The sequence below is a fragment of the Bacillus sp. BPN334 genome (assembly GCF_008368885.1).
GTDB lineage: Bacteria > Bacillota > Bacilli > Bacillales > Bacillaceae_G > Bacillus_A > Bacillus_A wiedmannii.
In genome coordinates this window covers 230,687-346,029 of sequence record NZ_QOZW01000006.1, presented here as the reverse complement: position 1 = coordinate 346,029, position 115,343 = coordinate 230,687, and the positions used below count along the sequence as shown (strand labels likewise).

The 115,343-nt window shown below is 36.0% G+C and carries 131 protein-coding genes, 3 pseudogenes, 1 riboswitch and 1 other annotated feature (2 of these 136 running past the window's edge); of the genes and pseudogenes, 38 read left to right on the top strand and 96 right to left on the bottom strand.

The annotated features are described in order from the left end of the window. Positions 1-704, top strand: partial view of an NCS2 family permease gene (locus DN393_RS08830; RefSeq protein WP_064474888.1) — the 3' portion only. It extends 586 nt beyond the left edge of the window; 704 of the gene's 1,290 nt are visible here — the last part of the coding sequence; its start codon lies off the left edge, out of view; the stop codon is at positions 702-704. Between the two features lie 34 nt (positions 705-738). On the opposite strand, the gene corA is transcribed toward DN393_RS08830, so the two are convergent. The 9 genes from corA to spoIIM form a co-directional block, all read right to left on the bottom strand. Next, positions 739-1,701 (bottom strand): magnesium/cobalt transporter CorA, encoded by a 963-nt coding sequence (corA, locus tag DN393_RS08825; RefSeq protein ID WP_064475085.1) that lies wholly within the window; start codon positions 1,699-1,701, stop codon positions 739-741. Positions 1,702-1,762: 61 nt separating this feature from the next. Further along, entirely contained in the window at positions 1,763-3,067 is a 1,305-nt protein-coding gene (locus tag DN393_RS08820; protein WP_064474887.1) for a pyrimidine-nucleoside phosphorylase, read from the bottom strand. Positions 3,068-3,074: 7 nt separating this feature from the next. Further along, entirely contained in the window at positions 3,075-3,896 is an 822-nt protein-coding gene (locus DN393_RS08815; protein WP_001078443.1) for a purine-nucleoside phosphorylase, read from the bottom strand. A 12-nt stretch (positions 3,897-3,908) separates the two neighbouring features. Next, positions 3,909-5,093 (bottom strand): phosphopentomutase, encoded by a 1,185-nt coding sequence (gene deoB, locus DN393_RS08810; RefSeq protein WP_001046086.1) that lies wholly within the window; start codon positions 5,091-5,093, stop codon positions 3,909-3,911. A 400-nt stretch (positions 5,094-5,493) separates the two neighbouring features. Next, complete coding sequence (locus DN393_RS08805; protein WP_081257191.1) at positions 5,494-6,234, bottom strand: FixH family protein; 741 nt, start codon at positions 6,232-6,234, stop codon at positions 5,494-5,496. 147 nt (positions 6,235-6,381) lie between these two features. Continuing rightward, positions 6,382-7,272 carry a site-specific tyrosine recombinase XerD gene (xerD, locus tag DN393_RS08800; protein WP_000390083.1) on the bottom strand — a complete coding sequence of 297 codons (891 nt, stop codon included), beginning with the start codon at positions 7,270-7,272 and terminating at the stop codon, positions 6,382-6,384. 6 nt (positions 7,273-7,278) lie between these two features. Further along, the gene (locus DN393_RS08795; protein WP_149173456.1) at positions 7,279-7,509 is read right to left on the bottom strand and encodes a YqzK family protein; all 231 of its coding nucleotides are present in this window, start codon (positions 7,507-7,509) and stop codon (positions 7,279-7,281) included. A gap of 103 nt (positions 7,510-7,612) precedes the next feature. Beyond that, a complete protein-coding gene (gene fur / locus DN393_RS08790) occupies positions 7,613-8,068 on the bottom strand; it encodes a ferric iron uptake transcriptional regulator (RefSeq protein ID WP_000392657.1) in 456 nt (151 codons plus the stop codon). A 106-nt stretch (positions 8,069-8,174) separates the two neighbouring features. Continuing rightward, complete coding sequence (gene spoIIM, locus DN393_RS08785; protein WP_229135799.1) at positions 8,175-8,792, bottom strand: stage II sporulation protein M; 618 nt, start codon at positions 8,790-8,792, stop codon at positions 8,175-8,177. A gap of 155 nt (positions 8,793-8,947) precedes the next feature. On the opposite strand from spoIIM, the gene DN393_RS08780 reads away from it, so the two are divergent. Further along, the gene (locus DN393_RS08780) at positions 8,948-9,499 is read left to right on the top strand and encodes a GNAT family N-acetyltransferase (RefSeq protein WP_000803489.1); all 552 of its coding nucleotides are present in this window, start codon (positions 8,948-8,950) and stop codon (positions 9,497-9,499) included. 24 nt (positions 9,500-9,523) lie between these two features. On the opposite strand, the gene DN393_RS08775 is transcribed toward DN393_RS08780, so the two are convergent. Continuing rightward, complete coding sequence (locus DN393_RS08775) at positions 9,524-10,063, bottom strand: NUDIX domain-containing protein (protein ID WP_000067040.1); 540 nt, start codon at positions 10,061-10,063, stop codon at positions 9,524-9,526. 74 nt (positions 10,064-10,137) lie between these two features. Between DN393_RS08775 and mciZ the strand changes: the two genes are divergently transcribed. Next, complete coding sequence (gene mciZ, locus DN393_RS08770) at positions 10,138-10,266, top strand: Z-ring formation inhibitor MciZ (RefSeq protein WP_000870295.1); 129 nt, start codon at positions 10,138-10,140, stop codon at positions 10,264-10,266. Between the two features lie 53 nt (positions 10,267-10,319). Next, the gene (gene lolS, locus DN393_RS08765) at positions 10,320-11,234 is read left to right on the top strand and encodes an aldo/keto reductase (RefSeq protein ID WP_149173455.1); all 915 of its coding nucleotides are present in this window, start codon (positions 10,320-10,322) and stop codon (positions 11,232-11,234) included. Positions 11,235-11,263: 29 nt separating this feature from the next. Here lolS and DN393_RS08760 read toward each other — a convergent pair whose 3' ends face one another. The 3 genes from DN393_RS08760 to DN393_RS08750 form a co-directional block, all read right to left on the bottom strand. Next, positions 11,264-12,091, bottom strand: a complete 828-nt coding sequence (locus DN393_RS08760; protein ID WP_048546278.1) for an aldo/keto reductase — start codon at positions 12,089-12,091, stop codon at positions 11,264-11,266. Positions 12,092-12,212: 121 nt separating this feature from the next. After that, positions 12,213-12,737: a GrpB family protein gene (locus tag DN393_RS08755; protein ID WP_088047213.1), complete on the bottom strand. Its 525-nt coding sequence runs from the start codon at positions 12,735-12,737 to the stop codon at positions 12,213-12,215. 70 nt (positions 12,738-12,807) lie between these two features. After that, positions 12,808-13,071 carry a YqkE family protein gene (locus tag DN393_RS08750; RefSeq protein ID WP_142289345.1) on the bottom strand — a complete coding sequence of 88 codons (264 nt, stop codon included), beginning with the start codon at positions 13,069-13,071 and terminating at the stop codon, positions 12,808-12,810. Positions 13,072-13,273: 202 nt separating this feature from the next. Between DN393_RS08750 and DN393_RS08745 the strand changes: the two genes are divergently transcribed. Continuing rightward, a complete protein-coding gene (locus DN393_RS08745; protein ID WP_149173454.1) occupies positions 13,274-14,863 on the top strand; it encodes a bifunctional metallophosphatase/5'-nucleotidase in 1,590 nt (529 codons plus the stop codon). A 126-nt stretch (positions 14,864-14,989) separates the two neighbouring features. Here DN393_RS08745 and DN393_RS08740 read toward each other — a convergent pair whose 3' ends face one another. Next, positions 14,990-15,466: a ribbon-helix-helix domain-containing protein gene (locus DN393_RS08740; protein ID WP_149173453.1), complete on the bottom strand. Its 477-nt coding sequence runs from the start codon at positions 15,464-15,466 to the stop codon at positions 14,990-14,992. A gap of 121 nt (positions 15,467-15,587) precedes the next feature. Here DN393_RS08740 and DN393_RS08735 point away from each other — a divergent pair, with 121 nt between their 5' ends. Together DN393_RS08735 and DN393_RS08730 are read left to right on the top strand one after the other, a co-directional pair. Beyond that, complete coding sequence (locus DN393_RS08735; RefSeq protein ID WP_149173452.1) at positions 15,588-16,586, top strand: alpha/beta fold hydrolase; 999 nt, start codon at positions 15,588-15,590, stop codon at positions 16,584-16,586. Between the two features lie 131 nt (positions 16,587-16,717). Then, a complete protein-coding gene (locus DN393_RS08730; RefSeq protein ID WP_149173451.1) occupies positions 16,718-18,037 on the top strand; it encodes a Na+/H+ antiporter family protein in 1,320 nt (439 codons plus the stop codon). 23 nt (positions 18,038-18,060) lie between these two features. Here the strand turns inward: DN393_RS08730 and DN393_RS08725 are convergent, their stop codons facing one another. Both DN393_RS08725 and DN393_RS08720 read right to left on the bottom strand, forming a co-directional pair. Next, positions 18,061-18,924, bottom strand: coding sequence for a LacI family DNA-binding transcriptional regulator (locus DN393_RS08725; RefSeq protein ID WP_064474877.1), 864 nt, complete (start codon positions 18,922-18,924; stop codon positions 18,061-18,063). Positions 18,925-19,023: 99 nt separating this feature from the next. Next, on the bottom strand, positions 19,024-19,512 hold the full coding sequence (locus DN393_RS08720) for a GNAT family N-acetyltransferase (protein WP_149173450.1): 489 nt from the start codon (positions 19,510-19,512) through the stop codon (positions 19,024-19,026). An 81-nt stretch (positions 19,513-19,593) separates the two neighbouring features. Here DN393_RS08720 and DN393_RS08715 point away from each other — a divergent pair, with 81 nt between their 5' ends. Next, a complete protein-coding gene (locus DN393_RS08715; protein WP_048546291.1) occupies positions 19,594-20,517 on the top strand; it encodes an alpha/beta hydrolase in 924 nt (307 codons plus the stop codon). A gap of 9 nt (positions 20,518-20,526) precedes the next feature. Here the strand turns inward: DN393_RS08715 and DN393_RS08710 are convergent, their stop codons facing one another. Beyond that, a complete protein-coding gene (locus DN393_RS08710; protein WP_000360793.1) occupies positions 20,527-20,772 on the bottom strand; it encodes a DUF2552 family protein in 246 nt (81 codons plus the stop codon). 287 nt (positions 20,773-21,059) lie between these two features. Here DN393_RS08710 and DN393_RS08700 point away from each other — a divergent pair, with 287 nt between their 5' ends. The 5 genes from DN393_RS08700 to ribH all read left to right on the top strand — a co-directional run bounded on the left by DN393_RS08700 (position 21,060) and on the right by ribH (position 25,333). Next, complete coding sequence (locus DN393_RS08700) at positions 21,060-21,266, top strand: CDGSH iron-sulfur domain-containing protein (RefSeq protein ID WP_001151582.1); 207 nt, start codon at positions 21,060-21,062, stop codon at positions 21,264-21,266. A gap of 189 nt (positions 21,267-21,455) precedes the next feature. Beyond that, positions 21,456-21,599: riboswitch (FMN riboswitch) on the top strand. A gap of 309 nt (positions 21,600-21,908) precedes the next feature. Beyond that, a complete protein-coding gene (ribD, locus tag DN393_RS08695) occupies positions 21,909-23,021 on the top strand; it encodes a bifunctional diaminohydroxyphosphoribosylaminopyrimidine deaminase/5-amino-6-(5-phosphoribosylamino)uracil reductase RibD (protein ID WP_064474875.1) in 1,113 nt (370 codons plus the stop codon). Then, on the top strand, positions 23,003-23,647 hold the full coding sequence (ribE, locus tag DN393_RS08690; protein WP_064474874.1) for a riboflavin synthase subunit alpha: 645 nt from the start codon (positions 23,003-23,005) through the stop codon (positions 23,645-23,647). Before ribD ends, ribE begins: the two co-directional genes overlap by 19 nt. Before the next feature lie 12 nt (positions 23,648-23,659). Further along, positions 23,660-24,853 carry a bifunctional 3,4-dihydroxy-2-butanone 4-phosphate synthase/GTP cyclohydrolase II gene (ribBA, locus tag DN393_RS08685; RefSeq protein WP_064474873.1) on the top strand — a complete coding sequence of 398 codons (1,194 nt, stop codon included), beginning with the start codon at positions 23,660-23,662 and terminating at the stop codon, positions 24,851-24,853. Between the two features lie 18 nt (positions 24,854-24,871). Further along, positions 24,872-25,333 carry a 6,7-dimethyl-8-ribityllumazine synthase gene (gene ribH, locus DN393_RS08680; protein ID WP_000230900.1) on the top strand — a complete coding sequence of 154 codons (462 nt, stop codon included), beginning with the start codon at positions 24,872-24,874 and terminating at the stop codon, positions 25,331-25,333. Positions 25,334-25,362: 29 nt separating this feature from the next. Here the strand turns inward: ribH and DN393_RS08675 are convergent, their stop codons facing one another. The 8 genes from DN393_RS08675 to DN393_RS08640 all read right to left on the bottom strand — a co-directional run bounded on the left by DN393_RS08675 (position 25,363) and on the right by DN393_RS08640 (position 32,124). Continuing rightward, positions 25,363-25,683, bottom strand: a complete 321-nt coding sequence (locus DN393_RS08675; protein WP_064474872.1) for a hypothetical protein — start codon at positions 25,681-25,683, stop codon at positions 25,363-25,365. Positions 25,684-25,863: 180 nt separating this feature from the next. After that, a complete protein-coding gene (gene bioB, locus DN393_RS08670) occupies positions 25,864-26,862 on the bottom strand; it encodes a biotin synthase (protein WP_098102730.1) in 999 nt (332 codons plus the stop codon). A 1-nt stretch (position 26,863) separates the two neighbouring features. Then, positions 26,864-27,673 (bottom strand): malonyl-ACP O-methyltransferase BioC, encoded by an 810-nt coding sequence (gene bioC, locus DN393_RS08665; RefSeq protein ID WP_149173449.1) that lies wholly within the window; start codon positions 27,671-27,673, stop codon positions 26,864-26,866. Next, the gene (locus DN393_RS08660; RefSeq protein ID WP_088047209.1) at positions 27,639-28,379 is read right to left on the bottom strand and encodes an alpha/beta fold hydrolase; all 741 of its coding nucleotides are present in this window, start codon (positions 28,377-28,379) and stop codon (positions 27,639-27,641) included. Before DN393_RS08660 ends, bioC begins: the two co-directional genes overlap by 35 nt. Further along, a complete protein-coding gene (gene bioF / locus DN393_RS08655; RefSeq protein ID WP_088047208.1) occupies positions 28,376-29,563 on the bottom strand; it encodes an 8-amino-7-oxononanoate synthase in 1,188 nt (395 codons plus the stop codon). The genes DN393_RS08660 and bioF overlap by 4 nt, the downstream gene beginning before the upstream one ends. Then, on the bottom strand, positions 29,529-30,257 hold the full coding sequence (gene bioD, locus DN393_RS08650) for a dethiobiotin synthase (protein ID WP_088047207.1): 729 nt from the start codon (positions 30,255-30,257) through the stop codon (positions 29,529-29,531). Before bioD ends, bioF begins: the two co-directional genes overlap by 35 nt. Then, entirely contained in the window at positions 30,257-31,645 is a 1,389-nt protein-coding gene (bioA, locus tag DN393_RS08645; protein ID WP_088047206.1) for an adenosylmethionine--8-amino-7-oxononanoate transaminase, read from the bottom strand. The genes bioD and bioA overlap by 1 nt, the downstream gene beginning before the upstream one ends. A 122-nt stretch (positions 31,646-31,767) precedes the next feature. Then, on the bottom strand, positions 31,768-32,124 hold the full coding sequence (locus DN393_RS08640; protein WP_064474865.1) for a hypothetical protein: 357 nt from the start codon (positions 32,122-32,124) through the stop codon (positions 31,768-31,770). Between the two features lie 142 nt (positions 32,125-32,266). After that, positions 32,267-32,487, top strand: a binding site (T-box leader). A gap of 277 nt (positions 32,488-32,764) precedes the next feature. On the opposite strand from DN393_RS08640, the gene nhaC reads away from it, so the two are divergent. Further along, positions 32,765-34,138: a Na+/H+ antiporter NhaC gene (nhaC, locus tag DN393_RS08635; RefSeq protein ID WP_088047205.1), complete on the top strand. Its 1,374-nt coding sequence runs from the start codon at positions 32,765-32,767 to the stop codon at positions 34,136-34,138. Between the two features lie 50 nt (positions 34,139-34,188). Here nhaC and cpdB read toward each other — a convergent pair whose 3' ends face one another. Next, complete coding sequence (gene cpdB, locus DN393_RS08630; RefSeq protein ID WP_149173448.1) at positions 34,189-36,540, bottom strand: bifunctional 2',3'-cyclic-nucleotide 2'-phosphodiesterase/3'-nucleotidase; 2,352 nt, start codon at positions 36,538-36,540, stop codon at positions 34,189-34,191. Positions 36,541-36,902: 362 nt separating this feature from the next. On the opposite strand from cpdB, the gene DN393_RS08625 reads away from it, so the two are divergent. Together DN393_RS08625 and DN393_RS08620 are read left to right on the top strand one after the other, a co-directional pair. After that, positions 36,903-37,682 carry a GDSL-type esterase/lipase family protein gene (locus DN393_RS08625; protein WP_064474862.1) on the top strand — a complete coding sequence of 260 codons (780 nt, stop codon included), beginning with the start codon at positions 36,903-36,905 and terminating at the stop codon, positions 37,680-37,682. A gap of 72 nt (positions 37,683-37,754) precedes the next feature. Then, positions 37,755-38,201 carry a MarR family winged helix-turn-helix transcriptional regulator gene (locus DN393_RS08620; RefSeq protein WP_000445817.1) on the top strand — a complete coding sequence of 149 codons (447 nt, stop codon included), beginning with the start codon at positions 37,755-37,757 and terminating at the stop codon, positions 38,199-38,201. 24 nt (positions 38,202-38,225) lie between these two features. On the opposite strand, the gene DN393_RS08615 is transcribed toward DN393_RS08620, so the two are convergent. The 7 genes from DN393_RS08615 to argC form a co-directional block, all read right to left on the bottom strand. Further along, a complete protein-coding gene (locus DN393_RS08615; protein WP_060632192.1) occupies positions 38,226-38,432 on the bottom strand; it encodes a hypothetical protein in 207 nt (68 codons plus the stop codon). A gap of 58 nt (positions 38,433-38,490) precedes the next feature. Then, positions 38,491-39,051: a DUF2062 domain-containing protein gene (locus tag DN393_RS08610; protein ID WP_064475084.1), complete on the bottom strand. Its 561-nt coding sequence runs from the start codon at positions 39,049-39,051 to the stop codon at positions 38,491-38,493. Between the two features lie 178 nt (positions 39,052-39,229). Beyond that, positions 39,230-40,180, bottom strand: a complete 951-nt coding sequence (argF, locus tag DN393_RS08605) for an ornithine carbamoyltransferase (protein WP_064474861.1) — start codon at positions 40,178-40,180, stop codon at positions 39,230-39,232. A gap of 12 nt (positions 40,181-40,192) precedes the next feature. After that, entirely contained in the window at positions 40,193-41,353 is a 1,161-nt protein-coding gene (locus DN393_RS08600; RefSeq protein WP_149173447.1) for an acetylornithine transaminase, read from the bottom strand. Beyond that, on the bottom strand, positions 41,350-42,117 hold the full coding sequence (gene argB / locus DN393_RS08595; RefSeq protein WP_088047202.1) for an acetylglutamate kinase: 768 nt from the start codon (positions 42,115-42,117) through the stop codon (positions 41,350-41,352). Before argB ends, DN393_RS08600 begins: the two co-directional genes overlap by 4 nt. An 11-nt stretch (positions 42,118-42,128) precedes the next feature. Next, a complete protein-coding gene (argJ, locus tag DN393_RS08590) occupies positions 42,129-43,352 on the bottom strand; it encodes a bifunctional glutamate N-acetyltransferase/amino-acid acetyltransferase ArgJ (protein ID WP_098102729.1) in 1,224 nt (407 codons plus the stop codon). A 10-nt stretch (positions 43,353-43,362) separates the two neighbouring features. Then, a complete protein-coding gene (gene argC / locus DN393_RS08585) occupies positions 43,363-44,400 on the bottom strand; it encodes an N-acetyl-gamma-glutamyl-phosphate reductase (protein ID WP_149173446.1) in 1,038 nt (345 codons plus the stop codon). Between the two features lie 376 nt (positions 44,401-44,776). Here argC and DN393_RS08580 point away from each other — a divergent pair, with 376 nt between their 5' ends. After that, the gene (locus DN393_RS08580; protein ID WP_064474856.1) at positions 44,777-44,962 is read left to right on the top strand and encodes a YqzH family protein; all 186 of its coding nucleotides are present in this window, start codon (positions 44,777-44,779) and stop codon (positions 44,960-44,962) included. Positions 44,963-44,992: 30 nt separating this feature from the next. Here the strand turns inward: DN393_RS08580 and DN393_RS08575 are convergent, their stop codons facing one another. Together DN393_RS08575 and DN393_RS08570 are read right to left on the bottom strand one after the other, a co-directional pair. Beyond that, positions 44,993-45,787: an SDR family oxidoreductase gene (locus DN393_RS08575; protein WP_098102727.1), complete on the bottom strand. Its 795-nt coding sequence runs from the start codon at positions 45,785-45,787 to the stop codon at positions 44,993-44,995. A 9-nt stretch (positions 45,788-45,796) separates the two neighbouring features. Further along, entirely contained in the window at positions 45,797-46,750 is a 954-nt protein-coding gene (locus DN393_RS08570) for an MBL fold metallo-hydrolase (protein WP_064474854.1), read from the bottom strand. A 165-nt stretch (positions 46,751-46,915) separates the two neighbouring features. Between DN393_RS08570 and proI the strand changes: the two genes are divergently transcribed. Next, the gene (gene proI / locus DN393_RS08565; protein ID WP_000027261.1) at positions 46,916-47,755 is read left to right on the top strand and encodes a pyrroline-5-carboxylate reductase ProI; all 840 of its coding nucleotides are present in this window, start codon (positions 46,916-46,918) and stop codon (positions 47,753-47,755) included. Positions 47,756-47,807: 52 nt separating this feature from the next. Here proI and sdaAA read toward each other — a convergent pair whose 3' ends face one another. From sdaAA to rnz, 4 genes are all read right to left on the bottom strand, one after another. Beyond that, positions 47,808-48,686 (bottom strand): L-serine ammonia-lyase, iron-sulfur-dependent, subunit alpha, encoded by an 879-nt coding sequence (sdaAA, locus tag DN393_RS08560; protein WP_064474853.1) that lies wholly within the window; start codon positions 48,684-48,686, stop codon positions 47,808-47,810. An 18-nt stretch (positions 48,687-48,704) separates the two neighbouring features. Beyond that, positions 48,705-49,364 (bottom strand): L-serine ammonia-lyase, iron-sulfur-dependent subunit beta, encoded by a 660-nt coding sequence (sdaAB, locus tag DN393_RS08555; protein WP_000877441.1) that lies wholly within the window; start codon positions 49,362-49,364, stop codon positions 48,705-48,707. A gap of 45 nt (positions 49,365-49,409) precedes the next feature. Continuing rightward, on the bottom strand, positions 49,410-49,556 hold the full coding sequence (locus DN393_RS31495) for a hypothetical protein (RefSeq protein ID WP_179194447.1): 147 nt from the start codon (positions 49,554-49,556) through the stop codon (positions 49,410-49,412). Between the two features lie 550 nt (positions 49,557-50,106). Beyond that, on the bottom strand, positions 50,107-51,030 hold the full coding sequence (gene rnz / locus DN393_RS08545) for a ribonuclease Z (protein WP_098102725.1): 924 nt from the start codon (positions 51,028-51,030) through the stop codon (positions 50,107-50,109). 189 nt (positions 51,031-51,219) lie between these two features. On the opposite strand from rnz, the gene DN393_RS08540 reads away from it, so the two are divergent. Beyond that, positions 51,220-51,471, top strand: coding sequence for a DUF3932 family protein (locus tag DN393_RS08540; RefSeq protein WP_000656495.1), 252 nt, complete (start codon positions 51,220-51,222; stop codon positions 51,469-51,471). Positions 51,472-51,506: 35 nt separating this feature from the next. Here the strand turns inward: DN393_RS08540 and DN393_RS32380 are convergent. Further along, positions 51,507-51,641 (bottom strand): annotated as a pseudogene (locus DN393_RS32380) (DNA polymerase IV); the annotation flags it as partial. A 401-nt stretch (positions 51,642-52,042) separates the two neighbouring features. Here DN393_RS32380 and DN393_RS31910 point away from each other — a divergent pair. From DN393_RS31910 to DN393_RS08505, 5 genes are all read left to right on the top strand, one after another. Next, positions 52,043-52,279 (top strand): hypothetical protein, encoded by a 237-nt coding sequence (locus tag DN393_RS31910; protein ID WP_240368243.1) that lies wholly within the window; start codon positions 52,043-52,045, stop codon positions 52,277-52,279. A gap of 103 nt (positions 52,280-52,382) precedes the next feature. Beyond that, complete coding sequence (locus DN393_RS08525; protein WP_064474850.1) at positions 52,383-53,174, top strand: hypothetical protein; 792 nt, start codon at positions 52,383-52,385, stop codon at positions 53,172-53,174. A gap of 732 nt (positions 53,175-53,906) precedes the next feature. After that, entirely contained in the window at positions 53,907-54,767 is an 861-nt protein-coding gene (locus tag DN393_RS08515; protein WP_064474848.1) for a hypothetical protein, read from the top strand. Continuing rightward, a complete protein-coding gene (locus DN393_RS08510; RefSeq protein ID WP_149173445.1) occupies positions 54,754-55,398 on the top strand; it encodes an ATP-binding cassette domain-containing protein in 645 nt (214 codons plus the stop codon). The genes DN393_RS08515 and DN393_RS08510 overlap by 14 nt, the downstream gene beginning before the upstream one ends. A 12-nt stretch (positions 55,399-55,410) precedes the next feature. Then, positions 55,411-55,920: a hypothetical protein gene (locus tag DN393_RS08505; RefSeq protein ID WP_064474846.1), complete on the top strand. Its 510-nt coding sequence runs from the start codon at positions 55,411-55,413 to the stop codon at positions 55,918-55,920. A 284-nt stretch (positions 55,921-56,204) separates the two neighbouring features. Here the strand turns inward: DN393_RS08505 and DN393_RS08500 are convergent, their stop codons facing one another. Beyond that, positions 56,205-57,443 (bottom strand): DNA polymerase IV, encoded by a 1,239-nt coding sequence (locus DN393_RS08500; protein ID WP_064474845.1) that lies wholly within the window; start codon positions 57,441-57,443, stop codon positions 56,205-56,207. Between the two features lie 142 nt (positions 57,444-57,585). Here DN393_RS08500 and DN393_RS08495 point away from each other — a divergent pair, with 142 nt between their 5' ends. Beyond that, complete coding sequence (locus tag DN393_RS08495; RefSeq protein WP_046957503.1) at positions 57,586-57,786, top strand: hypothetical protein; 201 nt, start codon at positions 57,586-57,588, stop codon at positions 57,784-57,786. 44 nt (positions 57,787-57,830) lie between these two features. On the opposite strand, the gene DN393_RS08490 is transcribed toward DN393_RS08495, so the two are convergent. Both DN393_RS08490 and DN393_RS08485 read right to left on the bottom strand, forming a co-directional pair. After that, positions 57,831-58,949: a tripeptidase T gene (locus tag DN393_RS08490; RefSeq protein ID WP_064474844.1), complete on the bottom strand. Its 1,119-nt coding sequence runs from the start codon at positions 58,947-58,949 to the stop codon at positions 57,831-57,833. Positions 58,950-59,076: 127 nt separating this feature from the next. After that, positions 59,077-59,622 (bottom strand): GNAT family N-acetyltransferase, encoded by a 546-nt coding sequence (locus DN393_RS08485; protein WP_033657628.1) that lies wholly within the window; start codon positions 59,620-59,622, stop codon positions 59,077-59,079. Between the two features lie 189 nt (positions 59,623-59,811). Between DN393_RS08485 and prli42 the strand changes: the two genes are divergently transcribed. Next, positions 59,812-59,904 carry a stressosome-associated protein Prli42 gene (gene prli42, locus DN393_RS08480; RefSeq protein ID WP_149173444.1) on the top strand — a complete coding sequence of 31 codons (93 nt, stop codon included), beginning with the start codon at positions 59,812-59,814 and terminating at the stop codon, positions 59,902-59,904. Positions 59,905-59,981: 77 nt separating this feature from the next. On the opposite strand, the gene DN393_RS08475 is transcribed toward prli42, so the two are convergent. The 19 genes from DN393_RS08475 to DN393_RS08375 all read right to left on the bottom strand — a co-directional run bounded on the left by DN393_RS08475 (position 59,982) and on the right by DN393_RS08375 (position 78,671). Next, positions 59,982-60,221 (bottom strand): DUF3894 domain-containing protein, encoded by a 240-nt coding sequence (locus tag DN393_RS08475; RefSeq protein ID WP_000281162.1) that lies wholly within the window; start codon positions 60,219-60,221, stop codon positions 59,982-59,984. A gap of 133 nt (positions 60,222-60,354) precedes the next feature. Beyond that, positions 60,355-60,915 (bottom strand): L,D-transpeptidase, encoded by a 561-nt coding sequence (locus DN393_RS08470; protein ID WP_064474843.1) that lies wholly within the window; start codon positions 60,913-60,915, stop codon positions 60,355-60,357. A 15-nt stretch (positions 60,916-60,930) separates the two neighbouring features. Next, positions 60,931-61,899: an aromatic acid exporter family protein gene (locus tag DN393_RS08465; RefSeq protein WP_000472675.1), complete on the bottom strand. Its 969-nt coding sequence runs from the start codon at positions 61,897-61,899 to the stop codon at positions 60,931-60,933. Positions 61,900-61,999: 100 nt separating this feature from the next. After that, positions 62,000-62,722 (bottom strand): amino acid ABC transporter ATP-binding protein, encoded by a 723-nt coding sequence (locus tag DN393_RS08460; RefSeq protein WP_088048135.1) that lies wholly within the window; start codon positions 62,720-62,722, stop codon positions 62,000-62,002. Beyond that, the gene (locus tag DN393_RS08455; protein ID WP_001046922.1) at positions 62,715-63,374 is read right to left on the bottom strand and encodes an amino acid ABC transporter permease; all 660 of its coding nucleotides are present in this window, start codon (positions 63,372-63,374) and stop codon (positions 62,715-62,717) included. The genes DN393_RS08460 and DN393_RS08455 overlap by 8 nt, the downstream gene beginning before the upstream one ends. Positions 63,375-63,410: 36 nt before the next feature. Next, positions 63,411-64,190: a transporter substrate-binding domain-containing protein gene (locus tag DN393_RS08450; protein ID WP_000735475.1), complete on the bottom strand. Its 780-nt coding sequence runs from the start codon at positions 64,188-64,190 to the stop codon at positions 63,411-63,413. Between the two features lie 251 nt (positions 64,191-64,441). Then, on the bottom strand, positions 64,442-64,855 hold the full coding sequence (locus DN393_RS08445) for a BrxA/BrxB family bacilliredoxin (RefSeq protein ID WP_001979317.1): 414 nt from the start codon (positions 64,853-64,855) through the stop codon (positions 64,442-64,444). A 143-nt stretch (positions 64,856-64,998) separates the two neighbouring features. Further along, a complete protein-coding gene (locus tag DN393_RS08440; protein ID WP_088048134.1) occupies positions 64,999-65,406 on the bottom strand; it encodes a YjdF family protein in 408 nt (135 codons plus the stop codon). A 122-nt stretch (positions 65,407-65,528) separates the two neighbouring features. Beyond that, positions 65,529-65,993 (bottom strand): NUDIX hydrolase, encoded by a 465-nt coding sequence (locus tag DN393_RS08435; protein ID WP_064474839.1) that lies wholly within the window; start codon positions 65,991-65,993, stop codon positions 65,529-65,531. A gap of 70 nt (positions 65,994-66,063) precedes the next feature. Beyond that, positions 66,064-66,768 (bottom strand): DUF421 domain-containing protein, encoded by a 705-nt coding sequence (locus tag DN393_RS08430; RefSeq protein ID WP_064474838.1) that lies wholly within the window; start codon positions 66,766-66,768, stop codon positions 66,064-66,066. 106 nt (positions 66,769-66,874) lie between these two features. Next, positions 66,875-68,053, bottom strand: coding sequence for an FtsW/RodA/SpoVE family cell cycle protein (locus DN393_RS08425; RefSeq protein WP_000831201.1), 1,179 nt, complete (start codon positions 68,051-68,053; stop codon positions 66,875-66,877). 340 nt (positions 68,054-68,393) lie between these two features. Continuing rightward, the gene (locus DN393_RS08415; RefSeq protein ID WP_149173443.1) at positions 68,394-69,710 is read right to left on the bottom strand and encodes a dihydrolipoamide acetyltransferase family protein; all 1,317 of its coding nucleotides are present in this window, start codon (positions 69,708-69,710) and stop codon (positions 68,394-68,396) included. Between the two features lie 15 nt (positions 69,711-69,725). Continuing rightward, positions 69,726-70,709 carry a 3-methyl-2-oxobutanoate dehydrogenase subunit beta gene (bfmBAB, locus tag DN393_RS08410; RefSeq protein WP_000290073.1) on the bottom strand — a complete coding sequence of 328 codons (984 nt, stop codon included), beginning with the start codon at positions 70,707-70,709 and terminating at the stop codon, positions 69,726-69,728. A 13-nt stretch (positions 70,710-70,722) separates the two neighbouring features. Further along, complete coding sequence (gene bfmBAA, locus DN393_RS08405) at positions 70,723-71,724, bottom strand: 3-methyl-2-oxobutanoate dehydrogenase subunit alpha (RefSeq protein WP_000852549.1); 1,002 nt, start codon at positions 71,722-71,724, stop codon at positions 70,723-70,725. 27 nt (positions 71,725-71,751) lie between these two features. Then, a complete protein-coding gene (gene lpdA / locus DN393_RS08400) occupies positions 71,752-73,173 on the bottom strand; it encodes a dihydrolipoyl dehydrogenase (protein WP_088048132.1) in 1,422 nt (473 codons plus the stop codon). A 4-nt stretch (positions 73,174-73,177) separates the two neighbouring features. Then, positions 73,178-74,281, bottom strand: coding sequence for a butyrate kinase (buk, locus tag DN393_RS08395; protein ID WP_000056195.1), 1,104 nt, complete (start codon positions 74,279-74,281; stop codon positions 73,178-73,180). An 87-nt stretch (positions 74,282-74,368) separates the two neighbouring features. Then, on the bottom strand, positions 74,369-75,469 hold the full coding sequence (locus DN393_RS08390; protein ID WP_000171359.1) for a leucine dehydrogenase: 1,101 nt from the start codon (positions 75,467-75,469) through the stop codon (positions 74,369-74,371). A 34-nt stretch (positions 75,470-75,503) separates the two neighbouring features. Next, positions 75,504-76,403: a phosphate butyryltransferase gene (gene yqiS / locus DN393_RS08385; protein WP_149173442.1), complete on the bottom strand. Its 900-nt coding sequence runs from the start codon at positions 76,401-76,403 to the stop codon at positions 75,504-75,506. A 195-nt stretch (positions 76,404-76,598) separates the two neighbouring features. Then, positions 76,599-78,671 (bottom strand): sigma-54 interaction domain-containing protein, encoded by a 2,073-nt coding sequence (locus DN393_RS08375; protein ID WP_064474834.1) that lies wholly within the window; start codon positions 78,669-78,671, stop codon positions 76,599-76,601. Positions 78,672-78,807: 136 nt separating this feature from the next. On the opposite strand from DN393_RS08375, the gene DN393_RS08370 reads away from it, so the two are divergent. Next, positions 78,808-79,041: a DUF2627 domain-containing protein gene (locus DN393_RS08370; RefSeq protein WP_064474833.1), complete on the top strand. Its 234-nt coding sequence runs from the start codon at positions 78,808-78,810 to the stop codon at positions 79,039-79,041. 48 nt (positions 79,042-79,089) lie between these two features. On the opposite strand, the gene DN393_RS08365 is transcribed toward DN393_RS08370, so the two are convergent. Next, complete coding sequence (locus tag DN393_RS08365) at positions 79,090-79,818, bottom strand: glycerophosphodiester phosphodiesterase (RefSeq protein ID WP_088048130.1); 729 nt, start codon at positions 79,816-79,818, stop codon at positions 79,090-79,092. Between the two features lie 50 nt (positions 79,819-79,868). On the opposite strand from DN393_RS08365, the gene DN393_RS08360 reads away from it, so the two are divergent. After that, the gene (locus DN393_RS08360; RefSeq protein ID WP_001247671.1) at positions 79,869-80,015 is read left to right on the top strand and encodes a YycC family protein; all 147 of its coding nucleotides are present in this window, start codon (positions 79,869-79,871) and stop codon (positions 80,013-80,015) included. Between the two features lie 189 nt (positions 80,016-80,204). Here the strand turns inward: DN393_RS08360 and DN393_RS08355 are convergent, their stop codons facing one another. The 15 genes from DN393_RS08355 to accB all read right to left on the bottom strand — a co-directional run bounded on the left by DN393_RS08355 (position 80,205) and on the right by accB (position 96,540). Continuing rightward, on the bottom strand, positions 80,205-81,728 hold the full coding sequence (locus tag DN393_RS08355; protein ID WP_149173441.1) for a glycosyltransferase family protein: 1,524 nt from the start codon (positions 81,726-81,728) through the stop codon (positions 80,205-80,207). Between the two features lie 285 nt (positions 81,729-82,013). Continuing rightward, positions 82,014-82,808, bottom strand: coding sequence for a sporulation transcription factor Spo0A (gene spo0A / locus DN393_RS08350; RefSeq protein ID WP_033656399.1), 795 nt, complete (start codon positions 82,806-82,808; stop codon positions 82,014-82,016). A 287-nt stretch (positions 82,809-83,095) separates the two neighbouring features. Beyond that, complete coding sequence (gene spoIVB, locus DN393_RS08340; protein ID WP_002096319.1) at positions 83,096-84,394, bottom strand: SpoIVB peptidase; 1,299 nt, start codon at positions 84,392-84,394, stop codon at positions 83,096-83,098. 118 nt (positions 84,395-84,512) lie between these two features. Beyond that, a complete protein-coding gene (gene recN, locus DN393_RS08335) occupies positions 84,513-86,252 on the bottom strand; it encodes a DNA repair protein RecN (RefSeq protein ID WP_064474830.1) in 1,740 nt (579 codons plus the stop codon). 267 nt (positions 86,253-86,519) lie between these two features. After that, positions 86,520-86,969 (bottom strand): arginine repressor ArgR, encoded by a 450-nt coding sequence (gene argR, locus DN393_RS08330; protein WP_001032581.1) that lies wholly within the window; start codon positions 86,967-86,969, stop codon positions 86,520-86,522. A 142-nt stretch (positions 86,970-87,111) separates the two neighbouring features. Continuing rightward, the gene (locus DN393_RS08325; RefSeq protein WP_001274751.1) at positions 87,112-87,951 is read right to left on the bottom strand and encodes a TlyA family RNA methyltransferase; all 840 of its coding nucleotides are present in this window, start codon (positions 87,949-87,951) and stop codon (positions 87,112-87,114) included. A gap of 3 nt (positions 87,952-87,954) precedes the next feature. Then, positions 87,955-89,847, bottom strand: a complete 1,893-nt coding sequence (gene dxs, locus DN393_RS08320; RefSeq protein WP_064474829.1) for a 1-deoxy-D-xylulose-5-phosphate synthase — start codon at positions 89,845-89,847, stop codon at positions 87,955-87,957. A 302-nt stretch (positions 89,848-90,149) separates the two neighbouring features. Then, a complete protein-coding gene (ispA, locus tag DN393_RS08315) occupies positions 90,150-91,040 on the bottom strand; it encodes a (2E,6E)-farnesyl diphosphate synthase (RefSeq protein WP_064474828.1) in 891 nt (296 codons plus the stop codon). Next, positions 91,040-91,270 (bottom strand): exodeoxyribonuclease VII small subunit, encoded by a 231-nt coding sequence (xseB, locus tag DN393_RS08310; protein ID WP_000428423.1) that lies wholly within the window; start codon positions 91,268-91,270, stop codon positions 91,040-91,042. Before xseB ends, ispA begins: the two co-directional genes overlap by 1 nt. Beyond that, entirely contained in the window at positions 91,260-92,618 is a 1,359-nt protein-coding gene (gene xseA / locus DN393_RS08305; RefSeq protein ID WP_000415269.1) for an exodeoxyribonuclease VII large subunit, read from the bottom strand. Before xseA ends, xseB begins: the two co-directional genes overlap by 11 nt. Before the next feature lie 26 nt (positions 92,619-92,644). Further along, positions 92,645-93,505 carry a bifunctional methylenetetrahydrofolate dehydrogenase/methenyltetrahydrofolate cyclohydrolase FolD gene (folD, locus tag DN393_RS08300; protein WP_064474827.1) on the bottom strand — a complete coding sequence of 287 codons (861 nt, stop codon included), beginning with the start codon at positions 93,503-93,505 and terminating at the stop codon, positions 92,645-92,647. A gap of 23 nt (positions 93,506-93,528) precedes the next feature. After that, positions 93,529-93,921, bottom strand: a complete 393-nt coding sequence (nusB, locus tag DN393_RS08295) for a N utilization substance protein NusB (protein ID WP_000830249.1) — start codon at positions 93,919-93,921, stop codon at positions 93,529-93,531. A gap of 346 nt (positions 93,922-94,267) precedes the next feature. After that, the gene (locus DN393_RS08290; protein ID WP_000807630.1) at positions 94,268-94,660 is read right to left on the bottom strand and encodes an Asp23/Gls24 family envelope stress response protein; all 393 of its coding nucleotides are present in this window, start codon (positions 94,658-94,660) and stop codon (positions 94,268-94,270) included. A 22-nt stretch (positions 94,661-94,682) separates the two neighbouring features. Beyond that, positions 94,683-96,035: an acetyl-CoA carboxylase biotin carboxylase subunit gene (gene accC, locus DN393_RS08285; protein WP_000592872.1), complete on the bottom strand. Its 1,353-nt coding sequence runs from the start codon at positions 96,033-96,035 to the stop codon at positions 94,683-94,685. Between the two features lie 16 nt (positions 96,036-96,051). Next, entirely contained in the window at positions 96,052-96,540 is a 489-nt protein-coding gene (gene accB / locus DN393_RS08280) for an acetyl-CoA carboxylase biotin carboxyl carrier protein (RefSeq protein WP_000472874.1), read from the bottom strand. A gap of 469 nt (positions 96,541-97,009) precedes the next feature. Here accB and DN393_RS08275 point away from each other — a divergent pair, with 469 nt between their 5' ends. Then, complete coding sequence (locus DN393_RS08275; RefSeq protein ID WP_046957516.1) at positions 97,010-97,204, top strand: hypothetical protein; 195 nt, start codon at positions 97,010-97,012, stop codon at positions 97,202-97,204. Positions 97,205-97,289: 85 nt separating this feature from the next. Here DN393_RS08275 and DN393_RS08270 read toward each other — a convergent pair whose 3' ends face one another. Genes DN393_RS08270 through DN393_RS08230 form a run of 9 tightly spaced genes read right to left on the bottom strand, consistent with a single transcriptional unit; the run spans position 97,290 to position 102,799 of the window. Next, positions 97,290-97,934, bottom strand: a complete 645-nt coding sequence (locus tag DN393_RS08270; RefSeq protein ID WP_000914706.1) for a SpoIIIAH-like family protein — start codon at positions 97,932-97,934, stop codon at positions 97,290-97,292. A 15-nt stretch (positions 97,935-97,949) separates the two neighbouring features. Beyond that, the gene (gene spoIIIAG / locus DN393_RS08265) at positions 97,950-98,612 is read right to left on the bottom strand and encodes a stage III sporulation protein AG (RefSeq protein WP_000368870.1); all 663 of its coding nucleotides are present in this window, start codon (positions 98,610-98,612) and stop codon (positions 97,950-97,952) included. Next, positions 98,602-99,234, bottom strand: a complete 633-nt coding sequence (gene spoIIIAF / locus DN393_RS08260) for a stage III sporulation protein AF (RefSeq protein ID WP_001161039.1) — start codon at positions 99,232-99,234, stop codon at positions 98,602-98,604. The genes spoIIIAG and spoIIIAF overlap by 11 nt, the downstream gene beginning before the upstream one ends. 12 nt (positions 99,235-99,246) lie before the next feature. Beyond that, positions 99,247-100,419, bottom strand: coding sequence for a stage III sporulation protein AE (gene spoIIIAE, locus DN393_RS08255; protein ID WP_000943696.1), 1,173 nt, complete (start codon positions 100,417-100,419; stop codon positions 99,247-99,249). Between the two features lie 10 nt (positions 100,420-100,429). Further along, positions 100,430-100,813, bottom strand: a complete 384-nt coding sequence (gene spoIIIAD, locus DN393_RS08250) for a stage III sporulation protein AD (RefSeq protein ID WP_077393170.1) — start codon at positions 100,811-100,813, stop codon at positions 100,430-100,432. A 23-nt stretch (positions 100,814-100,836) separates the two neighbouring features. Further along, on the bottom strand, positions 100,837-101,040 hold the full coding sequence (gene spoIIIAC / locus DN393_RS08245) for a stage III sporulation protein AC (RefSeq protein WP_000020914.1): 204 nt from the start codon (positions 101,038-101,040) through the stop codon (positions 100,837-100,839). A gap of 14 nt (positions 101,041-101,054) precedes the next feature. Beyond that, positions 101,055-101,570: a stage III sporulation protein SpoIIIAB gene (gene spoIIIAB, locus DN393_RS08240; RefSeq protein WP_000238694.1), complete on the bottom strand. Its 516-nt coding sequence runs from the start codon at positions 101,568-101,570 to the stop codon at positions 101,055-101,057. Then, positions 101,564-102,490, bottom strand: a complete 927-nt coding sequence (gene spoIIIAA / locus DN393_RS08235) for a stage III sporulation protein AA (protein ID WP_064474826.1) — start codon at positions 102,488-102,490, stop codon at positions 101,564-101,566. Before spoIIIAA ends, spoIIIAB begins: the two co-directional genes overlap by 7 nt. Before the next feature lie 27 nt (positions 102,491-102,517). Then, the gene (locus tag DN393_RS08230) at positions 102,518-102,799 is read right to left on the bottom strand and encodes a YqhV family protein (protein ID WP_000816054.1); all 282 of its coding nucleotides are present in this window, start codon (positions 102,797-102,799) and stop codon (positions 102,518-102,520) included. A 177-nt stretch (positions 102,800-102,976) separates the two neighbouring features. Here DN393_RS08230 and DN393_RS08225 point away from each other — a divergent pair, with 177 nt between their 5' ends. After that, positions 102,977-103,555 (top strand): GNAT family N-acetyltransferase, encoded by a 579-nt coding sequence (locus DN393_RS08225; RefSeq protein ID WP_088048127.1) that lies wholly within the window; start codon positions 102,977-102,979, stop codon positions 103,553-103,555. Beyond that, entirely contained in the window at positions 103,536-103,856 is a 321-nt protein-coding gene (locus DN393_RS08220; protein WP_064474824.1) for a hypothetical protein, read from the top strand. Before DN393_RS08225 ends, DN393_RS08220 begins: the two co-directional genes overlap by 20 nt. Before the next feature lie 35 nt (positions 103,857-103,891). Here the strand turns inward: DN393_RS08220 and efp are convergent, their stop codons facing one another. The 4 genes from efp to DN393_RS08200 are packed head-to-tail and all read right to left on the bottom strand — an operon-like array spanning position 103,892 to position 106,518. Then, positions 103,892-104,449 (bottom strand): elongation factor P, encoded by a 558-nt coding sequence (gene efp / locus DN393_RS08215; protein ID WP_000626521.1) that lies wholly within the window; start codon positions 104,447-104,449, stop codon positions 103,892-103,894. A 21-nt stretch (positions 104,450-104,470) separates the two neighbouring features. Beyond that, positions 104,471-105,532 (bottom strand): Xaa-Pro dipeptidase, encoded by a 1,062-nt coding sequence (gene pepQ, locus DN393_RS08210; protein WP_064474823.1) that lies wholly within the window; start codon positions 105,530-105,532, stop codon positions 104,471-104,473. 4 nt (positions 105,533-105,536) lie between these two features. Next, positions 105,537-105,977, bottom strand: a complete 441-nt coding sequence (gene aroQ, locus DN393_RS08205; protein ID WP_000757087.1) for a type II 3-dehydroquinate dehydratase — start codon at positions 105,975-105,977, stop codon at positions 105,537-105,539. Between the two features lie 52 nt (positions 105,978-106,029). Beyond that, the gene (locus DN393_RS08200; protein WP_142289410.1) at positions 106,030-106,518 is read right to left on the bottom strand and encodes a YqhR family membrane protein; all 489 of its coding nucleotides are present in this window, start codon (positions 106,516-106,518) and stop codon (positions 106,030-106,032) included. A gap of 244 nt (positions 106,519-106,762) precedes the next feature. Between DN393_RS08200 and DN393_RS08195 the strand changes: the two genes are divergently transcribed. Together DN393_RS08195 and DN393_RS08190 are read left to right on the top strand one after the other, a co-directional pair. Next, positions 106,763-107,683, top strand: a complete 921-nt coding sequence (locus tag DN393_RS08195; protein WP_000807116.1) for a DUF1385 domain-containing protein — start codon at positions 106,763-106,765, stop codon at positions 107,681-107,683. A gap of 79 nt (positions 107,684-107,762) precedes the next feature. Next, positions 107,763-108,164 (top strand): SA1362 family protein, encoded by a 402-nt coding sequence (locus DN393_RS08190; RefSeq protein WP_001014467.1) that lies wholly within the window; start codon positions 107,763-107,765, stop codon positions 108,162-108,164. On the opposite strand, the gene DN393_RS08185 is transcribed toward DN393_RS08190, so the two are convergent. The 3 genes and pseudogenes from DN393_RS08185 to splB form a co-directional block, all read right to left on the bottom strand. Further along, a complete protein-coding gene (locus tag DN393_RS08185) occupies positions 108,161-108,823 on the bottom strand; it encodes an HAD family hydrolase (RefSeq protein ID WP_149173440.1) in 663 nt (220 codons plus the stop codon). The two genes, DN393_RS08190 and DN393_RS08185, sit on opposite strands and share 4 nt — an antisense overlap. Positions 108,824-108,877: 54 nt before the next feature. Continuing rightward, a complete protein-coding gene (gene mntR / locus DN393_RS08180; protein ID WP_001143071.1) occupies positions 108,878-109,306 on the bottom strand; it encodes a transcriptional regulator MntR in 429 nt (142 codons plus the stop codon). Positions 109,307-109,450: 144 nt separating this feature from the next. Beyond that, positions 109,451-110,477: pseudogene (splB, locus tag DN393_RS08175) on the bottom strand (spore photoproduct lyase). A gap of 156 nt (positions 110,478-110,633) precedes the next feature. On the opposite strand from splB, the gene DN393_RS08170 reads away from it, so the two are divergent. From DN393_RS08170 to DN393_RS08160, 3 genes and pseudogenes are all read left to right on the top strand, one after another. Further along, complete coding sequence (locus DN393_RS08170; RefSeq protein WP_149173439.1) at positions 110,634-110,951, top strand: PadR family transcriptional regulator; 318 nt, start codon at positions 110,634-110,636, stop codon at positions 110,949-110,951. Positions 110,952-110,956: 5 nt separating this feature from the next. Then, positions 110,957-111,628: pseudogene (locus DN393_RS08165) on the top strand (DUF1129 domain-containing protein). Between the two features lie 200 nt (positions 111,629-111,828). Then, complete coding sequence (locus tag DN393_RS08160; RefSeq protein ID WP_088048125.1) at positions 111,829-112,668, top strand: hypothetical protein; 840 nt, start codon at positions 111,829-111,831, stop codon at positions 112,666-112,668. 27 nt (positions 112,669-112,695) lie between these two features. Here DN393_RS08160 and DN393_RS08155 read toward each other — a convergent pair whose 3' ends face one another. After that, positions 112,696-113,532, bottom strand: coding sequence for a lipoate--protein ligase family protein (locus DN393_RS08155; RefSeq protein ID WP_000514071.1), 837 nt, complete (start codon positions 113,530-113,532; stop codon positions 112,696-112,698). 170 nt (positions 113,533-113,702) lie between these two features. On the opposite strand from DN393_RS08155, the gene DN393_RS08150 reads away from it, so the two are divergent. Next, positions 113,703-114,086: a rhodanese-like domain-containing protein gene (locus tag DN393_RS08150; RefSeq protein WP_000108656.1), complete on the top strand. Its 384-nt coding sequence runs from the start codon at positions 113,703-113,705 to the stop codon at positions 114,084-114,086. Between the two features lie 39 nt (positions 114,087-114,125). Here DN393_RS08150 and DN393_RS08145 read toward each other — a convergent pair whose 3' ends face one another. Further along, entirely contained in the window at positions 114,126-114,662 is a 537-nt protein-coding gene (locus tag DN393_RS08145; RefSeq protein WP_142289412.1) for a DNA polymerase III subunit delta, read from the bottom strand. A gap of 318 nt (positions 114,663-114,980) precedes the next feature. Between DN393_RS08145 and DN393_RS08140 the strand changes: the two genes are divergently transcribed. Next, positions 114,981-115,343 carry the 5' portion of a LacI family DNA-binding transcriptional regulator gene (locus DN393_RS08140; protein WP_064474818.1) on the top strand. 615 nt of this gene lie beyond the right edge of the window, so 363 of the gene's 978 nt are visible here — the first part of the coding sequence; the start codon lies at positions 114,981-114,983; the stop codon falls past the right edge of the window.

Below are 115,343 nucleotides of genomic sequence, written 5' to 3'. Positions count from 1 at the left end.
GCTTTTTATGGACGATTGCAATAGGAACTGGTATTGCATGGCTATTTGGTCTTGTTGATACAAGTCAAATCGGAAATAGTTCATTCTCATTCGCTAATTACGGTGATGTGTTTGGAGCTATGTCATTTGGCAAACTTTCTTCCTTACCGTTTTGGATTGCAACATTCTCCTTAAGCATGGTGCTTATTTTTGAGAACATGGGACTACTGCACGGTTTATTAGAAGATGACCGTAAATTCCCACGTGCTTACCAAGCCAATGCAATTTCAGCAATGACATGTGGTCTATTTGGCACAAGCCCTACCGTATCAACAGTAGAGAGTGCCGCAGGTATTACTGCAGGCGGAAAGACAGGTCTGACGTCTATCGTTACAGGGTTGTTATTCTTTGCATCACTGTTTGCACTTCCGTTTGTGAAACTAATTCCTGATAGTGCCATTGCACCAATCTTAATTATTATTGGCGGCCTGATGATTACAAGCATTCAGCAAATTCCTCTGAACGATTTTTCAGAAGGATTTCCAGCGTTCTTAATTATCGTCATGATCCCGCTCACATATAGTATCGCTGATGGCATTGCGTTCGGATTTATTGCTTATCCTATCTTAAAAGTTGCTCTTGGAAAGCGTAAAGAAGTCGCACCGTCTATGTATATCGTTACATGCTTATTCTTAGCCATGTTTGTATTACATGCTATTGGTTAAGTAAAAACACCGAGGAAAATTCCTCGGTGTTTTTTTACTTAAACCATCCTTTTTTATAAAACCAAGCCATCATGCCACCGCCAATTAGCGCCATTAGAAGTAGACAAACAAAATAACTATATTGTCCACCAAGCTCCGGCATATGCGTAAAGTTCATTCCGTATACTCCCGCAATAAATGTTAATGGCATGAAAATAGTCGAGAATACAGTTAATGTTTTCATAATGTTATTCATATGATGTGAGTTTAATGAAAAATAGCTATCTCGAATATCTGCCGTTAACTCCCGGCTTGCCTCAATCATTTCTGTTAGTTTAAGCAAATGGTCATGTATATCTTTAAAGTAAATCTCATGATCACTTATACCGTAAAAACGAGTCGAATTTAAAATACGATACAATAAATCACGCATCGGAATGATTGTGCGCCTTAGCTTCGATAAATCTGCACGTATATCAAATACTTCTTCTAATACACTTCCCGCTGTCTCACCCGTTAAATTATCATCAATTGCATTTAAATGATCCTCAATGTAATATACAGGCGCAAAATAGTCATCTACAATTTGGTCGATAATTGTATGAGCTACGTGTAAAGGACTATTTTTAATACGCTTCTTTTCTCCAAGTGTTTTCCATACTCTTTCGATTGCATTGTTATGAGAAAAGTGGAAAGAAACAATAAAACGATCACTAATAAATAAATCGATTTCGTGCGGTTCTAATCCATCCTCACCAAATGCATGAAGAACTAAAAAGTTATATCCATCATAAAAATCAACTTTTGGCCTCTGTACATATTCTATACAGTCTTCAATTGCAAGGGGATGGAACTTAAAATGATCTTGCAAAATGTATGTATACTCTTCTTTCGTTGGCTTATATAAATCTAGCCAATACCATACAATATGGTCTTTCGTTGTTTCTTCTAGCGAAACATCATATAATACTTCATCTGTTTTTGTTATTGCACAAATTCTAATCATAATTTCACCCATTATTATTATAAACAAAAAATAGCAAAAAAAGCCAAGGAGAAATACTCCTGGCCCTTTTTTATTATTCAGTAACGATGCCGTGCACTAATGTTGGTGCATCTACATGTTCGTTAGCGATCTTCATGTTCTCATAAATTTTTGCTTTTACATCTTCCACATTTTCACGGTTTGCGTAAATTGTAACAAGGGATTCACCTTTTTTCACGCTGTCCCCTACTTTTTTGCGAAGCATTAAGCCAACTGCTAAATCAATTTCAGATTCCTTCGTCGCACGTCCTGCTCCTAAAAGCATTGCTGCTGTTCCAATTTCATCTGCAACGATTTCTGATACATAACCGTCTTCCTTCGCTTCTACTTCAATTTTAAACTGTGCTTGTGGTAATTTAGTAGGATCATCAACAACAGAAGCATCGCCGCCTTGCGCTGATAAGAACGTTTTAAATGATTCTAGCGCTTTACCGTTGTTCATTACTTCAATTAATTTCTCACGTGCATCTTCTAAAGATGAAGCTTGTCCAGCAAGGTATACCATTTGACTTCCAAGCGTTAAACATAACTCTTCTAAATCTTTCGGTCCTTTACCTTGTAATGTATCAATTGCTTCTTGTACTTCAAGTGCGTTACCAATCGCCTCACCAAGTGGTTGACTCATATCAGAAATAACAGCCATCGTATTACGACCAACGTTATTACCAATGCGCACCATTGCTTCTGCTAAACGTTTTGCATCTTCATCTGTTTTCATAAATGCACCTGCTCCAGTTTTTACATCAAGAACAATTGCATCTGCACCAGCAGCAATTTTTTTACTCATAATCGAGCTTGCAATAAGCGGAATAGAGTTTACTGTTGCCGTTACATCACGAAGTGCGTATAACTTTTTATCGGCAGGTGTTAAGTTTCCACTTTGACCAATAACAGCGATTTTGTTTTCATTTACAAGACGCATGAATTCATCATTTTCGATTTCAACATGGAATCCTGGAACTGCTTCTAATTTATCAATTGTACCACCAGTATGTCCTAAACCACGTCCAGACATTTTTGCAACCGGTACACCTAAAGCGGCTACTAATGGACCTAACACAAGTGTTGTTGTATCACCAACACCACCTGTTGAGTGCTTATCTACTTTTACCCCTTCAATAGCTGATAAGTCGATTGTATCACCGCTATTTACCATTGCCATCGTTAAATCAGCACGTTCTTGATCGTTCATATCTTGGAAGAAAATTGCCATTGCAAGTGAACTTACTTGATAATCAGGAATATCACCATTCGTATATCCTTCAACAATAAAGTTAATTTCTTCTGTCGTTAATGCATGTCCGTCACGTTTTTTTGCAATTAGGTCCACCATTCTCATTGTGAGGTCACCCCTTCATTTGTTTTACGATTGCTTTTACTAATGCTAAGAAGTTAGCTTTAACACGTTCTGTCGTTTCAATTACTTCATCGTGGTGAAGTGGCTGATCTAAAATACCAGCTGCCATATTTGAAATACAAGAAATACCAAGTACTTTCATACCAGCATGACGCGCTACAATTACTTCTGGTACTGTTGACATACCAACTGCATCTCCGCCTAGTGTACGAAGCATACGAATTTCAGCAGGTGTTTCATATACAGGACCTGTCATTCCAACGTATACACCTTCTTGTACTTTAATATTTAAGTCCGCTGCAACTTGTTTCGCCATTTCACGAAGTTCTGGTGTATATGATGTAGACATATCAGGGAAACGTACCCCCATTTCAGAATCATTCGGTCCGATTAATGGATTTGTACCCATGAAGTTAATGTGGTCTGAAATTAACATAAGATCGCCTGGCTCAAATGATGTATTTACACCACCAGCTGCATTTGTTACAACAACTGTTTCTACACCTAGTTCTTTCATAACACGAACTGGGAATGTTACTTTTTGCATGTCGTATCCTTCATAGAAGTGGAAACGTCCTTGCATTGCCACTACTGTTACACCTTGAAGTGTACCGAATACTAGTTGACCTGCATGACCTTCTACAGTTGATACTGGGAATTCAGGGATTTCACTGTAAGGTACTGTTACTGCGTTCTCGATTTCATCTGCTAATACACCTAGTCCAGATCCAAGGATTAGTCCTACTTGTGGCGTTTCTTGAAATTTCTCTTTTAAGTATGAAGCTGATTTTGTAATAAGTTCACGATTCATTTGTTTATCCCCCTATTTCTTTAGCTCGTTTAAGAAGCTTGTTCCGTGTTCTGGCATTTTCACGCCGAAGTTTTCTGCTACCGTTGCACCAATATCAGCAAATGTTTGACGAAGTGCTAATTCTTGTCCGCCTTCTTTCATGCTTGGGCTATATGCTAATAACGGTACATATTCACGTGTATGATCAGTACCAGGATGTACTGGATCATTACCATGGTCTGCTGTAATTAATAATAAATCATCTTCTTTTAGTTTTTCGAATACTTCTGGAAGACGTGCATCATAGTCTTGCAGTGCTTCTCCATATCCTTGTGGATCACGGCGGTGACCGAATAATGCATCAAAGTCAACTAAGTTTAAGAAGCTAAGACCTGTAAAGTCCATGTTTAATGTATCTACAAGCTTATCCATTCCATCCATGTTAGACTTCGTACGAAGTGATTCAGTTACCCCTTCACCATCATATATGTCAGAGATTTTACCGATAGCAATCACATCGTAGTCACTATCTTTTAATTCATTCATTACCGTGCGGCCAAATGGTTTTAACGCATAATCATGACGGTTTGGTGTACGTGTGAATTTCCCTGGTTCTCCAACGAATGGACGAGCGATAACACGACCTACCATGTACTTTTCATCTAACGTTAATTCACGTGCAATTTTACAAATTTTATATAACTCTTCAAGTGGCACTACTTCTTCGTGTGCTGCGATTTGTAATACGCTATCAGCAGAAGTGTAAACGATTAAAGAACCTGTTTCCATTTGTTCTTGACCAAGCTCATCAAGAATCTCAGTTCCAGAAGCTGGTTTATTACCGATAATTTTACGACCTGTTTTTTCTTCTAATTCATCAAGTAATTCTTTTGGGAATCCTTCAGGGAACACTTGGAATGGTGTATCAATGTAAAGACCCATAATTTCCCAGTGCCCTGTCATTGTATCTTTACCAGTAGATTTCTCTTGCATTTTTGTATAATATCCAAGCGGTTTTTCTACTTTAGAGATACCTTTCATTTCACGAATGTTACCAAGACCTAACTTCACCATATTTGGCATTTGTAATCCATTCATATGTTCAGCAATGTGACCAATTGTGTCAGAACCTAAATCACCAAATTGCTCAGCATCCGGTGCTTCGCCGATTCCTACAGAGTCCATTACGACTAGGAATATACGTTTATATTTATTCATAACTGCGACCTCCTATAAGTTCAGTTCTACTTCTTGTAGTATGTTCAAAACGCTATAAAGTGAAACTGTTATTCATAAGAATTATCTTTCGTTCTCACTGGCAAACAGTACTTCTTTAAATCAATTTCTAACCTATTTTGTTTTACTGGAAACGACTCAAAAACATTTCTAGTTTTTTCTAAGTCAGATGTCAGACATCTGATATTGATATCATAACATGTTTACGCTTTCTTTTTAATACATTTTCGTAGAATTTCTTATTTTATTCACACTTCTATTGTAATCCATTATGCGAAGAAGTGCTAATTATTTTATGATTTATTTCTTCATATAAAGCGAAACTTTAATCTGCCCGCAAATAACGTGATAAAAATAAAAAGCAGCTCTAAAGAGCTGCTTTTTATTTTACTTCTACTGTTTCTTCTTTATGTTCATGTAGTTCGCCTTTTTTAACATGAACTTTCACTTTGTAAGCACCGTTTTCTTTAAAAGTATGTTTCGTTTCATACTCTCCTTTATTTCCTTCTTTTGCTGGAATAAATTCATGTTTTTCAACACCATCTTTCCAAATCTCAAGTTGTACTTCAGCACCAGTTAACGCTTCTTCTTTTTGTTTTAAATGAACTTTCATAGTTGATTCTGCATTTGCTTTTATATCACCAGCCATAAGGTGGATCATCGTATCGCTTTTATGATCGCCATGCCCTGCACCGTGATTACTATTTTCTTTTTTCGCATCTTCTACTTTCGCATTTCCTACAGCCACTTTTACTTCTGGCATAACATGCATTTCACGTGCATTTGTGTGAGCGATAATATGGTATACTCCATCCGTCTCGAACGTTTTCTCTACTGCATAAACACCTTTTCCTTTATGCTTCCCATCTAACATCTCGTGCTTTTCGTCGCCATCTTTCCAAATTTCAAACTTTACATCATCAGCATCTGTTACTTTTTCTTTTCCTTGTGTAACAAGTGCTTGTACTTCTGTTTTTTCACCAGGTTTAATTTCTTTCGGATTTGTTTGAACTGCTACTTTTACAGCTTCTAGTTTCTGTTCTTTTTTTGGTTCTTCTTTGTTTGTATTACAGCCAGCCAATGCTAGCATCGCGATAAATAAAGTCATAATAAGTTTTTTCATCATCATTTCCTCCTTCATACCTTATTTAGTATAGAGGAAATACATTGTAATATTCTAGTCTTCTGCTGAAAACAATGTACGAAATGTTTGTGAAGTTTTTGTGAAGTACTATAGCCTTTTGAATCTATGAAAAAAAGAGCATAGTAACTATGCTCTCGGATGAAACTGTTTATATACATCTTTTAATCTAGCTTTTGAAACATGCGTATAAATTTGCGTCGTTGAAATATCTGCATGTCCTAGCATTTCTTGCACAGCACGCAAGTCTGCTCCATTTTCTAATAAATGCGTAGCAAAAGAATGGCGCAACGTATGTGGTGTAAGCTCTTTTTCGATATTTGCTTCTTTCGCCAATCGTTTTAAAATTTTCCAAAATCCTTGTCTTGATAATCGATTCCCATGATGGTTTAAAAAGAGTGCATCTACTACTTTTTTACCCATCAATTCTCTTCTTCCCTTTTCAATATACTTTTGAATCGCTTCCGTCGCTAAACTTCCTAGTGGAATAATTCTTTCTTTATTCCCTTTCCCTATGCAACGAACAAATCCCATCGTTAAATGTACATCTTCTAAATTTAAGGCAATTAATTCCGAAACACGAAGTCCTGTTGCATAAAGTAACTCTAGCATCGCTTTGTCACGAACCCCAAAAGCACTCGTCATTTTTGGCGTCTGAAGTAACGCCTCTACTTCATCGATTGATAGTACTTTCGGTAATTTCCGTTCTCCTTGCGGCGTTTCAATATGTACGGATGGGTCGTGCTCTACCGCTCGTTCACGAAGTAAGAATTGGTGAAACGAACGAATCGATGCAATATGACGTGCTAATGTTTTCGAAGATTTTCCGTTTTCTTTTAAGTGCTGCAGAAAATTAACAATGTGCAAGCGTGTCACTTCATGAAAGCTTTTCGCCTGTTCTACATTTTGCAAATACTTTACATAACTTTTTAAATCACGTTCATAAGATACTACTGTATTTTTCGCTAGCCCTTTTTCGACAACCATATAATGAATAAAATCTTTTAATTGATCTTCCAATCTACACTACTCCCCATTTTCATAGAAAAACATCATTCTATTTACGAAAGCATCCCTTGCCGGCTCTTCATTCCCTGATACTTTTTCTACAGTCTCTTCTTTTGGTTTTTCATAACGATGATAGCTTTCATATTCTTCATTTATCCATAGTATAGCGAAATAAAACAAAATCGTACAACTTGTAAATAATAAAAATACTTTTATCCCATCAAAAGTTAATTTTAAAGCTCGGCGCATTGTAAATTCCTCCAAAATATAAGTTATTACAACATATGCCAAGCTTTCACCAATTTATACCTTATTCAAATAAAAAACCTCTTCCTAGATAAATAGGAAAAGGTTATTTTTCATCCGTTTCATTTTCTTGACAATTTTTACAAATCCCATGGAATGTTAAACGATGATCTTTCACCTTAAAGCTCCAGTCACGTTCTACTTTCCTTTCCACTTCACCAAGTAAATCTTCTTGTATTTCTTGTACAGCACCACATTGTGTACAAATCAAATGATGGTGAAAACGCTGCGCACCTTCTTGGCGTAAGTCATAGCGTGAAACACCGTCTCCGAAGTTAATCTTATCGACAACTTTTAACTCAGATAATAGTTCTAAAGTTCGATAGACGGTTGCTAATCCGATCTCTGGCGACTTTTCTTTTACAAGGAGGTAAACATCTTCTGCGCTTAAATGATCTTCTTCATTTTCTAGCAGCACACGAACTGTTGCTTCACGTTGCGGTGTTAATTTGTAGCTCGCTGCATGTAATTGCTTCTTAATTCGTTCAATTCTCTCTTCCATTCGGTACTACTCCCTCCTCGCCACTCTTACACCATTATATCAGAAGAAGGGCTTCTGTCAAAAGAAAAACAATAAAAACAAATTGATAATTATTCTCAAAAAGTATTTATTGTTTATTAATAGCCTCAACGACTTCTTTCATTAAAACTGGTGATGCATAAGCTTCTACACTAGAAGCAAGAGCTAACACCGCTCCAATTACAAGAAAGAAGCATGTATAACGAATTAATAATGGTAATAATGGCTCGGTTATTTTCCTGATAAATTGATGCCTAATCATGCGTAAGGAAAAGCTTGCGGCAATTGTTGTCATAACGAGAAATACTGGGATAATAATGAGGTTTTGTGGCAATACAGAAACGAATGCTAATAATAATCCATTCCATCCATGCTGACTGACTAAAAAACCTACTGTAAATCCGACAACTACTCCTTTTACAAATAATAAAATAAAAATAAGTGGCACTCCAATAATTGAAATCCCCAAAATCCAAATAAATCCAATGTATTTTAATTGCGAAAAGTAACTTTCTCGAAACATTTCGCTCGCAATAGCAAATTCTCCTTTAGAAACTTGTCCAAAAAAACGTTGTAAGTAAAATGATAAATCTTGTTTTTGATTTAATTGTAAACTATTCACAAGAATGGCCCCAAATATTACTCCCATCAATAATAAAACAGCGTTAAATATATATAATGAAGAGTTTTCCTGTATGTGAGACATTACACGGTCTTGCCAAGTTTTTCTCCACATTTTTCTTCCCTCCGTTCACACTCTTACTAAAAATGTATGAAAGAAAGAAAAAAGTATGACGAATTAACATTGAAATTCCGCTCTACTTTGCTAAACTAAAAAGTAGAGAATAGGAGGGATTTCTCTTGAAACCATTATTATTAGATTTTCCAACATTATTTCAAACTGAACGCTTACAAGTTCGTAAGCCATTTCCAGGTGATGGTGCAGAAGTGTATGAAGCAATCCAAGCTTCTCTAGAAGACTTAGTACCGTGGATGCCAATTAACGCTGAAACAGAAGAAAGTGCTGAAGAAATCGTTCGTAACGCTCACGGGCAGTTTTTACTTCGTGAAACACTTGATTTTCACTTATACGATAAAGTATCTGGTACATTCATCGGAGCTATAACGCTCAAGCCTGAAAACTGGGATATTCCAAAGTTTTCACTTCACTTCTGGCTGCATAGCGCTTATACAAAACAAGGCTATATGACTGAAGCCATTAAAGGTGCCATTCAATTTGCCTTTGATAAGCTAAGTGCTAGAAGAATTGAAATTCGTACTGATGCAACAAATGCAAATGCATGTAACCTAGCAGAACGTTTAGAATTTATTCTAGAAGGTACAATGGAAAATGATTTCATAGCACCAGATGGTAGCTTACGTGATGCACGCGTATACGCAAAAATCAATTAAAAAACACTCGCCTTTGGCGAGTGTTTATTTTTGTAGTTGTAAATATTGTACTGCAAACATCGTCTTCGCATCATGAATACGAAGATCTTTCATAAGAATAATCGCTTCTTCTAACGATACTTCCATCAATTCCACAAATTCATCTTCATCTAACTCGGCTTTATTTTCTTTTTTCGTCAAACCTGTCGCTTTATATACATATAAAATTTCATCTGCAAATCCTGGAGATGTATAGAAAGAAGTAATAAGCTCCATATTTTCACATACATATCCTGTTTCCTCTTCTAATTCACGAACTGCTGTCACCTCAGGTTTTTCACCAGGTTCTAACTTGCCGGCCGGAATTTCTATAATCGCCTTTTCAAGCGCTTTACGATACTGCTCAACAAGCACGATTTTCCCCTCATCAGTAATAGCAATAATAGCAACTGCACCAGGGTGATTTACAATTTCACGTTTACTCATTGCTCCATTTGGTAATACTACATCATCAACACGAACTTTTATAACTCTACCATCAAAAATCGGCTCAGTTTTTACTGTTCTCTCTGCAAGATTACTCATACTACTTCATCTCCCTGTTCTATTTCCTATTCTTTCCTCATACATTTTACCACATTGAAAGGAGCGTGATAGAAATGAAAGTTTATATTTTACCAAATCGCGTCACTTTAGTCGGAAAAGCATGGCAAATTCGCCATAAGCTAAAACAATATGGCAAAGAGTATACAACTGTACAAGAGTGGATTACAGCAAATAAAAAGTAAACGTTTGTCAACCTCTTTTTCCTTTCGTACAATAAAGGTAAGGAGGTTGACCTATGAAAAAACGTCAATTAGGAAACTCAGATTTGTTTGTTACACAAATGGGCCTTGGCTGCATGTCTCTCGGTACATCTGAAACAGAAGCTATGCGTATTATCGATGAAGCAATCGATTTAGGAATCAATTTTTTTGATACAGCGGATTTATATGATTATGGATTAAACGAAGAATTTGTTGGAAAAGCCTTAAAAGGGAAACGAGACCAAATTGTTCTTACAACAAAAGTTGGAAATCGTTGGACAGAAGAAAAAAACGGGTGGTCTTGGGATCCTTCTAAAAATTACATAAAGGCTGAAGTGAAAGAAAGTTTACGTAGACTTCAAACTGATTATATTGACCTTTATCAACTTCACGGCGGGACGATTGAAGATCCAATAGATGAAACAATTGAAGCCTTTGAAGAATTAAAAAAAGAAGGTATTATTCGCCATTACGGTATTTCTTCTATACGTCCAAATGTTATCCGTGAATATGCTAAACGTTCAAATATCGTTAGTGTGCTAATGGAATATAGCCTTTTAAATCGTCGCCCTGAAGAATGGTTCCCACTTCTAAGTGAACATCAAATTAGCATTATTGCTCGTGGGCCACTTGCAAAAGGAATTTTAACTGACAATAATGCAAGAAAGATAGAAAGAGTAAAACAAAAAAATTACCTTTCTTATTCTTACGATGAATTATATGCGACACTCGCGAATGTAAAAGAAATAATCGGAGAAAGCTCTTTAACAGGAACAGCTATTCAATATTGCTTACATAACGAAACTGTTGCAGCTGTTATACCTGGTGCAAGCTCTATTCAACAATTGCAAGAAAATGTACAGGCTAGTAAACAAAAAAAGTTAACAACAGCAGAATATATACAACTTCAGCAAATTGCTAAATGTGATACTTACGCTTTACATCGTTAAAAAGACGCTACCATACCGGTAGCGTCTTTTTATAGCGTATCATATTTATCAGGATTCGTTCCTACATGTAAATTACGATTTAACGTATTAATTTGAGTCATCTCTTCTTCTGTTAGTGAAAAATCAAAGATAGAAAAATTCTCTTTAATACGTGATGGTGTAACAGATTTAGGAATCGTCACTACCCCGCTTTGAATATCCCATCTTAATATAACTTGCGCAGGTGTTTTTTCATATTTCGTAGCAATGGCCTGAATAATCGGGTTCTCGAATACTTCCCCGCCTCTCATTAATGGGCTCCATGCTTCCATTTGAATTTGCTCACCTTGACAGAAATTACGCAATTCAAATTGCGCTAACATCGGATGAAGTTCCACTTGGTTGACCATCGGCTTCACTTTACAATTTGGTAATAACAGTTCTAAATGATGTTTATGAAAATTTGAAACACCAATCGCGCGCACTTTACCTTCTTCATACAGTTTCTCTAACGCTCGGTAAGTATCGACATACTTTCCTCTTATTGGCCAATGTATTAAATATAAATCTACATAGTCCATTTGTAATTTCTTTAAGCTTTTTTCAAACGCCTCAAGTGTTTCCTCGTATCCTTGATCGTCGTTCCAAACTTTTGTTGTAATAAATATGTCTTCTCTCGGAATCCCTGATTCACGAACCGCTTCTCCGACACCGCTTTCATTTTCATATACAGTTGCTGTATCAATCGAACGGTATCCAACTTCTAACGCTGTTTTTACTGCTTGTTTTACTTCGTCGCCTTCTTTCGCTTTATAAACGCCTAGACCAATCATCGGCATTTTTACGCCATTATGAAGTGTAGTTGTTGGAATGTGCACAGTCGTCTCCCTTTCATTCTTACATTTTTTATAAGCCGCCACTTTATTTCAACAAGATTCAACCAAAAAGTCAAAACATATGTACAGTTTACATAATAATTTTATACATTAAAACGCGAAATCAATTATTCATATTTCCTTCTCTCCATTCTTTCGCTTTTTCATCAACACTACGTACAAACTCATTTTTTCCTTCCGTATATAACGTGCCATCATATGTATATTTTTCGGCTAATTCTTTCTTTAAGGTTGCATATGCCTCTGCTTCTTCACAATGAGCCATCATATAATCACGAAACGCTAAATGCCTTACTATTTCAGGATTTCCTTTTTCAAAAACATGTAAGTGATACGAGCGTTTTTCCTCCGTTCCATGAATAAAATAACGACGTCTTGAAATACCATTTTCCCCTTTTACGATGTAACCAAGCTCGTCAAAACGTTCATTCCAATCATCTACTCTGTCGATACTCTCTACTTCCATAATCATATCTATAATTGGTTTAGCTGCCAGTCCTGGCACTGATGTACTTCCAATATGATGGACTTTCACCATTTCTGGCATCGCCGATTTTAATCGTTCGGCCTCTATTTGAAATTTTTCGTTCCAATGATTTTCATGCGGAACGACTACAATTTTTCTCATTTTACACTCCCCTTTTCTTACAAGCTCGTCAAAAAAATGATCAGCGGTATGCACTGATCATTTTTTTATATTATTTAAAGTCTTTCCAAGTAAGGCTACTTTCACTTAACAGTTCTTCAAATGATTTATTCTTTTCTCGTTCTTTTTGTTCTCGGCGCTTTCTTTCCAGTTCAGCTGCCTCTTTTTTCTCTTCTCTCACTTGCAATTCTTTCTTCTTATTCTTTAATTGCTGCATGAGTGAATCATTTAATTGATCGCCTAATGTAAGCGACTCTTTCTCTGGTTTATTAACTTGCGATTGTCTTTGCATTTGTCTTTGTTTCTTTTTCTTCATGCTACTCACCTTTTACTTTTTTCTCCATTATAGTAGATACACAATGATCTCGACAATAAAAAAGGTTCTTTACTCTATTATTCACCTTTTGTAAATATGTTAATTTTTCGAAAAAACTAAATTTTTATATAGATATAATCCTATGAATCTATTAAAATTATGTCGTATGATGTCAGATTATAAAAAAAAGGAGAAATGAATTATGTGGAAAAAAATCATTCCTGCTGTTGCCGTTTTAAGCACCATAACTTTTTCAAGCGTATTTGCCGCTCCCCCATCCCAGATTCCAGCTAAACAAAACCGCTACGTAGACGTACAAATGCTTGGTATTAATGATTTCCATGGACAACTAGATACTGTTAAAAAAATTAATAACAAAGAAGCTGGTGGCGCTGATTACTTAGCTACTTATTTAAAAGAACGTAAAAAGCAAAACCCTAATACACTTCTCGTACATGCTGGCGATATTGTCGGAGCTAGTCCACCAGTTTCAGCGTTGTTACAAGATGAACCAACGATTGAATTTTTAAATGACTTAAAATTCGACGTTGGTACAATCGGAAACCATGAATTTGATGAAGGTATCGATGAAATGAAACGCCTCATTTACGGTGGATATCACGAGAAAACAGGGAATTTCAAAGGTGCTAACTTCCCTTATGTCGCTGCTAACTTCTATAACAAATCAACTGGTCGCTTATTTTTACCACCATTTACTGTAAAAATGGTAGATGATGTTCCTGTAGGATTCATTGGCGTTGTTACAACTGATACGCCAAATGTCGTGATGCCTACTATGCTTAAAAATGTACAGATCACTGACGAAGTAGAAGCAATTAATAAATCAGCGCAACAATTAAAGCGTCTCGGTGTTAAATCCATCGTCGTCCTTGCCCATGTCGGCGGAACAACTGATGAGTCTGGCGTGACAAATGGAGACCTTACTCGAATTGCAAATGAAACAGACTCGGAAGTTGATGTTATTTTCGGTGGACATAGTCACACGTATGTAAATGGTACTGTAAATAATAAACTAATCGTCCAAGCGAACTCTTATGGAACAGCTTTCTCAGACGTAGATGTAACAATTGATCGTAAGACAAAAGATATTGTAAAGAAAAAAGCTGAAGTGATTACAACATATCATGAAGGTGTCGAACCTGATAAACAAGTAAAACAAAAAATAGATCAATATAAAGAAAAAATCGCACCACTTGTAAATGAAGTTGTAGGAAAATCTACAGCACCTATCGACCGTAAACAAAATGATGCTGGTGAATCTACTCTTGGGAATGTAATTGCCGACGCACAGCGTCAAACGATGCAAGCTCAAATCGCACTTATGAATCCTGGTGGCATTCGTAATGACTTAGATGCTGGCGATATTACTTGGGGCGAATTATATGGCGTTCAGCCTTTTGGAAACCAATTGATTAAAGTAGATTTAACAGGTCAAGATATTCGCGACATTTTAAATCAACAATGGCAAAAAGGAACAACAAGAATGCTTCAAATTTCAGGTATTCAATATACGTGGGATGCAAATAAACCAAGCGGTGAAAAGGTTACGAATATACGCTTAACAAATGGCGAAGAGTTATCTCCATCTAAAACGTATAGCGTAGTTGCGAATGCTTTCTTAGCTTCTGGCGGTGACGGATTCGTATCATTTAAAAATGGAAAGAATTCAGAAACTGGTCCAAACGACTTTGAAGCGCTAGTCGATTATGTAAAACAATTAAAAGAACCAATTCAGCCAGTTATTGATGGAAGAATTCAAAAGGTAAATTAAGTATTTCCCTAATATGCGATCCAGATTTTTATTGTAAAGGATACGCACTTATACTTACTTAATCCACAATATTAGTAAAACCTAAAAAGGATACTCGTTCTTACAATGAACATAGTATCCTTTTCTTTAGTTATCAAAATGTGATGTTTTGTTAAAATCATATTGTTGTAAAAATTGTTGTAACGCCTCTTCTACAAGTTTAGATTTTTGAATTCCTTTCGATTCTGATATAACGTCTAGTTTTGCTAATATTTCTTTATTAATAGAAAAGGTACGTTTCTTTTTTTCTGTACTTATACTCATAATGGGCACAATTACTTCTTCTCTCTTTCTTAATAACTCATAAATACTTTGTAATTGCTCATAAATTAATAATTGATAATCCGTTGTCGCATATTGAAGGGCTGTCGCTTCTTGGAGTTGTAAGTGACGCGGTTCTTCTCCATCTCCTACAAAAATACGTTTCTTCTGTTCTCCATCATATTCGTATCCAATTAATCTTAATTTCTTTGATAATGTATATGGGCTTATTTCAAGACGTTTTGCTATAATAGCGATGGATTCACGTCTATTTAAGCAATCTATAATTTCTCCAATCGTCACAATTTCCCTCCTCCCGTATTGAAATGACACTAGTATGGTATGTTACAATGATTTTCTAACAGTATATGCAAAACGAATAGCCTGTGCGATTCATACGATTTCAGAAAAGGAGGTTTTCCATATGCTTTTTCGTAGCTATACCCCACAGTTTTATAATGAAAATAAACAACTCATTCCTAATAGTATTGCTACGATGGAAAGCGTTATGATTCATAATCGAAAACAAACTCTCCTTATTCGCGGGCAAAACATAGAGCAGCCAATTTTATTATGCTGTCATGGCGGACCTGGAATGGCACAAATTGGATTTATTCGTCATTTTCAAAAAGAATTGGAGAAACACTTCATCGTTATTAATTGGGATCAGCGCGGGGCAGGTAAATCCTTTTCAATGAAAGATTTCGGAGCAAATTTTACAATCGAACAATTCGTTTCCGATGCAAAAGAAGTGATTCAATATGTACTTAAAAAGTTCAGTAAACAGAAACTATTTCTCGCTGGTCATTCTTGGGGAAGCATTATTGGGCTTAACATAGCACATCAATATCCGCAGTATATCGAGGCTTACATCGGTATTGGGCAGATTGTACATATGAAACAAAACGAAGAATTGCTATATCAGCATTTAATTCGTTCTGCAAAAAAACATGATCATAAAAAAGCATTAGCGTCCCTTTTAAAATTAGGCAAACCACCATTTTTAGATACGAGACGCCTTATTATTCAAAGAAAGTGGCTTGGCACATTCGGCGGAGCAATCCAAAACGGATCTTCCTTTTCTTTCATACGAAAAGGCTTCTTTTCTCCTGAATATACGCTATTAGATTGGTTCAAGTTTCTCGCAGGAAATTTAAAATCTGGCGTTTTATGGGAAGAAATGTTGACAATCGATTTCTTTTCTTCTATTTCAAGCTTATCTATTCCGGTTTATTTTTGTTCTGGTCGCTATGATTATCAAACTCCTTATGCTCTCGTTCAGGAATATTGTGATGTAATAGAAGCCCCCATAAAAAAAATGATTTGGTTCCCAAATTCAGCACATTCTCCTGATTTAGAAGAACCAGAATTATTCGCCAATTCTTTACAATCAATTAAACAAGAGCTAGCTTTTCAGCATTAGTAACAAAAGGCTCTTTTACATTTCATAGAAAACAATTTATAATAATATGTCGCAACTATGTATAAATATAGCAAAGTGCTTCATATTTACTTGCCTTAGCACAATAAAATTTTAGGGAGATTACATCTATTATGAATGCTGTACTCGTCGCAGTAGCAGTTATGCTATTGCTTAGTTTGTTTCGCGTCCAGGTCATTGTCGCCATCATTGTTGGAGCTTTAACAGGCGGAATTATCGGTGGACTCGGTATTTCAGAAACTATTAACACTTTTACAACTGGCCTTGGAAACAGTGCTCCAATCGCTTTAAGTTATGCAATGCTTGGCGGTTTCGCTATTTCCCTTTCCAAAACAGGACTTCCAGATGCCATGATTCAAACTGCACTAAAATGGATTGGCAATGAACAAGACACGAAAAAACAAGTTTATTCTAAAATACTTATTTTATTCATCATTTTAACGATGGCTTGTTTCTCACAAAATGTGATTCCTGTTCATATCGCTTTCATCCCCATCTTAATTCCAGCACTTTTAAAAGTATTAAATGAGCTGAAAGTGGATCGCAGACTTGTTACATGTATTATTACATTCGGATTGATTACTCCTTATATGTGGATTCCAGCAGGGTTCGGAAAAATTTATCATGACGTATTGCAAACAAATGCTGCGCAAAGTGGTCTTACATTTGATGTCGCACTTATTCCAAAAGCAATGACTATTCCAGCAATCGGTATGATTATTGGATTATGTATAGCGGTATTCATTACGTACCGGAAACCTCGTACGTATGAAACAGAACAAGTTCATACTACCGCAAATGAAATCGTTCCCTATACAAAACGTAGCATTACTTTCGGATTGTTATCTATCATAGCCACATTAACCGTTCAATTAGCAACAGAATCAATGATTTTCGGTGCTTTAGCGGGGATTATCGTCTTATCAGTAAGTGGTAGTCTACCTCTTAAAGAAGCTGATGCTATATTAACAAGCGGAATGCGCATGATGTCCTTTATCGGTTTTGTTATGATCGCTGCCGCTGGATTTGGTGCTGTTCTTCGAAAAACAGGACATGTTGAATCTCTTGTGCAAACGAGTGCACATATAATTGGAAATAACAAACCACTCGCTGCATTTCTTATGCTTGTGATTGGACTTCTCGTTACGATGGGAATTGGTTCATCCTTTTCAACCATCCCTATTTTAACAACAATTTTTGTGCCTCTTTGCATGCAGCTTGGATTTAGTCCAATGGCCACAATTGCAATTATCGGTACAGCTGGAGCGCTAGGCGATGCGGGATCTCCAGCATCAGATAGTACACTTGGGCCAACATCCGGTTTAAATGCTGATGGTCAACACCATCATATATGGGATACATGTGTACCAACTTTTCTGCATTATAATATACCGTTACTTATATTCGGCTTTATTGCCGCAATTACATTATAAAAGGTGCGTTTTATACGCACCTTTTACTTTTTTATTTTTTCTTTTAATTGTTGTAAAGCTATTTTCCCATTTTCTTCGGCGCAACTTTCAATTTTCAGGAGTGACGGGCCTATCCATTCACTGTCTATGCTCCCGTTCGGTCCAATGATTTTCAACTTATCCGGTATACGGATATTTAAATTTTTCGCTGCTTGAATTAACTCAAAAGTAACCTTTTCACTTGAAGTTACAATTCCATCTATATACGGGTGAGTTTGCAAGAATGTAATAAATTGTTTATTCGTATACCCTTGTACACATACTTCTCGATAAGAGATCCCTTCCTCCCAAACAGCGTCTAAAAATCCTGATATGTGCTCTTCCATTTCTTCACTATCTTCTCCCTCATCGAAATAAGCAAGAAATTGACAGCCTTTTTCTTTTAATAAAGAAACCGTTCTTTGTCCCTTTTCATAATAATTTGCATGGGATTTTTTTTCATCAATCACAACAAACGGAAGTGGAATTTCTCCTATACTTTTAAAAACGGATTTTGTTAAAATAACACCTGCAACGTTATTTTCCTTCAACATATGTATGTATCTATCTTTATTCTCTATATTACAAACAATGATTTGATATCCTTCTTTATATGCTATTTCCTCAATACAATGTAGCAAAGTGATGTTTGATGGGTCATATAGATTATCTACAAGTAATGCAATTATCGTTGAATTCTCTTTAAATAATGGCTTTGCTGCACTATTTGGCCTATAACGTAATTCCTCAATTGCTTCCTTTACTTGTTTTACTGTGTCCTCATGAACGTATCCTTTTTCATTAATAACTCGTGAAACGGTTGCGACTGAAACACCTGCCAATTTTGCAACATCACGTATAGTTGCCACATCGTCACCCCTTAATATGGTAATAGATTACAATTTTACGGTAACCTAAATTACAATATTCGTCAAGGTTACTAACTTATATTTCTGAAAATTGTTACATCAATTTATTAAACGATACTCCAACTGTATTTCATGTAAAATTGGGATGTTATCATATCCGATACGCGGAATTTCTTTCTTTATTTTTCGTGCCTCTTCCACTGCATTCACATATAAATTAGTCATCACAAAATTACGTTTTTGGTAAAAACGTAACGCATTCATATTATCATTTGTTGTTATGAGCCAAACCCGCCCGCACCGTTCTTCTTCTTCTTCTGCAACTTGTAATACACAATCTACAAGTTTCGTCCCTATTCCTTTTCTTTCTTCAAAGCTATCTAACGATACAATTTCACACATATTTCCGGTCACTTGATACGTTATAATTCCGATTATTCTGTCATCCGAGAGCGCAACAAATCCTGGCAACCCTTCTAACTGGTGCCCCTTACCACGTGAAACCATCAATGAACTCCCCCAGTTCTCACACATGAACATTCGGATTGTTTCTTTCATCGCTGGCGTAATTTTTTGTATATACACCATTTCCTATTTCTCCCCTTTTCTATCATTGTGATACAATGTAAGTGTATCACATGTAACGGTATTTGGAGGATGAGGTAAAGTATGAAACGTTTTTTTGCAGCATTGTTTACTATACTAGGTGCGATAACTGCCCTTGGGATTTTCTTTACAAATAAAGTGATGTACTTAAAGAAAAAAACAGAGGAAGAAGTACTCGAAAGAGAAACGAAAAAACATTTTCGTATAGAGGATTTTGATGCTCTTCATAAAGAAGAAATTCATATTCCTTCGCAATTCGGATATGATCTTCACGGCTATTATATTCCTGCTGGTCATTCCAATAAGTTTATGATTTTTTGTCACGGCGTAACTGTAAATAAAATGAACTCTGTAAAATATGCAAGGTTATTTTTAAACAGAGGGTATAATGTCGTTATTTATGATCATCGTCGTCATGGTAAAACTGGCGGAAAAACAACAAGCTATGGATACTATGAAAAACATGATTTAAAATCTGTAGTTGACTGGCTAAAAAGTCGATTTGGAACAAATATAACACTCGGTATTCATGGTGAATCTATGGGAGCTGCAACACTTCTTCAATACGCAGGACTTGTAGAAGATGGTGCTGATTTCTATATTGCAGATTGTCCTTTTTCTGATTTCTACGGACAATTACAACACCGTTTAAAGGTTGAATTCCATTTACCTAAATGGCCTTTATTACCTTTAGCAAATGCTTTTTTAAAAGTGCGTGACGGTTATACGATTCGCGAAGTTTCACCAATCGATTGTATAAAAAATATTAACAATCCCGTCCTCTTTATTCATAGTAAAGATGATGATTATATTTTAGCTGATATGACGAAAGCACTATATGAAGCAAAAGAAAACAATAAACAACTTTATATTGCAGAACGCGGTGCACACGCTTGCTCTTATAACGAAAATAAAGAAGAGTATGAAGCAGCCGTTGATCAATTTTTAAACTCATATGTAAAAGAAACAAAAAACAGGCTTGCATAAGCCTGTTTTTTATTGCGCTAAAACGTCTGTAACTTGTTCCATGTTTTCAGAAATCCATTGCATTGCATCGTCTAACGTTGGAAATTCTGTCGTTTGAAATGTTACTTCATCTTGAAGTAACCAAACATCCTTTGCCTCTTGCCCTACACCTGCAATGGACCAATGTAACAAACTATATGGATGATTATCATTCAAAAATGATGCCCACGTGCGCTCATTTGCAATGTTTCGTAATGTATGTAATTGTTTATCCATCTCTCGTCACCTTACTCTAGTCAGTTATGAAAACTATTATAACACTCTCTTCTTTCTCAAACAAAGTGCTCTTTTTACCCCGCATTAACGGGCAGTAAAACTCCCACCTCAAAACTCAGCTAAAACAAAGAAGTTAGGTGGGAGATTAACTGCCCCTAAAAGCCCGATTGGTTCAACTAATAATTAGTGGGGGATACCTCCCCCACTAATTAAAGTTTCACTTTATATTGTCAAGTACTTCTCTTAATTATATGATGAAATTAAGCGTTTGGGAAGGAGGGATAGCGTTGGCGAAAGTACAAATTAAAGTAAATGATAATGGCTCTTTTCGTGTTACAGGGGACGTGGAATTAGTCGATTCACAAGGGAATGTATTCCCAGCAAAACCGGCATTTTCTTTATGCCGTTGTGGTTTATCAAAAAATATGCCTTATTGCGATGCTTCGCATAAAGGGAAATTCGAGTCTGTTGTTAGAGCACCAGAGGCAGAATAATTTCACATGTGACATGCACATTTTTTTGTGCATGTTTTTTCTTTTCATTAACTCTCGTCCCCCCTTTTCCTTACAACATTCCTCATACTTTTGTCCTCATTCCAACTTACATATATTTTCACACAATTCTTCACATTCGAATATTTTTTACTAGCCTTTTGTCTTTTTTGTGCTATAATTTGAGCAAACAACATCCTTCGGGGTCGGGTGAAATTCCCAACCGGCGGTGATGAAGTGCAAACTTCTAAGTCCGTGACCCGTTTTCAACACGAAAACGGTGGATCTAGTGAAACTCTAGGGCCGACAGTATAGTCTGGATGGGAGAAGGATATGTTTTCTAGTAATTTTATATAGCGAATACACTTTTATTTCAGTATGCATATTTTTAAAGTTTCATTTTGAATCTTTATATATGTTTTATTTTGTATACTTATGTTTCTACACTGAAATAAAAAGATACGACTAGCGCTTGAAAAATTTGATATTTTGCTAGGTTTTTTCCTTATGCCAAAATATCAATCATCGTTAGGTTTCTTTCCTATACTTTCGTATTCGAACTATATTTCTAGAAATCACGTCTCCCAAACCCCAAGGATATAAAATCCTTGGGGTTTTTTGATTTTTTCAGGAGAGGTGAAGAAAATGACAGATCAAGAATATATGAGGATTGCCCTGCAGTTAGCAGAAGGAACATCCGGACAAACAAGTCCAAATCCTATGGTTGGTGCTGTTGTTGTAAAAGATGGAAACATCGTCGGTATTGGCGCTCATTTACGTGCAGGTGAAGAACACGCAGAAGTTCACGCTCTTCATATGGCTGGTGAAAAAGCAAAAGGAGCTACCGTTTATGTAACACTTGAACCGTGTAGCCATTTTGGAAAAACACCACCTTGTTGTGAATTGCTCATCAAAAAAGGAGTCAAACGGGTTGTAATTGCTACTCTTGATTGCAATCCTCTCGTTTCTGGTACTGGAAAAAGGAGATTAGAAGAAGCTGGCATCGAAGTAACTACCGGTGTTCTTGAAACAGAAGCCACCTTATTAAATCGTTTCTTTTTTCACTACATGAAAACGAAACGTCCATTTGTAACAATAAAAACAGCGATGAGCTTAGATGGAAAAACAGCAACTGTCACTGGTGAAAGTAAGTGGATTACAGGTGAAGAAGCACGAGCTGATGTTCACCAATATCGCCATACACATGATGCGATTCTCGTTGGAGTAAATACAGTTATAGCTGATAATCCGCATTTAACGACCAGAATTCCTAACGGGGGTAAACATCCTATACGCGTCATTTTAGATACCCATTTACGAACACCACCATCTTCTCATGTCATAACAGATGGTTTAGCACCGACATGGATTTTTGTCGGTAAGGATGTAAATAAAGAGAAAATAGCTTCTTATGAATCTGAAAATATAGCTATATTCCAAATGAAAACAAAACATATAGACCTCAAGGACCTCCTTTTCTTTCTTGGAGAGAAGCAAATTCTTTCTTTATTCGTTGAAGGAGGCCAATCGACTCATGCAAGCTTCTTACAAACAAAGCATTTCAATGAAATTATAACTTATATAAGCCCGATATTAATTGGTGGGAATGATGCCCCTACTTTATTTGGTGGAAATGGTTTCGCAGCATTGCAAGATGCACTTTCCTTGGAAATTCAAGAGATGAAACAAGTTGGTGATGATATAAAAATCGTTGCGAATGCCCGAAGTGAGGTGACGGAATGTTTACAGGAATTGTAGAAGAATTAGGAACGATTGCAAACATGCAACAAAGCGGAGAAGCAATGAAGTTAACGATCCATGCGAATAAAATTTTATCAGATGTTCACTTAGGTGATAGTATCGCGGTTAACGGTATTTGCTTAACTGTAACGAGTTTCACAACAACTTCATTCACAGTGGACGCAATGCCTGAAACGATGCAATCAACATCACTTCGCATGCTTAAACCCCGCTCTAAAGTAAATTTAGAGCGGGCGATGGCTGCAAACGGACGATTCGGTGGGCATTTCGTTTCAGGACATATTGATGGCATCGGAACGATATTAAACAAAAAACAACACTATAATGCCGTCTATTACAAAATAGCTATTGCTGATGAATTGCTGCGCTATTGTTTGCATAAAGGATCCGTTGCTGTTGATGGAACGAGTTTAACGATATTTGATATAGACGAATCTTCCATCACAATCTCACTCATCCCGCACACAGTAAGTGAATCTGTTATCGGAGAAAAGAATGCCGGTGACATAGTAAACATTGAGTGTGACATGATCGGTAAATATATCGAACGCTTTATTTCTAAACCTGTAAAACGAACAGGTTCAATGAGCGAAAGCTTTTTACAAGAAAACGGATTTCTATAAGGGGGAAGCATTATGTTTCATCGTATTGAAGAAGCTCTAGAAGATTTAAAACAAGGAAAAGTCGTTATCGTATGCGATGATGAAAACCGTGAAAATGAAGGCGACTTTATCGCTTTAGCAGAGTATATTACGCCAGAAACGATTAACTTTATGATTACACATGGGCGTGGTCTCGTTTGTGTACCGATTACGGAAGGGTACGCAGAGCGTCTACAATTAGAACCAATGGTAGCTCATAATACAGATTCGCATCATACTGCATTTACAGTGAGCATTGATCATGTTTCTACAACAACAGGGATTAGCGCTCACGAACGGGCGACTACGATACAAGAATTGTTAAACCCTGCATCAAAAGGTGCTGATTTCAATCGTCCTGGACATATCTTTCCATTAATCGCGAAAGAAGGCGGTGTACTGCGCCGTGCTGGTCATACAGAGGCTGCCGTCGATTTAGCACAGCTTTGCGGAGCAGAACCAGCTGGAGTCATTTGCGAGATTATCAATGAGGACGGTACGATGGCTCGCGTACCTGATTTACTACAGTGCGCAAAACAATTTGATATAAAAATGATTACAATAGAAGATTTAATTGCTTTTCGCCGCCACCATGAAACACTAGTGACCCGAGAAGTGGAAATTACATTACCTACAGATTTCGGTACTTTCCATGCAATTGGCTATTCTAATTCATTAGATACGAAAGAGCATATCGCACTCGTAAAAGGTGATATTTCAACAGGAGAGCCTGTACTTGTACGCGTTCATTCAGAGTGCTTAACAGGAGATGTATTTGGCTCATGCCGCTGTGATTGCGGACCACAACTCCATGCTGCACTTGCTCAAATTGAACGTGAAGGAAAAGGCGTTCTTCTTTATATGAGACAAGAAGGACGAGGCATCGGCCTTCTTAATAAGCTTCGCGCTTATAAGTTACAAGAAGAAGGATTCGATACGGTAGAAGCAAACGAAAAACTTGGATTCCCAGCTGATTTGCGTGATTACGGTATTGGCGCTCAAATGTTAAAAGATTTAGGTTTACAACAGTTACGATTATTAACGAATAACCCACGAAAAATTGCTGGCTTACAAGGTTACGATTTAGAAGTAATCGAGCGTGTTCCATTGCAAATGCCAACAAAAGAAGAGAATAAAACGTATTTACAAACGAAAGTAAACAAATTAGGACATTTACTAAACTTATAATAAAGGGAGAGATTCATTATGGTATTCGAAGGTCATTTAGTTGGTACAGGATTAAAAGTTGGGGTTGTTGTTGGACGTTTCAATGAATTTATTACAAGTAAGTTACTCGGCGGAGCTTTAGATGGATTAAAGCGTCACGGTGTAGAAGAAACTGATATCGATGTTGCTTGGGTTCCTGGTGCATTTGAAATTCCTTTAATCGCTAAAAAGATGGCTAATAGCGGGAAGTATGATGCTGTTATTACGTTAGGTACTGTAATTCGTGGTGCTACAACACATTACGATTACGTTTGTAATGAAGTAGCAAAAGGAGTTGCATCTTTATCACTACAAACAGACATCCCAGTTATTTTCGGTGTATTAACGACTGAAACGATCGAGCAGGCGATTGAACGCGCGGGCACGAAAGCTGGTAATAAAGGCTATGAATCCGCCGTTGCTGCGATTGAAATGGCTCATTTATCAAAACAATGGGCATAAAAAATAAAAAAGAGGCTGCGGCCTCTTTTTTATTTTTTTACTTTTTTCCGTACATCTTTTATTAATTCATCCATTGTTTTTCCTTCTGTTTGTATACGAAGCGTTTGTGCTGTTCTCCATATATTCTCCCTTTTCTTCGCTTCTTCTATAATAGTAATTTCTTTTCGCACTTCCTTTAAATCTTTTCCTTCTGTTTTCAATCCAAAATGTTCAGCTTTCGTTCGAAAATGTTGTTCAATTCGTTGTTGCATCTCTTTTTGTTCAGGATTTTCAGCAGCCTTAACTGGATCAGCACTTATTGCTTTTAGTAAAATTAGACAAGTCATAATCGCTAATATATATTTGTGCATGTAAAATCCTCCAACCCAATATAAATTACATATTTACTATGTACAATTGGGGCTTGGAAAATTCGTCCACCAAAATTCTTTTTTTCGCTCAAAAACCAATAGTATCAAGCGTTCACAACTATTTATTACATTTTATTTACAAAAAAGCAAACTCTTTTACAAGTTTGCTTTTTATCTATCTTATAATGCACATTCTTCAATCTCAAATCCCAAATCTTCAATCATACCCCAGTCTGCAGTCGGCTCTTGCCCAGCTGTCGTTAAATAATCCCCGACAAAGATAGAGTTTGCTGCAAATAATCCGATTGGCTGTACAGAACGTAAATTAATTTCACGTCCTCCTGAAATGCGAATTTCTTTCGTTGGGTTTACAAAACGCATCATCGCCAGCACTTTTAAACATTCTACCGGCGTTAATTCTTTTTGTCCTTCAAGCGGCGTACCCTTTACAGCAACAAGGAAATTACATGGAATTGAATCTGCATCTATACGTTGTAATTCAAATGCAATTTCAGCACGTTCTTCTATTGTCTCTCCCATTCCAAAAATCGCCCCAGAGCATGGTGAAATGCCCGCTTGTTTTGCTTTTTGAACTGTATCAACACGATCGTCATACGTATGAGTGGAGCAAATACTTTCGTAATTATTTGCATGTGTATTTAAGTTGTGGTTATAACGATGTACACCCGCTTCTGCTAAACGTCCTGCTTGATCTTCGTTTAAGAAACCTAAACAACAACAAATCTTCAAATCTGTCGTTTCACGAATCTCCTTAACTGCTCCAATTACGTGATTCACCTCTTTATCGGTCGGGCGACGACCAGATGCTACAATACAATATGTACCCGCTTTACGGCGAATTGCTTCGTGTGCTCCTTCTACAATCTTTTCCTGCGTTAACCATGCATATTTATCAATCGGCGCCTCTGAAATAATAGACTGTGAACAATATCCGCAATCTTCAGGACATAATCCAGATTTCGTATTAATAATCATATTCAATTTTACTTTCTTACCAAAGTGATGATGGCGAATGATGTAAGCTGCATTCATAATTTCTAAAATTTCTGTATCATCAGCTTCTAATATTGCAATTGCATCCTCTTTCGTAATCATTTTCTCTTCTACTACGTCATGCGCAAGTTTTTTCCAATCCCTTTTTGTTTGTACTTGTTTCATTTCATCTCTTCCCCTCTTTTGTTATATGCATAAATAAAGCATGATACGTCGCCATTATCCCTTCATTTTCCGTGAAGTCTCTTTCGTATATGCGAAGCATCGTACGAAAGAGTGAGGGACTTTGACAATATGATTCTTCATTACTATTGGTCGCTCCTACTTTTCGAATAGAGTGTAGAAACTCCCTAACTTCTGTAAATCTCTCTATGTAACATGTTTCAGAAACATGCACATCCCCTGTTTCTATTTCACACATATGGCGCAACTGATTTTTCGAATAAAAACGTTGCCCAATCGATTTTTCATTTTGTATATTTTTTTCTTCTTTCGCCCGCTGGAATGAAGCATGCAATTCTTGAAATGTTTCATGTCCAAACGTTGAAAAGAGTAATATCCCATCTATAGACAAATGATGAAATAAATTTCTTATCACTTGTTTTAAATCATTTAGCCATTGAAATGTAGCATTCGAAATAATGACATCATACGTTCCTTCTAGTCGTAATCTTTCGATATCCTCACAGTAAAACATTACATTTTTCACATTTTGTCTAGTTTTCGCAACCTCAATCATACTTTCAGCAAAATCAATGGCTGTAATATGTGCTTTCGGAAATAAGTTTGATAATTGCTCTGTAACATATCCTGTCCCGCATCCAAGTTCTAAAATACGTATCGATGCATTTGCACTACATCGCCGATTCAATGTAGAAAGTAATGAATGTGCCATCTTTTTTTGTACATTTGCATATTGATCGTAGGATACAGCTGCCACGTTAAACCGTTTTTGAAGTAACGTTTTGTTGATCATGTCGTATCCCCTCTACAAATTGAATTATCTCATTTCCGCAATATTCGAAATTCGTTACGCATAATGCGTGTCCAGCCTCACTTACTATCTTGAGCGTGGCAGTCTCATTCTCCGCCATACTACGCGCTGCAGACCATGGACAAATTACATCCTGCTCTCCGTGAATAAGTAGTATAGGGACTTTAATTTCTTTCAGTTCTTCTCTCATATCTGCTTCTATTAAATACTCCAAACCTAATTGCAAAGACTGAATAGAATCACCTTTAAAGCGTTTTATCATATCTTCAAACCTTTTATTCTCTTTCAGCTCATCTTTCGTGAACATATTTTCATAAAACCGCTTGAGCGTATCTTCTTTCTTTCTCGTTAAATTCTTTTTCAGCCGTTCTACATGCAGAGTATTCCATCCACTCTTATAATCGCTCGTATTTGTAAATTTGGCAGTACCACCAATTAGTACAATACCTTTTGCCTTAACCCTTTTATGAGCTTGAACTGCTGCTAACGCTCCTAGTGACCATCCAACTAAAATTACATTTTCATCTTTTGCTACATCAATTATTCGCCCCGCAAATTCACTTTGTTCTTTCACATTACGCCAATTGATACATTGAACAGAATATCCTTTAAAATACGGCAGAACTAAAGTCCAAACACCTTCTTCCATTCCCCACCCAGGAATAAAAATAATCTTTAGCTCTTTCATACGAAAAACCCCTCTTCTTTACCAATGCGTATAATATGCTGAATAGCCCATTTCAAATCAGCTATTGTATGTTGGGACGTAACCGCAAAACGGACCCGTGAACTATTAACTGGAACCGTTGGTGGACGAATTGCAATTGCTGCAATACCTACCTCTTGCAGCCTTCTACTAAACCGTAAAGCTGTTTCATTTGAACCGACTACAATCGGTACAATATGAGTTGAGCTATTCCCAATATCAAAACCAGCTTCTTGCAAATGTGTCCTAAAATAGGCTCCATTCTCTATAAGTCTCTCTCTTCTTTCATTATCATCTTTCACAATTTCAATTGCTTTTTGTACCGCCCCTAACGTTCCTGGTGGTAAAGCAGTAGTAAAAATAAAGCTTCTCATCATATTCTGTAAATACTCTATATACATTGCATCACCTGTCAAATACGCCCCATAACACCCTAAAGCCTTGCTAAACGTCCCCATATGTATATCAATGTTTTGAGCAATATTTTTTTCTATATGAGACAATCCTGCTCCATCAATTCCATATATCCCACTCGCATGTGCTTCATCAACTATCATAATTGCCCCGTATTTCTCTTTCATTTGCACTAAATCTCTTAAATATGCAGTATCACCATCCATACTAAAAACAGTATCTGTTACGATTAATTTCTTCTTTTTTGGCGGTGCTACTTGCAACAGCTTCTCTAAGTGATCTAAATCATTATGACGATACCTTTTATGCTCTGCTCCGCTTAATATAATTCCATCCACGATGCTTGCGTGATTTAATTTGTCACTAAACACAATATCGTGACGACAGGCTAACGAAGAAATCACTCCAATATTTGCGGTATATCCGCTATTTACAACTAAGGATTTTTCAGTGCCTTTCCAATCGCATATACTTCTCTCAACCTCTTCATACAGTGAATAATTTCCTACAACGAGCCTTGATGCCGTCGCCCCAGTTCCATATTTTCTTGTGCATGCAATAGCAGCTTCTTTTAACCTCTCATCTCCAGCTAACCCTAAATAATTATTTGACGCTAAATTTAGCATCCTTTTTTCATCTCGAATAAGCCATGTCTCTTCTGCTTGTTCGGTTACATGCAAATTGCGATACTGCCCTTGCTCATTTAATTGTTGCAATTTAGATTGAAGATGTGTGCGCCACGTTTGATTCATTTCGGATGAACTCCTCTAATTTTGAAATCATTATATACTCTTTTGCAGATTCCAAGACTTCTTCTTTTGTAAACGCCCCTTCAAAGAATGGTAATAACCCTAAAACCGGTACCCCACTTAGCTCTTCAATCATTTCTTTATTTTCTTGTACTCTTTCCATTTCACATTCTTTGCAGCCGGATAAAATTACACCTGCTACTGTTAAGCCCTGTGCCTTTGCATAAGCAATCGTTAAAACTGTATGATTTACTGTTCCTAATGTAGGGCGTGCGACTATAATAAGAGGAAGCTGTAATTCCTTTGCGAAATCAATTACTAAAGCGTCTTCTGTATATGGAACAGCCAGTCCACCTGCTCCTTCTACAAATAGGCTATTAAACTCTTTCAAGAGTTCATTATAATGATCCGTAATGTCTTTTAAATGTACTACTCTTCCAGCTCTTTTCATGGCAAGTCTCGGAGCAAGAGGCTCTTCAATAGAATAAGGGCAAATTTCATCTTCTTTTGCCGGTACACCTGATAATGCTTTTAACCTTGCTGCATCTCCCTCTGGATTTGATGCAACATGTCCACTTTGCAACGGTTTATATACCCCGATGTTATATCCCAATTCTCTAAATACACCTGCTAATGCACCGGCAACTACAGTTTTCCCTACTTCAGTATCCGTTGCTGTTACAAAAAAACCGTTCATTATTCTCCCTCCGTAACATCCGAGATTGCTTTATACAAAATATGTAACATATCATCAATCTCATCAATTGTAGAAGCAAGAGGAGGCATAAATACAATTGTATTGCCGAGTGGCCGCAAAATCATGCCCAGCTCTCTTGAGCGTTTACACACTTGAACACCGACTCTCTCTGTCCATTCAAACGCTTCTTTCGTTTCCTTATTCTTCACAAGTTCAATTCCAATCATTAACCCGCACTGACGAATATCCCCTACATGTTTATATGCAAAGAGCGATTCTAATTGCGTCGCCACATATTCTGTCTTACGTGCCACTTCTTCTATTAAATTTGTTTTCTCGTATATCTCTAGATTCGCAATGGCTACCGCACACCCTAACGGATTCCCTGTATAACTATGACCGTGGAAAAACGTTTTTTGTTCTTCATAGTCTCCTAAAAAGGCATTATAAATTTCATCTGTCGTTACGGTGATTGCAACTGGTAAATATCCACCTGTTAAACCTTTTCCGGCTGTTAAAATATCTGGCGTTACATTTTCATGTTCACATGCAAACATTTTCCCGGTACGCCCAAATCCAGTCGCTACCTCATCTGTAATAAATAAAACATTATATTTTGTACATAAAGTACGGAGCCCTCTTAAGTATCCTTTTGGCATTGTAATCATACCGCCAGCACCTTGCATTAAAGGCTCTACAATAATCGCCGCAATTTCTTCATGCTTTTCTTTGAGCAGCTCTTCCATTTCTTCTAAATGTTTTTTCACAATTTCCTCCTTATTATTTCCATAAGGAGAACGATATGTATATGGATACGGCATTTTAATTGCCTCAAATAAAAGTGAACTATACACTTGGTGAAACAAGTCTATCGCTCCTACTGAAACAGCTCCAATTGTATCACCGTGATATGCTTCTTTTAATGTAACAAATCTTTGTTTCTTCGGTTTTCCTTTATGCTGCCAATATTGAAAGGCCATCTTAATTGCAATTTCAACAGCGCTAGAACCGGAGTCTGAATAGAATACTTTCTTCAAACCTTCTGGCACAACTTCAATTATTTTTTCTGCTAATAAAATAGATGGAACGTTAGCAAGTCCTAGCATAGTAGAATGGGCAATTTTATTTAATTGCTCACGAATTGCTTCATCTAATTCTGGTACTTGATGTCCGTGAACATTTAACCAAATAGATGAAACACCATCCCAATATTCATTTCCATTTACATCGTATAGCTTTCTTCCCTCTCCACGTTCAATAATGACAGGATCTTCTTCTAAATAATCTTTCATTTGTGTAAACGGATGCCATACATAAGCTTTATTTTTCTCCGATAATTCTTCATATGTATAAGACGATTTTTCAGTCGTATTACTATTAACAGTCACAATTGTCACCCCTAATGTTAACTAATTTATAAATAAAGTTAACATTAAATTTAAATGACTGTCAATTATTTTTAAATCAAATAGTTCTTAAAAAAGAACAACTTATCATACGATAAGTTGTTCTACTTTCCGTGTTGTATCTTTCCGATTTCTAAAATAATCTCTTCATCTTTTTTTCCTTCTGTATCAATTCCAAGTTGTTTTGCATGTTCAATTAATAAATCATGGCGCTTCTCAAATCTTGCGGTATTTACTTCTTTCGTAACCTCTTCTTTTGTTTTCCCTTCAGTAGAAACTCCTAGTTTCTCAGCTGCTTTTTCCATCGACTTCTTCTCTTCATCTTCTTTCACTTTCTTCGCTTCTGACTGCTGTATTTGCTTTTGTTTCGCCTGCTCTGACTCAGCTGCAAAAGCTGTGTAAATTCCAGCACTTCCGCCAATGACTAGTAAGGTGGTAAAAAGAATTATTTTTTTCTTCACTCTTTCCTCCCCTTTCAAATTCATTATAACGTACAAATTTAGAACATTAAAAACATTTAACCTTTATTTCCCTAAAAAAATATTGAACATTTTTATTGACATATAAGATGAAAATGTGATAAAAATTTAACTAACATCATATGAATCGGCATTGATAGGATTTAGTAGTATTTCGATTTCTGATTTCAGAGAGCTGGTGGTCGGTGCGAACCAGTACAGAGCGAATTATGAATTACCCCCTGGAGCTTCTTTTGCGAAACGTAAGGAGTAGTGAAAGACGGTTATAGACCGTTATATCTAAAGAGTGGTGAAACGAAACTGTTTCACAATTTAGGGTGGTACCGCGAATTTTTCGTCCCTGCATATATTGCAGGGGCGTTTTTATTTTATTAGCGCATATCATACGACCCTTTATTTTGTGATACATTCATTTCACAAGCTAGGGTGGTACCGCGATTTCTTCGTCCCTGCATAATTATATGCAGGGACGTTTTTTTATCCAATCATTTCCGTATCATATTGAAGGATCAACAATTACCGGTAATTTGTCACAAAATTCTAAATTTTAGAAGGAAATATACAATATTGGCGAATTTTATATAAAAAAGAGCTATTTTAGATTACTTAGGAGGGAAAAACAATGGTTTCAAAAATTGAATCTGTTCTTTTAACATTATTTATCTTTTTCTGTATTGGCTTTAGTGTTATCCAATTAGAAGTTTCACCACACATCCCAATTTTATTTGGTATCGTTCTTTTATTAGCATTTGGATTTATGAAAAAAATCTCTTGGTCTACTATGGAAAAAGGGATGATCAGTAGTATTTCAGCTGGTATTCCATCTATTTTTATTTTCTTACTGGTAGGCGTATTAATTAGTGTTTGGATCGCTGCTGGAACAATTCCAACTTTAATGGTATACGGCTTCCAGATTGTATCTCCTAAAATTTTCGTTCCAACTGTTTTTGTAGTTTGTGCAATTGTTGGAACAAGTATAGGTAGCGCCTTTACAACTGCCGCAACTGTAGGACTTGCCTTTATGGGTATGGGTAGTGCTCTCGGATACGATCCGGCTCTAATCGCTGGTGCAATTATTTCTGGCGCATTCTTTGGAGATAAAATGTCTCCTTTATCTGATACAACAAACTTAGCTCCTGCTGTAACGGGTGTAGATTTATTTGAGCATATTCGTAACATGCTTTGGACAACAGTTCCAGCTTTCATTATTGCTTTTATCGCATTTTTCATTTTAGGAAGCGGTACGAGTGGAGACGTTGACTTCACAAAATTTATTAGCACATTAGAGAAAAATGCAACGATTTCTATCGTTACACTTATTCCAATTTTATTACTGTTCCTATTCGCATTTAAAAAAGTTCCAGCTGTTCCAACATTGCTTGCAGGAATTGTGGTAGGAATTATTATTCTCTTTATTTTTAAACCTAGCACTTCTTTAGCTGATTTAATGAAAATTATGCAAGACGGCTACGTTTCTAAAACTGGTATTAAAGATATTGATAGCTTACTATCTCGCGGTGGTCTACAAAGCATGATGATGTCGATTGCGCTTATTTTCCTAGCACTTTGTATGGGAGGATTATTACAAGGAATGGGTATTATCACGCAGCTCATGAATATCATCTCTAGCTTCGTAAAAAATAGCACACGCTTAATTATTTCTACTGCTTCAACTGCAATTGGTGTAAACTTCTTACTTGGTGAGCAGTACTTATCAATCGTTTTAACAGGACAAGCATTTGCTACTAAATACGATGAAGTTGGTTTAGAGCGTCGTAATTTATCACGCGTATTAGAAGATGCAGGTACAGTTATTAACCCGCTCGTACCATGGGGTGTAAGTGGCGTATTCTTAACAAACGTCCTTAGCGTTCCAACATTCGATTACCTTCCATACGCAATTTTCTGTTTAGCTTGCCCAGTCTTAACAATTATTGTTGGTTTCACTGGATTTGGTCTTTCATGGAAGAAAGAAAAAGCAGTACCAATTTCATAATATACTAAAAAGGATTACCTAAATCGGTAATCCTTTTTTATATTTCTCGACTATTTATTTGCTTTCTTTCTTCTAAATAACAGAAGTAATCCCGCTCCAACAAACGCCAAACCTGCTCCAATTGTAGAAGCAACACTTGTACCTGTTTTCGGTAAATCACGTTCTTCTTTATTTTCACTTACAGTTATTGTTTCTTTTGAGTTTTGATTATCCGTTGTAGTTTGTCCAGATCCTGCATTATTTCCATTATTATCTTCATTTGTTGGTGGTGTCGTTGGATTTTCTCCATTACTGCCTTCAGCTGTTGGTGGTGTCGTTGGATTTCCTCCATTACTGCCTTCACCTGTTGGTGGTGTCGTTGGATTTCCTCCATTATTCCCTTCACCTGTTGGCGGTGTCGTTGGATTCTCTCCACCAGTTTCCTTATCATCATCGTTCTTCTTCGTTATATCAATTGCATATTTAGCAAATTCATTTTCAGATGGTCCAACATATGATATTTTCCCATCTTTCTTTATATACTTTTGTGCATTTGGTGAAGAATCGAATGTTGTGTGTAATTTATCTGCAACAATCGGTTTAAACGTCCAATTTTTATCTGCTGCTGGATCAATAACTGGTGTTTCTTGCATATACTTCACAATGATTTGACGTGTTTCATCTTGTGATTGGTATACAACTTCTCCTTTACTTACACCTGGGAACGTTTGGCTACTTCCGCGATAGTTATTTGTAGCGACGATGAACTCTTGATTGTCAGCTACTGGCTTACCTTCATATGTCATATTTATAATACGATTCGTATTTGCATTTACAACTTTTCCAGCTTTATCGTATTTCGTTGGTTGTGTTACATCAATTTCGTATTTTAAGCCATCTAAAATATCGAAGTTATATGTAGGATAGCCTATATTTACTAACGGCTGTTCTTCTGTTTTCTTTGGATCAATTTGATTAAACTGACCTGCAGACATTTCAAGCCATTCTTTCACTTGTGCCCCATTTACTTTTACAGCATATAACGTATTTGGATATACATATAAATCTGCCACGTTTTTAATCGCTAACGTTCCAGCTGGAATATCCGTATAATATGTAGCACCGTTTCGGCCACCTGCTTTAAATGGTGCTCCTGCAGATAAAACTGGAATTCCTTTATATTTGCTGTACTGTCCATTTTCAGCAAATAACTTTTCTACATACCATTTCTGCGCATTTGTTACAAGTTGTACAGAAGGATCATCTTGTACTAATGAGAAATAACTATTAATTGGCGCTGTCGTTTTTCCTACAGCTGTATTCACATAATCAATTGTCGCTTGATGATCATCTTTAATTTCATTAACTAATTCTTGATCAGATTTTACTAATGGGTTCCCTTTACTATCAGCAATCGGACGAAGTTGCGGCTTCGATTGCTCTTTTTGTATTTCCCATTTTCCGTTTACCTTTTTCAATTGCATATCAATAATACCTAGGTTACTTCCAAAGACACCAGGCATTACAACTGGAACACCATTAAATACATCCTTCATTTCAGTATGTGAATGTCCCATTAATACTGCATCTACACCAGGAACCTCTGTTAAATAATACGACGCGTTTTCCATGCCAACGTTGTATCCACTCTTATCAACACCGGAATGCGCTAGTGCAACGATAACATCTGCACCTTCTGCTTTCATTTTTGGCACCATTTTCTTCGCTGTTTCAACTATATCTTTCGCTTTCACTTTTCCTTCTAAATTCGCTTTATCCCAGTTCATAACTTGAGGTGGAACAAATCCCATTACGCCAATTTTCACTTTTTGCTTTTGACCTGATTCATCTTCTACTTCTTTTTCAAAAACATGATATGGTTTAAAGTAGTTTTGGTCGTTCTCTTCATTATTATCTTTATCGTCCTTATAGACGTTCGAGTTAATAACCGGGAACTCTGTTTTACTAATTACTTTGTTTAAATAGTCTAAACCGTAGTTAAATTCATGATTCCCAAGAGAGATGACGTCATACTTCATTAAATTCATTACACGATATAATGGATGTGTATAACTAGGATCCACAGGCTTCTTCGGATCATTTATTTTATTCGCTACATAATCTCCAAGCGGTGTCCCTTGTAATGCATCCCCATCATCAAATAGGACAGAGTTCTTCGCTTCTTCACGTGCTTTATTAACAAGTGTTGCCGTTTGCACGAGACCTACTTTATTATCTGTTTTCGTTTGATAATAATCGTAATTCATTAAGTTAACGTGAATATCTGATGTTTCTAGAATTCGTAAGTTAACCGTACTCTCCCCATTGTTCTCATCCGCATGAGCTGTTGTTGGCAACACTTGTGGTGCTATTACACCAATAGCAAGAGTTGCTCCAGCTAGCATTTTTTTTGACTTTTTCACAAAAAATCCCCCTTATACAATTACCCAAAATAATGAAATAAACCTCTATTTGCCTCTAACCACATACCTTTTTTCTTCTATTAGAGACAAGATTTTCATTTCATCCTGCGCTAATGAGGAGTCCCCTTAAACGCCCGATTAGTGAAACTTTACTTAGTTGGAAATAAAGCACTACTCATTAAAATTTCACCTTATCTGACATTATCATATATAATGTACTTTCATATCGTCAATATTTTTTGACATACTTCTACAAATTTTCTGTAAAGTTATTGTAAACTTTTCATAAACATATAATATGCCCTTACATTGTTAATACTGCTGAATATGATACAATTACCAATTACAAGGAGGATGAATATATGAAAAAAGTCATCTTAACAATTGTTTGTCTCCTCCTTCTAATCATTTCTTATTCTTATTTTGAAAAGAACGATGAGACAAAACAAAATGAACCCGAAGAAAACACAGAAAAAACATCTACTCCAAGTTGGATTGATAAGCAAACAAACGATTCCTTTTATCATCTCGTACTAGGTGATTCGCTCGCCAAAGGATATGGATCGACACAAGGGGGATTTGCTGAATTAGCTTCTAGACAAATAGAAGCACAAATTCATAAACCAATTACGGTAGAAAACCTTGGAATAAACGGTCTTACAACAGATCGTCTCGCTAAAAAAGTGCAATCAGAAGATGTAAAGCAAAAAATTAGAGCAGCAAATATCATTACAATTAATATTGGAGGAAATAATTTATTCCGTTTAAATCGTGATGTCGGTGTTATAGATGGTATTAAAATGTTAAATAAAGAAAAAGCTCATTTTGAAGCGGATATAAAAAATATTGTAAAGACAGTTCGAGATCAAAATCCGGATGCTTTACTCATTCTTTCTGAACTCTATAACCCGTTACAACTCGATGACTCCATCGCCAGTTATGCAGATATGTTTTTAGATGGCTGGAATGAATCCGTTTATTCCATTTCAAAAGCAAATCAACCATCTATCGTTTTACCAATTCGTAAATTAATATCGAATGATAAAAAAGAATTACTCTTTGACCAAGTACACCCAAATGATAAAGGCTATACGATTATTGCCGATTCATTTACAAAAAAAGTGTTAGCCTACAAATATTAAAGTTTCCATGAAACAATTCTATTTTTATAACATGTCTTTTTTGTTACAATGAGAGTGGAAGGGGGCCTTTATATGGAATCACGCGAGTGGGAACGTATTGTTGATCATCTTCTTTCGCTAGTGCCTCTTTTTTATCGCAAATTTATGCTTCCTGGAGAATTTTCTTCTCAAAGACATATGCCGCCATCACATACACAAGTATTACTGCTTCTGCATGAAAATGGCACATTAGCAGTTTCCGAAATCGGCAAGCGGCTAGCGATTTCACGGCCTAACATGACACCTCTATTAAACAAACTGATTCAAGAAGAACTAATAGAGCGTCATTATAGCGAAAAAGATCGACGGGTCATTTTAATTTCCCTAACAGCTGAAGGGAAATTGTTAGTAAATCAGTATCAACAATTCATTTTAGACAAATTAAAAGAAAATTTCCAAACATTATCTGAGGAAGAGCGTGAGAAGCTCATCCATTCTCTTCAAACCATTCAAAATTTAATTTTGAAAACAAACGCATAAAGCTGCTTCTAAATAGAAGCAGCTTTATGATTCGTAATAATTACCATAGTATACATTTGAATACGGCCATGTCGTTAAATATGGTTTTTGATCTTGCGTAGGCTGTTGTGATGGTATTTGTGGCAATTGCTGTAATTGTTGTTGTCGATATAATTCGTATTGTCTATTCATATCATAAACCGGATGATAATTTACATATGGATATACTTGCGGTACGTAATAATAATACATTCATTCTCTCCCCCTTTTTCTTAAACATATTCAAAGGAGAAAATGAATGTGACACTCTTTATATTTGCATGAGTGGTTCTCTCACTCGTTTCTTTCTATTCTTCAAACGTAACTTACGGTTCTTTTCATATAAATAATGCACAACGAAATATGAAATTCCCCCAAGCACCACTCCTAAAATCGTCATTCCAATTAATACATACACTTCACTCTGCACTAACCCCTTTAATATCGTAAAAATATGACTCGAAAACAAGTCAGATATCGTAAATGGTTCATGATGTATTTTTTGTACATGAAATGGATATATCATTTTTCCTAACGCATAAGCAAATGGAAATAAAAATATCGGTAGAAACGATATTTTCCCAATAATATTGCCAATAACCGCAGCAGGAAAAGATCCCCTTGCTAATCGAACGATCGGATAAAATATTACATATACGAGCGATGCCGTATAAATGACTAACATTTCTAAACCAAATCCTATAGCAAAACCTAACGATACTTTCTTCGCGCCTTCTGGCGATCGAAGCAACTTATAATATTGAAACTTTAATATTCTCCACATCCGCTGAAAAAACGAATATGTTTTCTTAGTTGTTTTCAAATTCATCATCTCTTTAACTATATTTTTTCTATCTAGTATGTCCTTACATGATATGAAAAACAAATTTAGTTTACTCTTTTTATTATAAATGATATAGAGATAGTTAACCAAATATACATACGACATTTCAATCTAAAAAGCACACCTCCAATTGTTATTCGTGCTTAACAATTGGGGTGCACATCATTTAGGAAAGCTCTTCTACATTTTTAAATAAACTTACTAATAATGCTTTTTGCGCATGCAATCGATTACCAGCTTGCTCAAAGACAATAGACTGTGGTCCATCTATAATTTCTCCTGTTACTTCTTCTTCACGATGGGCAGGTAAACAGTGTAAGAAACGATATGTTTGCTTCGCATGCTTAACAAGTTTGTTATTGATTTGATATGGTTGAAATAAAGTATATTTCTCTTCTTCTCCCTCTTGCCCCATGCTCATCCAAACGTCAGTATAAATGAAATCTGCTTTACTCACTGCTAATTCAGCGTTATGCAAAATTTCAATTTCAGCTCCTGTTTCCTTGGCAATCGCTAACGCTTTTTTTACAATCTCTTCATTCGGTTCATACCCTACAGGCGTTGCAACAGTCATATGCATTCCGACTTTTGCACTCGCTAACAACAATGAATGACATACGTTATTTCCGTCACCTACATAAGCCAATTTTATTCCTTTAAATGTATTTGTTTCTTCATATATTGTCATTAAATCTGCCAACGCTTGACAAGGATGATGATCATCCGTTAAACCGTTAATAACAGGAATACTCGATTCTTTTGCAAGCTCTTCTACATCTGCATGTGAGAATGTACGTATCATGATCCCATCAATATAATGAGATAATACTTTCGCAGTATCTGAAACGGTTTCTCCTCTTCCGATTTGCATCTCTTTCCCACTTAAAAACATGCCATGTCCCCCAAGCTGTACCATTCCTGCTTCAAAAGATACGCGAGTACGAGTTGAATGTTTATCAAAGATAAGCCCTAATATTTTGCCTTGTAATAAAGGCTCCTGCTTATTCTTTTTTAAATATATAGCGAACTCAATTAAAGAAATGATTTCTTCTTGCGTCAGTTCTTCTAATGTTAAAAGATCTTTCGTATTTAATTTTGGTACTTGTACAGTTGACATGAAACTTCCCCCTTATATGATTGATACGTTTTTTGTACAAACTACTTTTTTTATCATATATACTGCCTGTTCTAACTCTTCATTCGTTACAATAAGTGGTGGTAATAGTCTTATCACATTAGATCCTGCTTGTAATACGAGAAGTCCCTCTTTTTCTAGTTGTTCTATAAAACTTGCAACTTCATGCGTACATTCAATTCCAATCATAAGCCCCTTACCACGTATATTTTGAATACATTCAACATGTCGTAATTCCTCTCGCAACTTCTGTAATACGTACTCGCCCTTTTCCTTTACCTCTTTTAAAAATGATGGATTCTTACTTACTTGCAATACTTCTTTCGCTGCAGCCATTGCAATATAATTTCCACCAAACGTTGAACCGTGTGATCCTGCAGTAAACGATGTTCCAAGTTCTTTCCTGCCAATCATCGCTCCAACCGGAATGCCATTTCCAAGCGCCTTAGCGGTAGTAACGATATGAGGATGTATTCCCATTTGTTCATAAGCAAATAATGTCCCTGTTCTTCCAATTCCTGTTTGTACTTCGTCAATAATAAATAAGGAACCGAATTTATTGCATAATGTTTCAATTGCTTTCAAAAAAGATAGATTAGCAGGTATGACTCCTCCCTCTCCTTGAACAACTTCTACCATTACCGCCGCGACTTCTTCATTCATTACTTCCTCTAACGCCTTCACGTCGTTAAAAGGGGTATGTAAAAAAGACGGAAGGAGCGGACCAAACCCTTCTTTCACTTTATTTTGACCCGTCGCACTCATCGTTGCGAATGTTCTACCGTGAAAAGACTGCTGGCATGTTACGACGAGAGATTTTCCAGTATGCTTACGAGCTAGCTTCAACGCAGCTTCATTCGCCTCTGCCCCGCTATTACAGAAAAAAACAGAATCTAATGCTATATTTTCTGTTAATAATGACGCGACTTCTTCTTGTAAGCTGTTTATAAACAGGTTAGATATATGCCATAAATCATTAAGTTGCTCTTGGACAGCTTTCATAACAGTAGGGTGACAATGTCCTAAATTACATACGCCAATTCCTGATGTGATATCTAAATATTGCTTACCATTTTTATCAATAACTTTCGTTCCACTTCCCTTTACAAGCTCAATATTTCTTCTCCCATACGTTTGAAAAAGATGACTTGTCATACGATACTTACTCCTTTCGTTACCGTCGTTCCGATACACTCTCCCGTAACTTCAGTAAAATCTTTTGTACCGTTCACAATACTTATCTTCTGCACTCCCATTTTTAATGACGCTAGTGCCGCCTGTACCTTCGGAATCATCCCGCCTGTAATAACTCCTTTTTCTATTAAAGTAACAATTTCAATTTCATCCGTTTTCTTTACTAACTTTCCTTCATGTAATATTCCATCTACATCCGTAATAAAGATGAGTTCTTTTGCGGATAAAGCGGCTGCAATTCCAGCTGCAGCTGTATCCGCATTTATGTTATAAATCTCATTATCATTTATCCCGATTGGAGCAATAACAGGAATATAATTCAAAGTTATCAATCCTTTTAGTAAGGCTGTTTCGACATAACTTACTTCTCCCACATATCCTATTTCTTCGCTGACAGGTTGAACTTGAAGTAAATTGCCGTCACACCCTGAACAACCTACCGCAAGTAAATTATGCCTTTGCAACTTCATTACAAATCTTTTATTCGTACTTCCACATAGCACCATTTGAACAATATCCATAACTTCCTTTGGTGTTACTCGTAACCCATCTCTTTTTTCTACTTTGATGTTACAATCTTTTAATTGCGCATCAATTTCTGGGCCGCCACCATGGACAATCACTACTTTATACTTCTGTTGCAATTTCTTTATACAATCAAAAAACACATCATTTAATTGATCCAACATACTACCGCCGCATTTCACTACAATATAATCGCTCATCTTCCCTCTCCTTATGTACGATAACAAGCGTTTATTTTCACATATTCATAACTTAAGTCACAGCCCCAAGCTGATCCGGTCTCTTCTCCTAAATGTAAATACACATCCATCACAATTTCATGTTCTTTTAATTTCCTTTTCATTTCCTCTTCAGAAAACATTTGAGGCTCACTATTTTTTAACACAGCGATAGATTGTAGAGTAATATCAATTGTATCCGGATGAATCGCTACTTCACTTTGTCCCATACTGCTAATAATTCGCCCCCAATTTGGGTCTTCACCATGTATTGCTGTTTTCACAAGACTCGAACCGACTATTTGCTTTGCAATTTTCTTTGCCTCTTCATTCGTTCGAGCTCCTAGCACATTTACTTCTATTAACTTCGTAGCACCTTCACCATCTTGTGCAATTTTTTTCGCTAAATCTTCACATACCTTCTGTAAAGCAAATACGAAAGTTTCCCAATCTGCATGTTCCATATTGATTGGTTTCGTTTCTGATAATCCACTTGCCATAACGATGACCATATCATTCGTAGAAGTATCTCCATCCACCGTAATTTGATTAAATGTATGATTCGTTATTTGTGATAGTGCTGTTTGCAATACGTCATGCTCTATATGAGCATCTGTCGTAATAAAACTTAGCATCGTTGCCATATTTGGGTGAATCATCCCTGAACCTTTCGCAACACCAGCAATCGTCACTTTCTTCCCATCAATCATCATCTCATAGCACGTTTCTTTCGTTATAAGATCCGTCGTTAAAATCGCTTCAGAAAAAGAATGAGCTTCACTTACTTCCTTCGTCGGGATAAGATTTGCAACTCCCTTTCGGATTATATCCATCGGTAAAGGAACACCAATTACACCTGTTGAAGCTACTGCAACGTAATTTTCTTTCACTCCAAAATGTTCGGCCCCTAATGCACGTATCTCGTAAGCATCTTGTAAGCCTTTCATTCCTGTACAAGCATTTGCATTTCCACTATTGACGACAATCGCTTGTAATTTCCCCTCAGCTGCTATACTGTCTTTCGTTACTTGCAGCGGGGCTGCTTGTATTTGATTCGTTGTATAAACAGCGGCGCATGATGCTGGCACTTCACAAATGATTACACCTAAATCCTTTTTTTCTTTTTTTAAACCAATTGCAGTACCGATTGCCGAAAAGCCTTTTGGCGTTACAATTGAACCATTTTCTAATTTTGTTATAGACTCTACTTTAATCATCCTGTCCCCCTTATAGATAAAGCGGCATATGTTGTAAACCTGTTGTTTCTTCTAGTCCCGCTACTATGTTTGCATTTTGAATCGCTTGCCCAGCCGCACCTTTCATCATATTGTCTATAACAGAAACGACTGTCACTCTTCCTGTTCTTTCATCGTAAGCTATCCCCATATCACAATAATTTGAGCCCCTCACTTCTTTCGGACTTGGAAACTCTCCTTGCATGCGAATTCGAATAAAAGCCGATTGTTCATATGTTTCTTCATATAATTTTTGAAGTTGTTCTATTTCCATTTCTCGTTTTACTTTCGCATAAAGTGTAACCATAATCCCCCGTGATATCGGTATTAAATGTGTACTAAACGTGATTGGCTTCGTTTCCCTATTCCACTCTGCAAGCATTTGCTCAATCTCAGGAATGTGTTGATGCTCATTTACTTTATAAATGTGCAAGTTATCGTATAACTCAGGAAAGTGAGTCATTGTTGTTGGCGTTTTGCCCGCTCCAGATACTCCTGATTTCGCATCAATAATAATGGAATCTTCTTCAATCATGCCACTACGTACTAACGGCAATATCGCTAATAATGCGGCTGTAGCAAAACATCCTGGGTTTGCAATTAAAATTGCATTTTGAATCTCGGACCTTTTCCATTCACTTAACCCATATACAGCTTCCTTAAGAACTTTTTCTTTTGCAGCAACCCTTTTATACCACTGTTCATATGTCGAAGGATCTTTCATACGAAAGTCTCCAGATAGGTCAATTATTTTTAAACCTACTGCTAATAATTTTGGAGTTAACTCTGCCGACACTCCTGCTGGGGTTGCTAGAAATACAATTTCTGCTTTCTTCTTTATTTCCTCCGCATCAATTTCTTGTAACGTATGGACAAGAACATTTTGAAAATGCGGATATACATTTGTTATACACTCGCCAACTTGCGAAAAAGAATGGAGAGAGGCTATCGAAAAATATGGATGTTGCTCTATTAACCGAATTAACTCAATACCTCCATACCCAGTTGCTCCAATAATTGCGACTTTCATATGCTCCTCCTCATATCGATTCTTTAAATTAAGTATGATTATAATATTGTATATTTATAGAGTCAATTAAATATTTATAAATTTTATAAACTTAAAAAAACTTAATTTTACTAGAAAAACAATATACATAACCGAATTTTTATGCACAAATAGCGTATAGTAGTTTTTTTATTTCACTTCAAGTACAATAAAGTGAAACTATAATCAGTGGGTTTTTGTTCATCCCCACTGATTATTAGCCCACACCAATCGGGCGTTTAGGGGCAGTCGATCTCCCACCTAACTTCTTTGCTCTAGCCGAATTTTAAGGTGGGAGTTTTACTGCCCGTTAATACCGGGGAAAACAATACATGTATACATACAGGCGGGGAAAAACATGAATGAGAAATTAATTGAGAAAATGATCATAAAAAGTTTTCAACAATATCAATGTAATCCTATTTCAAATGAGGATCAGGAAATGCTAATTAAACATATTCAAACGATAATTCATTCAAATACTGAAATTGATGTATACGAGGCAGTGGAGGATATCGTTTACGATTATGTGACTGGAAAATAAAAAAATAGGAGATTTCCATATGGAAATCTCCTATTTTTTACTTAATGATTTACCTGCAACACGCTCAAATAAACCTGGGAATAGAGCATACAATTTCGGACCAATGCCCATCCACTTCGGTAAGTTTACTTCACGCCTTTTCGTTTGCATCGATTTTACGATCTGCTCTGCTACATATGTTGGTTTTAACATGTACCGTCCCATATTTTTCACATATGTACCGGATTGATCCGCTATTTCAAAAAAGTTTGTATCTATCGGACCTGGATTAATCGCTGTTACGAAAATATTTGTACTAGACAACTCCATGCGTAAACTATTCGTAAATCCTAATACGGCATGTTTCGTCGCTGCATACGCACTCGATTTCGGAGTTGCAATTTTCCCAGCAAGTGAAGCAATATTAATAATATGTCCTTCGTTCCTTTTCACCATATAGGGTAGTACCGCTTTCGTACAAGCTACTAATCCAAATACATTTACTTGGAACATATCTTTCACTTCATCCATTGATGCATCTTCAAATGTTTTAAAAATACCAAATCCCGCATTGTTTACTAATATATCAATACGTCCCACTTCTTGTAATACCTTTGAAAAAACAGATTGTACTTCCGTCTCTTCACTTACATCTAATACATAATAATAGCAAGGCGTATTATAAGTTTCTTTAATTTTCTCTGCTAACGCTTTTAATTTCTCTTCTGTTCTAGCCATTAATACTGGAGTCGCCCCCTGCTCTGCAACTTGCATTGCAACTTGCTCTCCAATTCCACTAGAAGCACCTGTAATGACGATTACTTTATCTTGTAAACGTCCCGTCATTGCTGTCACCTACTTTGCATAATAAATCAATTGTTGCGAAGATTCATCAATCATCACTTGTTGATTATATGCTAAAAAGTCTAATTGTCCAACAGTTTCTGAAATAGTAAGCGGCAATTGCTCCTTATATAATACCGGAAATAGTTTTACACATACTTCAAATGCTGTCATTGGTTTTTCCTTTAATAACTCAAGCACTTTAAACGCACGTGTTTCTTGCTTTTGTAATCTCGTTTCAATAAGTTGTTTCACATTTAGAACATCTTCTCCATGTCCTGATAAAATGCGCGAAATATTCATTTCACTTAAACGCTTTAACGTCTGATTATATTGTAATAACGGGCGCGCCCTTTCTGTTTGTCCTTCATATGGTGGTTCTAATATGGGATTCGAAGAAATATGACTAATGAGAGCATCCCCGCCAATTAATATTCCATCAGATTCTCTATATAATGAAATATGAGTGGAAGCATGACCTGGTGTTTCGATTACTGTAAACCCAGGTAAAGAATCAATACGATCTCCCTCTCTCACAGTATGTGTTAACGATCTATTACAAGAATATTTAAGTGTCTTCGTCGTCAATAACGCCTCGTCTTTCAAAAATGCCGCTGGAACACCAAATTGCAAAGCTGTCTCTCTAAAAAACTCATGATACCACTTTAAAAATTCTGGATTTTGCGTGATCCAAGGCTCATTCCAAGGATGTCCAATAATGTTCGTTTTCTCAGAAAATATATTTAAAAGCCCACAATGATCCGCATGATGATGCGTAATGACTACTGTTTTAATATCTTCTATCGCATATCCTAATGTACCTAATTGCCTTTCTAACGCACTTCTTGCCTCTTCTGTATTCGTCCCTGTATCAATTAATGTTAATGTCTCCCCCTCAACTAAAAACACATTCACAGTTTCAACTGCAAATGGCACAGGAATCTCCATTCGGTGAATCGCCGTCATGCTTAGCCCCCCTGTCTCTTTCCGGTTCAAAAATGAATACTTCTTCAGTTTACAACTTCTATATATATTTGTCATTATTTTCAGATAAAAAGAGGTGTTTCCTATAAAAAAACGAATGTATGTACATTTATAAGAATTTCTAACCAAATTTAAAGGAGGAACATCATGTCTATTCAAAACATTTCCTTTCTCGGTGCAGGCTCTATTGCTGAAGCTATTATTGGTGGCTTGTTACATGCAAATGTTGTGAAAGGCGAACAAATTACCGTAAGTAATCGTTCTAACGAGACAAGATTGCAGGAGCTACATAAAAAATATGGCGTTAAAGGTACGCATAATAAAAAAGAGCTACTTACTGATACAACTATTCTTTTTCTAGCAATGAAACCAAAGGATGTTGCAGAAGCACTTACTCCTTTTAAAGAAGATATACATAATAACCTGCTTATTATTTCCTTATTAGCAGGTGTTTCTACTCACTCGATTAGAAACCTGCTTCAAAAAGATGTTCCGATTATTCGTGCGATGCCAAATACATCTGCAGCTATTTTAAAATCAGCTACTGCTATCTCGCCTTCAAAACATGCAACAGCGGAACATATTCAGACTGCCATAGCTTTATTTGAAACAATCGGTCTCGTCTCTGTTGTAGAGGAAGAAGATATGCATGCTGTCACTGCATTATCTGGAAGTGGGCCTGCTTATATTTATTACGTAGTGGAAGCGATGGAAGAAGCCGCAAAAACAATTGGTTTAAAAGAAGATGTTGCAAAGTCACTTATTCTTCAGACGATGATTGGTGCTGCTGAAATGCTAAAAGCAAGTGAAAAACACCCTTCTGTTTTGCGAAAGGAAATTACTTCTCCTGGTGGAACGACCGAAGCAGGCATTGAAGTATTACAAGAACATAAATTTCAACAAGCACTTATTTCTTGTATTACACAGGCTACACAACGATCACATAATCTTGGGAAAACATTAGAACAACTAACAAAAGAAAAATAACAAATGGAGCTCAATCTTACTTGAGCTCCATTTTTTTATTAACATATATTGTTTAGTTATTAGTCTTCCCAAAAATCTCTTCTTGCAGACGGCGACCAGTTGGTGTTGCTGCAAGTCCACCTTCAGCTGTTTCACGAAGTGCTACTGGCATCGTTTGTCCGATTCTAAACATCGCCTCAATCACTTCATCACATGGAATTGTACTCGTTACGCCAGCTAATGCTAAATCAGCTGAAATCATCGCATTCGCAGCTCCTGCTGCATTACGTTTTACACAAGGTACTTCTACAAGCCCTGCAACAGGATCACATACTAAACCAAGCATATTCTTTAATGAAATCGCCATCGCTGTAGCTGCTTGATCTTGTGTTCCACCAGCCATCTCAACTGCTGCTGCTGCTGCCATTCCACTTGCTGAACCTACTTCAGCTTGGCAACCTCCTGCCGCGCCGGAAATACAAGCATTATTCGCAACAACCATACCGAAAGCTCCTGCTGTAAATAAAAATTCGATCATCTCTTCGCGTGTCGGCTGTAATTTTTCTTGCAGTGCAAACAGTACACCTGGCACTGTTCCAGCAGACCCTGCTGTTGGTGTTGCACAAATAATTCCCATCGCTGCGTTTACTTCATTTGTTGCAACAGCTTTACTCACCGCGTCCAAAATCGTATCTCCAGATAAGCCTTTTCCGCTATTCATATACGCCTGAACTTTTACAGCATCTCCGCCAGTTAAACCAGTTGGTGATTTTACTCCGCGAATACCACGTTCTACCGCTTGCTCCATCACGACTAAGTTCTTTTCCATACCAGCAATTACTTCTTCACGTGAAATATTTCTTGTTTTCATTTCACATTGAATCATAATTTCTGCGATCTTTACATTTTGTTCTTTAGCTTGCGCCACTAGTTCCGTTGCGTTCCGAAACATGGTGTGTCCCCCCTGCAATTATTCCATAATAGTTACTTGACAAATATTTTGTTGCGCGTTTATTTCTTCAATCACTTCATCTGCTAATAATTCATCTGTTTCGATAACCATAAGCGCTCTTCTTCCTTTTTCTTTACGAGAAACACTCATTGTACTAATGTTAATTTCATGTTTCGCAAGGATTGAAGCTACTGCTGCAATAGCACCGAAGCGATCGTTATTTACAATAAGTAGTGCTGGACTCGTGCCTGTTAATTGAAGATCGAATCCGTTTAATTCTACAACTTCAATTTTACCGCCACCAATTGAGCAAGCAACAACTTCAATTTCTTCTTCACCTTTATACAAACGAATTCTCGCTGTATTTGGGTGAGGTGCATTTGCATCTTCTTCAATGAATTCTACTTCGATTTTGCGCTCTTTTGCTATGTCTAGCGCCTCTGGAATACGTAAGTCATCTGTTTCAAACCCTAATATTCCACCGATCAATGCTACATCCGTACCATGCCCTCGATACGTCTTTGCAAATGATCCATATAATGAAATGCTTACTCTTTCTGGTTCATGACGAAACAGCTGGCGAGCAACTTGCCCCATTCTTGCTGCGCCTGCTGTATGTGAACTTGATGGACCAATCATAACTGGACCAATAATATCAAATACTGAGCGATACTTCATCATAACTCCCCCTAAACCTCTATGCAAAAATTTTTTACTATTCTATTAAGCTACCGAATCGGTTGCTTTTCCAGTTGTACGACGAATTTGTTCCGCTATACGAATTGGATAGTTTTTGAATAACAGTGAAACAATATATCCTGAAATAATACCAATTATCATAATAAATAAGAAACTTAGCATTACCTTCATTTAAAAATAATATAAGCTAATCCACAATAAAGTCTTGTAGCAATCCAAAGTTTAACACAGAACCCCTTACAAGGATAGCATAACAAGTGAAACGCCCATTGCTTTCATACCTTTTCGTGCTTTAAGGCTAAAAAGTAAAAAAGACTTCATATAAATAATAGTAATATCTTTCCTATTATAAATTCCATGTTGCTCTCTCACAATTTAGTCAACTTCACTTATTACGACAAATGCCTAAAACGCATGTAGCCTACAATAAATTTTGATCTGCCCTCATTATAGCTCGTTTTTAATAAAACGCTTACTTTTAATGAATTTTAAAAGTTCTGAATAACGATCTGTTTTTGCTATTTGTACCACTCGTATGTCGTCTGACTTATATAACAGTTTTTCTAAACAATCGGTACTATGTATTTTTATCCTATCTCTTCACATCATTAAAACTTTCTGTTTCATCCAATATAAACATAAAATGATAACAGTTTTATTTTAAATTTTTTTTAGAAATAAAAAAATGGCAACCTTTCGTCACCATTTTTTCACACCATTATTATCTTTCTACCGGAAATATTTTCAAGTCCGTAGCTATTTCTGTATTAGAAAATAGCTCTCTTGCCTCTTTCCATAATTCCTTATATGTATCCCCTTGATAACGAGAACTAATATGAGTCAATATTAATCGTTTTGCATTTGCCTGAAGTGCAATACTCGCAGCTTGCTTAGATGTGGAATGAAAATAATCATACGCTTGTTGTTCATCTTCTGCTGCAAAAGTTGCCTCATGAACAAGTACGTCAGCGTCTTGTGCCAGCTCTCTACTCGCTTCACAATACCTTGTATCACCTAAAATGGTAATAATTCTTCCCTTTTGAGGCGAACCAATAAAATCTTTTCCATTTAGTATCGTACCATCTTCTAATTCAACTATTTCTCCATCTTTTAAACGTTTAAAAAGTGGACCGGGTTTCACACCCATCTCCAGCAATTTATCGACTAAAAGAGCACCTTGTATATCTTTCTCTACAATACGATACCCAAAACATTCAATACCATGTGACAATCTTTTCGTTTCCACGTGAAATTCATTATCTTCAAATACAGTACCTTCTTCTGTTATCTCCACAATTTCAAGTGGATATTTTACATGTGTGGTACTTACTGATAATGCCACTTCAATAAATTGTTTAATTCCTTTTGGTCCATACACAGTTAAAGGTGTAGTCCCTCCTTGAAACGAACGGCTTCCTAATAAACCTGGCAATCCAAAAATATGATCACCATGTAAATGCGTAATAAATATTTTTTCAATGCGGCGTGGGCGTACTGATGTATGTAATATTTGATGTTGCGTCGCCTCGCCACAATCAAATAACCAAGTCTGTCCTCGTTCTTCTAACAATTGCAAAGCAATTGCCGAAACGTTCCTTCCTTTCGAAGGAACACCTGCACCAGTTCCTAAAAATACAAATTCCACTTTCTTTCCTCCAGCTCTTTATATAATCTACCTTTCATCTTACGGAATGTTATTTCAAATGGCAAATCGAATTTACATAACCAATCATCTAGACAACTATATAACACGAACATTATACTCAAAAAACTTAGTAACCGTTCGTGTTTTATGTTAAAATGGTTATACTACATTTTAAGGGAGCGTTTTATTATGAAAGAAGCATTTCGTTTACAAACTGATTTTTCATCTTCATTTGATCGCTGGGTAAGTTCTTTCGTGTCTGATCACCCAGCACAATTAGAATGGACGACTTTGAAAGAATTAATCCATGAATATACAACAACACATACAAATGATTCATTACCAACATATATTTCTTCAGCTTTAACATATTACGCACAACGCGTTTCAACAACAAACAGCTCAGAAATTGTTATTTTTGAAAATGCTACAATCTCATAATCTATAAATAAAAAAGCACTGGTTACAGTGCTTTTTTATTTATACTTATTTAGCACATCTTCATATTCCGTCCAAAAATTTGTATACATACTTTGATCAAACTCATCTAAAACTATCTTTTCACTTGAGTTATTAAATAATTCTTTTGCTTGTAGTGCAATTGAAGTAACTATACTTTAACTTTTTGTAAATAGCTTATTTTTATTTAATATCTAGATATAAAACAGTTGTTATTAGTTGAAAAGCTTTGTGTAATGATATGTTTTACAAGATATTTGTTAAAAAGTTATAGTTAACATTAAAGAAATATTAATATTATAAAATCTATATATTAAACTTTAAATGGTGCGTTATATTTTTTAAGGGCTTACAAGTAAAAAAATAGGAGGAGAATAAATGAAAAAAAATAGCGATTCTGACTTTAACAGCAGGAATAGCCTTATCAAGCTTTGCAGCATCAGCAGCAGCAAAATCTAATCATGAAAACAGCGACTGGTCAAATGTATATCGTGTTTACAGTCCTAATGATGAAACGCCATCTCGACCTAAATATAATAAAACAGCTTATTATATGAGGGTAGACGACATGTCAGGATTAGATGGATATTTCAATGCCTGGGCTGCATTAAAAGATGGTACAGATGTTTCTGATGGTCATACGTACATAATGCGTGATGGTCAAGAAGAATTCTTATACAATTTGGCAGTTGAGAAATTTAATTCTGGTATCAAGGTTAAAATTGATACTAGAAGATGGGCTGAGGGCACAGCGACAGGTGTTTGGAGTCCAGATAGTATCCGTAAATAATTATATATAAATATAATATTTTATATTCTTGTAAGCCTTTCCTCGTAACATTACATATTTTAAGTGTTACGAGGAGTATATTTGAATTTTTAAGAGGTGAAACATGGGTACTTACTTTAACGAAAGAATGAGTAATAAGAATTTTTATTTTTCACTTATGTTAGGAATAGCCTTATCTTGTATATATATATTATATTATGTAATTCCACTAACCGATAAAAGGGATGTTATCTTCACTCCATATACAACTTGGATGGGAATTAATAGTATTGTAACACCTTCCTTTTTATTTTTCTTTATACTTCCAGTGATTGCAAGTTTACCTAGTTCATCACTCTTTCAGGAAGATAAAAAAAATGGATCTTTTTTGTTTGTAATTATACGAAGTAATTATAAAATGTATTTTCTTAAGCTGTTTAGTAAAACCTTTCTTATCGGGGGCTTTGTTGTTATTATTCCATTGATTTTAAACATTTTTTTATCATTTATGTTTCTTCCAAATATAACTCCTGATGAAGTTTTAAATTCTAATATAGGGATGTACGAGCGATCAACCTTTTTTATTAACATTTATTTCACTCACCCTTTTATTCATATGATTTTATATACAGTTATTGCTTTTGTTTATGGAGGAGCATTTGCTTTGTTTTCTCTTAGTATGTCCTTTTATGCCAAGCATACTTTTATAACTTTATTAAGTGCTTTTTTATTACAACTTTTTTTAATGATAATCAATTTATTTTATTCAACGCCCCTTGCTCCTATCTATTTCTTATCTGAATTTCATATATATCATGGAGCCGATATCATTGTTTCTATTTTAGTGTTGGTAGGGATTTTTATTTTATCGATACTTTTATTTTTAAGAGGAGTAAAACGCCATGTTATTTTATAGCCTTTTGAAAATGTATTTATTAGAGTTGTTTCAAAAACGAAGGTTATTTGTGATTAATATTTTATTTCTTATAGTAGGTGTGTCGATTCACCTCATTAGATCATTTTACTTTTTATCTAATGATTCTTTGTTTTCACTTCTTAGTACTTCAAGGGATATGAAAATAATATTATTTAGTTATCTTCCATTATTGCTTCTGTTTTTCTATTCATTTAATTATACAGATAAAAATGTTTATGTGTATTTTAGACATAAAACTCGTCAATCATATTGTTTTCATTTAATCAGAAAAATTGTAAGTCTAGCAATTATATATTCAAGTATCTACCTGTTAATTGTAGGAATAAATTTTTTAATTGTAAAAGAGAAAATAGTGATTTGGTTGCTTCCATCTTCAAATTGGTTAGTAATTATATATTTTATAGTATCGTTATGGTTAGTAACTGTAGCAATATGTATTTTTGCACAAATACTAGTATTTTTCGTTAAACATAAAGCTATTTGTATTTTTACTATTTACTTTCTTATTACGATAGATCAATTATCAGAAAAAAAATATAATTTTTCTTTATTTTGGTCAAAAGGTTTGATTTTTCAAGAAAAGGACTGGTTTCTAATAGATATAACCTTGCTGAAATTAGCTTTTATGTTAGGGATTATTAGTATTTTATTTGCTATATTGAATATTTGTTTACATCGGATGGACTTATATAACGGAAGTGATTAATTACGATGAAAAATAGTGTTTTTTATAAATTGGTAAAAAGGGATTTAATATTAAGCAGTCATAGTATGAAATTAAGATTTATAATATCATTTATTGTTTATAGTGTGTTGGTGGTGGGAGAAGTATTTTTATTAAAGCAATCAGCCCAGTATAGAGAACTTCCTTCAAATGCTATAACAATTCTTGATGTCTTGTATGAACTGCTAAAAGGAATATCTTTTAAAGAAGTTGAAATGGGGCGATTTCAGCTTCCTGTAACATGGCTTATATTACAATTATCTTATTGTTTTATATTAGGTACGTATGTAAGAGCTGATTTTATACAACAGACACCGTATCTTTTAACGAGGAAAGTGTCTAGGTATCAAGTATTGTTTAGCAAATTTATTAGTACATGTATATTAACTATTTGTATAACTTTATTATTTTATATTGCCGTGTTCTTCTGGGGAGGCATTTTTTGTTCTTATCAATTTAACTGGGGAATATATACAGAGAAGGTCAATCCTACAATTTATAATTATTTTAAAGAAACCATTTTTATTATAAAAAGCTTTACTTTACAACTAATAACATCTTCCTTATTAGTTTGGGTTTATTTAATTGTGTCTACTAAATTAAAAAGTATTATTTCATATATAGTGATTATAGTGATTATTACCATGACTATATTTATGCCGGTTATATATAATCCGTTCGATAGTATGTTAATCCGTAAGAATTTATTTTACGTTAATAATGAACATTTTCTATATTCTATATTCTATTTTCTTTTGTGCGCTTTTTTTCTATGGATAAGTGGTTATTGGATAGGGAAAACATTTGAATTTGTTAATAGAAAGGATACTTCTGATGATTTACATTGAGGCTAAACATGTTTCTAAAGTGCTAAAAGGCAATATTATTTTAAATGATGTTAATTTCGAATTAGAAAAGGGGAAAATTTATGGTTTTAAAGGGAAAAATGGTTCAGGTAAAACAATGCTTTTTAGAGCTTTATTAGGATTGATGAAAATAGATAGTGGTGAAATATTAATAGATAGAAAAATAATTGGTATTGATCATCCGTTTCCTGAAAATACAGGCATTATCATTGAATATCCAGGATTCATTCCAGACTATACAGGATTTAAAAACTTAAAACTATTAGCTTCTATTCAAAATAAAATAACGGATAATATAATTCGTGAAACAATGGAGCTCGTAGGATTAAATCCAGAAGATACAAGAAAAGTAAAAAAATATTCACTTGGAATGAAGCAAAGATTGGGTATAGCACAAGCAATTATGGAGAGCCCTAAGTTATTAATTTTAGATGAGCCAACAAACGCTTTAGATGAAAATGGAATTCAGGATATAACTAAAATCTTATTAGATTTAAAGTCTAAAGGTACAACTATATTAGTTGCGAGTCACGATAGTGAAACATTAAATATAATTGCAGACAGAATATTCCTAGTTGAGAATGGTAAAGTATCACTATCTTCACAGATGTAGAGGGAGAAAGATATGAATAAAAAACGATATGTTTTTATAATTATTTGTACATTTTTTATAATAGGGGCATGTTGGAGATATCAGGTAGTAAATAATTTAAATGAATCTTATATTGTGAAATCAGAAAATATTAATCTAGGTCAATCATTTAATACAGATATATTTAAATTTAGCATTAATTCTTTCGAGAAGAAACAAGTAATTGATAATAATGGAAATAAAGAAATTCATTATCTTTTTGATATTGAAGCAACAAATAACACGCAAACTGAACAAACAATTTTTACAGGTTTGCATATATTGGCACCCTTAAAAGGAGTTAATAAGACGAATGGAATGTTTAATGAGAATACAAAGAAAACAATAGTTTCATGGGAGAAGTTACAAAACCATAAAGGCATTGTAACAATGAAAATGAGGGAAAGTTGGGGAGTTGCACTTAATACACCTGCGAAATTAGTATATCTAGGTGAAAAAGATGGTAAAAAAATAAAATACATATTAGATTTACCTAACAACTAAAGGCCTAATTTGCTTGTTGATTTCTGAATAAGATGATTTGTAATATATGTCATCTTGTATTACACTTTGCCTATTTTAATAGCTTCTATCAAACAAGAGTGAAAATTTTAATAGATAAAGCCGTTATAAAACATACCGAAGAAGTTAAAATTTTTACTTGGGACAACGAATAGTAAGTCTAATACTTTTTGTGGCGTTACTGCAGCTGGTTGGAAAACTTCATTAGATTTAGAAGCAAGTTAAAAATGAAAGGTGTCATGATATTTACAACTTCATGACACCTTCTACATAAACTTATTTTCTAATTTTTGCTGAAAAGACTTTTCTTGCTTACGTAATAATTGACTACCTCGTTGTAAAATCGGCATTCCATACTTATCATTAATTTGATCGATGACAGCAAGTAGCGGCTCTTCTTTCGCATCTTCTTCAAATGAAAACAAATCTAATTGTTTCACCGCTTCTGTCTTCCACTCTATTTCAGTAGCTGTAACACCTAATAAACGAATGGAATCACCGTCCCAATGTTGCTTCCATAAACGAGAGGCTGCCTGAAAAATATCTCGTTCTTCCCAAATCGCATTTTTCAATTGCTTACTCCGCGTTACTGTCCGCCTATCATGATATTTAATCATAATTTGAATATTATAGCTGACAAGAGTTCGCTTTTGTAATCTTTTACTTACTGATTTTGATAGCCGTTCTAACATATCAAGTAATTCTTTCGCTTCATCCATATCCTTTGAAAAGGTCATCGAATTACCGACACTTTTATGTTGTCCCATTTGACTCGGGTCAACTTCCCTATCATCCATACCTTTTGCCCGCCACTTTAAATCAACACCATGCTTTCCAATTTTAGCGCGAATGATATGTTCGTTTCCTTTTGCTAACTGCTCAATTGTTTTTATATGAATATCATTTAATTTTTCAGCTGTTTTTTCTCCAATTCCATGCATCGCTTCAACTGGAAGTGGCCAAATCATTTCTGGAATATCTCGTTTTCGAAGCACAGTAATACCGAGAGGCTTTTTCATATCAGAAGCTGTTTTTGCTAGGAAAAGGTTAGGAGCAATTCCGATGCTACACGGAAGCTGTAACTCTGTTAATAACGCCTGCTGGATCATCTTTGCTATTTCAAGAGGCGAACCGAGTGCATAGCAATCTGTAATATCTAAATATCCTTCATCTATTGAGACTGGTTGTATTTTTTCTGTAAAACGGGAAAGGATTTGAAACATTTGAAATGAAGCTTCACGATATAATGTAAAATTAGGACGCATTACAACTAATTGTGGACATAACCTTTTTGCTTCCCAAAGAGGCATCGTTGTACGTATTCCATAGTCTCTCGCCTCATAACTACATGTTATGATAATTCCTTTTCTTTCTTTTTCATTTCCAGCAACTGCTAACGGCTTCCCTTGTAATGATGGGTCATGAGCAATTTCAACAGATGCGAAAAAACAATTCATATCTACATGCAAAATAACACGACCATTTTTCGGATACATTTCTCGCATAGTACTCACCCCTTCAAAGAACATTCGTTCCTTCATTATATCAAATTTTGCATAATAGTTATAATAATTAATTGTTCTTTTCCTTTTATACATTTGATATAATTTACATAAAATGTATAAAATTACAAAAGGGATGATTATGATGAAATCAACTAATAAACTCAACTATACGTTCCTTGTGATTATATTAATCATAGCCATTAATTATTTACTGCTTCCTATTTTCAATATTAATACGTTTGGATTCTTCCCTCGCCTAGTACATATAGCAACAACTTATATATTGCCATGGATTTTCTTGTATTGGCTGATCCGCCTTGTAAAAGCAATTGAATCAAAATAAAAAGCGTGTAAATCAATTGTGATTTACACGCTTTTTCTATTACATTACTTCGCTACTTCTTCAATAATTGCTATAACTAATTCTGCTGTTTTCGCTAATTCTTCAACAGGAATCTTTTCGTTTGTTGTATGAATTTCTTCATAACCAACCGCTAAGTTAACTGTTGGGATACCGTGTCCTGCAATTACGTTTGCATCACTTCCGCCACCACTTTGGTGAAGAGAAGGTGTACGACCAATGTTTTCAGCTGCACGTTTTGCAACTTCTACAACGTGATCGCCATCAGCAAATTTAAATCCTGGATACATAACGTTTACTTCAACGTCTGCTTGACCGCCCATTTCTTTTGCAGTTGTTTCAAATGCTTCTTTCATTTTCGCAACTTGTACTTCCATTTTCTCATTGATTAAAGAACGCGCTTCTGCAAAGATTTGTACATGATCGCAAACGATATTTGTTTGTGTACCACCTTCAAAACGTCCAATATTTGCAGTTGTTTCAGAATCAATACGACCAAGTGGCATCTTCGCAATTGCCTTCGCTGCGATAGTAATTGCAGATACACCTTTTTCTGGTGCTACACCAGCGTGAGCTGTTTTCCCACGAATAATTGCATTCACTTTCGCTTGTGTTGGAGCTGCAACAACGATTTCACCAACTTTTCCATCGCTATCTAATGCGTAACCGTATTTCGCTGTAATGCGCTCACGATCTAATGCTTTTGCACCAACAAGACCAGATTCTTCTCCAACTGTAATAATAAATTCAATTTTACCATGAGGGATGTTTTTCTCTTTTAAAACACGAATTGCTTCGAACATTGATGCTAATCCAGCTTTATCATCCGCACCTAAAATCGTAGTACCATCTGATACGATATATCCATCTTTAATAGAAGGCTTAATTCCATTACCAGGAACTACTGTATCCATATGAGAAGTAAAGTAAATTGTATCAACACCATCTTTTGTTGCTGGTAAAGTACAAATTAAATTACCTGCACCATGCCCAGTAACAGTCATTGTGTCATCTTCAAATACTTCTACACCTAAATCTGTAAATTTCTTTGTTAATACTTTGCAGATTTCTGCTTCAAATTTCGTTTCAGAATCTACTTGTACTAATTCCATAAATTCATTTACTAAACGTTCTTGATTAATCATAAGACTGCGCCTCCTGCACTACCATTATGTATGTAACACTATTAATTATAACAGAATTTCGCAAAAGTTTCGAAATACAAGACAAAAAACAGACGGTTTATATGTCTAGATAACCATCTGCTTTCTATTACTCATTTAACAATACCCAGCGCATATGATCTTCCCATACTCCATTTACCATTAACATCTTCCTAGACACGCCCTCATATTGAAAGCCTATCTTTGTCACTACTTGTATAGATGCTAAATTTCGTGGCATAATCGGTGCTTCTATACGATGTAACTGAAATTCTTCGAAAGTAACTTGAATAGCTTTCCTAAGCGCTTCTGTCGTGTAACCTTTATTCAATTCTGCCTTATCTAATTTATAGCCGAGCACACAAGATTGATAAATACCGCGAACGATTAGATTGAATGAGATACACCCAATAATTTTTGTATCATCACCCTTTTTAAAAATCCAAAGCCTGATGATTTTACCTTCTGCAAACTCTTTTCTATCCTTTTGTAACTTTTTCTTCTGATAATCTAACGTAAAAAAATCATCCGGTCTATACTCTTCCCAAGCTTTTAAAAATTCACGATTTCTGTCGTAATATTGAAGAACTTTTTCAGCATACGACTCATCAATTTCCCTTAAATGTAAACGATTTGTTTCATATATTTTCATCATCGTATCTCCATTCTTCAGCTTGCATAACAAAAAACTTATACTCTATCATTATTATATATTCTCTACATACATACAAATTTCCTGTTATACTTTACACGCACTTCTCGAATTTTGTCACTTCTCTCCCCTTGTCCACAATATCATTTCTCGTTACAATGATATTGTACTGATTTGCAAGGAGGTTTAACGATGCATAAAAAAGCTCAAAAAGTTGTGATTTATGTAATGCTAATTTCTATGCTTGTAACAACATTACTTGCTGGCGCAAGTATGTTTTGGTAAAAAGGACGATGTGTTCGTCCTTTTTTTACTTTTTACACATAACATAATAAAATAAACCATCTCGATATCGAGATGGTTTATTTTATATAAAGCACAATCGCTACAATACTAAAGGAAAATGACATTACAAGTGCTGTTATAAAACTTGTATATTGTTTCTGCTGAAATGCTCCAATAACAAAAGTAAGATTGAGTAATGCCATACAAACAATTGCTACAAGATAAGAACATATATTAAAAGTTGCCAATATGAATGTAATAACAAATAGAAATCCCATAAAAAATTGCATATACGAAATTTTTGGATTCAAGTACATATGAGCAACCCCTTTATCTAATTTTTTATCCCGATTGGTGAGGGCTGATAATCCGCGGGTAAAAAACCTCCCACTGATTAAAGTTTCACTTTATCTTTCTATACTCTCATTAACTCATGGTTATGTACACATGTCAAGACAACTTATTACAATAGAAAAAGCCAACCTTTTCGTTGGCTTTTTCATATGCAATGGCACCTTTTTGTTTTGCCAATTGCTGAAATGATTTTTTCGACTTCACAATCCATACTTTCGTTCCAATTGGAATGCGATCAAATAAATACTCCACATCGTTTTTCTTCATTCTTATACATCCTTGTGAAATATACTTTCCAATTGAACTAGGTTGGTTTGTTCCATGTATTCCATATTTACTTCCATCAGTTTCTCTTGCATTAAATCCAATCCACCTTGACCCAAGTGGATTTTTCGGTGACCCACCTGGAATATCCTTTGCAATATAATACGGATCCTTCGCTTTCATTACAACATCAAAAGTTCCCTCTGGAGTTAATTCATTTGTTTTCCCTGTCGCTACTGGAAAAACCTTTTGAATCTTTCCATCGTCAATATAAGCTAGTTTATTCGTCGCTTTATTTACAATAATAAAAGGATCTCCGGCACGTGGATTATCACCAAGAGGCCAAATAGGCGATAAAGAAAGACATAATATGAAAGAGAGAAGATACGGCATAATAATTCCTACCTTCTATATAAGTTCTTTTATATTATCCTTTCCCTTAAAACGACTTTTAATGAGTAAATATTGTTCCATTTCATACACCAGTTGAACAAGCTTCGCACGTATCTCAAATTCTTCACGTGTAACGGGCAATGGCATGTCTCTAAATAATTCTCTCATTTCTTGAAGCTGTCTTAAGGAAATAACCCCAGTACTCTCAGGGCTAATAGCATTTCCAATGTTTTCAACCACATCCGCAATCATATCAGCTTGTTCATATGTCCATGATAAAGAAGCTGCTAATGGTATCATCCGTTCTAAAATTTCGAATTGTTGCATGCGCATATTAAAATAACGATAGTAATAGCCATCTTCTCGCATAAATGCATTCTCAAGTTTCTTAAACGATAAATCCCTTGCTTCATTTAGCATATTTTCAGTTTCAATAAGTTCTGCCCCGCTCCAGCTACTTTCTCTGTTTCGTAAATACACGACCATTTCAAACAAAATTGTTTTAAAATTACTTTCTATTGTATCTTGATACTCTTTTAGCTTATTTTCACTACTTGGCATATACATATTCACTAATAAAGCCACGCTAATTCCTATCGTTAATATCGCAATTTCATTCCCAACAATAAGCCATGTAATTTGTTTCAATGAATATAGATGCATCACAATAACTGAACTCGTGACAATACCTTCTTGAATTTTAAGCATAACTGCAGTCGGAATAAATGTAAGTAATAATATACTAATTGCAAGTGGTGTATATCCAATTGTTTCAAAAATACAAAACGCGAATACCATTGATAATACACAAGCTAAAAAACGATGTAACGACACTTGAAGTGATTTACGTTTCGTATTTTGTACACATAATATAACTAAAATGCCCGCTGAACTATAAAATTCTAATCCTAATAACTGTGCAATAAAAACTGCTGCGCCTGTCCCTATTGCTGTTTTTACTGTACGGTATCCAATTTTGAACATAGCACTGCTCCTATATGTATAAACGTATTTAAAGTTAGTATAAAAAAAGGATGACACAATGTCATCCTTTTCTACTTATTATTCACGCAACCTTTACATATTACAATATTTTTTGTAAAAATTGTTGCGCACGTTCACTTTTCGGTGCTACAAAAAATTCTGCTGGCGCACTATCTTCTACAAGCTTTCCACCATCTAAAAAGAGAACACGATCTGCTACTTCTTTTGCAAATCCCATTTCATGTGTAACAATCACCATTGTCATTCCTGTCGTAACTAATGATTTCATAACTTCTAACACTTCTTTTACCATCTCTGGATCTAGTGCCGATGTTGGTTCATCAAATAACATAACTTCTGGTTCCATCGCTAACGCTCTCGCAATTGCTACACGTTGCTTTTGTCCTCCCGAAAGACGATTGGGATACGTATCTTTTTTATCTAATAAACCGACCTTTTCTAAAAGTTTCTCGGCTTTCTTGTCAGCTTCTTGCTTCGTTACTCCTTTTACATTGATAGGAGCATACGTAATATTTTCTAATACAGTCATATGAGGAAATAGGTGAAAATGCTGAAATACCATTCCGACATTTTCACGAACGTGCATAATATTCGTTTTCGAATTCGTTACTTCTTCCGTTCCAATCCAAATGTGACCATTTGTCGGTGCTTCTAGCACATTCATACAACGTAAAAATGTTGATTTCCCTGATCCAGACGGTCCAATAATTGCTACTACTTCCCCTTTTTCAATCGTTGTTGTAATCCCTTTTAATACTTCGTTTTTTCCAAATGATTTATGAAGGTTTTCAATTTTAATCACTTTTCTTCATTCTCCCTTCAATTGCCTTCCCGACTAATGTAAGAATAATGACTAACATATAATAAATGAGTCCAACAAAAAGTAATGGCTCAAGATATTTAAACGTCTCACCGCCTACAATGTAAGCACGGCGCATTAAATCGGTCGCTCCTATTACTGTTACTACAGCCGATTCTTTCGTAAGTGTCGCAAACTCGTTCACAAGCGCTGGTAATATATTTTTTAATGCTTGAGGGAAAATGATATTTCGCATCATTTTCCCGTAAGGAATCCCTAAAGCCATAGCTGCTTCTGTTTGTCCTTTATCAACCGCTTGAATGCCGGCACGAATTACCTCTGACATATATGCACCTGAATTTAAGCTAAATGCTAATACAGCTGCTACGAATGCTGGTATTTCATAACCAATTATTTGCGGGACACCGAAATAAATAATCATTAATTGCAATACAAGTGGTGTACCACGGAAAATTGATGTATAAAAATCTGCCGCTATATTTAATGCTCGTATTCTAGCAATTTTGCAAAGCGCTAATAACGTTCCTAAAATAAACCCCACTAACGCTGATACTGCTACAATTTTTAAAGTAACTTCTAGGCCTTTTAGTATATATGGTATCGAAGGCGTAATCGCCGAAAAATCTAAGTTCATTCTTTTCATTCCCCTCACAGAAAAGTGAAAAGCAGCTTATTTTTCGCTGCCAAACCATTTCTTCACTAATTTATCCATTTCTCCATTTTCTTGCATTTTTTTAATTACTTTATTAAATTCTGCTGTTTTATCACTGTTTTTCGGAAGGGCAATTGCTGCTCCTACTTCTTCTGGTGCTTCTTTAATTTCAATTCCTTGTAATTCTTTCATTTTTTCTAAATAATTTTTAGCAACTGTGTCTTCTATAATTGCAGCGTCAAAACGACCAGCTTTAATTTCTTGTACGATCTCTGGTATACGGTCACGTCCCTCAACTTTGAAATCTACTTGTTTCTTAAATTCTGCTGCTTTCTCTTCTTGGATAGATCCTGTTTGTACCCCTACTTTTTTCCCTTTTAAATCCTCTACAGATTGAATATTAGAATCCTTTTTAGAAACGACCATGTTTTTCGCAACAAAATAAATATCTGTAAAATCAACATTATTTTTACGCTCTGCCGTTGGCGTCATACCTGCCATTACGAAATCAACTTTTCCTGAGCTAAGAGATGCTAATAAACCACCAAAATCCATATCTTTCACTTTCACTTCATAACCAAGTTCTTTTCCGATATATTTAGCAACATCAACATCAAAGCCGATAATTTCATCACTTTTTGAGGCTTCTACGTATTCATATGGTTTATAATCTGCTGAAGTCCCCATAACCAGTACTTTTTTATTTTTTCCAGTAGCCTTTTCTTCCCCATTACTACAAGCACTGAACATACTTACAATTAAAATAAGTGCAAACGATATTGATAATAACTTCTTCATCTTTCTTCCCCCTAATAATGTATATTTAAAAGTTTAATAGAATATTTATTCGATGTTTGTATTGTATCAGCACTTTAATTTTTATGCAATATATAAAATAAAAATAAATAAAATAACAATATTAATACCGTTTACAATGTATAAAATAATGCATAAAACAACATAACTATGCATATCCCATAAATTTTAATACTAAATAAAAAAGGCGGTACATCCACTTCATTGTGGACGTACCGCCTTTTCGCTTATATTTATAGTTCTTCACAATTCTCTTCGAAATAAGATTGTAGTTTTGCAATAACTTGCATTGGTTCATGACCTTCAATTTCATGACGTTCTACCATCGTTACAATTTTCCCATCTTTTAATAAAGCAAATGATGGTGAAGAAGGTGGATACCCTTCGAAATATTCACGAGCTCTTGCTGTTGCTTCTTTATCTTGACCTGCAAACACCGTTACAAGATGGTTAGGACGTTTATCATAATGTACGGAATGCGCAGCAGCAGGACGAGCAATACCACCTGCACAACCACATACAGAGTTTACCATTACAAGTGTTGTTCCATTTCTTTTAAACGCTTCTTCTACTGCTTCCGGCGTCGTCAATTCTGTATATCCAGCAGAGACAATCTCTTCACGTGCTTGGCGGACAACATCATTCATAAAAAAGTTAAAATTAATCAATCTTTTCCCTCCTCTAAAACTACCTATTTGTATCTTACCAGTTAATGTTTATGAAATACAAGTAAGTTTACTTGTATTTGGGTATAGAAAAGGTGTTAGAGCTCTTGCTCTAACACCTTTTCTTAATGGCCACGATGCTTTTGCTTTGCTTTTTGTACTTTGATTAAACGTCTTCTTTGTTTTTCAGCTTCTCGCTTCTCCTTAGATTGCACTTTCTTTTCTTGTTTATGCAATTCATAAGATAAGCTAATTGCCTCTTGCGCCTTAGTAAAACGGTTTATATTTACTTCTTTTGCTGCTTCTCGTATGATACGCTTTATATTTTTGGGACGCTGTTTTTCTTTCACTTCCACACCACATCTTGCAACGTGCTGAAAATAGGCTAACATTGGACCAGTCACAAATATAAGTATTTCTTCGTCTGACGGCTCCGTTCCAAAAATATACCTCGCTCCATACAATTTCCCTGTTTCTTTATGCGTAATAATTCCTACGAAAAATTGACCATCGTGATATACTGTCAAATCCATTGACAGCCCCTCCTTTAAAAAAATTAGAAATACGGGACATCCCGGAGGGGAAGGTTACTGACATGTAATCATGCGTCTGGACTACCAACCAGAACTGTGTTTTTGTATTTCTCTCACTATTATTATATCTCTTTTTCCATAATCTTCATATATTCGCCAATCATTTTTTTATGCGACCCTACAATATAGTCAGGTAGTTCTGTTAGTGGGAAGAATGTAAGCTGAACGGCTTCTTCTTTATTCATAACAAGCTCCCCTTCGTATTCATCCGTATAATAAGCTGTTGTGACAGATTGAAACTCATCACCATTTGCTAGTTTTGTAAAATAGTTCGCTCCAGAAAATATATTAATTAATCGCAAGTTCTTCACTTCTATTCCTGTCTCTTCATATACTTCACGGCCGGCTGTTTCTTCTGGTGATTCACCAAGCTCCATTAACCCACCAGGCAGCCCCCACTTTCCGTAAGGCTCTGTTCTTTGTTGCAATAAAACATCTCCATTTTCATTTATAACGAGTACAACAGCACCAACTAAAATTAAAGGGCGATGACCAACTATTTTTCGTAATTCTTCTACATATCCCATCGTATCGCCTCCTTTTTCGTTGTCCACACTATTGTATCATATGTATGAAACGACAAAATGCGTATATTTTTCATTTTTTTAACAAAATATTTATTTTATGTGCTTCATCTACTGTAGCTAACATAATGGATTTGACTTCTGCACTCTTCTCTAGAAATTCTCTCGCCCACTCTTCTGTTTTTCCTAATAAAGCAAGAACATCTTTCTGAATCTTCCCATCCTTTACTAATACAAAAGAAACTGGAGATCTTTTTCCCGCCACTTTCAGATCAAGCCGCGAAACTGCTTCATACTCTGGATACTGAAATATAGAAACAACACCATTCGCTTCCCACAATGCTAATTTAATCGTTTGAATATCGCTCACATTTCGCATACGAAGTTCCGCAAATAAATATTCCACCGTAATTCTCGCTTTTTTCAAATTGCTAAAATCAATGGAACCATTGTGTATAAGAATAATAGGTGCTGGCTCTAAAAAGCGTCTCCATCTATCCCATTTCAACATTAAGACTGAGCTTATAATGTGAAGTACAACGAGTATGAACGTTGTAATCATTGAGCCGAGTAACCCCACTTTTTCATCAGATAATGCATTAGAAATATTCCCACCAAGCAATAATACTAATACAACATCTAAAAAACGAAGTTGCGCGATGGACCTTTGCCCCATCGCTTTCGCAACTAATGTTAAAAATATGTATGCTATAATAGCCCGAATAACCCATTCACTATTAGAAAGATGCCGTGCCCCTTCAAAAATATGCATATGCATCACTTTGCACTCCTTACCCATCTCAAACTGCTATTCTGTTTTAGTTTGCAACGTTTAAGAGCATATATGTAAAAAAGCTGGTTCGTTTTTACACGAACCAGCTTTTTTATTTAACAGAAAACATATACTTTTTATACGTTTTCCGTACCGATAATATAAGACCCATCATAATCATATTTGAGAATAAGGAACTTCCTCCATATGATAAGAAAGGTAATGCAATCCCTTTTACAGGCATTAATCCAACGATCATACCGATGTTTTGGAATATTTGAACCGTTAATATTCCAATTGATCCAGCACATAATAATGTACCGAATAAATTATCAGCAGAATAACCGATAATAATTGTTCTATATAGTAGTAATAGGAACAAGAATACAACTAACGCTGCTACGATAAATCCACCTTCTTCGGCAATTGTAGCAAAAATAAAGTCAGTATGCTTCTCAGGGATATAGACGTTCCCTTCGCCAAATCCTTTCCCTTCCATACCGCCACTACCTACAGCTAAAATCGATTGCTGTGTTTGATAACCTTGATCTGTATGTTCGAATGGATCTAACCAACCTAAAATACGTGATTGTTGGTGAGGTTTTAGTAACGTAACTAACTTATTAAAGAAGAAATCTTCATACCTTACGTAAATAAATATTAACGCAGATAATATGGTGACTGGAATAACTGTACATAACGCTATTAATTTCTTCTGAATACCTGACATAAATAAAATACATGCAATTGCAGCAGCATATAAGAACACCATCCCTGTATCCGGTTGGCTATATACAACAGCCATAGGCGGGAGGGATACTAGCACAATTTTACCTACTAATTGTAAATCCGTTTGGAATGTCCTTGCCATATACTGTGCATTATGTTTCACTGCTATACTTGCTACTACGAGAAGCAATGAAATTTTGAAAAACTCAGATGGTTGAATTTGTCCAACTAACGGAAATACAAACCATCTTTTTGCACCTAATTTTTCAGGTGTGAAAGTGGAAACCGGTAGTATTTTCAAAAGAATAAGTGAACCAAATCCGACGATATAAAGTGGCCAAGACAATTTTTGTAATTGATCTAAGTCGATGCTTGCAACAAGCAATAACAATACAACTCCAATTATGTAGTTCAAACCCTGTTTCATCGCAAAGTTTGCCTCTCCATATTGGCCAGTTTGCTGACTGCTATATATAGCAGCTATACTCGTAACACATAATGCTAACAAAATTAATATTAATTTTACATCTAAACTTTTTAGAAACTCGGTACTTCTTTTCATGACATCCTCCTGAAACATTGTTACAGCAAAATAAAAAACCAGGAGTCAACATTCTTCATGTTTTGACGACTGATTACACATTATCTATAAAACACTTATATAGAATAACTCTCTTTTTCATACAATACAATATATTATACTACAGTTTCGTCAGTAAGATTTGCCAAAAAAATTATTCTTTTCTTATTTTATATCCATATACCATATATCAGCAATGTATTTTCATAAATTCCTAATACATAATCGTTCATTGTAAGATTACTGGGAAAGATATTATACATATAGTAGGATGTAGATGAAGAAATAAGATGATAAAAAGCTCGCATAAGCGAGCTTTTTATTAATATACAGATGTATTATTTTCTGACGTATTTTCTAAAATTTCTTTTACACGTCCTAAGAACTTACCACAAATTAAGCCATCTAGTACACGGTGATCAAGTGATAAACATAAGTTGACCATGTCGCGAGCACCGAACATACCATTATCCATAATTACTGGGCGTTTTACAATTGATTCAACTTGTAAAATAGCCGCTTGTGGGTAATTAATAATACCCATAGATTGAACAGAACCGAATGATCCTGTGTTATTAATTGTAAATGTTCCACCTTGCATTTCGTCCGCTTTTAACGATTTCGTACGTACTTTTCCTGCAAGCTCTGTAATTTCACGAGCGATACCTTTAATCGTCTTCTCATCCGCTTGTTTAATTACTGGTACAAATAGTTCGTCCTCTGTTGCAACAGCGATAGAAAGGTTAATATCTTTCTTCTGAACGATCTTATCCCCAGCCCACATTGAATTGATTTGAGGATACTCTTTTAACGCTTGCGCTACTGCTTTTACGAAGAAAGCAAAGAACGTTAAATTAAAGCCTTCGCGCTTTTTGAAATCACCTTTAATTGAATTACGGTATGACACTAGGTTTGTCACATCTACTTCAATCATCATCCAAGCATGTGGCGCTTCGTGTTTACTACGTAACATGTTCGCTGCAATTGCTTTACGCACACCTGTTACTGGAATTTCGATATCGCCAGGCATTGTTGGTACAGAAACTGGTTTTGCAGCTTCTACTTTTTGTGCTACCGGCGCTGCTTTTGGTGCTTCTGGACGCGCTTCTACTACTGCTGCTACCGCTTCCTCTTTCTTCGCACCTGCTTGCGGAATATTTCCAGATTCCACTAGCTTTAAAATATCTTTACGAGTGATACGGCCATTTGCTCCCGTACCTTCTACTAAATCTAAATCAACATTATGCTCACCTGCAAGTTTTAAAACAGCTGGTGAAAAACGTGGTTTTCCATCAGTTGGTTGTTTTGCTTTCGGTGCTTTTTCAGGCGTAGCTACTTCTGCCTTTGGTTCTTCTTTTGTTTTTTCCTCAACAGCTGTCGCTGCTACTTCATCTGCGCCTTCTACTTGAATAACACAAACTACTTCACCTACAGCTAACGTCTCACCTTCACCAGCAATTAATTCTTTCACAATACCAGTGAAAGAAGATGGTACTTCAGCATTTACTTTATCAGTCATTACTTCTGCAAGCGGATCATACTTGTTTACGTGATCGCCAACATTAACGAGCCATTTACTAATTGTACCCTCTGTAACGCTCTCCCCGAGCTGAGGCATTGTGATATTTTCTACAGCCATGTATAGTCCCCCCGATTAAAATTCCGCAAGTTCACGCATTGCTTTTTCAACTTTATCTGGATTTACCATAAAGAATTTTTCCATTGTTGGTGCATATGGCATTGCTGGAACGTCTGGACCTGCAAGACGTGCGATTGGCGCATCTAAATCAAACAGACAGTTTTCAGCAATAATTGCTGCCACTTCACTTATAATACTTCCTTCTTTATTGTCTTCTGTTACAAGAAGAACTTTACCTGTTTTAGAAGCTGCTTCAATGATTGCTTCTTTATCTAATGGATATACAGTACGTAAATCAAGAACATGTGCCGAGATGCCATCTTGCGCTAACTTTTCAGCTGCTTGAAGAGCAAAGTGAACACATAATCCGTACGTGATAACAGTAATATCATCACCTTCGCGTTTTACATCTGCTTTTCCGATTGGTAATACGTAATCATCCTCTGGCACTTCACCTTTAATTAAGCGATATGCACGCTTATGCTCAAAGAATAATACTGGATCTTCATCACGAATTGCTGCTTTTAATAAACCTTTTGCATCATATGGTGTAGAAGGAATAACAATTTTTAAACCTGGTTGGTTCGCAAACATCGCTTCCACAGATTGTGAATGATACAATGCACCGTGAACACCGCCGCCAAATGGCGCACGAATTGTAACTGGACAAGTCCAATCGTTATTAGAACGATAACGAATTTTTGCTGCCTCAGAAACAATTTGGTTTACTGCTGGCATGATGAAATCAGCAAACTGCATTTCAGCGATTGGACGCATACCATACATTGCCGCACCAATTGCTACCCCAGCAATTGCAGATTCTGCAAGCGGTGCATCAAGCGCACGATCTTCACCAAATTGATCATATAATCCGTGTGTCGCTTTAAATACGCCACCTTTTTTACCAACATCTTCACCTAAAACAAATACTTTCTCATCGCGTTCCATTTCTTCGCGCATTGCTAATGTAATAGCATCAATATAAGACATTACAGCCATGAAACGTTCCCCCCTATTCTGCGTATACGTGCTTCAATGCATCTTCAGGTGCTGCATACGGAGCATTTTCTGCATATTCTGTTGCTTCATTTACGATATGCATAATTTCGTCTAACATTTGTTTTTCAAATTCCTCAGTTAACACGCCAGCTTCTTTTAAATAAGCTGCAAATGTTATGATTGAATCTTTTTTCTTTGCTTCTTCTACTTCTTCTTTATCACGATAAACACGATCATCGTCGTCACTAGAATGTGCTGTTAAACGATATGATACTGTTTCAATTAAAGTTGGGCCTTCACCACGACGGCCGCGGTCTGCTGCCTCTTTTACAGCTTTATATACTGCAAGCGGATCGTTTCCGTCTATTGTATATCCAGGCATACCGTAACCAATTGCACGATCTGATACGTTTTTACATGCTAATTGTTTTTCAACTGGAATAGAGATTGCGTATTTATTATTTTCACACATGAAAATAACAGGTAGTTTGTGTACACCAGCAAAGTTTGCCCCTTCATGGAAGTCACCTTGGTTTGAAGAACCTTCTCCAAATGTAACAAACGTTACTAAATCTTTCTTTTCCATTTTTCCAGCTAATGCAATACCAACTGCATGTGGTACTTGCGTTGTTACTGGAGATGATCCTGTCACAATACGATTTTTCTTTTGACCGAAGTGACCAGGCATTTGACGACCACCAGAGTTTGGATCTCCAGCTTTCGCGAAAGCAGACAACATAAGCTCTTTAGCTGTCATGCCGAACGCTAGTACAACACCCATATCACGGTAGTATGGTAATGCATAATCTTTTTCTCTATCAAGAGCGAATGCTGCTCCAACTTGTGCAGCCTCTTGTCCTTGACAAGAAATTACGAATGGAATTTTACCCGCACGGTTTAATAACCACATACGTTCGTCGATTTTACGTGCAAGTAACATCGTACGGAACATTTCTAATACTTGCTCATCACTTAAGCCAAGCTCTTCATGGCGCTTTTCTTTTACTTCTGCCATTTTTCATAACCTCCTAAATCCACATTTTTATGCGTGCAACGCTTTTCCATCTACAGCTAATGCTGCTTCACCAATCGCCTCAGATAATGATGGATGCGGATGAATTGTATGTGCTACTTCCCACGGTGTTGCATCAAGTACTCTTGCAAGACCAGCTTCAGAAATCATATCTGTTACATGTGGTCCAATCATATGAACACCAAGAATGTCATTTGTTTCTTCATCAACTACAAGTTTTACGAAACCATCTGATTCGCCGTATACAAGTGCTTTTCCGATTGCACGGAATGAGAACTTACCTACTTTTAACTTATAGCCTTTTTCTTTCGCTTCTTGCTCTGTTAAACCGACAGAAGCAACTTCCGGACTGCTATATACGCATTTTGATACCATAGAGTAATCAATTGGTGTAACTTCTTTACCAGCAATATGTTCTACTGCAACTATTCCTTCATGAGAAGCAACGTGAGCAAGTTGTAAGCCACCGATTACATCTCCAATTGCGTAAATATGAGATTCTTTCGTTTGATAAAACTCATTTGTTTGAATGTATCCTTTTTCCACAACGATATCCGTATTCTCTAAACCAATATTTTGCGTATTGGCTTGTCTTCCTACAGATACAAGCATTTTTTCTGCTTTAAATTCTTTATTCTCACCGTTATGTTCAGCTTGAATTGTTACTCCATTATCTTTTACCAATGTTTCTGGTAATACTTTTGCACCAGTTACCACTTTAATACCTTTTTTCTTGAATAGACGTTGCATTTCTTTTGAAACGTCCTGATCTTCTAGTGGTAATATCGTTTTCGCATACTCTAATACTGTAACTTCTACACCGAAGTCAGCAAGCATAGATGCCCACTCAATACCGATTACACCGCCACCAACGATAATAATTGAGCTAGGAAGCGTTTCCATTCTTAGGGCATGATCGGAAGACATTACATACTCTCCGTCTAATTCTAAACCTGGTAATGAATTCGGACGAGAACCTGTTGCAACAAGTACATTTTTTGGAATTAACATTTCATTCTCTTCTCCACTTGCAAGTTCAACTGAAATTGTCCCTGGCATTGGAGAGAAAATAGATGGGCCAAGAATACGGCCGATACCTTCAAACACATCAATTTTACCTTGTTTCATTAAGTGTTGAACACCTTTATGAAGTTGTGTTACAATCTTCTCTTTACGCTCTTGCACTTTCGCAAAGTTTAGTTCTACATTACTTGCAATAACTCCGAACTCTTCGCTTTTTTTAGCAGTTGCGTATACTTCCGCACTACGTAAAAGAGCTTTACTAGGAATACATCCTTTGTGCAAACAAGTACCACCAAGATTTTCTTTTTCAACAAGTGCAGTTTTTAAACCTAGTTGTGATGCTCGAATAGCAGCAACATATCCACCAGTACCGCCGCCAACGATGACTAAATCATATTCTCTTGCCATTATCTCAACCCCTAGCTACTGTTTGTTTTTCTCGTACAACATACTCTTTCGGTGCTTCTTCTTCACGTAATACACGAAGTGCTCCTTCTGCTAATGCTTGTAATTCATCTTCCCCTGGATGTACGATAACATCTGCAATCCAGTCAACACGTTCTTTTATTTCATCAACAAGAATTTTACTGTACGCAAGTCCACCAGTTAAAACGATTGCATCGATTTTCCCGTGAAGTACAGCGCTAGCTCCGCCAATCTCTTTTGCAACTTGATATGCCATTGCTTTATAAATAAGAGTTGCTTCCGGATCACCTTTTTCAACCATTTGTTCTACTTTGATCGCATCATTTGTACCGATTAGGCTTACAAGTCCACCTTGTCCAACAAGTTTTTTAACCATTTCGTCACGGTAATACTCACCAGAGAAACACATCTCAACTAATTGCCCTACCGGTACTGTACCCGCACGCTCTGGACTAAATGGTCCTTCTCCGTTTAAGCCGTTATTCACATCAATAACTTTTCCTTTTTTATGAGCACCAACTGTAATACCGCCACCCATATGTGTAACTAATAAATTTAAATCCTCGTATTTGTGATTTAATTCTTCAGCCACTTTACGAGCAACCGCTTTTTGGTTTAATGCATGGAAAATACTTTTACGTTCCATACCAGCAATACCGCTTATACGAGCAATCGGCTCCATTTCATCTACAACGACAGGATCTACTATGAATGCCGGAATATTTAATCCAGAAGCGATTTCATATGCTAAAATGCCTCCAAGGTTTGAAGCATGATGACCGCTAAACCCATTTTTTAAATCTTCTAACATCGAATCGTTTACTGTGTATGTTCCGCCTTCGATTGGACGAAGTAATCCCCCACGCCCACAAACTGCGTTTAATTTTGAAATGTTAATACCGTGAGAATGTAGAACTTCTAAAATCGTTTCTTTGCGAAACTCATATTGATCGATAATTCTCTTATATTTTCCAATTTGTTCTTCGTCATGACGAATAGTTTCTTCTAAAACAGGTCTTTCATTATCAAAAACACCAATTTTTGTGGATGTACTACCCGGATTAATAACAAGAATTCGATTTAAAGACACTGTTGCTACCTCCACTAATAAATTCAAAAGGAGGTGGAAACCTCATAAGAGGTAACCACACCTTTTGTAAAAGTAATATATGAATGATTAGCGACGACTAATAATGTCGTGACCGTTGCGTAAGTATGTGCTACGAGAGTTTTTCAAGCTTGCAATGCGCTCTTCAGCTAGACGATCTGCTGCTACATAAGTTGCTATGCCATCACGTTTTGAAATTTCGATTACTTTTGCAATTGTGTCATAAATAGACTCAACACGTTTTAGTGCACGTTCTCTATTGTATCCATATAATTCGTCTGCTACGTTAATTACACCACCAGCATTAATAACATAGTCTGGTGCGTATACAATACCCATTTCATGAATCATGTCGCCGTGACGATTTTCTTTTAATTGGTTATTTGCAGAACCTGCGATTACTTTTGCTTTAAGTTGTGGAATAGTTTCGTCATTAACTGTTGCGCCTAATGCACATGGTGCGTAAATATCACATTCAACACCGTAAATTTCATTTGGCTCAACTGCCGATGCACCGAATTCTTCTACCGCGCGTTGTACAGCTTCTTTATTAATATCTGTAACGATTAATTTTGCTCCTTCAGCGTGTAAATGTTTGCATAGGTGATATGCTACGTTACCAACACCTTGAACAGCAATTACTTTTCCTTCTAAATTATCAGTACCGAAAGCCTCTTTCGCAGCTGCTTTCATACCACGATAAACACCGTATGCAGTTACTGGAGATGGGTTACCAGAAGAACCGAATGATGGTGAAATACCTGTTACAAAATCAGTTTCTTCGTGAATAATATCCATATCATCTACTGTTGTACCAACATCTTCAGCTGTAATGTAACGTCCGTTTAGTCCTTGAATGTATCGTCCTAATGCACGGAACATCGCTTCACTCTTATCTTTACGTGGATCACCGATAATTACTGTTTTCGCACCACCTAAGTTTAAGCCAGCTGCTGCGTTTTTGTATGTCATCCCTTTTGCAAGACGCAATGCATCTTCAATCGCCGCTTCTTCAGAATCATATGTCCACATTCTTGTTCCACCAAGAGCTGGTCCAAGTGTTGTATCATGAATTGCAATGATTGCTTTTAAACCAGATTCTTTATCTTGACAAAATACTACTTGCTCATAATCATATTTTTCTAAGTATTCGAAGATTTCTAATGTCATTGTCGTTTCCCCCTAGTGATTTACCCTGTTTGGTTTATTTTGAAGCAGTCGTAACTGCCAATGCTAATGAATATACTTTTGTTTCTGCTGAATCAGCACGAGATGTTAAAACAATCGGTGCTTTTGCGCCAGCAATCATAGCTCCTACTTTTGCATCCGCAAAGTATACGAGTGATTTGTATAGCACATTTCCAGCTTCAATCGTTGGGACGAGTAAAATGTCTGCCTTACCTGCTACATCACTTACTATGCCTTTATGTTCTGCTGCAATTTGTGATACTGCATTATCTAAAGCAAGTGGTCCATCAACGACACAATTTTTAATTTGTCCGCGGCGATTCATTTGAGTTAACATCGCGGCATCAATTGTCGCTTGCATCGCAGGATTAACAACCTCTACCGCTGCAATTGGTGCTACCTTCGGCAAATCTATTCCTATTGCCTGGGCAACTTCTACAGTATTCTGTATAATAGCAGCTTTTTGTGTTACATCAGGTGCAATGTTCATCGCTGCATCTGTAACAAAGATAAGACGATCGTAATTTGGAACTTCAAATGCTGCAACGTGTGAAAGTACGCTACCTTTACGAAGTCCCCACTCTTTATTTAATACAGCTTTCAAAATATTTGCTGTTGGGATGTTTCCCTTCATAAGAACATCTGCTTCGCCATTTCTTACAGCTTTAACAGAAAGTTCAGCAGCCTCAGCACTTGACGCTGCTGCAATCACTTCAATGTGTTCTGAAGTTTGTAAACCATGTTCTTGTAGCATCCCCATTATTTTTTCTTGATTTCCATATAGACGAAATTGAGCTAGCTGTAATTTAATTGCTTTCGCTACAGCTTCAACTACTTCATGATCTTCAGCTACTGCTACAGCCACAGTTTTTTTAGGCTGTCCTGCTGCTTGATCAATTAAGTGTTCTAACTTCATATTTTGTAATCAACCCTTTCCGTCGTCCCTCGTCTATTTATAAAGCAAATACCGTGCCAACTTTCAAAAGTGGTCTTACCAATAATGAAAACGCATTCAAAATGCAGTAAAATCAATACTTTGGAAAATAACAAAACATTCTGTCTTGTTTTGTCGTATTTTGTATACCATGCAATAAATTGCATGGTACGCAATTTATTGCATGCTATTTTTTGCACACTCATACTTTTCTAGCTTGTAATATAAATTTCGAACCGAAATTCCTAACGCTCTTGCAGTTTTTGTTTTATTTCCATCAAACCTCTCTAAACATTCATGAATGATATGCCCTTCAAACTCTGTCACTAAATGTTCAAGTGGCTTTTCTTCTAATTCAGGTAATAAGTTATTTTGTTTTACCTCAGTCTGCTCTTCTGTATGTAAAGGTGGTAAATGATGGACATCAATATATATTTCGTTATAATTCATAAAGATAATAGCTCGTCCTAAAATGTTTTCAAGCTCTCTCACATTTCCTGGCCATTCATATGATTGTAAATATGAAATAGCCGAATCAGTGAGCCCCTCTACATTCCGGCCATAATCTTGGTTAATTTTTTGAATCAACCTGTCTGCAATTGCCGGTATATCTCCTTTTCGCTGACGAAGAGACGGAATTTGAATTGGAATTTTATTTAATCGATAATATAAATCCTCTCTAAACCCTCCTTCTAGAATGCCCTTTTCTAAATTCACATGTGTTGCTGCAATTACCCGGACATTTATAGGTATCGCTTTCGTTCCACCAACTTTTACAATTTCTTTTTCTTGCAACACGCGAAGGAGTTTCGCTTGCGTATTTGCAGACAATTCTCCTATTTCATCTAAAAAGATACTACCGTTATTCGCTTCCTCAAAAAAACCTCGTTTTCCGCCTCTTTTTGCTCCTGAGAATGCACCTTCCTCATAACCGAATAATTCACTTTCTAATAAAGTCTCGGAAATAGCAGCACAGTTTACCCGGACGAATTTATTATATTTTCGATTACTTCCATTATGAATTGCATGTGCAAACAATTCTTTACCCGTTCCGGATTCTCCGCGTAGCAATACTGTTGCTGGTGTATTCGCCCCAAGTTTCGCCTGCTCAATAGCAGCCGTTGTTTCATCTGAATTTCCGACAATGTCATCAAATGAATATTTCGCTTCTAACGTTCGAATAATTTGCCTTGCCCTATTCAATTCATTTGTTAACTTTTGAATTTCTGATACGTCACGAATTACACCAACGCTTCCTTTCAATATCCCATCCACTATAACTGGCGCTACGTTTACAATTACATCACGCTTCTTTTGTCCAATCTTCATATGTATTCCGCGTACCGCCCTACGCGTTCGAAGTACTTTCATATGCATACTTTCACCTTCTACAATATCAGTTGTAGCCGGTTTCCCAATAATGTCCTCTTCCGTTAAACCTGTTAATTTCGTATACGCAGGGTTAATTACTAATCCTCTTCCCTTTTCATCCACGACCGAAATTGCTTCCTCAGACGAGTTGATAATCGCCTCAAGTAACGTTTGAATCTCCTTTAAATCTGTAACTTCTTCCGCAAGATCTACAACCTCTGTTATATCTTTAAAAATCGCAAATGCCCCTTGTACTTCTCCTCCCTCTTTTAATATTGGAATACGGGTTGTAATAATTTTCTTTTCATTCTCTAATGTCAGTTCATAATTTACTTCTATTTGTTTCGTACGTATAATACGAAGCAACTTACTAGTCGGAATAACTTCTAAAATATATTTCCCTACCGCATCTTCTTTTTTATATCCGATAATACGCTCTGCACTTTTATTAAATAGGCGTACTTGTCCATCTCGATCAATCACAATCATACCGTCATGCGTAGAATTTAAAATTAAATCCCCTTGCTGCGTCTGTTCTTCTAACTTTCCAATTAAACCTTCCTTCTCATGTGCTAATCTCGTAACAATTTTCGCAATATCACCTGGTATAAGAAGAGTATCTTTATGCTTTTTCTTTATTAAATCTTTATGTAAATCATCGTCACCCGTCATATCAAACATTACATCAATATGCATAGAAAGAAACGGCGTTACACTCTCTCCAATTGTAACCCCGTATTCCTTAGCCATTTGTAATCCCTTCGCTATCGGATTTATATCAATAATCCCTATAATTTGAAATATATTCGAACTTTGCAACAGATTCAGCAGTGTACTGCCACCTTCACCTGCACCAACAATTAAAACTTTTTGTTTCATATATTACACTTCCTCTCGAAGTATCTCTGCAAAATTTTTCACACCCTTATCTTACTCGTTCAGCCCCCTCTTGACAAACCCCCTTTTCATATAACATCATTGAAATAAACAAAATAATCTGAAAAGGAGCGTTTATATGCAGCGTTACCTTGCTCTATCATTAGCACTCATCCCTATTTCATTAGCTGTGTTTGGCATTAAGTTAATGAGAGATACTGTATTCGGGATTCTATTTCCTCCACTCTCTATACTGTGGTTACAATTTTTAATTGGCGCTCTTTGCTTCGCGCTCGGGTTTTATATTTTTGGTGGCTTCGTCTTACACCGAGACCGTAAACGAAATAAAGTACAAGCTCGCTTTAGAAGATAGGAAAGCCCCACTATTTATAAATAAAAAATGAGACCGTTACACTCGGTCTCATTTTTTTATTGGCAATAACATTCTTGCTGTTTCAGGATAATCAGTAATAATCGCCGAAATATTCATATCAAAATATTTACGCATAAGCGTTTCTTCATTAATTGTATAAGGGCGAACCTCTACACCACTCTCCATCGTTAATTCAGCAACGGCTTCTTGAAGATAACGATAATTAGGATGCACTGCTGTAGCGCCCATTTTTTTCGCATATGCCCATGGACTATGCAAACCTTCGCGATATAAAATCGCTGTTTGAATATCAGGAGCCATCATATGACACCTTTTCATACTGTAGTGATTAAATGAAGAAAATATAACACGATTTTCTAGATTACATTTCCGTACAAGCGTTATAACTTCTTCCTCTAAACCTCTGTATGGAATTTTATTATTTTTAAGTTCAATATTAAGTAGCAACTCTGTTTTTTCAATCCATTCTAACACCTCTTCTAAAAGAGGTATTTTACAAAAACCTACTTTATCACCGAATTTATAGCTCGCATCTAATTTACATAAATCCTCATATAAATAATTACGAACCGCACCTTTTCCATTTGTTGTCCGGTCCACTGTTTCATCATGAATGACGACAACTTTTCCATCTTTCGTTAATTGAACATCAAGCTCAATTCCATCTGCTCTAAAAGATTCAGCCGCTTCAAATGAAATCATTGTATTTTCTGGGTACGTTCCCGCTGCACCACGATGTGCAAATATAAGAGTCATCCTCACTCCCCCAATCTTATGCTATACTATACGAAAAAGGAGGTACTTCTATGAGACCATTACAAATTTCTCCAGACACTGCAGTCCGCCTATCAAAAGCATTAGGTGTTCCACTTGAACAACTTATGCATATGCCGCAGCACATTTTAATTCAAAAGTTAGTTGAATTAGAAAAACAAAATAAAGACGAAGAATAATACAGTCCTGTTTTGCAGGGCTTTTTATTATTTTCTATTATATCACGGATGACTTCCCTGCTAAAACCCTTTAACAGATGCACTATGATTCCATGTAATCTTTTCTCAAAACATTTATATTCAATTAAATGAAACCCCCCTCTTTTAATAAAAGAAGGGGGTTCTTACTACTTGTTTCAATTACTCAAATTATGCATTTTTTTCTTTGTTAAAAATCATAAACAATTTATACAACCCTAAAGAAGCTGGAATATTCATAAATGCAAATGCTTCATACGTATAATGAGGAGCTGTTTCCCATAGTAACAAGAAAGTAAATACTCCTAATGTACTAATCATCGCAATTCGTATAACTTCCGATTCATTTTCATCTTTCTTTTTATAAAGAATAATAGCCGCCAGAACAGCTACATAAACGAATAATTTGATAACATACGAATATATAGTAACGATTTCATAATTCGTTGTACTATAGTTCGATACGTAATTAGTTATCGTGTCATTCTTCTGCTCAAACCATTCTCCAATACGGTACATGGAGAACTGACTTGATACCCATTCTCTAGTTATTTTTTCATTTAAATGTTGTACATAACCCGTTACACCAAGTTCACTGAAACGCTGCACTATAACTTCTTTATTGTGTTCATTCAAATCCTTCGTATTCTTTATGTTTTCATCATCAATATAATCTGCATCTGCCTGATTCCACACACCATACGTATCTTTGTTCAGCCCCATTTTCACCCAATGAGTGAATGGAATTTTTTCAATTTCATTATCGGTGCTGAGATTTAACTTTGTCGTTATACCTTTAAAACTTACAATAAGGATTAAACAAAATAAAACACTACTTAACACCTTTATAGAATATTCCTTACGAAACTTTAAAATATTTTCAATTAAAATCGCTAAAGCTACAGCCAATGCGGTTGGTCTTATAATATAAGTACAAGCTGCGAAACCCCCTAATAAAATCCATAAAATAATCTTCATTCTTTTTGTTTCCGCCGTTTTCAAGCACAAATATGTATACATCGTTGCTGAAATAAAAAATATTACTAATGTATGCGTATAGAAAACTGGTGCCTGCCAATATATAAAAATGTTTAGCACAGATAACACGATCGATATGTGAGCAACTTTAAAGTTTGTAATTTCCCTTACAATCAATACATTTAAAATAATACTACCTGTTATACAGGCTATCGGTAATATTTTTATCGCTAAATCTACACTTCCTACCAATCTAGCAAAATATCCTCCTAATAATACGATATGTGTATTATATGGATAAAATAGAAGCTGTCCCATTTCTAAGAATTGATCATCTCCATTAAACACAGAGACAATCCCTTGTTTAAGGATGGCATAATCTCCTATAACAGGGTTAAATGCTATGGAAGTAATAAATATTTCCATCATCAAAATGATTATACTACCTAAAGTAATCATAATATTTGTGTGTGTTCTTTTCATTTTATTAATAACCCACTTATAATACATAAAAAAGAGCGCAAATAAAAGCAACGTCACCGCTATAACAGCACCGACTTTTTCAGGAGTATACTCCTCAGTCGGATAAGGAAATTCACCACTCATCAAAATTGTTTTGGGGATAAAAAATTTACTTACTATCATTGAAAATATAGATAAAAACACCGTCATAACAATGAGTGGGTAAGCTCGATTCACTATTTTTTTTAAAGTCATTCATCCATTCTCCTATATTTCTAAATTTTCCCAATCAATGATACGTTATAGAGATTATGATGTCAAACCCACGTATTTCCTGTGCACACCCTATTTTCACTGCATTTTTTATATACATATGCATTCCTTCAAAATCCTTAAATCAAAGCAAATAAAAAGACCAACGAATTCTAAAATTCATTGGTCATTAAATAAAAAGTTCATTGGTTTTACATTTAATATCGAGTATAAATTTAAAGAATGATTAAGCTTTACTAAAACTTAAATCCCTTACTATCTTTACTCTCAGCTAGCCTTATGTTCAAGTCTCAGCTTATCCGCAACCATTGCGATGAACTCGGAATTCGTAGGTTTTGCTTTTGACATGGATACTGTATAACCGAATAAGGACGAAATAGAATCAATATTCCCACGACTCCATGCTACTTCAATTGCGTGACGGATTGCACGCTCGACGCGGCTTGCTGTTGTATTATATTTCTTCGCGATATCTGGATACAATACTTTCGTAATAGATCCAAGTAATTCGATATCATTGTACACCATAGAGATTGCTTCCCTTAAGTACATATACCCTTTAATATGAGCAGGCACACCGATTTCATGAATGATACTCGTAATGCTCGCGTCTAAGTTTTTCGGTTTTCCATCTATTGTAGTTGCTGAACGGAAAGATGGAAGTGGACGTTTAATGGTAGCGTTCGCCTTACCGCTCACTTGACGAATATGACTCGTTAAATTCTCCATATCAAATGGTTTTAATATGAAATATGAAGCACCTAAGTCAACTGCTTTTTTCGTCACATCTTCTTGTCCAAATGCTGTCAACATAATTACGCTAGGCTGTCTTAGCCTTTCAATATGTCGCATTTTCTCTAGTACAGCTAAACCATCTAAATGTGGCATAATAATGTCTAAAACAAGTACATCCGGCTGCTTATCATTTAATAAATTTAAACACTCTTGACCATTATAAGCAGTACCAATTACTTCCATATCATCTTGAGCAGCTACGTAACTCTCTAACATTGATACTAATTCTTTATTATCATCCACAAGACATACTTTAATTTTCTCCACAGCTTTTCCTCCCTTACCGAATCGATTCTCCGACATGTGTATCCTTCTAGGCTACATGAATTGTTCGACAATTGTGTGAAAATTCCCTTTTAAAGTTTGTTACTTTCCGATAAAATCACAAAAAAATATGTTTATCGTTCATTTATTCCCTTTCGCAACACATTCCATCATAGAAATACAACGAAACGTTCAACCCTTTTCTTTTATTTTACAACAAAAAACACCTCTTGCGGAGCTTTTACAAAATTTCAACGAATTTTTCAACAGAAAAGCGAGCTAATTAATAATTAGCTCGCTTTTCTTTCTTGCTCATAAATGTTAATTCCAGCCTCATGTAACATCCATTCAATATGAACACCATATCCTGATGTTGGATCATTTACAAATACATGTGTAACAGCACCAATTACTTTCCCGTTTTGTACAATTGGACTTCCGCTCATGCCTTGTACGATACCACCCGTTTTCGCTAATAAACGTTTGTCTGTTACTTTTATTACCATGCCTTTTGTAGCTGGGAACTTTTGCGGTACTGTACTTACAACTTCAATATCAAACGCTTCCACTTTATCTTTATCAATAACTGTTAATATTTTTGCCGGTCCCTCTTTCACTTGATGAGATAGTGCAATAGGCATCGCTTTATCCATTACGCCATTTGGTATATTTGTATTTAATTTTCCGAATATACCGAATGGACTATTTATTGTAATATTACCAATCACTTCACGATCTGGTGAGAACCTCGCTAATTTCTCTCCTGGATTCCCATGACTACCTCTTTCAATTGATGTAACTGTCGAACGCATAATTTGTCCATCTTCGACTTGAATCGGCTTTTTCGTATCGTTATCAGAGATGACATGACCAAGTGCCCCATATTTCATAGAATCAGGATGAACAAATGTCATTGTTCCGATTCCAGCTGCCGAATCACGAATATATAAACCAATTCGATAAGACGATTCTCCACTGTCTTTTTGTGGTGTTAACTTAGTGCGGATATGTTTCCCATCTCTTAGCAAAACAAGATTAAGCGGTTCGCCTGTTTCACCACTATTATGAATAAATGGTGCTACATCACTCATTCTTTCAATTGTTTTACCATTAATTTCAGTAATCATATCTCCAATTTGCACACCAGCTGTTTCACCAGGAGAGACTTTCCCTTTTTCAGTTTGAATTAAATGATGCCCTACAACAAGTACCCCTTTTGTATTTAACTTCACACCAATTGATTGTCCACCTGGAATAACTTTAAAATCTTTCAATACTTTCACATTTACTTTTTTCACTGGAAAACCAGCAAGCTGAAACACCATATCTGCTTCACCATTTTGATGAGGATTTACCATAAGTCCTTGTTTTTGTTCATTGGAACTTACTGTAAACACATGACGATCTGTAGATGAAGCTTGAAAAACTGGTAATGAAGCTATTTCTGATTGTTGTCCTTCAAAAACAACAAGTTGCTTCGGGGATGAAATAAACGTCCGAAGCGGTTTAAAACACCCAATAAAAACTAAAGAAACAAGGAGACAAAGACCTATTATTTTGCGAAATCTTTCTAATCTCAATTTGTTCACTCTCCTCGCTCCTACCCCACATTCAGCCTCTTGGCTTCACTTTTTAATCTCTCCTTGCAGTGCTTTATTTATAACCGGAAGAATTAAGAAATCATTATTTGAGAAAAAAAGCTATCCATTACTGGATAGCCTCTGCTGTCTGTTTAAAATGATGCGCTTGCGTAAGTAATTCTTTCGCATGTTCTGTCGTTAAATCTGTAATTTCCACACCAGAAATCATTCGAGCTATTTCTGTTACTTTATCCTCCATAGTTAAAACGGTAACTGATGTAATTGTCCGATCATTCGCTACTTGTTTTCGAATAAATAAATGTGAATCCGCCATTGAAGCTACTTGAGGTAAGTGCGTAATACAAAGTACTTGCGAGTTTACTGATACTCGATAAATCTTTTCCGCAATAGCCTGTGCAACTCGACCACTTACACCAGTATCCACTTCATCAAAAATAACAGATGCAACACCTTGATGCTTAGAAAAAATGCTTTTTAAAGCTAAAATAATACGAGATAACTCTCCGCCAGAAGCGACCTTTGAAAGTGGTTTTAGCGGCTCACCTGGATTTGTTGAAATATAAAATTCCACATGATCGTAGCCATCCGCTGTAAGCCTTACCGGGGCACCCTCAACAAGAGGCTCTTCAGCATTTCCTTCTCTCTTCATGATTCTAACTTCAAATTTTGTTTTCTCCATATATAATTCTTTTAATTCCTGATGAATGGCATTTGTAAGATGCTCTGCAAGCTCATGACGCATATTACTTAAGGACGTTGCTTCTTGCAGAATAACACTTTCTAATTCCTTTAATTGCTTCTTCGTCGTTTCAATATGAACGTCTTTATTTTCAATCGTAAAAATTTCTTGTTCAATTTTATCAGCATACGCTAAAATCTCTTCTACAGTATTTCCATATTTTCTCTTTAGCATACGAATTTCATTTAAACGCGTTTCAATTTCGTCTAAACGATTCGGATCATATTCCATCATATCGAGCTTTTCTCTAAGTTGATACGCAACTTCTTCTAATAAGTAGTAGCTATTTGCAATTGAATCATGATTTTCTTGATACACTTCATCTAAATGTGTAATACTCTCCATTTGTCCCATTGCACTTCTTACATTATCTAAACCTTGTCCGTCAGCGCTTAATGAGCGATATGCATCGCCTAATGCTTTGTAAATTTTTTCAAAATTAGAAATTTGCAATCGTTCTTCAGTTAATTCAATTTCTTCATCCATCTTTAAATCCGCCTTACTGATTTCTTCATGCTGGAATTGAATTAAATCTAAGCGATGCGCCATTTGTTGTTCATTTTCACTTAACGATTTCAACTGTTTTTTTAATTTCTCATAGTCAGCGTATACATTTTGATATATACCCAATTGTTTAACAATGCGATCTCCATCAAAATGATCAAGCATAAACATATGACGCTCTTCATTCATTAAATCTTGTGTTTCGTGCTGCCCATGAATATCAACAAGTGTTTTTCCAATTTCCTTTAATATACTAAGGGTGACCAGTTTCCCATTTACACGACATACACTTTTTCCATTTGCAGCGATATCACGCTTCAAAATAATCATGCCGTCTTCTATTTCTATATCCAACTCTTCTGCCTTTTCAATACACGGATGCTTATCATCTTCTACATAAAATAGCCCTTCTATCTCAGCTTTTTCTGTTCCGTATCGAACAAATTCCGCTGAACCACGACCCCCTACAAGTAAACTAATCGCATCAATAATAATCGATTTTCCGGCCCCTGTTTCACCACTTAAAACCGTTAACCCTTTTTGAAAAGAAATATTTAATGCCTCAATAATAGCAAAGTTTCTAATCGATAATTCCGATAACAATGCCCCATTCACCTCGTTATAAACTAATCCCCTATTAAGGGCTTTTCTCAGTTCTTCATTCAAATAGTCATACTATATGTTTGTATGTATAAATTACTTTTCTAACCGCTCCATTGTACCAAACATTCGTTTTACGGGTCAATCCACCTATTTTCTAATTTTATTCAAAGAAAATATTATATTACAATTAAGAATTCACATTTTTAACCAATAAAAAAATCCTGTTCACTTTCCACTTTACAGAGGAAAGCAAACAAGATTTTTTTATTACAGCATATTTAAGAAACGATCAGAGACAACACCTGTATCTTCAGGTGTACGGCAAATAATTAAGCAAGTATCATCACCACAGATGGTTCCGATGATCTCATCCCACTCTAAATGATCAATAAGTGCTCCAAGTGAATGAGCGTTACCAGGCAATGTTTTTAGCACAAGCATATGTCCTGCCGTGTCTAATTTTACAAATGAATCCACTAGATTGCGTTTTAATTTTTGTAACGGATTAAATCGTTGATCTGCTGGCAAGCTATATTTATAGCGACCATCATGTAATGGCACTTTCACTAAGTGCAGTTCTTTAATATCGCGCGATACTGTTGCTTGCGTTACATTAAATCCCTCATTACGTAAAATATCAACTAATTCATCTTGTGTTTCAATTTCTTTGTTCGCAATAATTTCCCTGATTTTAATATGGCGCTGACCTTTATTCATACATTTGCACCTCACACTATCTCTTACCATAGTTTAAACATTGGTATACTTCACTTATTTATGTTAACTTATAATTCGTTGCTTGTACACAATTGTTTTTACAATCATTATACAATTACAACAAAAAGAGGAATAACATATGTTATTCCCCTTTTCCTTTTTGTTTTAGGACATCATGCGCCTCTGTAACTACTTGCTCAACAGAAACTGGAGAATGATTTTCGCCATTCTCACGTTCACCATGCCATTTCAGATGAATTAAAAATTCAATATTACCATCCCCGCCCGTAATTGGTGAGAATGTTAAACCTTCTACGTCGTATCCTTCTTTTATAGCAAAGTCGACAATCATTTCTACGACAGCCTCATGTACTTTTCGATCACGAACGATACCTTTTTTCCCAACTTGCTCTCTTCCAGCTTCAAACTGCGGTTTAATTAACGCTGCTACATCCCCATTAGGCATAAGCATTGTTTTTAAAACCGGCAGTATAAGCTTTAATGATATAAATGAAACATCGATACTAGCAAATTGCGGTAAACCACGTTCTAAGTCTGCTGGTGTCACGTAACGGAAGTTTGTCCGTTCCATTACGACAACACGCTCATCTTGACGCAATTTCCACGCAAGTTGATTGTATCCTACATCTAATGCATAAGATAATTTCGCTCCGTTTTGAAGCGCACAATCTGTAAAGCCACCAGTTGATGAACCAATATCTATCATAACTTTATCTTGTAAATCCAGGTGAAATGTCTCTAATGCCTTTTCAAGTTTATAACCACCACGGCTGACATACGGCATAACTTGGCCCTTCACCGTAATCTCTGTATCTTGTGGGATCTTCTCTCCTGGCTTATCAAGTCTCATCTCATTCGCATATACAAGTCCAGCCATAACGGCGCGTTTTGCTTTCTCACGTGTTTCTATAAGTCCTCGCTCTACTAATAGTACATCTACTCTTTCTTTTTTTGCACTCATTTGTTACGCCCTTTTTTGTTTTGATGGAATCATTGTATGAATACGGTCTACAACAGCATCTGTCGTTAAACCGATTTCTTCTAATAATTTTGTTACACTACCGTGCTCTATGAAACGATCTGGAATACCCATTCGTTCAATTAACGCACTATGGTACCCGTTCTCAGACGCAAATTCAACTACTCCCGTTCCAAAACCACCAATTAAGCAAGCTTCTTCAATCGTTAAAATCGGTATATTTTTCCCTAAGAGATCATGTAAATATGCTTCATCCATCGGTTTAATAAAGCGAGCGTTCACTACTTTCACTGAAACTCCAGCCTTTTCAAGACGCTCAGCTGCTTCCATTGCCATTGGTATTGTCGTACCAAATGTTAAAATAGCCGCTTGTTTACCTTCTTTTAACGTTTCCCATGAACCGATTGGAATCGCCTTTAATTCTTCATCCATAGGAACACCAAGTCCATTACCACGCGCATAACGTAATGCGATTGGTCCATCTTCATATTGCATCGCCGTATATACTAAATGTTGCCCTTCATTTTCATCTTTCGGCATCATAATTACCATATTCGGCAAGTGGCGTAAGAATGAGATGTCAAATACACCTTGATGCGTTTCACCATCTGCTCCTACTAATCCAGAGCGATCGATTCCGATGAAGACATTTAAATTTTGGCGGCATATATCATGAACAACTTGGTCATATGCTCTTTGTAAAAATGTTGAATAAATCGCTAAGAATGGCTTCATTCCTTGCGTTGCCATACCCGCTGCCATTGTTGTAGCATGTTGTTCTGCAATACCTACATCAATCATACGATCCGGGAATTCTTTTTGGAATTTCTCAAGTTTCGATCCAACAGGCATTGCAGGTGTAATTGCAACGATACGCTCATCCGTTCTTGCTAGCTTAAGTACTGTATCACTAACAACAGCACTCCATGCTGGTGCAACCTCTTTCGGTTTAACGAAGTCACCTGATTCAATTTTATAAGGTCCTGTTCCATGCCAAGTTCCAATAACATCACTCTCAGCTGGTTTATAACCTTTTCCTTTTTTCGTAATAACATGAACAAGCACTGGGCCTTTTGTTTTCTTTGCGTATTGCAACGTTTCGAATAACTTTTCATAATCGTGCCCATCAACTGGACCTAAATATGTAAAGCCTAATTCTTCGAAAAAGACACCGGATACTAGTAGATATTTAAGACTATCTTTTATTTTCTCTGCTGTCGCAGCAACTTTCCCACCGACTGCTGGGATTTTCTTTAATATATACTCTAGTTCATCTTTTACCCAATGGTATTTCCCTGCGGTACGTAGACGTCCAAGTACATTATGAAGCGCACCAACGTTTGGTGCAATTGACATTTCATTATCATTCAAAATAACAATCATGTCTGTTTTTTCATGTCCAATATGGTTCAATGCCTCTAAAGCCATTCCGCCTGTTAGAGCACCATCTCCAATGATTGGTATAACATATTCTTTCGTTTTCTTTAAATCACGTGCTAGAGCCATTCCCATTGCAGCAGATAATGATGTCGAGCTATGGCCAGTTTCCCATACATCGTGCTCACTCTCGCAACGTTTTGGGAAACCACATAGACCTTGATATTGCCTTAATGTACCGAATTCCTTTGCACGTCCTGTTAAAATTTTATGTACATAGGATTGATGTCCTACGTCCCATAAAAATTTATCTTTCGGACTATCAAATAATTTATGCAGAGCAATTGTGAGTTCTACTACACCTAAATTAGGTGCAATATGTCCACCTGTTTGAGAGAGCTCTTCAATTAAAAACTTACGAATATCCTCACTCAATCCCTCTAGTTCACCGATAGACATATCTTTCAAAAAACTAGGGTTTTGAATTTGCGTTAGATCCACATGGATCACTCACTTTCATTTCATAATCTGTCAACATGTCAAATATTATAAAAAACATTTACACAAAACAAGAAATTATCTTTTTTTATTTTTCACCTTGTCCTGCAATTAACCAGTCTATTGCGCCCTAATCCCATTATAAACCATATTTCTTTAGGCGATGAAAAAAATAGCCGCTAACACGAAGTGATAACGGCAATGTAATCTACATATATTTTTGCCAATAACAAGAAAAGAAAAACCTTTTCCTACATTTATATCATAAAATGATGAATGACTCAACAAATGGAAACGCTGTTATATTAGTTATTACGTTTTGCAATCAAATCGCAAATAGATAGTAAATATTCATCTTGTAATTGCAAGGAACCAATAGCACCTTTTGCTTTTGCAATTGTTTCTTCTAAAATATCCTTTGCTCTATCTACAGTAAATAACGTCGTATATGTGCTCTTTTCGTTGGAAACATCACTACCAATTGGTTTTCCAATCTCTTCTTCGGTTCCTTCCACATCTAAAATATCATCTCGAATTTGGAAAGCTAGGCCGATATATTTTGCAAACGCAAGTAACTTTTCTTCTTGTTCTTCTGTGGCATCAGAAAGTATCGATCCTGCAAGCACAGCGAATTCAAGTAGTTTCCCAGTCTTATGCTTATGAATATACTCCAACTCATCCATCGTAAGCTGTTTCCCTTCAGCTTCCATATCTGCCACCTGTCCGCCAACCATTCCTTCTGGTCCTGCCGCTTTTGCAAGCTCAAGTACAAGTCTTACTTTTTTTTCAGCAGAGATTTCCTTTTGTTCATATGCCATAATAATTTGAAAAGCATACGTCAACAAACCATCGCCTGCTAAAACTGCCATCGCTTCACCAAATACTTTATGATTTGTGGGCTTACCTCTTCTTAAATCATCATCATCCATACAAGGTAAATCATCATGAACTAACGAGTATGTATGTATCATTTCAAGAGCACAAGCTGCACCTATTCCAAGATTTCTTTCTTTACCAAACGCTTGTAATGTCGCAAATAAAAGTAACGGGCGGAGACGCTTTCCACCTGCCTCCAAAGAATATGCCATCGCTTCACGAAGTACATTTGGACATTGTAATTCATTTGCATAGCTTACAAGCTTCTCTTCTACGAAAGTTTTACTTTCTTTCAAAAAAGTATCAAAAGCAATAGTCACTATGCTTCATCTCCTAAAGCAGTAAACGGTTCAAGCTCTCCATCTTCCCCAAGAATAACTGCCATTTGTTCTTGTACGTTCTTCAACTTCTCATCACAAAGCTTAGATAATTCCATACCCTCTTTAAAATAAGAAATTGCTTCTTCTAAAGGTACGTCACCTTGCTCTAGCTTAGAAACGAGGTGCTCAAGTTGCGAAATTGCCTCTTCAAAGCTTAATTTATTTTCCATTATTCAATTCACGCTCCTCTATGCCTGATACGCTACAATCTAGTATTCCATCTTGTAATTGAACTGAAACAGCATCTCCAAGGCTGACATCTTTCACACTTTTTAACACTTGCTTCTCTTCATCATATACAAGCCCGTACCCTCTCATCATTACTTTAAGCGGACTTAACGCTTCAAGTTTTTGAGCAGCTCTTACAAAAGCAAATTCTTTCGTCTGAAGTAATGTTTGCATTTCACGTTGCAATTGCTTTTGCAATGTTTCAACCGCTACCTTCGTTTGCATAATTTTTTGAGCTGGGTGGTGCTTCTCTAAATAAAATGAAAGCTGTTTTAACTGATTTACCTTTTTATCAATATAGCGCTCTTTCGCTAAAACAAGCTGTTCTAACGCTCTATCTAATTGCTCTTCTTTTTGCTCATATACTTGTCTTGGATAACGGAACGCATAAGATTTTTGCAATACTTGTAGTTTTTCTTCTTTTTTATGTACTAACTCTCTCATTGCTCTTTGCAATCTTAGAGTTCTTTGTAATACCTTTTCTTGTAACTCTATAATGTTAGGCGCTGCCAGCTCAGCTGCTGCAGTCGGTGTTGGCGCACGTAAATCGGCAACAAAATCCGCAATTGTAAAGTCCGTTTCATGGCCTACTGCCGAAATAATAGGGATCTCACTCTTAAAGATTGCCCTTGCTACCATTTCTTCATTGAAAGCCCATAACTCTTCAATAGAGCCTCCCCCTCGCCCAACGATTAGGACATCTATCTCTCCCATTTCATTCGCTGTACGAATCGCTTGTACAATTGAGGGAGCTGCTGACTCCCCCTGTACAAGTACCGGAAACACAATAACATTTCCAATTGGATAACGACGTTTAATCGTTGTTATAACATCACGAATCGCTGCCCCTGTTGGCGACGTAATCACACCTATTGTTTTAGCATAAGGAGGAATTGTTTTTTTATAAACTTGAGAAAACAAACCTTCTTCCTCTAAACGAACCTTTAATTGTTCGTAAGCTAAATGCAGGTTTCCGACTCCGTCAGGCTGCATGTCTTGAATATAAATTTGATAAGAACCACTCGCCTCGTAAACGGAAATTTTCCCTTTCACAAGTACCTTCATCCCATTTTCAGGTCTGAATTTAATATTACGATTATGACCCGCAAACATAACCGCTGCGATTCTTGCATTTTCATCTTTCAATGTAAAGTACATGTGGCCACGACTATGATTTTTAAAGTTGGAAATTTCACCTTTTAACCAAACAGACTGCAAATGCGGATCATATTCTATTTTTGTTTTTATATAGCGTGTTAACGCTGTAACGGTTAAATATTGTTTTTCCATTTCTCTCTCCTCATAGCCGACTCAAATTATTTACAAACGACACCTACACGCTTAGCAGATTCAACAGTATTATGAAGAAGCATTGTGATCGTCATTGGACCAACACCCCTTGGCACAGGTGTAATGTAACCTGCAACATCTAACACGTTGTCAAAATCAACATCACCACAAAGTTTACCTGTTTCTAAACGGTTCACACCAACGTCGATTACAACCGCTCCTTCTTTAATATAATCAGCTGTTACCATTTTAGGTCGTCCAACAGCTACGATTAAAATATCAGCTAACTTCGTTAACTCTTTCATATTTTGCGTTTTAGAATGACAATATGTGACAGTTGCATTTTCATTTAAGAACAATTGCCCCACTGGCTTGCCGACAATATTACTTCTTCCAATTACTACAACATGTTTTCCCGAGATATCAAGATTTGTTTCTTTTACTAATTCTACAATACCGTGCGGTGTACATGGAAGGAATGTATCTTGTCCCGTCATCATACGTCCCACGCTGATTGGGTGAAATCCATCTACATCTTTTTCTGGTGAAATTCTTTCAATGATAGCTTTTTCTTCAATATGTTTTGGTAAAGGTAATTGCACTAAAATGCCATTAATACGGTCATCGCCATTTAAGCGATCGATTTCAGCAAGCAAACGCTCCTCAGTAATTGTTTCAGGAAGTTCAATTAGCTCTGAATAGATTCCTACTTGTTCACAGCCCTTTTCTTTTCCTTTTACATAAGAACGAGATGCTGGATCTTCTCCAACTAGAATAACTGCTAATCCTGGTACAATCCCTTGCTCTTTCAACTTCACAACTTCTTCTGTTAATTGTGCTCGTTTTTTCTCCGCAACTTCATTTCCTTTGATGATTACTGCTACCATTTTAAGATTCCCCCTTAAAGAAATTACAGTGTATCTTTTATATTAGATAAAACGCCGTTAATAAAACGACGAGATTCCTCATCCCCAAATGTTTTAGCAATTTCAATCGCTTCGTTAATTGTTACGTTGTGTGGAATTTCTTCCATGTATTTCATTTCATACACAGCTACACGTAAAATACTGCGATCAACAATACTAATACGCTCCAGCTTCCATTTTTTTAAGTTTTGACGAATCGCTTCATCAATTACTTCTTTATTTTCTACAAAACCTACTACAAGTGATTCTAGAAACTCATTTGTTTCTTCACCTTCATCTAGCGTGTTTTCCACCGCTACTTTCGGTTCTAATTCACCTGTAATATCCATTTGGTATAATGCTTGCATAGCTCTTTCTCTAGCCGTCCTACGTTTCATTGTAACTCTCCTTTATGCTTCAAGTCTTTCCTTATGCTTTGTTATATTATTATAATTTATAAGCCGTCAATTCACTTACTCTTACAGTTTTCATTGATTTTCCAACCTTATAATACAATGATAATAACACAATTTATCGTTTCACACACGGGTTACAAGGCTGAAAAATAATAAAAAGATTAACTTCAAGTTCCATATCTTATCACAATGTACGTTTTTTGGAAAAACGAAACATCTTCTTTTTGATTTCTTATTTTTTGAAATAGTATAATAATTAGAGGGTTTTAATTTGTGAAGAAATGAAACGATAAAAAAGGTGCCTATGTTACTAGGCACCTTTTCATTCTTACACTGGTTCGATTTCTGTTTTTTGTGTTTCGAATGTTACGCCAACGATGTGAACATTCACTTCTTTTGGCTCAAGCCCTGTCATTGTAAAGAGTGCCTGACGAATGTTGTCTTGAATCTTTTGTGCAACAACTGGAATTGCTACGCCAAAATACATTACAACATAAAGGTCAACGATAATATCTTCGTTTGCTAATTCAACCTTTACACCTTTACCATGATTTTTCTTACCTAACTTCTCAACAACATCTGTAGCAAAATTACCACGCATTGCCGCTACACCTTCTACTTCAGCAGCTGCAATACCTGCGATTACTTCAATTACTTCTGGTGCAATTTCTACTTTACCAAGAGTTGTATCTTGACCCATATCTAACATATGTTCAGCCATGAAAAAAACCTCCTTTAATGTATCACTGCGTCACAAGTTCATGCTCTTCCAAAAATTTCGTATTAAACTCACCTTTTACAAAATCAGGATGATCTAGCAATTGCAAATGGAACGGGATTGTTGTATGTACGCCTTCAATGACAAACTCACTGAGTGCACGCTTCATTTTTGCAATTGCCTCTTCACGTGTTTTTCCGTGAACAATTAATTTAGCAACCATCGAATCATAGAAAGGTGGGATTGAATATCCCGGATATACAGCTGAATCGACGCGAATACCAAATCCGCCTGGTGGCAAGTACATTTCTACTTTACCTGGAGATGGCATAAATTTTTTGGCAGGGTTTTCCGCATTAATTCGGCATTCAATTGCCCAACCATTAAATTGTACTTCTTCTTGCTGTAACGATAACTTTTCTCCAGAAGCAACACGAATTTGTTCTTTAATTAAATCCATCCCTGTTACCATTTCTGTAACTGGATGCTCAACTTGAATTCTCGTATTCATCTCCATGAAATAAAAGCTTTTCGTTCTATATTCATAAATAAACTCAACCGTACCAGCACCTGTATAATCAACCGCTACCGCCGCTTTAACTGCCGCATCACCCATCTGCTTACGAACATTTTCATCAAGTGCAGGTGATGGACTTTCTTCTAGTAGTTTTTGCAAGCGGCGCTGAATTGTACAATCACGCTCTCCTAAATGAATGGCATTTCCATGTGTATCTGCCATTATTTGAATCTCAACATGGCGGAAATCTTCAACGTACTTTTCTAAGTATACACCAGGGTTCCCAAAAGCGGTACTAGCTTCTTGCTGTGTAATTTGAATTCCTTTTACAAGCTCTTCTTCATGGCGTGCAACACGAATACCTTTTCCGCCGCCACCTGCAGTCGCTTTAATAATAACTGGATATCCAATTTGATTAGCAAGCTCGATCGCTTCTTCGGTATTTTTAATAATCCCTTGTGAACCTGGTACAATCGGAACCCCTGCTTCTTTCATTGTATCACGAGCAACGTCTTTTGTGCCCATCTTTGAAATAGCTTCTGGACTTGGACCGATAAAAATTAAGTTACATTCACGGCATAGCTCTGCAAAATCTGCATTCTCTGCTAAAAATCCGTATCCTGGATGAATAGCGTCGCAGCCTGTTAACTTCGCAACACTAATAATATTCGTCAAATTTAAATAGCTTTCTTTCGAAATCGTTGGCCCTACACAATACGCCTCATCAGCAATTTGTACGTGAAGTGACTCTTTATCTGCTTCTGAATAAATTGCGACCGTTTCAATATCCATTTCTTTACAAGCACGAATAATTCGTACAGCAATTTCCCCACGATTGGCTATTAATACTTTTTTTATCATCACAAAGACTCCCTTATTACGCTTTTACAAGAAATAGCGGTTGTCCATACTCAACAAGCTGTCCATTATTAACAAGAATCTCAACAATTTCACCATCTACATCTGCATCGATTTCGTTAAATAACTTCATAGCCTCGACAATGCATACGATAGAATCTTTTGATACTCTGTCTCCTACACTTACATATGCAGGTGTATCAGGCGAAGATGAAGAATAGAATGTACCTACCATTGGTGATGTAATTTTATGTAGGTTTTCATTTTGAACCGCTTTTTTCTCTTCTTGTTTTGGTACTTCCACTTGTGCTGCCGCTACTGTTGTTTCAACTTCAACAGGTGCTACTGGTTGTACGACTTGTTTTGCTACAGGTGCTTGCACCGCAACAACTTCATTACCACGCTTTTTCATTTTGATTGTCGTACCATCTTTTTTGTATTCAAATTCATCAATATTAGAGCTATCAATTAATTTAATTAATTCACGAACTTCTTGAATTTTAAACATGTAAAATCCACTCCCATACTCTTGTTTGTCCCGTTTTTACAGATTCTCGTCACTAAAACTAGATTGACTGTAAAAATACGATGTACTCTATTAGAAAATGCATTTCATTTACTAATAGAAATAGTTGCTATTTCCATCTTACGATAAATTTTTTAAACATTCCAATTTATATTTCTTTATAATAAATCGAAACTCCTGTAAAAATATTATTCCAATAAAAAATTATTACCTAGTAATAATACCAAGTTTCACACGAAATTGGCAAGACCACTTCTAAAAAACATTCCTTACTTTTTTCACAATGCTACACAATAAACAGATCATTACCGCTCCACTCTTCACCTCATCTATAGTCAACAACATATTTTTACCAAATATTATTTTTTTGTTTACACACCGTTCATCATTCCTTCATATAAGAATAGTATGTTCAAAGTGTAGAAAATATATCGTATCGAGGTGTGGACATATGATATGGCTCATTCTCTTCTTACCTGCCGTAATGGTCTGGGCATTCGTTCTCTTCATCCACGTCAAATCCGGAAAAAGTAATCATCGTTACCATGAACCGCTAATCTTTTACTCACAACGTATTTCTCCATTCCGAGTTGAACATAATAAAAACAACTACAAAGACGAAACAGAAAAAAGCTATCGAAAATGATAGCTTTTTTCTATAATTATTTTCAAACAATCCGATTCGTAAAAACTAATAATCCGCAGGGGATTCCCCCGCGGATTATTAGTTTTTATTTTGTCGGTGGATCAAATTTCACACCTACATCTTTTGATCCGCCTTCACTTCTTACAAGCTGTATAATTTTATTCGCTTCTTTTTGTGAATGCTTTGCTGCTTTCACAGTTACTCTAATATCAGTTCCATCAGCTCTTACAAGGGCATCTTTATATCCTCCTTGAGACTTAATCACTGTCTCAAGTAATTCTTGCTTCGTTTCCATTGTAGTAATTGCATCAAAATTATCTTTCGCTTTACTCTTTTCTGTTGCTGAAGATTTTGCTGAATTCATAACTTCTTGTAATCTTGATTTTTGTTCACTTAGCTGATCTTCCATTTGCATACGTAGTGCTGTGAAATTTTCATCACTTGATTGAACTGTTACGTTAGCATCTTTTTTACTTGTTTCTTTGTTAGCACTCTCTTTTTTGTCTGTTTCTTTATTTGATGTTTCCTTGCTTGTATTTTCTTTTTTTGGCGTTTCTTTAGGTGCTTCATTTGTTACTGCTTTATCAGTACCTTGTTTTTCTTGTCCAATCTTTTCACCTGTTGCCGGCGATGCTGTATTCATTTTGTCAGGAGTTGTTACGTAATAAACAGATAGTACAACAACTAAACTTAACATCGTTAATAGCCAAACCGTTTGTTTTTTTAACACTTTATTTCCTCCCTATCAATTTTTCGGTGAAACTGAAACGCGATGGGCTGGTACATCTAGCAGCCGTATGACAGCTTCTTTTACCATCGCTTTAACTTGTATATTATCCACTCCTTTTGCTACGACAAGAACACCTCGTACTTTCGGTTTCTCTGTTCGTAAAACAACAGGAGTTTCTTTATCACCTTCACGTATAATGACTGTCTTTTCATCAAGGGACTCATCTTCTACTTCCCTCTTACCACCTGTCTTATCTGTTTCACCTGTTGTTTGTGAACGTTTCACTGTATTTTTCTCTAATATTTTTTCTTCTGATGAATCTAAATTTACTTTAATCGTTACATTTTTTACTCCCGCTATTTCTTCTAAGGCTGCTTTTAATTCTTGTTCATACGCTTTTTCATACTTTTCTACATTTGACATACTATCATTATTTTTTTGTCCAAAAGTTGGTACGTCTTTTTCTTGGTTTTGCGTTTTTTGTTCTTTAAATACAGGTACTTCTTCTTTTTTACTTGAAAAAAGACTACTAGAAAACATAAGCAAAATCCCAAGTATGAGTAGGACAAGTAAAAACTTAGGTGTTATCTTTTTTCCCTTCTCATTGCTTTCTTTTTCATCCCCATTCAATAAGTTTCGAAAAAATGAGAACTTCGAATTTTTATCTTTATTGTCCATTTACTCTACCTGTCCTCCCTTCCATTTGAACTTGGATTTGTTTATTCTCTAGTTGCCACCTGCTTGAAAAGAAATCTTTCATTTCTACATTCGTTTCTTCTACTTTTTTCGGAGGTTCCTTCGTGTTAATTTCAACTGGTTTTACTGTTTCGATTGCATCATTTTTACTACGTTCTTTTTCTTTCAACGTCACAACAACAGTTTGAATATCTTTTGCTGACTTTACTTCCGCTGTACTTTCCGCTGCGACTATTTGTATTTCAGAGACTGTCATACCATACTTTTTCTCGAATTCTTTTCCTACTTCTTTTTTCATTTTGGTAGCCATCTCTTCTAAACTATATGCACGTGTTAGAGCTTGTATTTCTTTTTTCTTCGAATCTATTGAATTTTTTACAGATCCTTCTGCTACGTACTTCTCTTCATTAAAATTTGCGATTACTTCATTCACATCTGTTTGCAGTAGTTTAAAAAGGGGCGTTAAGATTAAAACAACTAATAATAGACTTACAACGAATTTAACGTACTTTTGCAAATTTGAATTTGGAAGAATAAGATGAAGCATTGTCGCTAAGAGTAAAAAAACGATAATATTTCTAATCCACTCTGTAACAAATTGCATACCCTTCACCTCCTACCGCATCATAAGTGTAATGTTCCCCGCAGCAATAATAATTGTGATACTTAAAAAGAACATAAATGATACGATAGCTAAGCAAGCAAATACATAAATGATGCTTCGTCCGATAATATCTAAACATTGAATAATTGCTCCGCTGCCAACTGGCTGTAATACTGCTGCTGCGAATTTATAAATAAACGCGATACAAAAAATTTGAATCGCTGGAAAAGCGACAATTAAACATAGAATGACGAGTCCAATAATTCCGACTGTGTTTTTTAATAATCCCGATGCACTAATAACAGTATCCGCCGCCTCTGTAAACATTCTTCCTACTACGGGAATAAAGTTCCCTGTTACAAATTTAGCAGTTTTCACAGCGATTCCATCAGCAACAGCTGTCGCTGTTCCTTGTACAGATAATACCCCTAAAAAAATCGTTAAAAAAATACCGATAATCCCAACGCTAACGTTTTGCAGAAGCTTGGACAATTTCGTAACTTTATATTGATCACTCATCGTACTTACAATACTTAATATCGTTGCAAGTAATAAAAGCGGTAGAACGATATAATTCATCAAAAGCCCGCTCGTGTTCATTAAGAAGATGATAATCGGATGAAAAAACGATACAGATACAACACCACCTCCAGTTGCTATGAGTGCAAGCAAGATTGGCAATAGCGCTAATATGAAATCTACCATTGTTTGTATCGTTTCTCTTGCATATGTCATGACGACATAAAAACTATTTAAAGCGAAAATAATAAGTACCATATATACAACTGCATCCGCAATTTTACTTACACTACTCTTTGAAAATGCAGATTGCAGTGATTGCAACAATGCACTAAAAATTGTAAGCATAATGAGCGTTCCCAGCAGCTTCCCATTTGCAACAAGCTCGTGAAATAAATACTTTAATAAACCTAGCATCCACTCTTTTATAGAAATTTCTTTTTCTCCCTTTACAAACTCCATAAAACTACCTTTTTGACTCTCTGGTAAATAACCTCCATATTTTGTAACAAGCCCGTCCCAAAATTGCTTCACATCTTCAATTCCGAGCTTATCCAATTGTTGATCAACGACGTTTGTTTCTACAGGAGAAGCTTGTACAACAACCGGTAAAGAAAAGAAAAGGAAGCAAGCAAATAGCAGCTTAGCTCCAAACCCCCTCAACATTCACTCCCCCTTATCCCGTCGGTAAAAATCCGAGAATAGTTTCAATGACAACCGTCAAAATAGGAATCGCCATTACTAAAATTAAGATTTTTCCAGCTAATTCAATTTTTGAAGCGATTGCACCCTGCCCTGCATCTTTTGTAATTTGTGCTCCAAACTCAGCAATATAAGCAATCCCAATAATTTTTAGCAGCGTTTCTACATATACGTTGCTAACTTTCGCTTCACTCGCTACTCTCTCAATCATTTGTAAAATAGAGTGAATTTGATCAATTAAAATAAGAAACATCACGCTACCTACGAACACAATAAATAACGACGTAATGCTAGATTTATGCTGATTTAATACAGCCGCTAAAAACGTAGCAACGAGGCCTAATCCGACAATTTGTATAATTTCGATTCGAACCGCCTCCTTTACTGGAAGAGAAAGACACTCTTAATCTTGTCGAATAGCGTATTAATTAAAAATGCCACATGAAATAAAATAACGACAAAACCGACAAGGATAACCCAATTTGCAATATCCTCTCGCTTTAATTCTTTTAGTACGGTATGAATAAAAGCTAAAACAATGCCGATTCCGGCGATTTGAAATATTAATCCAACATCAATGGACATCGCCTTTCTCCCTCCTATAGCAGTAAAATTACGATAAGTAGCCCCGCTAGTACCCCTAAGCTCTTGATCATTTTTTCGTATTGCAGTTGTAATGCTTTCGCTTCTTCTTCTTCTCTCTCTAAATGTGTAATGCATAAGCGAATATGTTTTTGTTGTGATTCACGATCATGCTGTCCGAGCGTTTCGCCAAATTGCTGCAAAATCTCGTACTCAGTTTGTTGAAATGCTGTTAGCTTCCAATTTTCTTTCAAACTATCTATCCAAGCTTCTCTTACTGTTTGGTCTCCACTTTCTAGCCTTCTAGCGAAACTTTGAAATATCCAATTTAACGGCTTCGGCATTTGTTTCACTAATCGCTCAGCGGCTTCAGATAAAGGTGTATGCCCATACATAATTTCTGCCTCTAATGATTGAAGTGCCGCTTTTAATAATCTAAGTTGCCTTGGTCTCTCACTGTATCTTTTAGCGTATGAAAACCCGAAAAAGGTGCTGACCGCAACGATTAACACTGCACCAAATATTTTTACCATACGCCCTCAGCCTTTCTATGAGGTAATACCGATTTTCCATATTTATCTTTTACTTGCATAACTGTTCCTGGCCCTCTTGCTTTTGATAGCTCCACAAACCTATCAAATATGCCGAGCTCCAGCACCGCTTTTAGTGATGGACGTTTCACAACATCATCATAAGAAAATCCATGTGCACTTATAAAAAGCTGAACCCCTGCATGCACGGCCTCCATAATTGCTTCACTATCTTCTTTACGTCCGATTTCATCTACAATCAAAACATCTGGACTCATAGAACGAATCATCATCATCATTCCTTCAGCTTTTGGACATGCGTCTAACACATCTACTCGCGCTCCAAAGTCATATTGCGGGATGCCTTTCACGCAACCTGCAATTTCTGACCGCTCATCAACAATCCCGACTTTACAAGAAGGTATTTTCGAAGCACTTACACCTTGACTCATACAACGTGCTACATCTCTTAAAAGTGTTGTTTTCCCCGTTTGCGGTGGGCCAATTACCATCGTGTTTAACCATCTTGACTCATACAAATACGGCAAAAGTGGTTCAGCAATTCCTATTTTTTGACGAGCGATACGAATATTAAAGGAAGAGACATCTCGAATCATTTTCACTGCGCTTTTTTCTGTAATGACTTTTCCAGCTAAGCCGATTCTATGTCCTCCTCGAAGTGTCACATACCCACGTTTTAATTCCTCTTCCATCGTATAAATTGAGAATTGACTTAACTTATTCAATAAGTAAATGGCATCCTCTGCTGTAACGATATAGTCATAAAAAAACACTTCGCCATGAGCAATACATTCTAGCGGTCTTCCAATTCGAACACGAATTTCCTCTAGAGCATTGTATTGCTTACACCTTTCCACTAGCTGCTTCATCGTTTTCGGTAAAACTTCTAATACTTCTTTCATCAGCTTCTCCCCACTATACTCGACTTACTATTTCAACAACGCGATAAAAATGCAGCCAATTCCAAGCGCTAGAAAAAAGAGTTTCAAGAAAGAAATCTCACTTGCCACACTCGCTATGCCTATTGTCATTGTTAAAATTAATACGGTCGGTCCAACAAACGCCAACATACCATTTATAAACAATGCTTTTTTCGCATCATTCACATAAAGCATAAGCAAAGCGGCGAATATTTCCGCGCTACCCGAAAACAACCGAAGTAACCCCATTACAAGCACGGATGTTTCCATTGCCGCTAGCCATTGTTTCATTCTCCCACCTTCTCCCATAACGGTTACTAGTGCTACATTCCAAAAAAGAATATATTTGTACAACCATATGCAGGGGTTGTCTATTTCAGAATTAAAAACACAACTTTTCTCTAACGATTTTATTAAATCTTAATATTAATTTTTTATGGTATATTTAATTTAAAAGGGGTATAGACGATGCAACACGTTACTTTAGTACCACTCGATTTACGCTATGCAAATGTGATTTTTAAGCTATCAAGTGATCCACACGTAAAAAATGCATTAGGAATAACAGTAGAAAAGATCGAAGACACGAAAGCATTTCTTCTTTTCGCAATAGAAGAAGAGCGCCAAAAGAGATCTTTATCGAGAATGATTGTAAATGAAGAAAACGAAATAATTGGTCTCACCACACTTAAACATATTAATTTTGAGAAGAAACAATCTCATATTGGTAGTTGGCTCGGCTATCAATACTGGGGAAAAGGATATAATGAGGCTGCTAAAAAAGAAATCTTTAAAATTGCTTTTTTGGACTTACAACTTTCCTACGTATTTGCTGGCGCTAAAACGAATAATGTCCGCTCGTTAAAAGCACAAGAAAAACTGCCTTATATTTCATTGCATGTGGAAGATAGATTCCCTGGTGAACATTCTACCTTAGAGAATGAAGTAAAATCTTCTTGTGTACTACATGTCGTGTCACGTGAAAAATTTCTAAATTGGCTAGACCTACAAAAGGAGAAGGAAAAATATGAAGGTAGTAAAAATTAGTTTAACAGTCGTAGTAGAATTAGCTCTTATTTATCTTTTTTCAATAATAGTCGGTTGGTCATTTATGGAGACCTTTTTCCTTGGTAGCTTAGCGATATTTGCAATTACATGGCTAATTATTATGAGTAATCATAGAAACAACATTACGGATCACGCAATAAGTAAAACATTAACTGGTGTTGAGACTGGCGAAATAAAACCATTTCAAATCGTTTTCACTCCATATATGGCGGGTACTCTTTCACTTGTTTTAGTTAGTTTTATTATCACCGCTATTTACTACCTACCCTATTTCCTATAAAAAAAGCACTCGTGATCATCACGAGTGCTTTTCTACTATGCACGAGAAACGTATTTACCTTCACCAGTGTTGATGATAAGCATTTCGCCTTCGTTAATGAAAATTGGTACTTGTACAACAAGACCAGTTTCTAATGTAGCTGGTTTTGTTACGTTAGAAGCTGTATCACCTTTAATACCAGGCTCTGTTTCTGACACTTTTAATTCAACTGTGTTCGGAAGTTCAACACCAAGTACTTCATCTTGGTATGTCATAATAGATACTTCCATGTTTTCTTTTAGGAATTTAAGTTCGCGCTCGATTTGGTTTTCACCAAGTTCGATTTGCTCGTAAGTTCCGTTATCCATAAATACGTGAGACTCACCGCTCGCGTATAAGTATTGCATACGACGGTTTTCGATGTGTGCTTTTTCTACTTTTTCACCTGCACGGAATGTTTTCTCTTGAACAGATCCTGTGCGAAGGTTACGTAGTTTAGAGCGAACGAATGCAGCACCTTTACCTGGCTTTACGTGTTGGAAATCCATTACTTGCCAAAGGGCATTGTCCACTGAAATTGTTAAACCTGTACGAAAATCGTTTACTGAAATCATGTAAAAAAATCCTCCTGTATATTACAAAATAATAAGTTCTTTTGGTGATTTCGTAATTACTTCATTACCTTCACTTGTTACAATGATATCATCTTCAATACGTACGCCGCCAATACCTGGAATATAAATACCTGGTTCTACTGTTACAGCCATTCCTGGTTCAAGTACTGTATCAGAACGGAACGCTAAACCTGGTGCTTCATGGATTTCAAGACCAATTCCATGACCAGTAGAGTGTCCGAAGTATTCACCATATCCTTTTTCAGTTATGTAATCGCGCGTTAACGCATCCGCTTCACGGCCTGTTAAACCAGCTTTAATACCGTTCACACCACGTAGTTGTGCTTCTAAAACGATATTATAAATTTCTTTTAATTTATCAGATGGTTCACCAACTGCAATCGTACGAGTAATATCAGAGCAATATCCTTTATAATAAGCGCCGAAGTCTAATGTAACGAAATCTCCTGTTTCTATCACTTTTTCAGATGCCACGCCGTGCGGTAATGCCGAACGAAGACCTGAAGCAACGATAATATCAAACGAAGAAGATGTTGCTCCTTGTTTTCTCATGAAAAATTCAAGTTCATTTGACACTTCAATTTCAGATACTCCCGGGCGAATGAATGATAGAATATGTTCAAAGGCAGCATCTGCAATCTGTGCAGCTTCCTTTAATATCTTAATCTCTGAATCAGTCTTTATCAAGCGTAACTTTTCTACAAGCCCAGAAGTTGGGATAAATTCAGCATCGATCGCTTCTTTATGTGTTGAATAAGAACTATATGTAAGAGTATCTTGCTCAAAGCCAAGCTTTTGAATTCCCAGTTCCTTCACTTGCTTTGCAACTTCATCAATGATTAATCCTGCATGCTGTACAATCTCGTATCCAACCGCTTGTTTACTAGCCTGCTCTACATAGCGGAAATCTGTAATAAATTGAGCACGTTTTTTCGAAATCAGTACAACACCAGCTGTTCCTGTGAAGTTTGCCATATATCTACGACTATGTTCATTTGTTAACAAAATACCGTCAATACCAGCCTCATCAAATGCGCTTCTTACTCTTTCGATTTTCTCCATTACTTTATGCCTCCCTCAATTTCTCCATTAATGCAAATAACGCTAACTTATAGCCATAAAAACCAAATCCAACAATTTGTCCCGCACAAACAGCTGCCGTCACAGATTCATGACGGAACGACTCACGCTGATGAATGTTAGAAATATGTACTTCAATAACAGGAATCGAAATGCTCGCAATTGCATCTCGAATCGCATAGCTATAATGCGTAAATGCTCCAGGATTTAAAATGATCCCTTCATATATATCTTCCGCCTCATGAATACGATCGATAATCGCACCTTCATGATTCGATTGGAAACATTCTAACTCCACTCCCATTGTTTCTGCTTCTTGCTTCATATCTGCTTCAAGTGTCGCTAGCGTGCCCTTTCCATATACATTTACCTCTCTGACACCGAGGCGATTTAGGTTAGGACCGTTTACGAGGAGTACCTTTTTCATATGCTTAAAACTCCTTAATATTAAATATCTATACAACATTTTAACATAGGAGTTACTTGTTTGAATAGTTCGTCTTCTCTTCCCCTTCTTGCTCGGCCTTATTGGTATTTACTGCGTAAGAAACAGAGTATGCAATAAACACACCATACAATATAAAAATACATATCGTCGTCACAAGTGTTTCTTTCGGTAAATGGAGTGCGCTTTTAATAGCAGGCGCTATTAACCCCATTCCGAAAAATAGTAACGCCCACCAAAATAGCCCATAAATCATCCCTGGAAGAATTCCTTCAAACTTTGCCAAAAACGCTTTATACAAAAAGGCAATTAAAATCGAAAGTAGTCCCATACAAACAATTCCTGACACATTGCCCCATACCCCTTCTTTCCAGCTTCCAAAGGCAAATGGTAAAAGTAAATAGTTCGGTCCCGCTTCCGTAAATGAAAATATATGAAGGAAATACCATATCCCCCCCCAAAAGATTCCACCAAATAAACCAATTTGTACAAAATTCCTTGTTCCTAATTGTTCTTGACTCACATCGACACCTCCGCTCAATAGTATGCCCGAAACTATTTTGAACCATGTTTAAATACTGCGAAATTTGTCTATAAAAAGAATAAGAAATGTCCGACTCTCGTAACATTTTTCCTTGTCATATACTTGTATTTGTCGATAAAATAAAGGAAACTCGGTGATTGTCTTATTTCAAAACGACAGAACCCAGTATGACAATTGCCTCTTTTTCTACATAAGAGAGAAACAAATACAGGTTGGTGTTAACATGGCAGAAGAGTCAAAACAAATATATGGCGGGCAAGCAGTCATAGAAGGAGTTATGTTTGGCGGTAGAGAATATACTGTTACAGCGGTTCGTCGTAAAGATAAATCGATTGAATTTTATCGATTACCACGCGTTCGTAATAAAGCATTATCTATCCTGAAAAAAATTCCATTTTTACGAGGGATTGCCGCTATTGTGGATGCAAGTGCGAATGGAGCAAAACATTTAAACTTTGCTTCAGAACGATTTGATGTCCACCCAGAAGAAGACGAACAAATCGCAAATAACAAAGAAGAACAATCGAAATTAACGATGGTATTAGGAGTTGCAGCAGTTGGTGTTTTATCTTTCATATTTGGTAAAGTCATTTTCACAGCAGTTCCTGCACTACTAGCTGAATTAACGAGACCGATTTTCCCCTCTCATACAGGGCAAATCATTGTCGAAAGTGTCATTAAGCTCATGCTATTATTGAGCTATATATACTTTATTTCTTTAACCCCACTTATTAAGCGGGTATTTCAGTACCATGGTGCGGAGCATAAAGTAATTAATGCCTATGAGAATAACCTTCCAATGACTGTAGAAAATGTGCAAAAACAAACTCGCCTTCATTATCGCTGTGGCAGTAGCTTTATTATATTTACAGTCATTATTGGAATGTTTGTTTATTTCCTTGTCCCTACAGATCCACTTTGGGCCAGAGTCGTAAACCGAATTTTATTAATTCCAGTCGTTCTCGGCATTTCTTTCGAAGTGTTACAATTTACAAATCGATTACGCGATATTCCAGTATTACGCATACTTGGATATCCCGGATTATGGCTGCAACTGTTAACAACGAAAGAACCAACAGATGATCAAGTGGAAGTAGCCATTGCATCGTTTGAAGAATTATTACGTTTAGAAAACAAACAATAATTATTTAAAATTGGTGTTCAACTCCTTTCCTCATCGTTAATATACTAATTTTAATATATGTTTTTAGGAGGTGTCCCTTATGAACGGTCGTTCGTTTACATTCGCTATAGTTATGCTTATTATCGGATTAGCAATATTCGGCCTTGTTTCATCTGTCATTACAAATCCAATGGGTGTATTAAGAAATATCGGGTACATGTTACTTGTTGTCGGTATCTTTTATTTGCTATACAAGATGTTTACAAATTCTAGTGGTTCTGCAAATTCGCAAAGCTCTTATAAGCGTGCAGCGAAACAATCGAACCGCAAACATGGGAAACAAAATGTAGCACCCCTAAGCAATTCTTTCTTGAAATCCAACGCTTCTAATGACAAAGGTAAGAAAGGCGCTCCTTCCACTTTGAAGCGAAAAAGAAAACAATCTCATTTAACTGTCATTGAAGGTAAAAAAAACAAAAAGAAAGACCGTGCTTCCTTTTAGGAAATACGGTCTTTCTTTATATTTTGCAGTACTTCTTTCAAACTTTTATCTTTCATACTTTCAATTCGAAGGTGATGATTTTCAAATGGTAAATTCCTTGTCACATCATTAGGTACAACAACGCACTTTAATCCTGCTGCAATCGCTGCTTTTAATCCGTTTAACGAGTCTTCAAATACAACAGCTTCAGACGGATCAATTCTTAAATCTTCTATCGCAATTCGATAAAGTGCTGGATCCGGTTTTACCTTCTCAACATCTTCCCTTGTTTTAATGACTTCAAAATAATCTCGAATTTGTAGCTCTTCCAAAAAAGAAGTAACCCATTCTCTAGATGAACTGGAAGCTAATGCGATTTTCAATCCCATTTCTTTCGCTTCCTCTAAATATTCTTTTACCCCGTCACGAGCTTCTGGTATTTTCATTTTCTCTTTATGTAAAGTTTTCACTTTTTCTTTTAATGCATCCTTGTTAAACTTCTCTTTTAATTGCTCATTTAAATATGCGTAAAGCACATCGTCTGTCGTTCCAATACATTTCGCAAATTCCGTTAAAGGTAACTCCCCACCGTACTCACGAACAGCGTCTCTGAAAGAGTGAAACCATATTGTTTCTGTGTCTACAATTAATCCATCAAAATCAAAAATAATTGCTTTCATAATTTCCCCATCCTTTTCGGTTGAAATAAAAAAGGAAACGACATACGTTCCCCCTTAATTACTTTTCTCTTCATTTGCTTTTTGAACGCCACGAAGTGTTTCCACTCGAACCTCATCTTGTTCAAAATATTGCACTAGATCACCAATGCGGTCAATTGCTTCCCAACTTAAATGATGTTCAATTCCTTCTACATCATTGTAAATTTTACTTTCATCCAAACCGATAATACGCATAAATTGCTCTAGCAAGTCATGACGATATACGAGACGTTCTCCGATTTTTTTACCTTTTGATGTTAATACAAGCCCTCTATATTTTTCATAAATTAGATATTCATCTTTGTCTAATTTTTGCACCATTTTCGTTACAGAGGATGGATGTACACTCAGCGCTTCAGCAATATCAGATACGCGGGCATAACCCTTTTCATCAATCAACAAATAAATTTGTTCAATATAATCTTCCATACTAGGGGTAGGCATCGGTTTCCTCCATCCAATTTCATTTTGCTCATTCCGTACGAAGCAATCAATAAAATGATACACCAGAAAGAATAACGTGACAAGTTGAAAACAAGCCTAAATATTTAAAAGAAAAAAGAACTTGCATTCCAATACAAGTTCTTTTCATGTAAAATATTGAATTTCTGCGTTAGGAAAAAAGTGATGAATATATCCTCTAATCGTTTCTTCCAATACTTCTGCATCATCTTTTTTATATACGTATTTCCCGATGCCATATCGTCCCCATTTATATTTGCGCTTCTCTTCATCCATTTCAAGCTTCGTATTCGGATAACGCTCTTGAATGACCTTTTTTGCTGGTTTTGTAAAGCGATGTTGAATTAATTCAAATGTTAAATTCGGTATCGACAAATCTTTTAGCGCATTGTACAGTCGCTCAAATAGTTCACGATATCCTTCTTCCCATCCTTCATGAATATTAAAGTGGTGCAACTATAAACCCAAGTGGATAACCCGCACCTGCTACTTTACGAGCCGCTTCAATTCGTTCTTCAAAAGGTGATGTCCCCGGCTCAAAATTTTTGATTACATACCGTGAATTAATACTAAATCGAAAACGAGTTTTCCCATTATGTTTTGCATCTAATAAATGATCAACGTGCGAATATTTCGTAACGAAACGTAAACGCCCATGCTCACTTTCTCCAATGAATTCAATCGCCCGCTTTAATGCATGTGTTAAATGATCAATTCCAACAATATCTGATGTACAAGCCGCTTCAAACCTTGTTATTTCTGGTGCTCTTTCATCCATATACTGCTTTGCCTTCTCAAATATTTCATCAAGATTGACATACACGCGAACGTAAGGCTTACTCCCAAGTGTCGTTTGCAAATAGCAATAATGACAATGTCCCATACACCCCGTTGCGAGCGGGATTGCATATTCAGCTGACGGTTTTGACGTATCAAACTTTAATGTTTTCCTCACCCCAACGACAAGTGTTGCCTTTGCATTACGATACTTTTGCAAATCATTTTCACCTGGCAAATTTCTAATTTGATTATGGGATGTCATTTCACGAATTTCTAATCCCATCTTCGTAAACTTCTCATACAGCTCTTTTCCAAGCGGATATTCGAGTGCCTTCGGTTCAAAGTAAACGAGTTTTGGCATAAATGGTTTCATATGCTTCCCTCCTCTCGTTAGTATGGGAAACGATGAAGAATTAACACTCATTAAAGTTTTCCACTTCAGTAACTTGCGTTGCAAGTTACTGAATGTTATAATTTGGATAACAGCTACCTTGCAACGCAAGTTACCTGAGTAAAAGGTGGTGAAATCATGCACAGCCAAATGTTAAAAGGTGTGCTCGAAGGTTGCATCCTATACATCATTTCACAAGAAGAAGTGTACGGATATGAACTGAGTACAAAATTAAATAAACACGGATTTACATTCGTAAGTGAAGGAAGCATATATCCGTTATTGTTACGTATGCAAAAAGAAAAATTGATTGAAGGAGCATTAAAAGCTTCCTCACTCGGTCCAAAGCGAAAATATTATCACGTAACCGACAAAGGATTAGAGCAGCTTGAAGAGTTTAAACAAAGTTGGGGAATGGTTTCAACTACGGTGAACAATTTATTACAAGGGGAGTGATAGGGATGAATGCACAAGACATGATTGAATTGAATAATAAAAAACGTGAGCTTCTAACTTCCGAAAACGAAACTGCTTATGGCGATATGCTAGTATATCTTCGATTATCTAATGTACCCGAACATCAAGTAGAAGAACTTTTATTAGAAATATTAGACCATCTTATCGAAGCACAAGCAGAAAATAAAAGTGCTTACGACATTTTCGGTAATGATTTACAATCTTATTGCGATGAACTTATATCAGCTTTGCCTGTCCAAACAAAATTAGAAAAAACTTCTTTAATCGGTTTTGTTATTAGCTTACTTCTTGCTATACAGTTTGGAATCGATGCAATTGTTTCCTTTTTCATTTTAATCTTTGAAAATAATGTAGAACAATTCACCCCAGCTTTTAGTATCCCTGGAACTATTTTGTCTGTTTCACTCATTATTCTAGGAATACTGCTTATTTTATATTTATTAAAGCGTTACTCCTTTGATCAAAAAATAAATTGGAAAAGACGAATTCTATTCGGGCTCGCTTTTGCTACTCCATTTTGTTCAGCTATATTCGTAAATATTTATTTTAGAAAATAACCTTACCTTATTTATCATCTAACCTTTTGGCAAAACGCCTTAATCGCTATCTTATTTTTTATTTTATATAAATTACTATACAAAAAATCAAATTTTTAACAGCCTTTCAAAAGGCTGTTTTTCTTCTGTCTAATTTTACAAATTGAAAAATTTCATAAAGAAAATAAGAAAAATGCAAAATAATTAAAGTTAATTGTTGACGTGATGCTTTTATTATCGGTATCATAAATCTTCGTGAGCAATTATTTTTCGTTATACGATTTTTTTATTATTACTGAATTTTTGAGAGGAGAAATTAAATGTCAGTTAAGAAGAAAACGCAAGTACGCACCGGCAAAATGGTACGTGAACTAATGTTAGCAGACGAAGATGTAAATGCTTCGCTAATTATGGTATATAGTGAAAACGGTGTAAACGCAGAAATTAAAATCGAGGGCTTAACGCCGAAATGTAACGAAGAATTATTTTTGAGCGGAAACGTGGATTGGAACAAGAGTGTTATTTATAAAATTGTTGATTTCACTGGGAACGCTGAAGTTGGTAAAGTTACATTAACAGCGATGAACAAAAATAATGTTTCTCTAGAAGTTGAACGCGTTATGTGGAGCAAAGAGAATAAAGAAGCTGCTGAGCAAGAAGAAACTGTTGTAGAAGCTACTCCGAAAAAAGAAGTAGTTGTAGAAGCTCCAAAAGCAGTTGCACCTGCTCCAAAACCTGTTACGCGAGTAGAAACACCTGCAGCACCTAAACCTACTCCGGTACCGACACCGAAGCCAGTAAGTGTAGAAGCAGCTGTGGAACTATCTACTCCAGCACCTGTGAAAAAAGCAGCACCAACTCCAGTTACAAAGCAAGAGACAGCACCGGTCGCTCCTGCAAAACCGAAGCAACCTGCTTTGACTGAAACAAATACAAAACTACAAGAAAATTATGTTAAACTTGTGAAAAAGACAATTGAAGTTTGTCAAGATTACGAGCTTGGCATCGACATAGATGATTCTATTGAAAGCTTAAAAAAAGAACTACAAAGCCAAGGTATTAGCGTTACATTTGACAAAGAAATTATGGACGTTGTAAATCGCCTTCGTTCTTTACAAGATAAAGGAATCAAAGTAGAAAAAGTACTTAATTTACTATAAAAAATAAGAGGTGGCAATTGCCACCTCTTATTTTTTATAATTCCATTCCTTACTTTCATACTTCTCTTTTGCTAATGTTTGCACTTCATGTAACTGTTCTTCTGTTAATTCATACGGAACAAGCTCTACATCTAATCCTTTTTCAAACCCAACCTCAAACGCTTTAATTAACTGTTCGATTGTAAACGTACGGTCTGTTAATTCATTAATTGCTACCGCTTTAGAAGAGAACATACTCTTCATACGCTCTTTTACACGTTCATTCGGGAATAAAAACAGATCGTATAATTCATCTAAATCTATTTCTAACGGAATCGATCCGTGCTGTAAAATCACACCTTTTTGACGTGTTTGAGCACTACCTGCGATTTTTCTTCCTTCTACTACAATTTCATACCAAGACGGTGCATCAAAGCATACTCCTGAACGTGGATTTTTTAAATTTTCACGGTCTGCTTCTGTTTTTGGAACTGCATAATATGCTTCTAATCCTAATGCCTTAAAACCGTCTAATAAACCTTGCGAAATAATACGATACGCTTCTGTAACTGTTTTTGGCATATTTGGATGATCTTCAGACACAATAACACTGTACGTTAATTCTTTATCATGTAGTACACCCCTGCCGCCTGTTTGACGACGAACGAATCCATATTTCTTTTCGTTAACTACATCCATATTAATATCTTTTTCAACACGCTGGAAATACCCAACTGTTAATGTTGGTACTTCCCATTCATAAAAACGAATGGTTGGTGGCATTTTCTTTTCACTTTGCCAATTTAATAAACATTCATCTAACGCCATATTAAATGCCGGTGAACATTGACCAGAGTTAATATAACACCATTTTTCTTTTCCCATCCTGCACCTCATATAACCAATTATTTTTCACATTCTCTAGTCTACCAAATTCGACAAAATTTGTGAAAGAATACGAAATTTCTTCTTATATGCAAATGAATCTGTTGCATAAATACATACGGGCATTATAATATTGAAAGTAGGATAAGAAAAAAGGGAGCGATAGAACCGTGTCAACAACTTGGATTATTTTATTAGCCGTAATCGTAGCGTTCATCGGCTACACTGTATGGATGTATTTCTATCAGAGAAAATTAATTAAAACACTTTCAGAAGAAGAGTTTCGCGCTGGCTACCGCAAAGCACAGCTTATCGATATTCGCGAAGCAGACGAATATACTGCAGGACATATTTTAGGCGCACGTAACATTCCATTATCACAAATTCGCCTTCGTCATAAAGAACTTCGCAAAGATCAACCAGTTTACTTATACTGCCAAAGCGGATTCCGTACTGGTCGTGCAGCTCAATACTTAAAGAAACAAGGCTACAAAGATTTCTACCAATTACAAGGTGGATTCAAAACGTGGACTGGAAAAATTAAAAAGAAATAATAACATACAAAAACTAGCTGAATCATTCAGCTAGTTTTTTCATTCCATATTATTCGCAATGTATACTAAATTTTGCTTAATCACATCTTTATCATTCTCTTGCACATTACGATACAGCAGCTGATATTCAAGTCCTTTCTCTTTCCAAATAAGCGTAGCGAATTCATCTCCTCGCCCAGAGTCATCCTTATTTTTAAAATAAGCGAATGCTCCACTATTCAATTTCATTTGTTCTTGGAATCGCTTCTCTTCCACGAGATCCGGAAAACTATAAGGAAAGTTTGCAACATTTAACTCAATATACTCATTTCTATCTGGCTCCTGCTGTTTATATTTAATCATTAAGACAGCGTTCTTCTTCCCAATCGTTCTGACTTCCCCCTTCACATCACTCGTAATGTCATACGGTAAAAACGCCGGAACTTTAAATTTCACTGGAAAATATTTCGGAAGCTCCTTTAGTGGAATAGGAGCCGTAACACGATCCATAGCTCCCCCTGTTGTTCCCACAAAGTTTTTTTCTTCTTGCATCGTTTGCTGAAACGAACATGAACTTAGCACTAGACTAGAAAACACGAAACAAATGATTCTTTTTTTCAATTTGTTTCCGCCCTTTCATACCGCTATCTTTATGAATGAAGTGTTTATATGCTATTCATATTCGCTTCATTAACAAACTCCCCCTTTGAAAACTTTCCACGTTATTCTCACACATTTTGACAAAACTTCTTTTATAGACGCAAAAAAGCCCCCTATCATTCTTACGCCCAAATAAAAAGGTTACGCGAATAAAAAGAAGCCTTACTTATAACATAGTTTGTGAAAAGCTTTTCAGGTCAAGATTTTTTCATTCTTATTATTTTCCCTTTATAATAAAGGAAAGAGGTGATACATATGGCCAATATAAAACAAATTGCAAAAACCGCTGGTGTATCCATATCAACTGTTTCCCGCGTCCTTAATAATCACCCTTACGTAAAAGAAGAAAAACGTAAGCGTGTTCTAGATGCTGTTGAAGAATTGAACTATGCAAAAAATATAAATGCTATTCATTTAATAAAGGGAAAAACATATACAATCGGGGTTATGCTCCCCTTCATTAATCTTCCATACTTCAGTACCATTATTGAAGGAATCGGAAACGAAGCGTTAGCAGCTGGATATCACATTAATTTATGTCAAACAAATTACGATAGCCTCGAAGAGATTCGTGTTCTTGAAATGATGAAAATGAAACAATTCGATGGAATGATTATT

Coding starts and splice junctions, on each gene's coding strand:
- corA (WP_064475085.1), bottom strand. CDS start 1,701: ATGGGTGAAATTATGATTAGAATTTGTGCAATAACAAAAACAGATGAA.
- DN393_RS08820 (WP_064474887.1), bottom strand. CDS start 3,067: ATGAGAATGGTGGACCTAATTGCAAAAAAACGTGACGGACATGCATTA.
- DN393_RS08815 (WP_001078443.1), bottom strand. CDS start 3,896: ATGAATCGTGAACTTATTACAAAATCAGCTTCATACTTAAAAGAGAAA.
- deoB (WP_001046086.1), bottom strand. CDS start 5,093: ATGAATAAATATAAACGTATATTCCTAGTCGTAATGGACTCTGTAGGA.
- DN393_RS08805 (WP_081257191.1), bottom strand. CDS start 6,234: ATGAAAAAACTTATTATGACTTTATTTATCGCGATGCTAGCATTGGCT.
- DN393_RS08795 (WP_149173456.1), bottom strand. CDS start 7,509: ATGCGCCGAGCTTTAAAATTAACTTTTGATGGGATAAAAGTATTTTTA.
- fur (WP_000392657.1), bottom strand. CDS start 8,068: ATGGAAGAGAGAATTGAACGAATTAAGAAGCAATTACATGCAGCGAGC.
- spoIIM (WP_229135799.1), bottom strand. CDS start 8,792: ATGTCTCACATACAGGAAAACTCTTCATTATATATATTTAACGCTGTT.
- DN393_RS08775 (WP_000067040.1), bottom strand. CDS start 10,063: ATGAGTAATCTTGCAGAGAGAACAGTAAAAACTGAGCCGATTTTTGAT.
- mciZ (WP_000870295.1), top strand. CDS start 10,138: ATGAAAGTTTATATTTTACCAAATCGCGTCACTTTAGTCGGAAAAGCA.
- lolS (WP_149173455.1), top strand. CDS start 10,320: ATGAAAAAACGTCAATTAGGAAACTCAGATTTGTTTGTTACACAAATG.
- DN393_RS08755 (WP_088047213.1), bottom strand. CDS start 12,737: ATGAGAAAAATTGTAGTCGTTCCGCATGAAAATCATTGGAACGAAAAA.
- DN393_RS08750 (WP_142289345.1), bottom strand. CDS start 13,071: ATGAAGAAAAAGAAACAAAGACAAATGCAAAGACAATCGCAAGTTAAT.
- DN393_RS08745 (WP_149173454.1), top strand. CDS start 13,274: ATGTGGAAAAAAATCATTCCTGCTGTTGCCGTTTTAAGCACCATAACT.
- DN393_RS08735 (WP_149173452.1), top strand. CDS start 15,588: ATGCTTTTTCGTAGCTATACCCCACAGTTTTATAATGAAAATAAACAA.
- DN393_RS08730 (WP_149173451.1), top strand. CDS start 16,718: ATGAATGCTGTACTCGTCGCAGTAGCAGTTATGCTATTGCTTAGTTTG.
- DN393_RS08720 (WP_149173450.1), bottom strand. CDS start 19,512: ATGGTGTATATACAAAAAATTACGCCAGCGATGAAAGAAACAATCCGA.
- DN393_RS08715 (WP_048546291.1), top strand. CDS start 19,594: ATGAAACGTTTTTTTGCAGCATTGTTTACTATACTAGGTGCGATAACT.
- DN393_RS08710 (WP_000360793.1), bottom strand. CDS start 20,772: ATGGATAAACAATTACATACATTACGAAACATTGCAAATGAGCGCACG.
- ribD (WP_064474875.1), top strand. CDS start 21,909: ATGACAGATCAAGAATATATGAGGATTGCCCTGCAGTTAGCAGAAGGA.
- ribE (WP_064474874.1), top strand. CDS start 23,003: ATGTTTACAGGAATTGTAGAAGAATTAGGAACGATTGCAAACATGCAA.
- ribBA (WP_064474873.1), top strand. CDS start 23,660: ATGTTTCATCGTATTGAAGAAGCTCTAGAAGATTTAAAACAAGGAAAA.
- ribH (WP_000230900.1), top strand. CDS start 24,872: ATGGTATTCGAAGGTCATTTAGTTGGTACAGGATTAAAAGTTGGGGTT.
- DN393_RS08675 (WP_064474872.1), bottom strand. CDS start 25,683: ATGCACAAATATATATTAGCGATTATGACTTGTCTAATTTTACTAAAA.
- bioB (WP_098102730.1), bottom strand. CDS start 26,862: ATGAAACAAGTACAAACAAAAAGGGATTGGAAAAAACTTGCGCATGAC.
- bioC (WP_149173449.1), bottom strand. CDS start 27,673: ATGATCAACAAAACGTTACTTCAAAAACGGTTTAACGTGGCAGCTGTA.
- DN393_RS08660 (WP_088047209.1), bottom strand. CDS start 28,379: ATGAAAGAGCTAAAGATTATTTTTATTCCTGGGTGGGGAATGGAAGAA.
- bioF (WP_088047208.1), bottom strand. CDS start 29,563: ATGAATCAAACGTGGCGCACACATCTTCAATCTAAATTGCAACAATTA.
- bioD (WP_088047207.1), bottom strand. CDS start 30,257: ATGAACGGTTTTTTTGTAACAGCAACGGATACTGAAGTAGGGAAAACT.
- nhaC (WP_088047205.1), top strand. CDS start 32,765: ATGGTTTCAAAAATTGAATCTGTTCTTTTAACATTATTTATCTTTTTC.
- DN393_RS08625 (WP_064474862.1), top strand. CDS start 36,903: ATGAAAAAAGTCATCTTAACAATTGTTTGTCTCCTCCTTCTAATCATT.
- DN393_RS08620 (WP_000445817.1), top strand. CDS start 37,755: ATGGAATCACGCGAGTGGGAACGTATTGTTGATCATCTTCTTTCGCTA.
- DN393_RS08615 (WP_060632192.1), bottom strand. CDS start 38,432: ATGTATTATTATTACGTACCGCAAGTATATCCATATGTAAATTATCAT.
- DN393_RS08610 (WP_064475084.1), bottom strand. CDS start 39,051: ATGATGAATTTGAAAACAACTAAGAAAACATATTCGTTTTTTCAGCGG.
- argF (WP_064474861.1), bottom strand. CDS start 40,180: ATGTCAACTGTACAAGTACCAAAATTAAATACGAAAGATCTTTTAACA.
- DN393_RS08600 (WP_149173447.1), bottom strand. CDS start 41,353: ATGACAAGTCATCTTTTTCAAACGTATGGGAGAAGAAATATTGAGCTT.
- argB (WP_088047202.1), bottom strand. CDS start 42,117: ATGAGCGATTATATTGTAGTGAAATGCGGCGGTAGTATGTTGGATCAA.
- argJ (WP_098102729.1), bottom strand. CDS start 43,352: ATGATTAAAGTAGAGTCTATAACAAAATTAGAAAATGGTTCAATTGTA.
- argC (WP_149173446.1), bottom strand. CDS start 44,400: ATGAAAGTCGCAATTATTGGAGCAACTGGGTATGGAGGTATTGAGTTA.
- DN393_RS08580 (WP_064474856.1), top strand. CDS start 44,777: ATGAATGAGAAATTAATTGAGAAAATGATCATAAAAAGTTTTCAACAA.
- DN393_RS08575 (WP_098102727.1), bottom strand. CDS start 45,787: ATGACGGGACGTTTACAAGATAAAGTAATCGTCATTACAGGTGCTTCT.
- DN393_RS08570 (WP_064474854.1), bottom strand. CDS start 46,750: ATGACGGCGATTCACCGAATGGAGATTCCTGTGCCATTTGCAGTTGAA.
- proI (WP_000027261.1), top strand. CDS start 46,916: ATGTCTATTCAAAACATTTCCTTTCTCGGTGCAGGCTCTATTGCTGAA.
- sdaAA (WP_064474853.1), bottom strand. CDS start 48,686: ATGTTTCGGAACGCAACGGAACTAGTGGCGCAAGCTAAAGAACAAAAT.
- sdaAB (WP_000877441.1), bottom strand. CDS start 49,364: ATGAAGTATCGCTCAGTATTTGATATTATTGGTCCAGTTATGATTGGT.
- DN393_RS31495 (WP_179194447.1), bottom strand. CDS start 49,556: ATGAAGGTAATGCTAAGTTTCTTATTTATTATGATAATTGGTATTATT.
- DN393_RS08540 (WP_000656495.1), top strand. CDS start 51,220: ATGAAAGAAGCATTTCGTTTACAAACTGATTTTTCATCTTCATTTGAT.
- DN393_RS31910 (WP_240368243.1), top strand. CDS start 52,043: ATGAGGGTAGACGACATGTCAGGATTAGATGGATATTTCAATGCCTGG.
- DN393_RS08525 (WP_064474850.1), top strand. CDS start 52,383: ATGGGTACTTACTTTAACGAAAGAATGAGTAATAAGAATTTTTATTTT.
- DN393_RS08515 (WP_064474848.1), top strand. CDS start 53,907: ATGAAAAATAGTGTTTTTTATAAATTGGTAAAAAGGGATTTAATATTA.
- DN393_RS08510 (WP_149173445.1), top strand. CDS start 54,754: ATGATTTACATTGAGGCTAAACATGTTTCTAAAGTGCTAAAAGGCAAT.
- DN393_RS08505 (WP_064474846.1), top strand. CDS start 55,411: ATGAATAAAAAACGATATGTTTTTATAATTATTTGTACATTTTTTATA.
- DN393_RS08500 (WP_064474845.1), bottom strand. CDS start 57,443: ATGCGAGAAATGTATCCGAAAAATGGTCGTGTTATTTTGCATGTAGAT.
- DN393_RS08495 (WP_046957503.1), top strand. CDS start 57,586: ATGAAATCAACTAATAAACTCAACTATACGTTCCTTGTGATTATATTA.
- DN393_RS08490 (WP_064474844.1), bottom strand. CDS start 58,949: ATGATTAATCAAGAACGTTTAGTAAATGAATTTATGGAATTAGTACAA.
- DN393_RS08485 (WP_033657628.1), bottom strand. CDS start 59,622: ATGATGAAAATATATGAAACAAATCGTTTACATTTAAGGGAAATTGAT.
- prli42 (WP_149173444.1), top strand. CDS start 59,812: ATGCATAAAAAAGCTCAAAAAGTTGTGATTTATGTAATGCTAATTTCT.
- DN393_RS08475 (WP_000281162.1), bottom strand. CDS start 60,221: ATGTACTTGAATCCAAAAATTTCGTATATGCAATTTTTTATGGGATTT.
- DN393_RS08470 (WP_064474843.1), bottom strand. CDS start 60,915: ATGCCGTATCTTCTCTCTTTCATATTATGTCTTTCTTTATCGCCTATT.
- DN393_RS08465 (WP_000472675.1), bottom strand. CDS start 61,899: ATGTTCAAAATTGGATACCGTACAGTAAAAACAGCAATAGGGACAGGC.
- DN393_RS08455 (WP_001046922.1), bottom strand. CDS start 63,374: ATGAACTTAGATTTTTCGGCGATTACGCCTTCGATACCATATATACTA.
- DN393_RS08450 (WP_000735475.1), bottom strand. CDS start 64,190: ATGAAGAAGTTATTATCAATATCGTTTGCACTTATTTTAATTGTAAGT.
- DN393_RS08445 (WP_001979317.1), bottom strand. CDS start 64,855: ATGAATGATGTTGTCCGCCAAGCACGTGAAGAGATTGTCTCTGCTGGA.
- DN393_RS08440 (WP_088048134.1), bottom strand. CDS start 65,406: ATGGATTTGACAGTATATCACGATGGTCAATTTTTCGTAGGAATTATT.
- DN393_RS08435 (WP_064474839.1), bottom strand. CDS start 65,993: ATGGGATATGTAGAAGAATTACGAAAAATAGTTGGTCATCGCCCTTTA.
- DN393_RS08430 (WP_064474838.1), bottom strand. CDS start 66,768: ATGCATATGCATATTTTTGAAGGGGCACGGCATCTTTCTAATAGTGAA.
- DN393_RS08425 (WP_000831201.1), bottom strand. CDS start 68,053: ATGAAAAGAAGTACCGAGTTTCTAAAAAGTTTAGATGTAAAATTAATA.
- DN393_RS08415 (WP_149173443.1), bottom strand. CDS start 69,710: ATGGCTGTAGAAAATATCACAATGCCTCAGCTCGGGGAGAGCGTTACA.
- bfmBAB (WP_000290073.1), bottom strand. CDS start 70,709: ATGGCTGTAATGTCTTATATTGATGCTATTACATTAGCAATGCGCGAA.
- bfmBAA (WP_000852549.1), bottom strand. CDS start 71,724: ATGGCAGAAGTAAAAGAAAAGCGCCATGAAGAGCTTGGCTTAAGTGAT.
- lpdA (WP_088048132.1), bottom strand. CDS start 73,173: ATGGCAAGAGAATATGATTTAGTCATCGTTGGCGGCGGTACTGGTGGA.
- DN393_RS08390 (WP_000171359.1), bottom strand. CDS start 75,469: ATGACATTAGAAATCTTCGAATACTTAGAAAAATATGATTATGAGCAA.
- yqiS (WP_149173442.1), bottom strand. CDS start 76,403: ATGAAGTTAGAACACTTAATTGATCAAGCAGCAGGACAGCCTAAAAAA.
- DN393_RS08375 (WP_064474834.1), bottom strand. CDS start 78,671: ATGAAACAAAAAGTTTTAATTGTTGGTGCAGGTGAAGGTGGCAGTACA.
- DN393_RS08370 (WP_064474833.1), top strand. CDS start 78,808: ATGCAGCGTTACCTTGCTCTATCATTAGCACTCATCCCTATTTCATTA.
- DN393_RS08365 (WP_088048130.1), bottom strand. CDS start 79,818: ATGACTCTTATATTTGCACATCGTGGTGCAGCGGGAACGTACCCAGAA.
- DN393_RS08360 (WP_001247671.1), top strand. CDS start 79,869: ATGAGACCATTACAAATTTCTCCAGACACTGCAGTCCGCCTATCAAAA.
- DN393_RS08355 (WP_149173441.1), bottom strand. CDS start 81,728: ATGACTTTAAAAAAAATAGTGAATCGAGCTTACCCACTCATTGTTATG.
- argR (WP_001032581.1), bottom strand. CDS start 86,969: ATGAATAAAGGTCAGCGCCATATTAAAATCAGGGAAATTATTGCGAAC.
- DN393_RS08325 (WP_001274751.1), bottom strand. CDS start 87,951: ATGAGTGCAAAAAAAGAAAGAGTAGATGTACTATTAGTAGAGCGAGGA.
- xseB (WP_000428423.1), bottom strand. CDS start 91,270: ATGGAAAATAAATTAAGCTTTGAAGAGGCAATTTCGCAACTTGAGCAC.
- xseA (WP_000415269.1), bottom strand. CDS start 92,618: ATGGAAAAACAATATTTAACCGTTACAGCGTTAACACGCTATATAAAA.
- folD (WP_064474827.1), bottom strand. CDS start 93,505: ATGGTAGCAGTAATCATCAAAGGAAATGAAGTTGCGGAGAAAAAACGA.
- nusB (WP_000830249.1), bottom strand. CDS start 93,921: ATGAAACGTAGGACGGCTAGAGAAAGAGCTATGCAAGCATTATACCAA.
- DN393_RS08290 (WP_000807630.1), bottom strand. CDS start 94,660: ATGGCTGAACATATGTTAGATATGGGTCAAGATACAACTCTTGGTAAA.
- accC (WP_000592872.1), bottom strand. CDS start 96,035: ATGATAAAAAAAGTATTAATAGCCAATCGTGGGGAAATTGCTGTACGA.
- accB (WP_000472874.1), bottom strand. CDS start 96,540: ATGTTTAAAATTCAAGAAGTTCGTGAATTAATTAAATTAATTGATAGC.
- DN393_RS08275 (WP_046957516.1), top strand. CDS start 97,010: ATGATATGGCTCATTCTCTTCTTACCTGCCGTAATGGTCTGGGCATTC.
- spoIIIAG (WP_000368870.1), bottom strand. CDS start 98,612: ATGGACAATAAAGATAAAAATTCGAAGTTCTCATTTTTTCGAAACTTA.
- spoIIIAF (WP_001161039.1), bottom strand. CDS start 99,234: ATGCAATTTGTTACAGAGTGGATTAGAAATATTATCGTTTTTTTACTC.
- spoIIIAE (WP_000943696.1), bottom strand. CDS start 100,419: ATGTTGAGGGGGTTTGGAGCTAAGCTGCTATTTGCTTGCTTCCTTTTC.
- spoIIIAC (WP_000020914.1), bottom strand. CDS start 101,040: ATGTCCATTGATGTTGGATTAATATTTCAAATCGCCGGAATCGGCATT.
- spoIIIAB (WP_000238694.1), bottom strand. CDS start 101,570: ATGGTAAAAATATTTGGTGCAGTGTTAATCGTTGCGGTCAGCACCTTT.
- spoIIIAA (WP_064474826.1), bottom strand. CDS start 102,490: ATGAAAGAAGTATTAGAAGTTTTACCGAAAACGATGAAGCAGCTAGTG.
- DN393_RS08230 (WP_000816054.1), bottom strand. CDS start 102,799: ATGAAACAATGGCTAGCGGCAATGGAAACATCCGTGCTTGTAATGGGG.
- DN393_RS08225 (WP_088048127.1), top strand. CDS start 102,977: ATGCAACACGTTACTTTAGTACCACTCGATTTACGCTATGCAAATGTG.
- DN393_RS08220 (WP_064474824.1), top strand. CDS start 103,536: ATGAAGGTAGTAAAAATTAGTTTAACAGTCGTAGTAGAATTAGCTCTT.
- efp (WP_000626521.1), bottom strand. CDS start 104,449: ATGATTTCAGTAAACGATTTTCGTACAGGTTTAACAATTTCAGTGGAC.
- pepQ (WP_064474823.1), bottom strand. CDS start 105,532: ATGGAGAAAATCGAAAGAGTAAGAAGCGCATTTGATGAGGCTGGTATT.
- aroQ (WP_000757087.1), bottom strand. CDS start 105,977: ATGAAAAAGGTACTCCTCGTAAACGGTCCTAACCTAAATCGCCTCGGT.
- DN393_RS08195 (WP_000807116.1), top strand. CDS start 106,763: ATGGCAGAAGAGTCAAAACAAATATATGGCGGGCAAGCAGTCATAGAA.
- DN393_RS08190 (WP_001014467.1), top strand. CDS start 107,763: ATGAACGGTCGTTCGTTTACATTCGCTATAGTTATGCTTATTATCGGA.
- DN393_RS08185 (WP_149173440.1), bottom strand. CDS start 108,823: ATGAAAGCAATTATTTTTGATTTTGATGGATTAATTGTAGACACAGAA.
- mntR (WP_001143071.1), bottom strand. CDS start 109,306: ATGCCTACCCCTAGTATGGAAGATTATATTGAACAAATTTATTTGTTG.
- DN393_RS08170 (WP_149173439.1), top strand. CDS start 110,634: ATGCACAGCCAAATGTTAAAAGGTGTGCTCGAAGGTTGCATCCTATAC.
- DN393_RS08160 (WP_088048125.1), top strand. CDS start 111,829: ATGTCAGTTAAGAAGAAAACGCAAGTACGCACCGGCAAAATGGTACGT.
- DN393_RS08155 (WP_000514071.1), bottom strand. CDS start 113,532: ATGGGAAAAGAAAAATGGTGTTATATTAACTCTGGTCAATGTTCACCG.